This window comes from Stenotrophomonas sp. Steno-Z2 (assembly GCF_056393235.1).
The window spans coordinates 170,487-265,942 of sequence record NZ_JBWJOY010000004.1 but is presented as its reverse complement, the minus strand read 5'-3'; the positions used below and the strand labels follow the sequence as shown (position 1 = coordinate 265,942).

The following is a 95,456-nucleotide window of genomic DNA, read 5'->3' as shown; positions in this document are numbered from 1 at the left end:
GACACCCGAAGGCGTTTCGTCGAAGCGAGCCGCCTATTATGGCAGCCTTTTTGTTGCCGTCAACACCTCGTCGAGGGCGACTTCAACTTCCTTCCTTCCTTCGCTGCCAGCCGCAAGGCCGGCGGCGAAGGAGCGAAAGTATGCGGGGTGTTGAAGGTTTTGGGAAGGGGCAAGAACGTCCGGCGTGCATTCATGCGTCGCCATGCAGGCGCTGGAGGGCTCAGCCTCCCGGCTTGGCGGTCTCGATGACCACGCCCAGTTCCTTGCCGGCCTCGCCCACCTTGACGCGCTTGCCGTCGGCGCGGGCGATCAGATAGTCCGCCGCCACCCAGCCGCTCTGTCCGCCATGGCGCACGTTGCACCAGCTCAGGTCATCCAGGCAGCGCTGTACTTCCACGGTCGTGCCGACAGGCAGCACGGCCACGCGGTCGGCGCGCGTATCCGGGGCGCTGCGCAGGTTCAGGCCGCTGCCGCCGACCTTGGCCGACGGTTCGACGATCTCGGGCTGGAACCACAGGACCACCGCGACGATGGCGGCGGCAGCGGCGAGGCGCGGAATGAGACGGGGCATGTCCGGATGCCTGCGGGAAAGGTCGTGCATCAATAACGCGGCCCGGCATCACCCCGGCTGAATCCCGCCGGGGCCATGCCGCCGCGCCTCAGGCCGCCATGCCGCTATGGCGCAGCAGGGCGTCGATCCGCGGTTCGCGGCCACGGAACGCGCGGAAATTCTCCGCCGCGCTGCGACTGCCGCCACGCGACAGCACTTCGTCGCGGAAGCGCGCGCCGGTCTCCAGGAACCGCTCCGGCGCCTCCTCGAACGCGGCGTAGGCATCGGCGCTGAGCACCTCGGCCCACTTGTAGCTGTAGTAACCGGCTGCGTAGCCGCCGGCGAAGATGTGGCTGAACTGGTGCGGGAAGCGGTTCCAGTCCGGCGGGAAGTTCACCGCGACCTCGCCGCGCACGCGCTCCAGCAACTGCAGCACGCTTTCCTGCGCCGGCTGGTACTGGCTGTGCAGCAGCATGTCGAACAGGCCGAACTCCAGCTGGCGCACGGTGAACATGCCGCTCTGGTAGTTCCTGGCGGCCAGCATCCTGTCGAACAGCGCGCGCGGCAGCGGCGCGCCGGTATCGACACGGGCGGTCATCGCCTGCACCTGTTCCCATTCCCAGCAGAAGTTCTCCATGAACTGGCTGGGCAGTTCCACCGCATCCCATTCCACGCCGTTGATGCCGGCCACCGCCAGCTCGCCGATGCGGGTCAACAGCTGGTGGAGGCCATGGCCCATCTCGTGGAAGACCGTGGTGACTTCATCGTGGCTGAAGGTGGCGGGCCTGCCGTCGCTGCCGCGGCCGAAGTTGCAGACCAGATAGACCAGCGGGGTCTGCACGCCGGCGGCGGTGACGCGGCGGTTGCGGCAGTCGTCCATCCAGGCACCGCCCCGCTTGCCCTCGCGCGCATACAGGTCCATGTAGAACTGGCCGACCAGCGCGCCACCGGCGTCGACGAGCCGGTAGAAACGCACGTCCTCGTGCCAGACCGGCGCCTGGTCCGGCTGCACCTTCAGGCCATACAGGCGCTCGATCACGCCGAACAGGCCAGCAAGCACCCTGGGTTCGGTGAAGTACTGCTTCACCTCCTGCTCGGAGTAGCTGTAACGCGCCTGCTTGAGCTTTTCGCTGGCATAGGCCAGGTCCCAGGCCTGCAGTTCGTCCATGCCCAGTTCGTCGCGGGCGAAGGCTTCCAGCTCGGAACGGTCGCGCTGCGCGTACGGCCGGGCGCGCGCGGCCAGGTCGCGCAGGAAGCCCAGCACCTGCGCGGCATCGGTCGCCATCTTGGTGGCGATGGAGTACTCCGCGTAACTGTCGAACCCCAGCAGCGCGGCCAGTTCGGCGCGCAGGGCCAGGATGCGGTCGATGTTGCCGCCGTTGTCGAGGGCGGCGTCGCCGAACTCGGAGGCGCGCACGGCGTGGGCGCGGTAGAGCGTCTCGCGCAGCGCGCGGTTGTCCGCATAGGTCTGCACCGGCAGGTAGCACGGCATGTGCAGGGTCAGCTTCCAGCCCTCGCGCCCGTCCTTCTGCGCCGCGGCGCGGGCATTGGCGCGCACGTCGGCCGGCAGGCCCGACAGCTCGGCCTCGTCCTCGACGTACAGGGCGAAGGCGTCGGTGGCGTCGAGCACGTTCTGCGAGAACTTCGCCGACAGCGCCGACAGTTCCTGCTGGATCTGCGCGAAGCGCGCCTTGTCGGCCTCGCCGAGTTCGGCGCCGCCCAGGCGGAAATCGCGCAGGGCGTTGTCCAGCACCCTGCGCCGGGCGTCGTCGTACGTCGCGGCCCCGGGCGATGCCGCCAGCGCCTTGTACTGCGCATACAGCGCCGGGTTCTGCGCCATGGCGCTGCCGAAGCGGCTGATCTTCGGCAGGTTGGCGTTGTAGGCCTCGCGCAGTTCCGGCGTGTCGGCCACCGCCTGCAGGTGCGCGACCTGGCCCCAGGCGCGGTACAGCCGCTCGGTGGCGTCGTCCAACGGCGTCACGAAGCTTTCCCAGCTCACCGGCGCCACGGTTTCGGCGGCTTTCAGCGCGGCTTCGGCCTCGGCCAGCAGGGCGTCGATGGCCGGGGTGACATGCGCGGGGCGGATCTCGTCGAAGCGCGGCAGGCCGGAGAAGTCGAGCAGGGGATTGGCGTTCATGGGGGTCCTGGAAGCGGTTGCGGCGTGGCCGGCATCAGGTCCGATATGGCGACGGCTCCAGCCAGGCACAAGGCAGCGCCGGCAGGCCCTGTCCGTTCACCGCGGCGGCGATGACGGCGTCGGCGCCGGCCACGTCGATGCCCTGGCGTTCGTACCAGGCAGGGTCGTAGTAGCTGTGCGCGTAGCGTTCGCCGGCGTCGCAGAGGATGGTGACGATGGAACCGTCGCGGCCGGCATCGCGCATCAGCTGCGCGGCCTGCAGCACGCCGATGAAATTGGTGCCGGTGGACCCGCCGACGCGGCGCCCGAGGGTGGCGCTGACGTGGCGCATGGCGGCCAGGCTCAGCGCGTCGGGCACCTTGACCATCGCATCGACGCAGGTGGGGATGAAGCTGCGCTCCACGCGCGGGCGGCCGATGCCTTCCACGCGCGAACCGCCCTCGCAGGTCATGTCGTGCCAGTCGGCGCCGGCCAGCGCCGCGCAGTAGCCGTCGTAGAACACCGACACTTCCGGGTCCGCGCACAGGATCAGCGTGTCGTGGCGGCGGTAGCTGACGTAGCGGCCCAGGGTGGCCGCGGTGCCGCCGGTTCCGGGGCTGCAGACGATCCATTCCGGCACCGGGTGCGGCTCCTCGGCCATCTGCTTGAAGATCGACTCGGCGATGTTGTTGTTGGCGCGCCAGTCGGTGGCGCGCTCGGCGTAGGTGAACTGGTCCATGAAATGGCCGCCGGTCTCGCGCGCCAGCCGCTCGGATTCGCAGTTCAGGTCGCAGGCGCGCTGCACCAGGTGGCAGCGGCCGCCGTGGAATTCGATGGCGGCGATCTTCTCCGGCGAGGTGCTGGCCGGGATCACCGCGATGAACGGCAGGCCCAGCAGGCGGGCGAAATAGGCCTCGGACACCGCGGTCGAGCCGCTGGACGCCTCGATCACCGGGCAGCCCTCGCGCAGCCAGCCGTTGGCCAGCGCGTACAGGAACAACGAGCGCGCCAGGCGGTGCTTGAGGCTGCCGGTCGGGTGGCTGGACTCGTCCTTCAGGTATACGTCGATGCCGGGGAAGCCGGGCAGGTCGATCGGGATCAGGTGGGTATCGGCCGAGCGGTTGAAATCGGCTTCGATCTTGCGGATGGCCGCCGCCACCCAGGCGCGCTGGGACATGGATCGCACACTCAATGAAAGCTGAAGCCGATTCTACTGTGGATGGTCCGCGGCGGACCGGCGCGGCGACGTCCCGCGCCGCACGGTGGTATGGTGCGCACTCCTGTTCCTGCCGACCCCGCGTGCCGCGCATCCTTCTGCCCCTGCTGCTGTGCCTGTCCCTGATCGCCGGTGCGGTCGGGTCGGTGTGGTCGGCCACGGCGATGGCGATGCCTGGCGGCGCGGGGGCGATGACGACGATGGACATGGACCACGCCGGCTGCCACGACGGCGGCGGCATGCACGATGCGGCCAAGCAGCCGCAGCCTCCGGCCCCGCCCTGCGGCGACGGCAAGCACTGCGACTGCACCCAGCACTGCAACATGCTGCCCACGCCGGTGGCGTCGCCGGCCAGCGAGATCGTCCGCTCCCCGGAGCCCATGGCGCCCACGCCCGCGCGCTACGACGTGCGCCCGGCCAAACTCAACCGGCCTCCCATCGCCTGACCCGGCCGTGAGCGTCGGCGCGCCGCCAGCGCGCCGGCGGCTATTCCGCAGGTGCGCGGCCCGCCGCGCCAGGTGACCTCACCCCGTCGTGCGCCGAGCGCGTTCCTGCGTGTCCCGAGCAATCCGCAGCTGCCGTCCGCGTCCCCCACGTGGATGGCCGATGGAGTACCCATGAAAACCGATTTTCTTTCCGATCCGCGTTCGGTGCTGTCGCGGCGGCGCTTCGTGCAGGGCCTGGCCCTGGGCGGCGTCGTTGCCGGCACCGGGCTGTGGCGCGCCTCCGATGCGTTCGCCGCCCCCGCCCATGCGATGGCCGCCAGCGAGCTGCGCGGCACCGACCTGAGCCTGGCCATCGGCCGCTCCACGGTCGATTTCACCGGCCGCGCGCGCAGCGCGGTCACCGTCAACGGCTCGCTGCCGGCGCCGATCCTGCGCTGGCGCGAGGGCGATACGGTCAACATCCGCGTGGCCAACACGCTCGCCGACGAGATGACCTCGATCCACTGGCACGGCATCCTGCTGCCGGCCAACATGGACGGCGTGCCGGGGCTGAGCTTCGACGGCATCGCGCCCGGCGAGGCGTTCCAGTACCGCTTCCAGCTGCGCCAGTCCGGCACCTACTGGTACCACAGCCATTCGCTGTTCCAGGAGCAGGCGGGCCTGTACGGCGCGCTGGTGATCGACCCGCTGGAGCCGCCGCCGTACCGCTTCGACCGCGAGCACGTGATCCTGCTGTCGGACTGGACCGACCTGGACCCGGCGGCGCTGTACCGGCGCATGAAGAAGATGCCCATGCACGACAACACCTACCAGCGCACGGTGGGCGATTTCATGCGCGATGCGCGCCGCGATGGCCTGCGCGCCACGCTGGCCGACCGCGGCATGTGGGGACGGATGCGGATGACGCCGTCGGACCTGTCCGACATCAACGCCCACACCTACACCTACCTGATGAACGGCACCGCGCCGGCTGGCAACTGGACCGGGCTGTTCCGCAGCGGCGAAAAGGTGCTGCTGCGCTTCATCAACGGCTCGGCGATGACCTATTTCGACGTGCGCATCCCGGGGCTGAAGATGACCGTGGTGGCCGCCGACGGCCAGTACATCCACCCGGTGAGCGTGGACGAGTTCCGCATCGCCGTGGCCGAGACCTTCGACGTGATCGTCGAGCCGTCCGGGCAGGACGCGTTCACGATCTTCGCCCAGGACATGGGCCGCACCGGCCACGCCTGCGGCACGCTGGCGGTGCGCCATGGCCTGCAGGCGCCGGTGCCGGCGCTGGACCCGCGGCCGCTGCTGACCATGGCCGACATGGCCCATGGCCACGACGGCGGCCATGACGGCATGCAGATGGCGCATGGCGGGCACGATGCCCACGCCGGCCACGGCGGCGGTGGCGGCAGCGCGCCGAAGCATCCGCCCGGCGAACGCGGCAACCCGCTGGTGGACATGCAGAGTTCGGCCAGTTCGCCGCGGCTGGACGACCCCGGCATCGGCCTGCGCGACAACGGCCGCAGGGTGCTCGCCTACGCCGACCTGCATTCGCTGTTCGACGACCCGGACGGACGCGAACCCGGCCGCGAGATCGAACTGCACCTGACCGGGCACATGGAGAAGTTCGCCTGGAATTTCGACGGCATCCCGTTCGCCGGCGCCGAACCGCTGCGGCTGAACTACGGCGAGCGCATGCGCATCGTGCTGGTCAACGACACGATGATGACCCACCCCATCCACCTGCATGGCGTGTGGAGCGACCTGGAGAACGCCGATGGCCAGTTCCAGGTGCGCAAGCACACCGTCGACATGCCGCCGGGCACGCGCCGCAGCTACCGCGTACGCGCCGATGCGCTGGGCCGCTGGGCCTTCCACTGCCACCTGCTGTACCACATGGAAGCGGGCATGATGCGCGAAGTGAGGATCGAGGCATGAAGACGACGACCCGGTCCCTGCTGTTCATCGCCCTGGCCGCGGCCACCGGCAGCGCCGCCGCGCAGGACGCGCATGCCGGCCATCACGGCCACGAGGCCACCGCGAAGCCGGACCCGCATGCGGGTCATGCACCCGCGGTTCCCGCCACGTCGCCGGAAAGCGATCCGCACGCGGGCCATGCCGCGCACATGGCGCCGGCCCGGCCGGCCGAACCGGTGCCCGACCCGCATGCAGGCCACACGATGCCGGCCGGCGCTCCCGGTCGGGCGGACGGGCATGCCGGCCATGCGACGCCGATGGATCACGCGTCCCACGCGATGCCGCCACAGCCGGCCGCGGATCCGCATGCCGGTCATGCGCTGGACGCGCCCACCGGAAAATCCACGGACAGCCATGACACCCATGCCGGGCACGACATGCCTGCGGGTCATGCCCAGCCTGTTCCGGCCGACGCCCATGCCGGCCACGTGCCTGCCGCTGCTTCCGGTACGGACATGCACGCCGGCCATGGCGATCATGGTGGCCACGGCGCCGCGGCCATGCAGGCGCCGCGCGAGCCCATCCCCGAACCGACCGCCGCGGACCTGGCCGCCGCCTTCCCCACGTTGCAGCCGCATGCGATGCAGCACGCGCCTGGTTTCAACAGCCTGGTGCTGTTCGACCACCTGGAAGCCTGGAACAACGCGCATGGCAGCGGCCAGTCATGGGCCGCCAAGGGCTGGTTCGGCGGCGACATCGACCGCCTGTGGCTACGCAGCGAGGGGCAGCGCAGCGAGGGCCGGCTCGGCGAATGGTCGCTGGACGCGCTCTACGGCCACGCCATCTCGCCGTGGTGGGACGTGGTCGGCGGCGTCCGCCACGACGGCGGCGATGCGCCCGGCCTGACCCGCGCGGCCATCGGCGTGCAGGGCCTGGCGCCCTACAAGTTCGAGTTCGCCGCCACCGCCTACCTGGGCGGGCCGCGCAGGGCCGAACTGGCGGTGGAAGCGGAATACTCGCTGCTGCTGAGCAATCGGCTGATCCTGCAGCCCTCGCTGGAAGCCAGCCTGGCCGCCGACGACGACCCGCGGCGCGGTGTCGGCAGCGGACTGGGCCATGTCGAGGCGGGCCTGCGCCTGCGCTACGAGATCACCCGCCGCTTCGCGCCCTACGTCGGTTTCGTGCACGAGCGCAGGTACGGTCGCAGCGCCGACATCCATCGCGACGCCGGCGAAGGCATCCGCGACTCGCGCTGGGTTGCCGGCGTCCGCTTCTGGTTCTGATCCCAACACTGGCGCGCGCCATGCGCGCCAAACCACTACCTCCAAGGAACATCACATGAAGACCCTGTACAGCCTGCTGTTCACCGCCATCGCCAGCTTCGCACCGGCCGCGTTCGCCCAGCACGCCGGGCACGACGCGCATGGCCACGGCGCGCACCCGGCCCAACCCGCCGCGAGCGCGGCGGCAACCGATATCGAGGCCGCCTTCAAGCGCCTGGATGGCAATGGCGACGGCTTCCTCACCCGCCAGGAGCTGCCGGCCAACCATGCCCTGCTGCCGCACTTCGACATGAGCGATGCCAACCGCGACGGCAGGCTCGATGCCAACGAGTTCAAGCGCGGCATGTCCATGCTGTAAGCGCCCTGGCCGCGCCGGCGTTGTGCCGGCGCGGCGATCCCGACGGAGCCCGACTCATGAAACTGCTTTCAAGACTCTCCCTGCACGCGCTCACGCTGGCGACCGGCACGCTGCTGGTCAGCGCCTGCAATGCGACACCGGCGGCGCCGGCGGCCGAGGCCGCCACCAGCGCGGCCGACGCAGCCCCGGCCCGCGCCACCCTGCCGGTGGTGAAGGTGCACAAGGACCCCAACTGCGGCTGCTGCGGCGGCTGGGCCGAGCACATGCGGGCGGCGGGCTTTCCGGTGGAGATCCACGACACCGGCGACATGGCGGCGGTGAAACGGCGCCTGGGCATTGGCGACGGCATGATGTCGTGCCATACCTCGGAAATCGACGGCTATGTGGTGGAGGGCCACGTGCCGGCCTCCGCGATCCTGAAGTTGCTGGCGGAGCGGCCGAAGGCCCGCGGCTTGGTGTTGCCGGGCATGCCGATCGGCTCGCCGGGCATGGAGTCGGCCGATGGCTACCGCGAGCCGTTCACCGTGGCGCTGCTGGCCGAGGACGGCAGCCTGCACGAATTCTCGCGGCACGAGTGATCCAGGGGCCGCGGACCAGATTCCTTCTCCCGCGCGCGGGAGAAGGAGCAGGCCGGCGCCGCCGCCCGGTCAGATCTTGAAGTCGTCGTAGGCGATCCTCGACTCCTCCACGCCCAGCCTGCGCAGCAGTTGCCGGGTGGCCGACAGCATCGCCGGCGGGCCGCACAGGTAGAACTCGCAGGCGGACAGATCCGGATGCGCGCGCAGCAGGTCGTCGTGCAGCGCTTCGTGCACGCGACGGGGCGCACCGTCGCCGGCGTCGCCCGACCACACCGGGTGCCAGCTGAAGTTGGCATGGCGCCGGGCCAGCGCCTGCATCTGCTCGGCATAGGGGCAATCGCGCGGACTGCGCGCGCCGTACCAGAAGTGGATGCGTTCGCGCCCGCCCTCGTCCAGCCGCTGCTGGATCATCGCGCGCAGCGGGGCCATGCCGGCACCGGCGCCGATGAACACCTTCTCGCGCTCGACGCCGCTCAGCGCGAAGTCGCCGAACGGGCCGCTGTAGCGCACGCGATCGCCCTCGCGCAGCGTGTACAGCCAGGTGGAGCCCTTGCCCGGCGGATGCCGCCTGTTCTCCTGCCAGCCCGGGCTGAACCGCGCCAGCAGCACCAGTTCGCCGCCGGTTGCGGTCACCGGCGTGGCCAAGGAGTACGAACGGCGCACGGCGGCCTTGTTGTGCAGCGTGGCCGGCAGCGGCAATGGCTTCCAGTCCTCACGGTGTTCATCCGGGTGCCACAGCGCGCCGCGCGGCAGTTCGTACTCGGGCACGTGCAGTTGCAGGTAGCAGCCCGGCTGGAACTGCGCGTCGGCGGGAGTGTCCGGGCGCAGGTGGACCTCGCGCAGGAACGGCGTCACCGCGACCACCCGGGTCACCGTGGCCCAGTGCTCGGTCCACAGGCTGGCGCCGCCGGCCACCTCGATCTCCAGGTCCTCGTCCACCGGCAGGTTGCAGGCCAGGCGGCAACCGACCTTCAGCTTGGCCGCCGGCAGATGCGAACGATCCGATGCGGTGGCCTTGCCCGCGCCGCCGCGCACCCGCACCTCGCACAGGCCGCAGCTCTGCCCGCCGCCACAGTTGGAGGGCAGGTTCACGCCTTCGCGGGCCAGCGCCACGTAGACGCTGTCGCCACTGGCCGCCATCACCGTACGCAGGTGCGCGCCGCCGGCGGCGTACACCGTCAACTGGCGTTGCCGGCGCCAGCGGCGCGGGATGAATTCATGCAGGCGGAAACTCGCCATCAGCAGCCAGAAGCCGGTCAGCGCCAGCCACAGCCCGCCGATGCCCATACCGACGACCAGCGGGTTGTTGAAATTCACCCGTTCGCCGTAATCCATGATGTGCAGCATCCAGAAGATGTCGAACAGGCGCCAGGTGGCGTTGCGGTGCTCCATCACCTGCCCGCTGTGCGCGGATACGTAGATCGTGGTGTCCTGCGCGTCGCTGAAGTCCACCCGCCACACCGGGTCGGGGTTGGCGCGCGTTTCCAGGCTTTTCGCCAGGTAGCGCGGCGACGACGGCATGCCATCGCCACGGTAGGCGGCCTGGGCCACGCGCAGGGCCAGCGTCGCGTCGATGGCGATGTGGCGGCCGTCGCGTGCGTCGACCACCTCGGTGCCCTGCGGCGACTGCAGGCGATAGACCGGCCTGTCGAGCAGCCAGCCGCTGTCCAGCGTCGCCGCCGGGTGCGTGGCCGCGCGCAGGGCCGCGGCCGGCGACACGGTACCGGATGGCCACGCCGGCGCTTCGGTGTCCGGCGCACGCTGGGCGGTGCCTTCGATCCTGGCGGGATCGAGCAGGCTCATCATCAGGCCGCTGCCCAGCCACACCACGAACTGCAGGCCGACCAGCAGGCCCACCCATCTGTGCAGGGTCCGCATCCAGGGCGTCATGCCTGCCTCCGCTTGCCGAAGCTGTAGAGCAGCAGCCAGATGCCGCTGAGCGCGAAGCCCAGCCCGATCACTGCAGCCACGCGCAACAAGGGGTTGTTGACGTCGGTCCGGTGCTCGTAGTCCATGATGTGGAACATCCACAGGAAGTCGAACCAGCGCCACAGGCTGTGGCGACGCGCCAGCAGCTCGCCGCTGTCCGGCGACAGGTACAGCGTGGTCCGGCCACGGTCGGTGAAGTGCACCGCCCACATCGGCACCGGCCGCGTCTTCACTTCCGATGGCGCCCGGGTGATCCACTCCACGCGTGCCACGTCGCCGTCGCCCTGGTACAGCGCGCGGGCCAGCGCGATCGCACCGTCGCGATCCAGCGGCGGCATGCGTTCGCCGCTGGCCGCGTCGACCAGGAACGTCGTATTCCCCTGCCGCACTTCATAGACCTCGCGGTCCAGAAGGTACCTGAGCCGGAACGACTGCAGCCCGGGGTGGTGCGCCACCAGTGCGTCGGCGTCGATGCGCGCGGCCGGTGGCGGCAGCGCCCTGCCATGCACATGCGCCAGGTGGTCGCCATGGATCACGTCCAGCGGCACCACGGTCATGTAGACGCCGCTCAGCATCCACAGCAGCGCCTGCACGCCGATCACCAGGCCTATCCATTTGTGGGCGCGTCGCGCCCAGAATGCGGGTTTCATCAGGTCATCCTCACTCGGCGTCGCGCCCCGCCGGCACGCGGCGGGGCGCAGGCGCTCACCAGCGGTAGCCGATGCGGGCGTACCAGCGCCGGCCCAGCAGGTCGTAGGTCATGGTGTCGGTGTTGGCGTCGGTGTAGCTCTGGATGAAGGGCGCCTTCCTGTCGAAGACGTTGTCCAGGCCCAGCGAGACGTCCAGCGCCCGGCTCACGGCGTACTTGAGCTGCAGGTTGTGATAGAAGACCGACGGCGCGTGGTCACCGATGTCGCCGCGCGCGGCACTGAGGTCGTCGGCACGACCGATGTACTGCGTGGTCCACGTTCCCGACCACTGCTTGCGGCTGGCGGTGAGCGCCGCCAGTCCACGCCACCTGGCGTAGCTGCCGCGGCCACCGGTGATCCTGCCCGCGTACTCGATGACGTCGGCGCCTTCGTACGGCCGCACGTCGTAACGCTGCAGATAGGAAACGTCGGCGCTGACGCTGGCATCGAAGCCGGCCACGTCGAACTCGTACAACGCGCCCAGGTCGAAGCCGCTGACCCGCTCGTTGGCCGCGTTGACCGGCTGCGAGGACAGGTAGTCCACCTCGCCGGTACGCGGGTTGCGGGTGAAGTTGGCGGCATCGCAGAACGGGTGCGCCAACCCCGGCGTGTTGTAGCAGATCGACAGCTTGGTGGAGCCGGCGATGCGCTGGATCGCGTTGCGGATGCGGATGTTGTAGTAGTCCAGGGTCAGCGTCAGCCCCGAGGCGAACGCCGGCGTCCACACCACGCCGGCGGTGAACGAGGTGGCATCCTCGGGCCGCAGGTCGGCGTTGCCGCCGGAGGTAGTGAGGATGGTATTGCCCGGTTGCACGTAGCCGGCCGGCACGCCATAGGCCTGGCAGTTGGCGCGCACCACCGAACCGGACGGCAGGCTGCTCCAGTTGCTGCACGGGTCGGTGGTGGTGAGGTTGCCTTCGGAAATGCCGCCGAAAAGTTCCGGGATGTTGGGGATGCGGAAGGCGGTGGCGTAGGTGCTGCGCAGCTTCAGCGCCGCGTTGACCTGCCAGTCCAGGCCGACCTTGTAGTTGTAGTCACGGCCGAACAGATCGTAGTCCGACGCGCGCCCGGCCAGGTTGAGGTACAGCGAATCGGCGATGGCGCTGTCCTGCAGCAGCGGGATGGCCAGCTCGGCGAACACTTCCCTGGCGGTGTACTCGCCGTGGATCGGGTCCTGCTGGTTGGTGTTGCCGATGCCGAGCACGGTCAGCGGGTCCGGGTCGCGCCAGCCGCTTTCCCTGCGTACCTCCACGCCGGCGGCAAACCCCACCCAGCCCGCCGGCAGCTCGAAAATCTGCCCGCTGAGATTGGCGGTGAAGCTCTTCTGCTCGTTGCCGCCGGTGTCGCGCGAACTGTAGAGGATGTAGTCCAGCACTTCGCGGCTCAGGTCGCCGTAGCCGAGGTAGTCGCCGCACGGAATGGCGGCGCCGGGCAGTGGGCTGCACAGCGTGCGGTCCAGGGTCTGTTCGACGCGATCCAGGTTGGCGACGTTGTCCGAACCGTCCACGCCGGTATTGCGCCCCCAGTTGAATGCCGCCGACCAGTCCCAGCTGGTGCCCAGCTGGCCTTTCAGCCCCACGACGACGCGCCAGGTATCGGTTTCCTGGGCGAAATGGCGCGGGCCGGCCTCTTCCAGGCGGCGGCGCTGCAGCAGCAGATCCTGCCCGGTCGGGTTGGTCGGGTGGTCGGCGGCGATGTTGATGGGCCGGTACACGCCGAGTGCGCCGCTGGTGGCCAGCTGCCTGGACTGGCGGTTGGTGTACATCAGCTCGACGAAGGCCTCGGTGCTGTCGTTGAGCCTGCTGTCGCCGAACACGCTGAAGCTCAGGCGCTCGATCGGATTGACCGCGTTGAGCGACGGATTGCCGTTGTAGTTGTGTTTGGCCGCCGAGTACGGCTCGTAGAAATCACCGTCGCCGCCGGGCACCTGGTTGAAGTTGACGCGGCTGCCGTCGGCCAGCAGCGCGCGGCCGCCGACGGTGGCCGAGCTGCCCGAGCACACCAGCCTGCCGTCGGATTCGGCCAGGCCGCAGGGCGCGCGCGTGGCCATGTTCACCGGGCCGCCGTCGTAGTAGTTGATCGCCGCCATCAGCGAGCCACGCTCACCGGTGACACCCCAGCTGAAGTCCACCGAGGTTTCCTCGCCGTCGCTCTTGCTGGTCTGGCCATAACGCACCGCCAGCTCCGCGCCGTCGAAGCCCTGTTTGGTGATGATGTTGACCACGCCGGCCACCGCGTCGGCGCCATAGATGGCCGATGCGCCGTCCTTCAGTACTTCCACGCGTTCGATCAGCGACACCGGAATGACGTTCAGATCCACCGAGCTGTTGGCGCCGGTGCCGCCGTTGACGATGCGGCGGCCGTTGAGCAGCACCAGGGTGCGGTTGATGCCCAGGCCGCGCAGATTGACCTGGGTGGTGCCGTAGCCGTTCTCGGCCCAGTAGGCATTGCTCTGGCTGCCGGCGAAACCGGCCGAAGCCGGCAGGCGCTGCAGCAGCGTCTCCACCGATGTGGCGCCGGAGCGTTCGATCGCCTCGGCGTCCACCACGCTGACCGGGCCGACGCCGGACAGCTGTGCGCGTTTGATGTGGCTGCCGGTGACCTGCACCGCATCGAGCGTGCGGGCGGCTTCGTTCTGGCCTTCCTGCGCCTGTGCGGCCTGGATGGCGGCCACACTCGACAAACTGCCGATGGCCACGGCCAAGGCATTGGATTTCACGTACATGGTCTCTCTCCCGCTGGGGAACCTGTCTCGGGGCTGGGCGTGCGCACGGGCGCACGCAGGGCGTTGCAGCGTCGTCACGACGCGGGAAGCACCGCTCAGGCGATGGGAGGTCGGAACACCCGGGAAAGTTTGTTCGCCGGCAGGCGCAGGACCGGCACGGGAGCATCGAAGGCGACGGGCGGATAGCTGCCGGCGAACAAGGCCAGCGTCGCAGGGGGATACAGCGCCAGCACGCAGGCGCATTCGCAGCCCGTGCTGTCGGTGCAGGTGCAGTCGGCGGCGTCGGTGGTGCCGCCGGGCCTGCCGTGACCGGCATGGACCTTGGCCGGGACCGGCGTGACCGGCGTGACCGGCGCGCAGTCCGGCTGCGCAGTGCCGCCTTCGGCGACCGCGACGCCGGCCACCGCATCCAACGCCATGCGCGCGCCCGTCCAGGCGCCCAGCACGCCTTCGGCCGCGAGCACGCAGATCAGCAGCAGTGGCAGCCAGCAGCGATACCGCATGGGGCCCGACGGTCCTCGTGTATTTGTATATACATACAATCAATAGCGCGTCCGGAGAAAGCCTGTCAACTGCATGGCTTCCGGCAGCGCCCGGTCCATGGCTGCGCGTCCTGCACGGTGACCGCTGCATCCCCTGCCCCGGCCTCGTTTCCGCTCCCCTCACGTGCAGCGCAGGCGCGCTTCAGTTCCTGGCAGAGCGGCAACGACTATCCTGCGTCGCAGCATAGCCAGCCTGCCTGCAGGCGCCAAGATGCATGGCGCACGACAATGGCGTTTTTCCCGCCGATGCGAGAAATCGCTTGTTTTTGGCTGGAAAAGCAATTTCCTGTGTAACTTTTTCCGGCATGGTGATTGCGGATGCAACATTGCCGATGCTGCGCCCCGCAGCACGTTTTTTCTCCCCCTTCCACTGCAACAGGATGCAACCGATGAGCCTTGAATTCCTCCACCAGCAGCCCGGCATGGCCGCGCAGCCACCGGCCGAAACCACCGGCTTCGTCTTCAACCACACCATGCTGCGGGTCAAGGACATCGCCGCCTCGCTGGACTTCTACAGCCGCGTGCTCGGCTTCCGCCTGATCGACAGGCGCGATTTCCCCGAAGCCGCGTTCAGCCTGTACTTCCTGGCTTACGTGCCGGAAGGCACGCAGGTGCCCGAGGACGATGCCCAGCGCCGCCGGTGGATGGCCGGCATTCCCGGCGTGCTGGAACTGACCCACAACCACGGCACCGAGAACCAGGACGGCCCGGTCTACCACGACGGCAACAGCGAACCGCGCGGCTTCGGCCATATCTGCGTGTCGGTGCCGGCGCTGGAAGCGGCCTGCGCGCGCTTCGAGGCACTGGGCGTGCCGTTCCAGAAGCGCCTGCAGGACGGGCGCATGAAGAGCCTTGCCTTCATCAAGGACCCGGACGGCTACTGGGTGGAGATCATCGGCAACCGCTAAGGGCGCCGGCCTCCCTTCCCTCGACCGCAGGAGCGCGCTTCGTTGCGCTCCTGCGCCGGAAACACCAGGACGTCGCCGCGCCTGCCGGCCACCGGGCATATTGCCGGCGCGCCGTCACTTTTCGGCAGTGCCGCTCCGGCTGGCCTGCAGGAGGTACCCGTGCACCCCCGGTGCAAGTTCCAGCGGCACCGGCGGCGTCATGTCGCCGCCTGTTCGCGCTCGATACGTTCGGTTTCGGCCGCCAGCAGTTCCGGGTGCAGGTCGAACTGGTCGGACAGCAGCAGGGTGCGCGCGGCCTCGGTGACCTCGATGCGTTCGGCCTGCAGCAGGTCGCCGTCGCGGAACAGTTCGATGTAGCTGTCCAGCACGCCGGACAGGGTGCCCTGCGCGGTATCCGGCGCCGCCAGCACCAGCTGCAGGCCCAGCGAGCGCAGGTAATTGGTGGTGGCGCGCGCGTTCTGCGCGTCGATCTTGTCGCCGAACTCGTCGAGCAGGATCAGCCCCAGCCCGCCCGGGTGCGCCTCGCTCTTGCCGTAGGCCGCGGCCAGCGCGGCACCGGCGATCACGTACAGCGGCGCGCGGTGTTCGCCGCCGGAACCCGAGCGCATGCGTTCGCTGAGGCTGCCGATCACGCGGTCGTCCTGGCGGATCTGCACCTCGAAGCGGAAGAAACGGCGGTAGTCGTCCAGCGGCGAGTTGGCCACGTGGGTGGCGGCCTTGTCCTCGACCAGCGCGCGGAACGCCTCGGGCACCTGGCCCGCGCTTTCGAACAGCGTGTCCTCGCCGCCGATGTCGGCGGCGCGCTGGATGAAGCGGTGCAGCTCGCGGAACTCCGGCACCACCTCGTAATGGAACTGGTAGCGCTCGTTGTTGGAGAAGGCCGGGCTGGCGCGCAGGGTGCGGTTGAGCGTGGCGATCTGGGTCTTGAGCCGGGTGAAGTTGTCGTACAGGGTGGAGGCCACGCCGGTGCGGAAGGTATCCACGGCGGTGGCGTAGGCCTGGCGCGCTTCTTCCTCGTACTGCACCAGCTCGGTGTCGCGCAGCTGGGTCAGTTCGCGCTGCAGCAGGACGCGCGCCGGGCGCCAGGCGCTGGCGTCGAAATCCAGTTCCAGGCCGTGGTCGCGCGCGTACTGCGCCAGTCCGCTCCACGCCTCGGGCAGCAGCCGCGCCAGCTGCGCGTCGCTGTCCCTGGCGCGCTCCTCGCAGCGGCGCGCGCGCTCTTCCAGCGAGGGATACTTCTCGTCCAGTTCCTCGCGCTGGCGCTCGACCCGGTTCGGGTCGACGTCCGGATCGGCGAAGGCTTCCACCGCGCGGCGCGCGACCAGCTCTTCCTGCTGGCGCAGGCCGTCGAGCAGGCCGCGCGTGCGTTCGAGGTTGGACGCCGCCACGGCTTCCTGCCCGACCAGCGCGTCGGCGCGCTTCTCGCAGTCGGCGAGCTGGGCGTTCAGCTCGCGCAGTTGTTCGGACAGGCGCAGCAGGTCCGGGTCCAGTGCCGCCAGGCGGCTTTCCTGCGCGCTGCGGTAGCGCTCGGCCACCTGGCGATGCTCGAGCACGCGCTCATGAAGCGCCTGCGCCACCGCATCGGCGTCGGCCAGGCGCGCCAGGCCACGCTGGCAGTCGTCGGCGCGACGCAGGCGCGGTTCGATCTGGCGCAGGTCCTGCTCGGCCTTTTCGATTTCCTCGTGCAGCACGCGCAGGCGCGCGCGGTTGTCGGACGCGCCGATGCGCAGGTCGCCCGCCGCCGGCAGCCGCAGTCTTTCGATGCTGCCGCCGCGCGCGAGCAGGCCGTCGCGGGTCAGGCCCTGGCGGCTGCGCACCAGTTCGGCTTCGGTCTCCACGCAGCGCAGCTCGCCGAGCTGGCGGCGCAGGAAGGCCAGCGCGTCGGCGTTGACGCCTTCCAGCAGCGCGGCGACGCTGCCGGCCTCCGGTTCGTCGGCGCCACGCGACTTGCGCGCATGGCTGGACAGCGCCAGCTTGATGCCGTACACCGAGCGCCCGCCGGACAGGCCGCGGTACAGCTTGACCGCGCGCTCCTCGTCCTTGTCCGGGATCAGCAGGGCTTCGACGTTGCTGCGCAGATAGCCTTCGATGGCATGCTGCCAGGTCGCGTCGGTGACCCGCACGAGGTCGCAGACCGGGCGCGCATCGATGCCGGCATCGCGCAGGTAGCTCATCAGCCGCACCGTGTCCGGGTGCAGCTCGGCCTGGCCGGCGGCCAGGCGCTTCTGGTTCTGGCGCGCGGTTTCCAGCGCGTCGCGCGCCTTGTCGTGCGCAGCGTGCAGCTGGCGGGCATGGCGGTCGACCAGCTCGCGCAGCGGCGCGGCCGCGCGCAGGGCCTGGCGCGCGCGCGCGAACAGGTCCTGCGGCGCCCACGGCAACGCATCTTCCACGGCCAGCGCCGACAGCTCGGCATGCCAGACATCCCACTCTCCGCGCGCGGCGGCCAGCGCGTCGGCGTCGATGCCGTCGAGCGCAAGCGCGTCGAGCTGGCGGAACTGCTCGCGCACGAAGCCGACTTCGCGCGCCAGGTCCTTCTTCAGCTGCGCGAGGCGGTCGCGGTCGCGGCCGGCCAGTTCGTCCAGCTGCGCCTGTTCGCCGTAACCGGCGCTGCCCTGCAGGCGGGCATTGGCGCGCGCCTGTTCCTCGCGCAGGGTGTCGCGTTCGACGCGGGTGTCGGCGAGGCGGCGGCGGGTGTCGGTCAGCGCGTTTTCCGCATCGGCAAGCGCGCCCTCGGCCTGGTCGAGCTGCTCGCTGTACAGGTCGCGCGCGTACTCGGCGGCCAGCGCTCGCGCGGACGCGGCGCGGGTCGCCTGGCCGGCGATCTTCTCGTACTGGCGCTCCGCGCCTTCGGCGGCGTCGATGCGCTGCCGGACCTGCTCGATCTTCTCCTTGATCTGGCGGAAGCTGTCCAGCAGCGCGCGGAAGCGGGCGATGTCGGTGGGCCGGTCTTCGGCCACCAGGGTGCGCACGAACAGGTCCACATCCTCGACGCGCTGCAGGTTCAGCGCGTTGAGGAAGGCCTTGCGGTAGGCATTGAGGTCGGGGCTGGCCGACGGGCTGGCGCGCAGGCGCAGCAGCAGGTCGCGCAGGAAACGCTCGGCGTTGGGGTGCAGCTGCGGGGTTTCGCCCACTTCCTTGCAGCGGCGCGCGATGTGCTCGCGGAAGGTATTCCAGGCCAGCGGCAGTTCCTTGCCCTTGACCCGCTCCAGGTGTTCGTCCAGGTCCAGTGCCACGCCGGGCAGCAGGTACAGGCCGTGGGTGCGGTGTTCGGGCTCGTCGACCGAAGCGCCGAGCGCGATGCCGGCGGTCAGCGGCACGCCGGTTTCGGTGTCGCGGAACACCAGCGAGATGTAGGTGGTGGCGGTGCGGCGCTTGCGCCCTTCCTCGCCGCTGCGGAACACGCCCAGGCAGTAGTCGCGGATGGTGCGCGCGCGGTGGCTGCCGCCGGCCTGCGCGTTGAAGCGGATGCGGCTGCGGTCGCCGCCCAGCAGCACGATCTGCAGGGCGTCGAGCAGGGCGCTCTTGCCGGCGCCATTGGGCGCGATGATGGCGCTGGTCGCGTCCAGCTGCAGGCTCTGCGCCTCGAACAGGAAGAACTGGACCAGGTGGATGCGTTCAAGCTGCTGCATCGTCGTCCTCCGCGTCCGCCTCGCCCGCTTCGTCGCGGTTGTGCTGGTCCAGACGCTGCAGCCACAGCTCGCCGACGATTTCGACGATGGCCGGGCGCACGCGCAGGTGGAACGGCTGCGGGTCGTCGCCTTCGGATTCCACGAGCCGGCACACGCCCCAGCGCTTGAGCGTGCGCGCCAGTTCCCGCAGCGCACCTACCTCGGGCATCGCGCGGCCGGTCAACGCCTGCCAGCTTTCCTGCAGTTCCGGCAGCTCCACCACCACCTCGCCATGGTCCTCGATCAGCCCCTGGCGCATGGCTTCGTCATAGCGCTGGCGCAGGACCAGCAGCGCGAGGGTTTCATGCAGGGTCACCGCCGTACCTTCGCCATGCGCCGGCAGCGCCACCACGTAGCGGTAGTGCGCGTTGCGTTCCAGGCGGATGCCCAGCGGCTCCAGCGCGGCGACGAAATCGGGGTAATGGTCTTCGACCAGGTGGTAGGCCACGCGCGAACGCGCGTCGGTGGCGTACAGCACCTGCTCGGTGGCCAGGCGGTAGGCGGCGCGTTCGAAGTCCTGCACGGCGTAGGTGCCGTTGGACATCTGGCTCAGGGTGTTCCAGCTGCGTTTCATTGAGGAGAAGCCGGGAATGGGGAACAGGGAACGGGGAATGAAGCGATGTTGCGAGGATCGGGCATGGCCGGGTGCGGGGGCGCGCGATGAAATGCGGATGGTCGGTGTCCCATCATTCCCTGTTCCCCGTTCCCGCATTCCCCGCCACCCGCAGGATGCGGAAGCGCAGGCCGCGCAGGTAATCGTTGTCGTCGCCGTTGCCGGCTTCGAGCAGCTCGACGCGGAAGCCGCGCAGCAGCCGGCCGAGCGGATCCTCGCGGCGCAGGCCGCCGATGCGGTTGCCGCGCAGGGCCAGCGTGAGCAGGGTCTGGTAGGCGCGCAGATCCTCGATGCTGGCGATGTCCAGAGACGCCGAGTCGATCGCCGCGCCCTGCTGCAGGTGGCGGCCGACGTAGCGCGCCATGTCCTCGGCATTGACCAGGCGCGCGCGCTTCATGCGCCGCAGCAGCGACAGCCGCGCCAGCTGCTCGGGCGTGGGCGGGGTGGTGGCGTTGGCGCTGCGCGGGATCGGCGCCGGCTTGCGGTGCGGCGGGCGCAGCCGCGTCTCGTCCATCAGCGGGCCGGGCGCCACCGGCAGGCGCAGTGCGTCCTCCGGCGCCGACAGCACGCCGCGGCAGGCGCGGCGCAGCAGCACGTCGAGCCGGTCGGGCGCGCGCAGGCGGTAGTCGAGGAAGGCCAGCGCGCGGCGGTTGGCCTGGCGGATGTCCTCGTCCAGGCGGGTCAGGTATTCGTCGATGCGCTCGAGCTCGCGCAGCCGGCCCAGACTGCGCGACAGGCGCTGCTGCGCGCGCGCCTCGTCGCCGCCGGTGACATGCTCGCGGTACCAGGCCACCAGCGTTTCGCGCGGCGCGCCGGATTCGAGCTGCTGCACCATCGCCAGGATCGAGCTGCGCCGCGCCATCGGGTGGTCGGCGCGGTGCAGTTCGGCGTAGTCGCCGATGAACAGCTGGCCGACGTAGCGCTCGAACCACTGCCGGGCGAACTGCGCGGTGGTCTCGGCCTTGCTCAGCTCCGGCATCAGGTCGCGCACCTGCAGGCTCATCGAGGCCAGCGACACCAGCAGGCGGCGCGCCTGGTCGGCGGCCTCGTCGAGGATGCCGCCGTCCATGCGGCCTTCGGCGACCTGCTGCAGCTGCAGTTCCACCGAGCGCATCTTGGCCGAGACGAAGGTCGGGCCGTGCTCGCTGAACTCCACCAGGGTCGACAGCAGCTGCGCCACCATCGGCGGCATGGTCACCATCTCGCGCGCGCCGATGCGCTCCTGGCGCAGCCAGCCGGCGGCGCGGAAGCGGTCGTGGATGGCGTTGGCGCGCACGTTCAGCGGCGCATCCGGGGCCTGGCCGTCCTCGTCTTCCCACGGGTCGTCGGTGAGCAGGTAGCGCTCGATCGCTGCGGTGATCTCGCGGCGCGGGAAGCCGTGGCTGGGCGGCACCGGGGCATCCGGGCCGAAGAACTCGTCGAACATCCGGCACAGCAGCGACCAGTAGTTCTGGCGGTTGGCCGAGGCCAGCGGGCCGAAGATGCCGGCGGGTACGACCGAGAACAGCGGCGGGGTGGTCGTGGGGGTGGTGGTGGTCAAAACGTCGGGGTCCTGCAGCTTCCTGCCGTGCGGGGGCGATTGTGGCATATCGCCGGTGGGCCGGTCCTGGCTGCGCCGGCGGGTATCCGGACCTGTCATCCGGATGCGCTACCGTGGCGTATCGCCGTACCTTCAAGGCCGTCATGCCGGACTTCCACCCGACACCGCCGCCCGGGGTCGACCGCTGCGAGGCAAGGGAAAGCGCATGGCGCGTGTTCCTGGTGTTCCTGCGCCTGGGCCTGACGTCCTTCGGCGGGCCGGTCGCGCACCTGGGTTATTTCCACGCCGAGTTCGTGGCGCGGCGGCGCTGGCTGGACGAGCGCGGCTATGCCGACCTGGTCGCGCTGTGCCAGTTCCTGCCGGGGCCGGCCAGCAGCCAGGTGGGCATGGCGCTGGGCCTGTCGCGGTGTGGCTATCGCGGCGCGCTCGCCGCCTGGGCCGGCTTCACCCTGCCCTCGGCCGTGGCCCTGATCGTGTTGGCCCGGCTGCTGTCCGCGCATCCGGGCGCGCTGCCGGCCGGCGCGCTGCACGGCCTGAAGATCGCCGCGGTGGCGGTGGTGGCGCAGGCGGTCTGGAGCATGGGCCGCGGCCTGTACACGGGCGGCGCGTGGATCGTGCTCATGCTGGCGGCCGCCGGCACCGCCCTGCTCGCGCCTTCGGCCTGGATGCAGCCGGGCATCATCGCCGCCGCCGCGGTAGCCGGGCTGCTGCTGTTCAAGCGCACTGCGCCACGCGAACCCGCCGCGTGGGCGATACCCGTTGGACGCCGCGCCGGTGGGTTGTGGCTGGCGCTGTTCTTCGTCCTGCTGGCCGGGCTGCCGCTGCTCGCCGCGCTGCTGCCGGGCCAGGCCGTCGCCGAGGCCAGCGCCTTCTTCCGCGCCGGCGCGCTGGTGTTCGGCGGTGGCCATGTGGTGCTGCCGCTGCTGCAGGCGGCGGTGGTACCACCGGGCTGGGTGGACAACGACACCTTCCTCGCCGGCTACGGCGCGGCCCAGGCGATGCCCGGCCCGCTGTTCGCCTTCGCCGGCTTCCTTGGCGCGTCCATGCAGACGGCGCCTTCGGGCTGGGCCGGCGGGCTGCTGTGCCTGCTGGCGATCTTCGCCCCGTCCTTCCTGCTGGTGGCCGGCGCGCTGCCGTGCTGGAACCGGCTGCGCGGCAATGCGCGCATGCGCGCGGCGCTGAGCGGCATCAACGCCGCGGTGGTCGGCCTGCTGCTGGCCGCGCTGTACGACCCGGCGTGGACCCGCGCCATCCATGCGCCCGTGGATATCGTGCTGGCGCTGGTCGCCCTGGCCGCGCTGGCGTTGTGGAAACTGCCGCCGTGGCTGGTGGTGGTCGGCTGCGGCGCGGCGGGCATGGTCACCGGAATGACCGGCCTGCAATGAAAAAGCGGCCGGAAGCGGTTTTCCCGCCCCGGCCGCCTCGTCGTCAGGCGGACAGCGCCGCGATCATTCCACGGTGACGCTCTTGGCCAGGTTGCGCGGCTTGTCCACGTCGGTGCCGCGCGCCAGGGCGGTGTGGTAGGCCAGCAGCTGCACCGGGATGGTGTGCACCACCGGGCTGAGCACGCCGGCGTGGCGCGGGGTGCGGATCACGTGCACGCCCTCGGAGGCGGTGAAGTTGCTGTCCTGGTCGGCGAATACGAACAGCTCGCCGCCGCGCGCGCGCACTTCCTGCATGTTGGATTTCACCTTCTCCAGCAGGCTGTCGTTGGGCGCGATCACCACCACCGGCATCTCCGCGTCGACCAGCGCCAGCGGCCCGTGCTTGAGCTCGCCGGCCGGGTAGGCCTCGGCGTGGATGTAGGAGATTTCCTTGAGCTTGAGCGCGCCTTCCAGCGCGATCGGGTAATGCAGCCCGCGGCCGAGGAACAGCGCGTTGGACTTGCCGGCGAAGCGCTCGGCCCAGGCGATGATCTGCGGCTCGAGGTTCAGCACGTGCTGCACGCTGCCGGGCAGGTGCCGCAGCTGTTCCAGGTAATCGGCTTCCTGCGCCGCATCGACGCGGCCATGCAGCCGGCCCAGCACCACCGCCAGCTGGAACAGCGCGGCCAGCTGGGTGGTGAAGGCCTTGGTCGAGGCCACGCCGATTTCGGCGCCGGCGCGGGTATAGCAGACCAGCTCGCTGGCGCGCGGGATCGCGCTCTCCGGCACGTTGCAGATCGACAGCGTGTGCGTGTGGCCCAGCGATTTGGCGTATTTCAGCGCCTCCATCGTGTCCAGGGTTTCGCCCGACTGGGAAATGGTGACGACCAGGTGCCTGGGATTGGCGTAGGCGGCGCGGTAGCGGTATTCGCTGGCGATTTCCACGCTGCAGGGCAGGCCGGCGATGGCCTCGATCCAGTAGCGCGCGGTCAGGCCGGCGTAGTAGCTGGTACCGCAGGCGAGGATCTGCACGCCCTCAATGCCGGCCAGCACCGCCCCGGCATTGCGGCCGAACAGCTCGGCCGGGAAACCGCCGGCATCGATCGCCGCCTCGAGGGTGTCGCCCAGCGCGCGCGGCTGCTCGTGGATCTCCTTCTGCATGAAGTGGCGGTAGGGGCCCAGTTCCAGCGAGGCCAGCGACACGTCGGACATGCGCTCCTCGCGCTGGACCGGCGCGTCGTCGGCGCCGAACACGCGCACGCCGGCGCGGGTCAGCTCGGCGGTGTCGCCCTCTTCCAGGAACATCACCCGGCGCGTGGCCGAGATCACCGCCGAGACGTCGGAGGCGACGAAGTTCTCGCCCTCGCCCAGGCCCACCAGCAGCGGGCAGCCCATGCGCGCGACCACAATGCGCTCGGGCTCCTTGCGGCTGATCACCGCCAGCGCGTAGGCGCCGGTCAGTTCCTTCACCGTGCGCTGCAGGGCGCCGAGCAGGTCGTCGTGGTCGGCCTGCAGGTGGTGGTGGATCAGGTGCGCGATGACCTCGGTATCGGTCTGCGATTCGAATTCATAGCCCAGCGCGCGCAGGCGCTCGCGCTGTTCCTCGTGGTTCTCGATGATGCCGTTGTGCACCAGCGCCACGCCATGGCTGATGTGCGGATGCGCGTTGGACTCGGTGACGCCACCATGGGTGGCCCAGCGGGTGTGGCCGATGCCCAGCGTCGCGGCGAAGCCCTCGGCGGCGGCGGCGTTCTCCATCTCGGCCACGCGTCCGGTGCGGCGCACGCGGCGGAGGTCGCGGTCGTTCAGCACGGCGATACCGGAAGAATCGTAGCCGCGGTATTCCAGCCGTTTCAGTCCTTCGATCAGTACCGGTACCACGTCGCGATCAGCGATCGCTCCCACAATGCCGCACATAGCCCATCCGTTCGGGTTTTCGGTCGGACATTCTAGGCCAGCCGGTTCGGACATCCACCGGACAAGCGCCGGACATCGCCCCCGCGGACACTGTCCGCGCCAGTGTCCGCGGACACCCGGACACATCAAAAGACGGAAAATATTCTTTTGTTTTCATGTACATGCGAGTTGGCACGGGATCTGCTTAACCGTTACCAACTCTTCCAGCGAAGCCGACGATGATCCGCGACACCTCCGCACAGGACCAGACAATCTCCCAGCGCTCCCGGCCGCAGTGGCGCCGCTGGCTGTGGCCGGCCGTGGCCACGGTCGTGGTCCTGGCCGGCATCGGCTTCGTCGCCAAGGGCTGGCTCGGCGGCTCGCGCTCGTTCGATGGCGCGCGCCTGCGCATCGCCACCGTCGGCCGCGGCGACCTGGTGCGCGACATCGCCGCCGACGGCCGCGTGATCGCCGCCAACAGCCCGGTGCTGTACGCCATCTCCGCCGGCACGGTGACGCTGAAGGTGGTGGCCGGCGACGTGGTCAAGAAGGGCCAGGAGCTGGCGGTGATCGACAGCCCGGAACTGCGCAGCAAGCTGGCGCAGGAACAGGCCACCCTGGCCGGCCTGGAAGCCGAGGCCGGCCGCGCCGCGCTGGACGCCACCCTGGCCCGCGCCACCGCCAGCAAGGTCACCGACCAGGCCGCCATCGACCGCCAGGCCGCCGCCCGCGACCTGGAACGCTACCAGCGCGGCTACGACGGCGGCGCCGTGCCGCAGGTCAACCTGGCCAAGGCGCAGGACGACCTGAAGAAGGCCGAGATCACCCTGCAGCACGCGCACAGCGACGCCGCGTTGCAGAGCCGGGGCGCCGACCTGGACGCGCGCAACAAGCGCCTGCTCGCCGACCGCCAGCAGGCGGTGGTGGCCGAGGTGCAGCGCCAGGTCGACGCGTTGACCCTGCGCGCGCCGTTCGACGGCCAGGTCGGCCAGGTGCAGGCCACCCAGCACACCCAGGTGGCGGCCAACGCGCCGATCCTGGGCGTGGTCGACCTGTCGCGCTTCGAGATCGAAATCAAGGTGCCGGAGAGCTTCGCCCGCGACCTGGCGATCGGCATGCCGGCGCAGCTGACCAGCGGTTCCGGCCAGCCGTTCCCGGGCGAGATCTCGGCGGTGTCGCCGGAAGTGGTCAACGGCGAGGTCGTGGCCCGCATCCGCTTCTCCGACAAGCAGCCCGAGGGCCTGCGCCAGAGCCAGCGCATGAGCGCGCGCATCCTGCTCGACACCCGCAAGGACGTGATCAAGGTCGAGCGCGGCCCGTTCGTCGAGCAGTCCGGCGGCCGCTACGCCTGGGTGGTCAACGGCAGCACCGCCAGCCGCCGCCCGGTGCAGTTCGGCGTCAGCAGCCTGGGCGAGGTCGAGATCGTCTCCGGCCTGCAGCCGGGCGAGAAGGTCGTCGTTTCCGGTACCGACCTGTTCGGCGATGCCGAAAAGGTTTCCATCAATTGATGCCAGGCGGGGAAAGGGGAACAGGGAACGGGGAATGGAAGTGACTGCAATCGTCCAGGCCCCGGCAAGAACGAACACCTGCTCTCCCACCCTCCCACCATCCATCCGCTACTCCTGATCCTCCATTCCCTGTTCCCCATTCCCTGTTCCCTTTTCACCGAGGCCATCCCATGCTCCAGATGCAATCCGTCTCCAAGGTCTTCCGCACCGAGCAGGTCGAAACCCACGCGTTGCGCTCGCTCGACCTGCATGTGCGCGAGGGCGAGTTCGTCGCCGTCACCGGCCCGTCGGGCTCGGGCAAGACCACCTTCCTCAACATCGCCGGCCTGCTGGAGACCTTCACCAGCGGCCAGTACCTGCTCGACGGCCAGGACGTCAGCCACCTGGGCGACGATGCCCGCTCGCGCCTGCGCAACCAGAAGATCGGCTTCATCTTCCAGGGCTTCAACCTGATCCCCGACCTGAACCTGTTCGACAACGTCGACGTGCCGCTGCGCTACCGCGGCATGCCGTCGGCCGAGCGCCGCGAGCGCATCGAAAAGGCGCTGAGCAGCGTGGGCCTGGGTTCGCGCATGAAGCACTACCCGGCCGAGCTGTCCGGCGGCCAGCAGCAGCGCGCCGCCATCGCCCGCGCCCTGGCCGGCAGCCCGCGCCTGCTGCTGGCCGACGAACCGACCGGCAACCTGGACACGCAGATGGCGCGCGGCGTCATGGAGCTGCTGGAGGAGATCAACAGCCAGGGCACCACCATCGTCATGGTGACCCACGATCCGGAACTGGCCGCGCGCGCGCAGCGCAACGTGCACATCGTCGACGGCCAGGCCACCGACCTGCTGCGCGAACCGTCGCTGGGCCGCGGCGTGGCCGCCGTTGAAACGGCCACGCAGGGCTGAGGAACGGACATGCTGTCGCTGCTCCCGTACTACCTAGGACAGGGCCTGCGCAGTCTGCGCCGCACGCCGGTGCTCACCGGGCTGATGGTGCTGTCCATCGCCATGGGCATCGGCGCGGCGATGACGACCCTGACCGTGCGGCACCTGCTTTCCGGCGACCCGCTGCCCGGCCGCAGCCAGCACCTGTACTACCCGCAGCTGGACGCGATGCCGGGCGTGGAGCCGCGCACCAACCCGCCGGACATGCTGGACTACACCTCGGCCGTGGACCTGTGGCGCGCCGGCAAGGCCGACCGCCAGACCCTGGTGGTGGACAGCCCGGTGAAGCTGCAGGCGCCGGAAAGCGGCGAGCCGGCGAGCATGACCACCATGCTCTCCACCACCGCCGACTTCTTCCCGATGTTCCAGGTGCCGATGGCCTGGGGCAGCGGCTGGTCGGCCGAGGACGACGAGCGCCGCGCGCGCGTGGCGGTGATTTCCTGGGACCTCAACCAGCACCTGTTCGGCGGCCAGGACAGCACCGGCAGGATGCTGCGCATCCGCGGCAGCGACGTGCGCATCGTCGGCGTGCTGGCGCCGTGGCGGCCCTCGCCGCAGTTCTACACGGTGGCCGGCGGCCGCTTCTCCCAGGGCGACACGGCGTCGTACTACGCCAAGCCCGAGGACGTGATGGTGCCGTTCTTCACGGGCCTGCAGATCAACGCCGGCAACTTCCGCCAGTTCACCTGCTGGGGCCTGCCCGAGCGCCCCGGCTACCTCGAGAACTCCAACTGCGTCTGGCTGCAGCTGTGGGTGCAGCTGGACAGCAGCGCCAAGGTGGCCGCCTACCGCCAGTTCATGGACGGCTACGTACGCCAGCAGCACGAGCTGGGCCGCATCAGCCAGACCGGCAACACGCGCCTGCCCGGCCTGATGGAATGGCTGGACTACAACGGCGCGGTGCCGCGCGATGCACGCCTGCAGGCCTGGCTGGCGCTGGCCTTCCTGGGCATCTGCCTGTTCAACACCGTCGGCCTGCTGCTGGCCAAGTTCCTGCGCCGCAGCGGCGAGATCGGCGTGCTGCGCGCGCTCGGCGCCACCCGCTCGATGGTGTTCGCGCAGTGCCTGCTCGAGGCCGCGCTGATCGGCCTGGCCGGCGGCATCGCCGGCCTGTGCCTGACCCTGCTGGGCCTGTGGAACGTGCGCCAGCAGCCGCTGGAATACGCCGACATGGTGCACCTGGACCTGCCGATGCTTGCCCTCACCTTCGCCCTGGCCGTGGCCACCACGCTCATCGCAGGCCTGCTGCCGGCGCTGCGCGCGAGCCGGATCGACCCCGCCCTGCAGGTCAAGTCGCTGTGAACATGCTCATGGACATCAAACCCATCCTCGCGACCCTGACCCGGCACCGCGTCTCGGCGCTGCTGATCACCCTGGAGATCGCCCTGGCCTGCGCGGTGCTGTGCAACGCGCTGTTCATGGCGGTGGCGCGCATCGATCTGATCGGCCTGGACAGCGGCGTGGACGAAGCGGCGCTGGCCACGCTGGCGCTGAACGACTGCGAGGGCTGCAACGCGGCCGACATCAACGGCCGCTGGCTGGACTTCCTGCGCCGTCAGCCCGGCGTGCAGGCCGCCGGCGTGGTCAACAGCGTGCCGTTCGCGCAGCGCGCCGGCGTCGCCGGCATCACCCTGGACCCGGAAGGCAAGCGCTTCGGCGGCGTCCCGCACTTCTACACCTTCGACCCGGGTGCGATCCAGACGCTGGGGCTCCGGCCGGTACAGGGCCGCGCCTTCACCGCTGCCGACTACCAGCCCATCGACAACTTCCTGCCGGCCAATGCCCAGGTATGGATCACACGCGATTTCGCCGAGCATCTGTGGCCCGGCGAAAGCCCGCTGGGCAAGGAGTTCTGGATGGCCAGCTCGCGCTTCAGCGTGGCCGGCATCGTCGAGCACTTCGCCGTGCCCAATCCCGGGCGCAGCGAGGGCGGCATCGCCGCGGTGCAGTGGTCGGTGATCGTGCCGGTCGTCACCGACGCGCAGAGCGGCACCTACGTGGTGCGTGCCGACCCGCGCGACCTGCCCGGCATCCTCCACAACGCGGTGGCCGCCGCGCCGACGCTGGCGCCGGAGGCCATCCTCAACCGCGAGTACAGCCGCACCCTGGCCGAGCTGCGCCACGGCTACTTCACCCAGGACCGCGCCATGACCCGGCTGCTGCTGGGCGTGTGCCTGGCGATGCTGCTGGTCACGGCGCTGGGCATCGTCGGCCTGGCCAGCTTCTGGGTGCAGCAGCGCACCAAGCAGATCGGCATCCGCCGCGCGCTGGGCGCCACCCGCCGCCAGGTCGTGGCGTACTTCCAGACCGAGAACCTGCTGCTGACTGGCGCCGGCATCGTGCTGGGCATGCTGCTGGCCTATGCCGGCAACCAGTTGCTGATGCATTACTTCGAGACCGCGCGGCTGCCGCTGCCGTACCTGCCGCTCGGCGCGATCGCCCTGTTCGCGCTGGGCCAGGCCGCGGTCATCGGCCCGGCCCTGCGTGCCGCCACCGTTCCGCCCATCGTCGCCACCCGCGGTCAATGACCGCCCGCAAGGACCCGACCATGTTCGCCTACTACTTCAAACTCGCGTTGCGCAGCTTCCGCCGCAACAAGGTGCTGACCGCGCTGATGGTCCTGGCCATCGCGCTGGGCATCGGCGCGGCGATGACCACCCTGACCGTATTCAAGGTGCTTTCCGGCGACCCCATCCCGCACAAGAGCGACCGCCTGTTCTACGTGCAGCTCGACCCCTACACCCGCGACGGCTACAAGCCGGGCGAGGAGCCGGAGTGGCAGCTGACCCGCTTCGACGCCGAGGAACTGCTGCGGCAGAAGAAGGCGCCGCGGCAGGCGATGATGAGCGGCGGCGGCGGCATCGTCGACCCGCGCCTGGATGCGCTCAAGCCCTTCAGCGTCGGCGCGCGCTACACCTCGGCCGACTTCTTCCCGATGTTCGACACCCCGTTCCAGTACGGACAGGGCTGGAGCGGCAACGAGGACACCGGCCACGCGCGGGTGGCGGTGATCAGCCGCACGCTCAACGAGAAGCTGTTCAAGGGCGCCAACAGCGTCGGCCGCGAGGTGCTGTTCGAAGGCCACCCGCTGCGCATCGTCGGCGTGCTCGACGCCTGGTCGCCGCGCCCGCAGTTCTACGACCTGTTCTCCGGCCGCTACGACCGCCAGGAGGACGTGTTCGTGCCGTTCTCCACCTCGCGCGACCTGCGGCTGGACCGCAACGGCAACATGAACTGCTTCGGCCGCGAAATCGTCAACGACGCGACCGCGCTGAACGTGCCCTGCTCCTGGATCCAGTACTGGGTGGAGCTGGACTCGGCTGGCGACGCCGCCGCGTTCAAGGCCTACCTGGACAACTACTCCGACCAGCAGCGCGCCGCCGGCCGCTTCGAGCGCCCGGCCAACACCCGCCTGCGCAACGTGATGGAATGGCTGGACGTGCGCGGCGTGGTGCCCGGCGACGTGCGTCTGCAGATGTGGCTGGCGTTCGGCTTCCTGCTGGTGTGCCTGGTCAACACCGTCGGCCTGCTGCTGGCCAAGTTCCTGCGCCGCAGCGGCGAGATCGGCGTGCGCCGCGCGCTCGGCGCCAGCCGCGGCGAGATCTTCAAGCAGTGCCTGGTCGAGGCCGGCACGATCGGCCTGGCCGGCGGCCTGCTCGGCCTGCTGTTCGCGCTCGGCGGGTTGTGGGCGGTGCGGCAGCGCCCGGCCGAGTACGCGTCGCTGGCGCACCTGGACGGCTCGATGCTGCTGCTGACCTTCGCCCTGGCCATCGTCGCCAGCCTGCTGGCCGGCATGCTGCCGGCCTGGCGCGCGATGCAGGTGGCGCCGGCGCTGCAGCTCAAGAGCCAATAACGCTGGAACGACTGGAGGGGTGGGAAGCAGGTACGGCTCTCATCTCACTTCCCACTCCTCGTTTTTTATTTCCGCTCCCGGAGAACCCCATGGAAATCCGCCCCATCCTCTCCACGCTGGCGCGCCACAAGATGGCGGCCGCGCTGATCGTGCTGGAGATCGCGCTGAGCTGCGCCATCATCTGCAACGCGCTGTTCATCGTCTCCCAGCGCATGGAAACCCTGAACCTGGCCAGCGGCATGGACGACGACCGCCTGATCGAGATCGGCCTGAGCGGCATCGGCCAGCAGACCGACGGCGACGCGCGCAGCGCCGAGGACCTGGCCACGCTGCGCGCCATCCCCGGCGTCGAGCGCGTGGCCATCACCAACCAGCTGCCGTTCCAGAACGGCAGCTGGAACACCTCGCTCTCGCTCAACCCCGAGCAGGAAGTGCCCACCCTCAGCGCCACGCAGTACATGGTCAGCGAAGGCACCCTGGCCACCATGGGCCTGAAGCTGATCGCCGGCCGCGACTTCACCGCCGATGAGTACAAGAGCAGCGACGTGCTCGAAGCGGCCGGGGACGTCACCGGCCTGAGCTCGGCGATCATCCTCAGCAAGCCGGCCGCCGACAAGATGTTCCCGGGCGGCGGCGCGATCGGCAAGACCGTGTACATGGCCAATATCCCGCTGACCATCGTCGGCGTGGTCGATACCCTGCTGCGCCCGAACATGCAGAGCAACGACCGCACGTTCTCGGTGATCTTCCCGATCCGCATGAACTTCGCCAATGGCGGGCGCTACCTGATCCGCGTCGCCGACCCGGCGCGCCGCGCCGAGGTGCTCGAGCAGGCCCTGGCCGCGCTGGACAAGAACGACCCCAACCGCCTGGTGTGGCGCAAGCTGACCTTCGAGGAAGGCCGCGCCAACTTCTTCGCCAACGACCGCGACATGATCGGCCTGCTGCTGATCGTCAGCGGCCTGCTGCTCCTGGTCACCGCGCTGGGCATCGTCGGCCTGGCCAGCTTCTGGGTGCAGCAGCGCACCAAGCAGATCGGCATCCGCCGTGCGCTGGGCGCGACCAAGGGGCAGATCCTGCGCTACTTCCAGACCGAGAACTTCCTGCTGGCGACGATCGGCATCGTCATCGGCATGCTGCTGGCCTACCTGCTGAACCAGTGGCTGATGGGGCGCTACGAGCTGCCGCGCCTGCCGCTGCTGTACCTGCCGATCGGCGCCGGCGCGCTGTGGCTGCTGGGCCAGCTGGCCGTGTTCGGCCCGGCGCGCCGCGCCGCGGCGATCCCGCCGGCCGTCGCCACCCGCAGCACCTGACCTGCAAGCCCCTCTCCCGGCGGGAGAGGGGTTGGGGTGAGGGCACAGAGGGAAGGGGTGAGGGCAGAGGGAAACAGACCCAGCCCAACCTCTTCCCCTCATCCGGCGCTTGGCGCCACCTTCTCCCGAGGGGAGAAGGAAATCAGGAACCTCCATGCTCGGCTACTACCTGCAGCTCGCGCTGCGCAGCTTCCGCCGCAACAAGGTGCTGACCACGCTGATGGTGGTGACCATCGGCATCGGCATCGGCGCGGCGATGACCACGCTCACGCTGTACCAGGTGCTGTCCGGCGACCCGATTCCGGAGAAGAGCGCGCGCCTGTTCTACCCGCGGCTGGAGCCGCGCACGCTCGGCCGCGACGTCAGCCTGGACCCGGAGCCGATGGAGCAGCTGACCCGCTTCGACGCCGAGGAACTGCTGCGGCAGAAGCGCGGCAAGCGCCAGGCGATGATGAGCGCCGGTTCGCTGACGGTCCTGCCCGAGGGCGGCGCCGCGCAGCCGTTCCGCGCGCCCGCGCGCTACGCCTCGGCCGATTTCTTCGCCATGTTCGACGCGCCGCTGCGCGCCGGCCATGCCTGGAGCGCGGACGACGACCTTTCCCGCGCGCGCGTGGCGGTGATCGGCACCAAGCTGGCCGAGAAGCTGTTCGGCGACGCCGACCCGGTCGGGCGCGAGATCCACATCGCGCAGGGTGCGCTGCGCATCATCGGGGTGATGGACGAATGGAAGCTCAACCCACGCTTCTACGACCTGAGCAACCGGAGGTTCGGCGGTGGCGAGCAGGTGTTCCTGCCGTTCTCCACCTCGCGCGACATGCGCCTGCCCATCCAGGGCAGCATGAACTGCTGGGGCAGCACCGGCAACGACCCGGACGGCGCGCGCGGGCTCAACGCGCCCTGCGCCTGGCTGCAGTACTGGGTGGAGCTGGAATCGCCGGAACAGGCCGCCGACTACCGCAAGTACCTGGCCGACTATTCGGACCAGCAGCGCGCCGCCGGCCGTTTCGAACGCCCGACCAACGTGCGCCTGGACAACGTGATGGGCTGGCTCGACTACAACCGCGTGGTGCCCAACGACGTGCGCATGCAGATGTGGCTGGCGTTCGGCTTTCTGCTGGTGTGCCTGCTCAACACCGTCGGCCTGCTGCTGGCCAAGTTCCTGCGCCGCAGCGGCGAGATCGGCGTGCGCCGCGCGCTCGGCGCCGCGCGCGGCGACATCTTCCGGCAATGCCTGGCCGAAGCCGGCGCGATCGGCCTGGCCGGCGGCCTGCTCGGGTTCGGTTTCGCCGCGTTCGGCCTGTGGCTGATCCGCCAGCAGCCCGACGACTACGCGCGCCTGGCGCAGATGGACGTCAGCACGCTGCTGCTGACCTTCGCGCTGGCGCTGGCCGCCAGCCTGCTGGCCGGCGTGCTGCCGGCGTGGCGCGCGATGCAGGTGCCGCCGGCACTGCAGCTCAAGAGCCAGTAAGGAGAGACCCGCCATGGAAATCCGCCCCATCCTCTCCGTGCTGCTGCGGCACAAGACCGCCGCGGCGCTGATCGTGCTGGAGATCGCGCTGAGCTGCGCGATCATCTGCAACGCGATCTTCGTGATCGGCCAGCGCACCGGGGAAATGCGCCGCGACAGCGGCGTCGCCGAGGACGAACTGGTCCATATCAGCACCAGCAGCCTGCAGCCGGACATCAACCGCGACGCCATGCGGCGCGAGGACATCGCCGCGCTGGCGGCCGTGCCGGGGGTCAAATCGGTCACCAGCGTCAACCAGCTGCCCTACGGCGACAACGTCTGGGCATCGGGCATCAACCTGCGCCCGGGCCAGGCCGAGTCCGTCGTCACCGCGTCCAACTACATGGACGACGGCCGGCTGCTGCCCACCCTGGGGCTGCGCGTGGTCGAGGGCCGCGGCTTCACTCCCGACGAGTACCAGGACCATGACGCCCTGGAGACGGCGGGACCGACGCCGCAGGTGCCTGCCGTCCTGCTCAGCCGGCCGCTGGCGGCGCGGCTGTTCCCGGGCCGGAGCGCGGTCGGCCAGGACATCTACGTGTGGGGCGACAAGCCCAGCCGCGTGGTCGGCGTGGTCGACCGGCTGCTCGCGCCGGGGCGCGGCCGCACCTTCGAGGACAGCTTCCAGACCATGATCTTCCCGCTGTGGGTGTCCAACGGCAGCTATGTACTGCGCACCGACCCCGAGCGCCGCGGCGAAGTACTCAAGGCCGCGGTGGCCGCGCTCAACCGCGCCGATCCCAACCGCATCATCGGCACCCAGAGCACGGTGAGCGAGATGCGGCGCGACTTCTACAGCCGCGACCGCGCGGTGATCTGGCTGCTGGTGAGCGTGTGCGTGGCGCTGCTGGCGGTGACCGCCTTCGGCATCGTCGGCCTGGCCAGCTTCTGGGTGCAGCAGCGCACCCGCCAGATCGGCATCCGCCGCGCGCTCGGCGCCACCCGCGCGCAGATCCTGCGCTACTTCCAGGCCGAGAACTTCGTGCTCACCAGTACCGGCATCGTGCTCGGCGTGCTGCTGGCCTATACCCTGAACCTGACCCTGATGCGGCAGTACGAACTGCCGCGCCTGCCGCTGGCCTACATCCCGGCCAGCGCGCTGCTGCTGTGGCTGCTCGGCCAGCTGGCGGTACTCGGCCCGGCGCGGCGCGCGGCGTCCATTCCACCGGCGGTCGCCACGCGCAGCGCCTGACCCACGGAGAAACACGATGAAGACGATGCTGTGCCTGTTGCCCCTGCTGCTGATGCCGCCCGCCACCGCGCTGGCGGCCGACGACCTGGCCACCACCGTCGCCGCGCTCGACCGCGCGGTGTTCGACAGCTTCAACCATTGCCAGGATCCGGCCCAGCTGGAAAAGCACGCCGGCTACTTCGACCCGGCGGTCGAGTTCTACCACGACACCGGCGGCGTCACCTGGACCCGCGAGGCGATGCTGGACAACACCCGCCGCTACGCCTGCGGCCACTACACGCGCGAACTGGTCGACGGCAGCCTGCAGGTCTTCCCGGTCAAGGACTTCGGCGCCATCGCCCAGGGCAGCCACCGCTTCTGCGACACCGCCAGCGGCAAGTGCGAAGGCCTGGCCGACTTCGTCATGCTCTGGCGCCTGCACGACGGCCAGTGGTCGATCACCCGCGTGCTGAGCTACGGCCACCGCGCGGCCCACCCGTCCGCGGCACAGCCATGAACTACACGCTGGAAACCGGCCTGCGCGGCTGCCTGCGGCACCCGCGGACGATGGCGCTGGCGGTGCTTACCCTGGCGCTCGGGCTGGCGTCGGTGATGACCATGCTGACCCTGTTGTCGGTGCTGTCGGCCGATCCGCTGCCCGGCATCAGCCACAGGCTGCACATCGCCTGGGCCGATTCACGTCCCGCGCCCAGCAGCGGTGGGCGCGACGAAACCGACGGCACCGGCGCCGCGGTGCCACCGCTATGGAAGCTGGACGATGTACAGGCGATGCGCCGCGAGCGCACGGACATCCGCCAGGTGGCGCTGGTGACCGCGCCGCTGTCGGTGACCAACACCGACGGCAGCAATACCCGCACCGCCTCGGCGGTGCTGGCGGTGGGGCCGATGCTGCCGGTGTTCGGCGTACCGCTGCGCCATGGCCGTTTCTGGACTCCCCAGGAGGAAGATGCGCGCATGCCGGTGGTGGTGATCAGCCGTACCCTGAGCCAGCGCCTGCTCGGCCGCGAGGACGGTACCGGCAAGGAGATCCGGCTCGGCCGCCATACCTTCCGCGTGATCGGCATCAGCGAACGCTGGGCACCACGGCCGCGGCCGCACTTCCTGCCTGGCAACAACCCTGGCTGGCAGGGGGATGGCGACGAGATCTTCGTGCCGGCGATGGCGGCACTGGAGGCCGGCGTGGAGATCACCAGTACGCGCCAGTGCGACGGCGGCGGCTTCGACGGTTTCCGTTTCGACCAGATCAATGTCGGCAGCTGCCGCTGGCTGGTGCTCTGGGCCGAACTGGAGGATGCCGCGCAGCGCGAGGATTATGCGCGCAGCCTGCAGGCCTTCGCCGCGCAGCGCCATGCCAACGGCGCCTTCGAGCGCGCCGCGCACACCAGCCTGCGGCCGATGGCCGCGTGGCTGCGCTTCAACCACGTGGTCCCCGACAGCGTGCGCCTGAATCTTTGGTTGGCGATCGGCCTGCTGGTGCTGTGCCTGGTCAACGTCGCCGGCCTGCTGGCCGCTCGCTTCCTGCGCCGTGCCGGCGAGCACGGCGTGCGCCGGGTGCTGGGCGCACCGCGACGCGCGATCGTCGCCGCCTGCCTGGTCGAAGCCGGTCTGGCCGGCCTGCTGGGCGGCCTGTGCGCGCTGCCGCTGACCCTGGGTGGGCTGTGGCTGATGCGCCAGCAGGGTGAGGCCTACGCGCCGCTGGCGCGCTTCAGCCCGGCCCTGTTCGCCGCGCTGCTTGCGCTGGCGCTGCTCACCGGTTTGCTGGTCGGACTGCTGCCTGCGCTGCGCGCGGCCCGGCAGGAACCGGCACTGCAGGTCAAGACGCTCTAGGAGGCCCAGCATGTTCCCTCTGTTGTCCGCGCTGCGCCGCAACCCGCTGATGCCGCGCCTGATCGTGCTGCAGGTCGCGGTGGCCTGCGCGATCCTGTGCAACACCCTGTTCCTGCTCGGCCAGCAGGCCGGGCCGCTGCTGGTCGATGATGGCCTGGCCGGCGACGAGCTGGTGATCGTCGACCAGCTGGTCAGCCGCGGCGCGCCGTGGACGCCGGCGCAGACCCGTGCCGGCCGCGACGCGCTTGCGGGCATCCCCGGCGTGCGCGCGGCCAGCGCCGCGGCCGGCGTGCCGATGCGGCAGACGCTTACCCTCACCTTCGATCTCAAGTCCGCCAATGGCACGACGCTGACGACCAGCGGCTATGTCGGCGAACGGCTGGTGGATACCTTCGGCCTGCGCCTCAGCCGTGGCCGCGACTTCCTCGACACGGAGTACCGCGACATCAGCATGGCCGACGACATGCGCACCCCGATCATCATCACCGAGGCGCTCGCGCGGGCGCTGTTCGGCAATGGCGATCCGGTCGGCGCGACATTGCGTTCGGGCGACGACACCGGCAGCTATACCGTGGTGGGCGTGGTCGCGCACCTGATGCGCTACCAGCTGTCCGAACTGGACGACGGCAAGGCGGAGCATTCGATCCTCATTCCGGGCCTGCTCAGCGGCATGCCCATCGCCAGCTACGTGCTGCGCACCGATCCCGGGCGCCGCGAGGCGGTTCGTGCCCAGGTGCCGAAGGTGCTGCAGCGCAGCTTCGCCGGACAGCTGGTGCCCGGCATCGAGCCGGTGGTGGCCGACTACGAACGCCTGCGCGCCGATGGCCTGCGAACGCGCCGTGCGGCGGTCTGGCTGTTGGCCACGGTCAACGCCGTTGTCGCCACCATCACCCTGATCGGCATCGCCAGCCTGAGCGGCTACTGGATCCAGCAGCGCACGCGCCAGATCGGCATCCGCCGCGCGCTCGGCACCACCCGTGGGCAGATCCTTCGCCACTTTCTTGCCGAGAACCTGCTGCTGGTCGGTGCCGGGCTTGCGCTGGGATTGCTGCTGGCGCTGGGCATCAACCAGTGGCTGATGCACCACTACGAGCTGGCGCGGTTGCCGGTGCCGTACCTGCCGGCCGCCGCCGCGCTGCTGCTCGCGCTGGGGCAACTGGCGGTCGCCGGCCCGGCACGCCGCGCCTCGCGCCTGCCCCCTGCGGACGCCGCGCGCAGCGTGTAAGGTCTGCGCTTCCCTTTCCCTTCGCCTGCCCGAACCGTGATGCCGCAGATCCTGATCATCGACGACAACGCCGCCGTGGCCACCGCGCTGGACGTGCTGTTCTCGCTGCACGACATCGAGACGCGCCACGCGTGCTCGCCCGCGCAGGGGCTGGCGATGCTCGCCGAGCAGGAGTTCGACCTGGTGATCCAGGACATGAACTTCACCGCCGACACCACCTCCGGCGAGGAAGGCCAGGTGCTGTTCCGGCAGATCCGCGACAACTGGCCGGACCTGCCGGTGATCCTGCTCACCGCCTGGACCCACCTGGACAGCGCGGTGGAACTGGTCAAGGCCGGCGCCGCCGACTACCTGGCAAAGCCCTGGGACGACGGGCGCCTGCTGACCACGGTCAACAACCTGCTGGAACTGGCCGAGACCCGCCGCGAGCTGAGCCGCCGCCGCCAGCGCGAGCTGAAGCAGCGGCAGAGCCTGCACGAGCGTTACGACCTGGCCGGCGTGGTGTTCGCCGACCCGGCCAGCGAGCGCGTGATCAGCCTGGCCTGCCAGGTCGCGCGCTCGGACCTGCCGGTGCTGATCACCGGCCCCAACGGCGCCGGCAAGGAGAAGATCGCCGAGATCATCCAGGCCAACTCCGGCAAGCGCGGCGGCCCGTTCGTCGCGCTCAACTGCGGCGCGATCCCCGCCGAGCTGATCGAGGCCGAGCTGTTCGGCGCCGAGGCCGGCGCCTATACCGGCGCCAACAAGGCGCGCGAGGGCAAGTTCGAGGCCGCCGATGGCGGCACCCTGTTCCTGGACGAGATCGGCAACCTGTCGCTGACCGGGCAGATGAAGCTGCTGCGCGTGCTGGAAACCGGCCGCTTCGAGCGCCTGGGCTCCAACCGCGAGCGCCAGGTGAAGGTGCGCGTGGTCAGCGCCACCAACGCCGACCTGCCGGCGATGATCCGCGACGGCAGCTTCCGCGAGGACCTGTATTACCGGCTCAACACGGTGGAACTGGCGCTGCCGGCGCTGGCCGAGCGCCGCGAGGATATCCTGCCGCTGGCCCGCCACTTCCTCGGCGACGAGGGCAAGCCGCTGTCGCCGCAGGCCGCGCAGGCGCTGCAGCGCCACACCTGGCCCGGCAACGTGCGCGAGCTGCGCAACGTGATCCAGCGCGCCAGCCTGCTCGCGCAGGGGCCAAGGATCGAGGTGGCCGACCTCAACCTGCCGCGGGCCCCGCAACGGCCCACCGCGCCGGCGGACGAACCGGACCGCGCGCGCATCGTCGGCGCGCTGGAGCGCGCCGGCGGCGTCATCGCCCAGGCCGCCGCCGACCTCGGCCTGAGCCGGCAGGCGCTGTACCGGCGCATGGACCGCCACGGCATCCCGCGCGATTGAGACGCCCATGTTGAGAACGCGCTCCTTCACCTTCCGCCTGTTCCTGCGCCTGCTGCCGGTGCTGGCGCTGGCCGCGGCCGTACCGTGGCTGCTGGCCTACTGGATGGACCGCGGCTGGGTGGTCACCCTGGTTTCCACGGTGCTGCTGCTGTCGCTGATGTGGTGGACGCTGCGCCGCGCCACCGCGCCGATCCGCTCGCTGCTGCGTACCCTGGCCGGCATCACCAGCAGCTACCGCGACGGCGAATACAACTTCGGCGTGCACTGGCGCGGCGACGACGAGCTGGCGCAGCTGGTGAAGGCGCACGCCGAGCTCGGCGACGTGCTGCGCGAGCAGCGCCAGTCGCTGGTGCAGCGCGAGCTGCTGCTGGACACCATGGTGCAGAACACGCCGGTGGCGATGCTGCTGCTGGCCGACGGCGGCGACGGCGTCCAGCGCGTGGCGTTCTCCAACGTTTCCGCGCGCAAGCTGCTGCACGGCGGCTGGAAGCTGGAAGGCAAGCGCATGCACGAGCTGCTGGAGAACATGCCGGTGGAACTGCGCAACGCCATCGCCCGCGGCGGCGACAGCCTGTTCGCGGTGCGCGAGGCCGACGGCGACGAGGATGACGAACAGATCTACCACCTGTCGCGGCGCAGCTTCCATCTCAACGGCCGGCCGCACGACCTGCTGCTGCTGCGCCTGCTCACCGCCGAGCTGCGCCGCCAGGAAGTGCAGACCTGGAAGAAGGTCATCCGCGTCATCAGCCACGAGCTCAACAATTCGCTGGCGCCGATCGCCTCGCTGGCGCATTCCGGCGCCGAGCTGGTGCGGCGCGGCCGCACCGACCGGCTGGAAGACATCTTCGGCACGGTCGAGGAACGCGCGCGCCACCTGGAGGGCTTCATCCGCGGCTACGCGCGCTTCGCCAAGCTGCCGCAGCCGCAGCTGCAGACCATCGCCTGGGCGCCGTTCCTGGGCGGGCTGCAGCAGCAGATCCCGTTCCGCATGGCGCCGCCGGCGGAGGACCTGTGCAGCCGCATCGATCCGGCGCAGTTCTCGCAGGCGCTGCTCAACCTGCTCAAGAACGCGCACGAGGCCAGCACCGACAACGGCGTGACCGACGACGCGGTGGAGATCCGGCTGGCGCGGCTGCCGCACTGGCTGCGCATCGAAGTGCTGGACCGTGGCAGCGGCATGAACGAGGCGGTGCTGCAGAACGCGCTGATGCCGTTCTATTCGACCAAGCGCAACGGCACCGGGCTGGGGCTGGCGCTCACCCGCGAGATCGTCGAAGCGCACGATGGCCGCATCTCGCTGCAGAACCGCAACGATGGCGGCCTGTGCGTGACCATCCTGCTGCCGACCAGCCCGTGAACCGGCCGGGCGCGCGTCAGGCGACTGGCCCGGCGTCGTCCCCTGCCATCAGCAGCCAGGCGCTGCGGCTGCCCGCCACCAGCAGCGCCAGCGCCGCGCACATCGCCAGCACGAAGGCCTCCGGCACGCGTGACAGCACCAGCAGTACGCCGGCGGCCAGGAAGAACAGCTGCCCCATCACCGACAGGCCGAAGCGCTGCAGCAGCACCGGCCGCGACCGCAACTCGCGCCGCAGCGCCAGCATGCCGCGCACGGTGCGGACCGCCAGCACCCCGCCGACCGCGAGCAGCAGCATGCCGTGATTGAGCCGCCCCAGCGTCGGCACGATCAGCAGCAGCGAACACACCAGCACGCCGAGGAAATCCAGGTAGACCTGCTGGGCCAGCGCATGCATCGCGCCGTCCCGGCCCAGCCCGCGGCGGTCGCGGTCGAAGGTCATCGCCACGAACACCAGGCCGAGCAGGCCGCCGCCGATCTGCGCGGTGGCGATGAAGAACGCGCTGCATGCCGCCAGTTGCTGCTCGAAACCATCCATGGGTCTTGCCCCCCCGGTCGGGTTGGTCTGGGTTGATCAGGACTTCTTCTGCGGCCGCTTCCAGCCTTCGATGGTCTGCTGGCGGCTGCGCGCCACCGTCAGCCGGTCTGCCGGCGCGTCGCGGGTAACCACCGAGCCGGCGGCGATGGTGGCGCCGTCGCCCAGCGTCACCGGCGCCACCAGCGAGCTGTTGGAACCGACGAACACGCGGTCGCCGATGGTGGTCCGGAACTTGTTCACGCCGTCGTAGTTGCAGGTGATGGTGCCGGCGCCGATGTTGGTGCCGCTGCCGATCACCGCGTCGCCCAGGTAGGTGAGATGGTTGGCCTTGCTGCCCTTGCCCAGCGTCGCCTTCTTGGTCTCCACGAAGTTGCCCACGTGCACGCCATCGGCCAGCACGGTGCCGGGCCGCAGCCGCGCGAACGGGCCGATCTGCGCCGCGCCCTCGCTGACCACGCCTTCCAGGTCGCAATGCGGGCGCACTTCGGTGCCCGCGCCGAGGCGGACATCCTTCAGCCGCACGAAGGCGCCGATGACGACGCCGTCGCCCAGTTCGACCTCGCCCTCGAGCACCACGTTGGCGTCGATCTGCACGTCGCGCCCGGCCTTGACCGTGCCGCGCTGGTCGAAGCGCGCCGGGTCGAGCAGGCGCACGCCCTGCTCGCACAGCGCCCGCGCCGCGCGCAGCTGCCAGGCGCGCTCGAGCTGCGCCAGCTGCCAGGGATCGTTGGCGCCCTCGGCCTCCTGCGGGTCGGCCACGTGCACCAGCGACGCCGGCGTGTACTCGGCCGCGGCCGCGGCGAACACGTCGGTCAGGTAGTACTCGCCCTGCGCGTTGGCGTTGGACAGGCCCGACAGCCAGCGCCGCAGCGCGGTCGACTCGGCGGTGATGATGCCGGTGTTCACCGTGCGGATGCGCTTCTGCTCCTCATTGGCGTCCTTCTGTTCGACGATGGCCGCGACCTTGCCCTCGGCGTCGCGCACCACGCGGCCATAGCCGCGCGGATCCTCCAGATCGGCCACCAGCACCGCCAGCCGCGGCGCGTCGTGCAGCAGCGCACGCAGGGTATCGGCGCGGATCAGCGGCACGTCGCCGTACAGCACCAGCACCTGCGCGGTGTCCGGCACCGCCGGCATCGCCTGCAGGACGGCATGGCCGGTGCCCAGCTGCTGCACCTGCTCGGCCCAGGTCAGGTCGCCCTGGCCGTCGAAGGCCGCACGCACCGCCTCGCCACCGTGGCCATGCACCACGTGGATGCCGGCCGGCTGCAGCTGCCGCGCGGTCTCGATCACATGCGCCAGCATCGGCCGCCCCGCCACCGGCTGCAGCACCTTGGGCAGGACCGATTTCATGCGCTTGCCGGCGCCGGCGGCGAGGATGATGACGTGCAGCGGTTGGCTCATCTGTGGACTTCCGGTAATCGATGTCCGGATTCTAAGAACGCGCCGGCAGGGCGTCGAGCGCGGTGTTGCGATGCCGGTACGCGGGCCCTGCGCCGCGCGGGCGGCGTCGGCATGGAAATGCCGTGAATGAAGTGGAACCGGCAGACATGGCCTGGCGGTGGATCATCTCCGCGCCGCCATGTTCGCCCGCACCCGCGACCGGACACGTTTCCGCTGCCAGCGGGTAGCATGGGCGCTTTCCCGGTGCCTGCATCCCGCCCATGACCCTGCTGCGACAAGGCAGCCGCTACCTCGCCGCCGGCCTGATGCAGCTGCTGCTGGACTGGGGGTGTTCGTGGCGGCCACCGCCGCCGGACTGCCCACCGTGCCCGGAAACCTGCTCGGGCGCAGCAGCGGCGCGCTGCTGGGGTTCTGGCTCAACGGCCGGTATACGTTTCCGCGCGAGGACGGGCGCCGCCATGGCTGGAAGCACTTCGCGCGCTTCCTGGCGCTGTGGCTGCTGATGACCGCGCTCAGCAGCTGGCTGCTGGCATGGGCCACGCACGCGCTGGGCCTGCAGATGGCGTGGCTGGCCAAGCCGCTGGTGGAAGGCGGCCTGGCGGTACTGAACTTCTTCCTGCTGCGGCACGTGGTCTATCGCTGAGCGGAGCGGCGCGCGTGCCGGGCGAGCCAGCCCGGCATCTACACGTCCGGCGTGCCCGACGAAGCGCCGCGCACGCCGGTTGCTCGACGTGGAGGCGGGGTTTGCCCGGCATGGACGCTTCCAGGCGACGCGCCGTGCCGGCTGGGCCCGGCACCTGCAAACGAAAAACGCCGGGCAAGCCCGGCGTTTTTCCTTGCTTCTCCAGCCTCGCGCTCAGTGCTTGAGGTTGCGGCGCAGGCGCTCCAGCGCCTGCAGCTGCGCGGTGACCTCGGCCAGGCGCTGCTGCGCCTCGGCCAGCTCCATGGCTTCGCCACGGTTGGCCAGCACGCGCTCGGCTTCTTCCTTGGCCTTGCGCACCGCCGCTTCGTCGATGTCGGTGGCGCGGATGGCGGTGTCGGCCAGCACGGTCACGACCTGCGGCTGCACTTCCAGGATGCCGCCGGAGATGGCGAAATCCAGGTGCTCGCCGGCGGCGGTGGTGACCACGACCTTGCCCGGCTTCAGGCGGGTGATCAGCGGCGCGTGCTTGGGTGCGATGCCCAGCTCGCCCAGCTCACCGGTGGCCACGACCAGGGTCGCTTCGCCGCTGAAGATCTGCTGCTCGGCACTGACGATGTCGCAACGGATGGTGCTCATGGTTTGGTTCTCGAAAGCAGGGAACGGGGAACAGGGAACGGGGAAGGCGGCTGCGCCGCGATGGAGGGTATCCGGAACAGGGAAACTTCATTCCCTGTTCCCGTCTCCCCGTTCCCGCTCCAGCCTTCCTCAGGCCTTTTCGGCCATCTTCTTGGCCTTCTCGACCGCTTCTTCGATGCCGCCGACCATGTAGAACGCCTGCTCCGGCAGGTGGTCGTACTCGCCGTCGACGATGGCCTTGAAGCCACGGATGGTTTCCTTCAGCGGCACGTACTTGCCCGGCGAGCCGGTGAACACTTCGGCCACGTGGAACGGCTGGCTGAAGAAGCGCTCGATCTTGCGGGCGCGCGACACGGCCTGCTTGTCTTCCTCGGACAGCTCGTCCATGCCCAGGATGGCGATGATGTCCTTCAGTTCCTTGTACTTCTGCAGGGTCTGCTGGACGCGCTGGGCGGTTTCGTAATGCTCGTTGCCGATGACCTGCGGGTCCATCTGGCGCGAGGTGGAGTCCAGCGGGTCCACCGCCGGGTAGATGCCCAGCGAGGCGATCGAACGCGACAGGGTAACGGTCGAGTCCAGGTGGGCGAAGGTGGTGGCCGGCGACGGGTCGGTCAGGTCGTCCGCGGGCACGTACACGGCCTGGATCGAGGTGATCGAACCGGTCTTGGTCGAGGTGATGCGTTCCTGCAGGACGCCCATTTCCTCGGCCAGGGTCGGCTGGTAGCCCACGGCCGACGGCATGCGGCCCAGCAGCGCCGACACTTCGGTACCGGCCAGCGTGTAGCGGTAGATGTTGTCGACGAACAGCAGCACGTCCTTGCCCTTGCCGTTGGCGTCCTTCTCGTCGCGGAAGTACTCGGCCATGGTCAGGCCGGTCAGGGCGACGCGCAGGCGGTTGCCCGGCGGCTCGTTCATCTGGCCGTACACCATCGCCACCTTGTCCAGGACGTTGGAGTCCTTCATCTCGTGGTAGAAGTCGTTGCCCTCGCGGGTACGCTCGCCCACGCCGGCGAACACGGACAGGCCGCTGTGCGCCTTGGCGATGTTGTTGATCAGCTCCATCATGTTGACGGTCTTGCCGACGCCGGCGCCGCCGAACAGGCCGACCTTGCCGCCCTTGGCGAACGGGCACATCAGGTCGATGACCTTGATGCCGGTTTCCAGCAGCTCGGTCGAGGAGGACTGGTCTTCGTACGACGGGGCGGCGCGGTGGATTTCCCACGAATCCGAAGCGGCGACCGGGCCGGCTTCGTCGATCGGGCGGCCCAGCACGTCCATGATGCGGCCCAGGGTGCCGGCGCCGACCGGCACCGAGATGGCGCGGCCGGTGTTGTTGGCCACCAGGCCACGCTTCAGGCCGTCGGTGGAGCCCAGCGCGATGGCGCGGACGATGCCGTCGCCCAGCTGCTGCTGGACTTCCAGCGTGATATCGGTGTTCTCGACCTTCAGCGCGTCGTACACCTTCGGCACGTCGCTGCGCGGGAATTCGACGTCGACGACCGCGCCGATGATCTGAACGATCTTGCCCTGACTCATTGCTGCATCCTCTAATTAAATGCTTTGACTGTGCGCGTCAGACTGCTGCCGCGCCGCCGACGATTTCGGAGATTTCCTGGGTGATCGCTGCCTGGCGGGCCTTGTTGTAGACCAGCTGCAGGGTTCCGATCAGCTTGTTCGCGTTGTCGCTTGCCGCCTTCATCGCCACCATGCGTGCCGCGTGCTCGGAAGCAACGTTCTCCAGCACGGCCTGGTAGACCAGCGACTCGATGTAGCGCGTGATCACGTGCTCGAGCACGGTCGCGGCATCGGGTTCGTACAGGTAGTCCCAATCGTGCGAGGCGACCTGCGTCTCGCTGGCCGGCAACGGCAGCAGCTGGTCGAAGGACGCCTTCTGCGTCATCGTGTTGATGAAGCGGTTGTAGACCAGGTACACGCGGTCGACCTTGCCTTCGGTGAAGGCGTCGAGCATGACCTTGATCACGCCGATCAGCGTTTCCAGCTTCGGCTGGTCGCCGATGTGGGTGACACTGCCGACCATGTTCACGTTGACGCGGCGGAAGAACACGCTGGCCTTCTGGCCGACGGTCACCATGTCGATCTCGGCGCCCTTCTCCTGCCAGCCGCGCATTTCGGCCACGGCCTTGCGGAACAGGTTGTTGTTCAGGCCGCCGGCCAGACCGCGATCGGAGGAGATCACGATGTAGCCCACGCGCTTGACGTTCTCGCGCTCGACCAGGAACGGATGCTGGAAATCGGTGCTGGCCTGGGCCAGGTGGCCGATCACCTGCTTCATCGCCTGCGCGTACGGACGCGAGGTCTTCATCCGATCCTGCGCCTTGCGGATCTTGGAGGCCGAGACCATTTCGAGCGCGCGCGTCACCTTGCGGGTGTTCTGCACGCTCTTGATCTTGGTTTTGATTTCGCGTCCGCTTGCCATCTCTTGTTTCCCGTGGCGCGGGGCTGGCGCCCCGCGTTTGTTCAACCGTCTGAGCGGGGCACCCCCGCTCTACGAGCGCCGGATTACCAGCTGCCGGTGGTCTTGAACTCGGAGATGCCCTTCTTGAAGGCAGCCTCGATGTCGTTGTCCCAGCCGCCGGTGGCGTTGACCTTGCTGATCAGCTCGCCCTGGGTGTTGGCGAAGTGGGCGTGCAGGCCCTCTTCGAACGCCAGCAGCTTGTTGACCGGCACGTCGTCCAGGTAGCCCTCGTTCACGGCGTAGATCGACAGCGCCTGGTTGGCGATGGACATCGGCGCGTACTGCTTCTGCTTCATCAGCTCGGTGACGCGCTGGCCGCGCTCCAGCTGCTTGCGGGTGGCTTCGTCCAGGTCCGAGGCGAACTGCGCGAACGCCGCCAGCTCGCGGTACTGGGCCAGCGAGATGCGGATGCCGCCGGACAGCTTCTTGATGATCTTGGTCTGGGCCGAGCCGCCGACGCGCGACACCGAGATACCGGCGTTCACGGCCGGGCGGATGCCGGCGTTGAACAGGTCGGTTTCCAGGAAGATCTGGCCGTCGGTGATCGAGATCACGTTGGTCGGGACGAAGGCGGACACGTCACCGGCCTGGGTCTCGATGATCGGCAGCGCGGTCAGCGAGCCGGTCTTGCCGGTGACCTTGCCTTCGGTGAACTTCTCGACGTACTCCTCGGACACGCGGGCGGCGCGTTCCAGCAGGCGCGAGTGCAGGTAGAACACGTCGCCCGGGTAGGCTTCGCGGCCCGGCGGGCGCTTGAGCAGCAGCGAGATCTGGCGGTAGGCCACGGCCTGCTTGGACAGGTCGTCGTACACGATCAGGGCGTCTTCGCCGCGATCCATGAAGTACTCGCCCATGGTGCAGCCGGAGTAGGCGCTGATGTACTGCATCGCGGCCGACTCGGAGGCGGTGGCGGCCACGACCACGGTGTGGGCCAGGGCGCCGTTTTCTTCCAGCTTGCGCACGATGTTGGCCACGGTCGAGGCCTTCTGGCCGATCGCGACGTACACGCACTTGATGCCGGTGCCCTTCTGGTTGATCACCGCGTCGATGGCCATCGCGGTCTTGCCGGTCTGGCGGTCGCCGATGATCAGCTCGCGCTGGCCGCGGCCGATCGGGATCATCGAGTCGACCGACTTGTAGCCGGTCTGCACCGGCTGGTCGACGGACTTGCGCCAGATCACGCCCGGAGCGACGCGCTCCACCGGGGCGGTCAGCGAGGTGCCCAGCGGGCCCTTGCCGTCGATCGGCTCACCCAGCGCGTTCACCACGCGGCCGAGCATTTCCGGGCCGACCGGCACCGACAGGATCTGGCCGGTGGTCTTGGCCACGTCGCCTTCGCGCAGGTGCTCGTAGTCGCCCAGCACCACGGCGCCGACCGAGTCGCGCTCCAGGTTCAGCGCCAGTGCGTAGGTGTTGTTCGGCAGTTCGATCATTTCGCCCTGCATCACGTCGGCCAGGCCGTAGATGCGCACGATGCCGTCGGACACCGAGGTCACGGTGCCTTCGTTGCGCGATTCCGCGGACAGGGCGACCTTCTCGATGCGGTTCTTGATCAGTTCGCTGATTTCGGAGGGGTTGAGCGTGGTAGCCATCGTCAAGTCCTAGTGCCGGCGATCAAGCCGGACGATAAGTGAATTCAGTGTGCGAGCGCGGTCTGCAGGCGCGACAGCTTGCCCTTGAGCGAGCCATCGATGACCACGTCGCCGGCATCGATCACGGCGCCGCCGATCAGCGAAGCGTCCACCGCGGTCGATACCTCGACATCGCGGCCGAAACGCCTGCGCAGCGCGGCCTTGATCTTTTCCAGCTCGTCGGCCGACAGCTCGGCCGCCGAGGTCACCGTGGCCTTGACCACGTTCTCGGCTTCCGCGCGCAGCTGGTCGAACAGGCCGGCGATCTCCGGCAGCTGCTGCAGGCGCTGCGATTCGGCCAGCAGGTCCAGGAAGCGGCCGTAGGTTTCGCCCGCCGCTTCCGGCGCCAGCAGGGCGACGGCGTCGCCGCGGCCCAGCTCCGGATTGGACAGCAGGGCCGACACGCGCGGATCGGCGGCAACGCGGGCGGAGAACGCAAGCGCTTCCGACCACGGCGCGAACTTGCCTTCCTCGCGCGCAATCGCGAACGCGGCGCGGGCATACGGGCGGGCAAGCGTGAGGGCCTGGCTCATCTATCAGATCTCCGCGGCCAGCTCGTCGAGCAGCGCCTTGTGGGCGTTGGCATCGATTTCGCGCTTGAGCAGCTTCTCGGCGCCGGTCACGGCCAGGGCGGACACCTGCTTGCGCAGGTCTTCGCGGGCGCGGTTGGCGGCGGCGGCGATTTCAGCCTGGGCCAGTTCTTTCTGGCGGTTGGCTTCGGCGATGGCTTCGTTCTTGGCGGCCTCGACGATCTGGTTGGCGCGGGCATGGGCCTGGTCGATGATCTCGTTGGCCTTGCCACGGGCTTCCTTCAGCGCCTCGTTGACCTTCACTTCCGCCTGGGCCAGGTCTTTCTGGCTGCGGTCGGCAGCGGCGAGGCCTTCGGCGATCTTCTGCTGGCGCTCTTCGATGGCCTTCATCAGCGGCGGCCAGATCTTGGTCGCGATGATCCAGATCAGCGCGGCAAAGGCCAGGGCCTGTGCAATGAGGGTGAGATTGATATTCATGGGTTAGCTCGATCGCTGGTGTCGGGGTGGCTGCGCCGCCGTGGCGGCGCAACCGGACCTTCATCCGAAGCCGGATGCCTTCACCAGGCATCCGGCCGTCTCACTTCAGCTGGATCAGCCCGCCAGCTTGGCGGCTTCGGCCAGCAGGGCAGCGGCCAGCGGGTTGGCGAAGGCCAGCAGCAGGCCGACGGCGACCGAGATGATGAACGCGGCGTCGATCAGGCCGGCGGTGATGAACATGCGGACCTGCAGGACCGGGATCAGTTCCGGCTGGCGGGCGGCCGATTCCAGGAACTTACCAGCCATGATGGCCAGACCCAGACCGGCGCCCAGCGCGGCCAGGCCGATCATGATGCCGACGGCAAGGGCGGTGGAGCTCTGAACTTGGGCGAGATTGGTCAGGACGGCGAAGTACATGGTTTTCTCCGAGAACTAAAGGTAGCTAAGGGTGATGAAACGGATGAAGGTTGGAACTGGATGAAGCTTGCAACTCAGTGGCTGTCTTCCGACAGGCTCAGGTACACGATCGACAGCATCATGAAGATGAAGGCCTGCAGCGGAATCACCAGCAGGTGGAACAGCATCCAGCCCAGGCCGAACACGCCACCGGCAACAGCACCGAACAGGCCGGCGCCGCCCAGCACCCAGATCAGCAGGAAGACGATTTCGCCGCCGAACATGTTGCCGAACAGTCGCATCGCCAGGGAGATCGGCTTGCTCAGCCACTCGACGATGTTGAGGATCAGGTTGAACGGCATCATCCACTTGCCGAACGGGGCGGTCAGGAACTCCTTGACGAAGCCGACCAGGCCCTTGGAACTGAGCGAGAAGAAGACCATCAGGAAGAACACGCTGATCGACATGCCCAGGGTGGCATTGACGTCGGCGGTCGGCACCGGCTTCCAGTAGTGGACGCCCGCCCATTCCAGCGGCTTGGCGATGAAGTCGGCCGGGATCATCTTGATGAGGTTCATCAGCAGGATCCAGAAGAAGATGGTGATCGCGATCGGCGTCACCAGCTTGCTCTTGCCGTGGTAGGTGTCCTTGGCCTGGCGGTCGACGAACTCCAGGCAGATCTCGACGAAGGCCTGCCACTTGCCCGGCACGCCCGCGGTGGCCTTGCGGGTGGCCATCCAGAAGGCGAACACCATCAGCAGGCCCAGCAGCACCGCGGTGACGATGGTATCGACGTGGATGGTCCAGAAGCTGCCGCCGTCCCCGACCTTGGCGGTCAGGTTCTGCAGGTGATGCTGGATATAGGTGGTAGGGGTTAGAGCCTCGCCCGCCATGAGTCCGGAACCTTTTATGAATTCGATCAACGCCTGGCCAGAGCCAGAACCTGGAACATCAGCGCCACTGGAATCGCCGCCAGCAGCGCCAAGGGAGGAAGCCGCCACCAGACGAACGCCATTGCCAGCACGGCGACAATCAGCACGATCTTCAGCGCGAACCCCAGGAACATGCGGATCATCGCCGAACCGGCAGCCTGTACGCCGCCGCCGAGCCCCACCCATGCCGCCAGGACCGTCCCCGCCACCACCGTCACGCCGGAAACCAGCGCGCCAAGGGCGTACTTCGGCCCCACCAGCAGGAAGGCCAGAGCCAGGACAACCACTGCGGCCAGCGGGTAGACCGCGGCACGCAGCATCAGCCGCCGACCCGCATCAACGGAGTTCAGCACGTGGAATGTCCTGCTTCATGGAACAAGGAGATCTGGACGGCGCCGGTAGCGCCTCATCGAGCCGCCAAATTATAGCAGGGGGACATTTTGCGAGACAACCGCCACAAGCCGCCCCCCGGCGGATCGCAAGTTGCGGCATTTACTGGATTTTTCGACCGGCTCCGGGTAGGGCCGGAGAACCGGCTTTTTGCACCGCAACATGAGGAACTTCGGCGCCGCCGGCCGGTCACAGATGCACGTCCGCCACCATTACCTCGTCGATGTGCGCGGCGGGCGCAACGGGCGGGGTGGTCCGCGAACGGGCCACCCCGCCGCACTTTGCACATTCTGTGCACCTTCCGGTCACGCAGGTGGTACATCGCTTCGTCCAGGGTAGCCGCTCCGGTTTCAACACACACGGAGCGACCCGAACGATGCGACTTTCCCCACACCTGACGACCTGCGCGTCCTGCGCGCTCGCCCTCTCCCTCCTGCACGCCGCACCGGCCAGCGCCGCCGATGGCGATCCGCGCTTCACCCTGCGCGTGGGCGCGATGAACATCGATTCGTCCAACACCCTGCGCGGCAGCACCGACATCGACGGACGCGAGGTTTCCTTCGACCGCGACTTCGACCTCGGCGGCAAGGAGTGGGAGCCGCGCGTGGACGGCCTGTTCCGCATCAGCGACCGGCAGCGGCTGATATTCGACTACTTCAAGTACGACAAGGACCGCCGCGAGACGCTGGACGACAGCGTCAGCTTCGACGGCACCACCGTGCCCGCCGGCAGCTTCGTCAAGGGCGAACTGAAGTACCAGGTCGCCAGCCTGGTGTACGACTACTCGGTGGTCGACGGCGACCGCTTCGACCTTGGCCTGCAGCTGGGCGCCGAGTACGCCAAGGTCAATGCGGATGCCTACGCCGACCTGGGCGACCTCTACCAGGGACGTTTCCTCGACGAGAAGACCGACGGTGTCGCCCCGGTGGTCGGCGCGCGGCTGACCTTCACCCCGTCCGAGCACTGGCTGATCAACCTGCAGGGCCAGTACCTCAACACGAACTGGGGCAGCTTCGACGACTACGAGGGCGACCTCAGCCGCGCCAACGCCATCGTGCAGTACAACTTCAACCCGAACTTCGGCATCTTCGCCGGCTACGACTGGTTCAGGCTGGACGTGGACCGGAAGGGGCGCGATGGCGTCATCGGCCTGAAGCAGGAGTTCAAGGGGCCGCTGGCGGGCATCAGCCTGTCGTTCTGACCCGGCCGCTCACGGCTGCGCGGCGGCGGGCCATGCCCGCCAGGCGCCGTGCGGGCAACGCGGCACAGCGCGGCATGGCACCGCGTCCCGGCGCCGATGGCAGGCCTACAGCAGCTTGCCGTCGGCATCGGTGGCCGGCGCCGGAAACATCTGCGCCGCGACGCAGATGTAATCCGCCAGCGGCATCTGCCCGATGCTGGCGCGGCGCTGGTCCACCTGCTCCGGCGCTTCCATGGCCTTGGGCTGCCACCTGCCGCCGATGGCGGCGAGCTGGCTGCCGTAACGCTGTGGCTTGCCGGAATTCACCAGCACCCGGTCGGTCAGCAGGGCGAATTCGCGCGATGACACCTCGCCGCTGGCCAGCCGCGGCGCCAGCCCGTCCAGCACCTGCCGCTGGAAATCGGCATCGCTGTCGGCGTGCTGCACCAGCAGCCAGGCCGCGCGCAGGCCATCCACGCCGACCGCGCGCACGTCCGGCAGGCCGCCATGGTCGGCGACCACCTGCCTGATCTTCGGCAGGTTCGCCGCGTCCACCGCAAGCATCTTCTCGACCATCGCCTGCGACCAGTCGCCTTCGCGCGCCTGCTGGTCCAGGCGCGCCATTTCCAGCAGCTGTTCGCGCAACCGCGGTTCGGACGGCTCGATGCCGGCGCTCCTGCGCGCCAGTGCCTGTTCGCGCAGCCTGTCCGCCTTCACGAACGGCGCCGCACCCGGGCATTGCAGCAGCGCCGCATCCAGCTGCGGGTCCGCCTCCTCCGCCAGCACGCTGCCCGCACCTGCCAGCCACACCGCCGCCACGATCGCTCGCCACATTTCCCTGTTCCTCCAGACGCCGGAAACGACGACGCCCCGGTGAAGGGGCGTCGCGTGGATCACTTCTTCTTCGGGATGTACAGGTCGGTGATGGTGCCGTCGTAGATCTCCGAAGCCATCGCCACCGATTCGCTCAGCGTCGGGTGGGCGTGGATGGTGTGGCCGATGTCCTCGGCTTCGGCGCCCATCTCGATGGCCAGGCCGATTTCGGCCAGCAGTTCGCCGGCATGCACGCCGACGATGGCGCCGCCGATCACGCGATGGGTCTCTTCGTCGAACACCAGCTTGGTGAAGCCCTCGGTGCGGCCGATGCCGATGGCGCGGCCGCTGGCCGCCCACGGGAACTTGGCCACGCCCACCTTCAGCCCCTTGGCCTTGGCCTCGGTCTCGGTGACGCCGACCCAGGCGATTTCCGGGTTGGTGTAGGCCACCGACGGAATCACCCGCGCCACCCACTCCTTCTTTTCGCCGAAGGCCACTTCCGCCGCCAGCTTGCCCTCGTGCGTGGCCTTGTGCGCCAGCATCGGGTTGCCGACGATGTCGCCGATGGCGAAGATGTGCGGCACGTTGGTGCGCATCTGCCGGTCCACCGGGATGAAGCCGCGGTCGGTCACTTCCACGCCGGCCTTGTCGGCATCGATCTTCCTGCCGTTCGGCGCACGGCCCACGGCCACCAGCACGCGGTCGAAGGTGCCGCTTTCCATCGCCGGCTTCTCGCCCGCGGTGGCGGCCTCGAAGGTCACGGCGATGCCCTTCTTGTCGGCGGTGACGCCCGACGCCTTGGTCTTCAGGTGCACGTCGATGCCCTGCTTCTTCAGGCGGTCGGCCAGCGGCTTGACCAGGTCCTTGTCGGCGCCCGGCATCAGCTGGTCCATGAACTCGACCACGGTGACCTTGGCGCCCAGCGCGCTGTACACGGTGGCCATTTCCAGGCCGATGATGCCGCCGCCCACGACCAGCAGCGACTTCGGCACGTCGGCCAGTTCCAGCGCGTCGGTGGAATCCATCACGCGCTTGTCGTCCCACGGGAAGTTGGGCAGCTTCACCGCCTGCGAACCGGCGGCGATGATGCACTGCTCGAAGCGCAGCAGCTGGGTCTTGCCGTCGTCGCCGGTGATCTCCAGCTCGTTGGCCGAGACGAACTTCGCCACGCCCTGCACGGTACGCACCTTGCGCTGCTTGGCCATGCCGGCCAGGCCCCTGGTCAGCTGGCCGACGACCTTTTCCTTGTACTCGCGCAGCTTGTCCAGGGCGATCTTCGGCTTGCCGAAGGCGATGCCCAGTTCATCGGCATGCGCGGCATGGTCGATGATCTCGGCCGCGTGCAGCAGCGCCTTGGACGGAATGCAGCCGACGTTGAGGCAGACGCCGCCAAGGCTGGCGTAGCGCTCCACCAGCACGGTATCCATGCCCAGGTCGGCCGAACGGAAGGCGGCGGTATAGCCGCCGGGGCCGGCGCCCAGCACCACCATGCGGCATTCGATGTCGGCGGCGCGGCCGGTGGACGGCAGCGCCCGGGCGGCCACGGCCGGGTCCGGCGCGCGGTGCGACGGCGTCACCGGCGGCTTGCTGCCCGGCGCCACGTTGCCGGCGGACGGCGCGGGCGCGGCGCCCTGGGCTTCGAGTACCACCACCACGTCGCCTTCGGACAGCTTGTCGCCAAGCTTGACCTTGACCTCCTTGACCACGCCGGCGGCCGAGGACGGCACTTCCAGCGTCGCCTTGTCCGATTCCAGCGTCACCAGGCCCTGGTCCTTGGCCACCGTGTCGCCCACGGCCACCAGCACCTCGATCACCGGTACGCCGCTGTAGTCGCCGATGTCCGGCACCTTGACCTCGACCGGGCCACCACTTGCGGCCGGGGCCGGGGCCGGAGCCGCCGGCGCGCTCACCGCCGCCGGTGCGGCCGCGGCGGCCGGCTGCGTGGCAGGAGCCGGCGTCGCCGCGGCTGCGGCGGGTGCCGGCGCGGCGGCCGCGCCTGCGGCTTCCAGCACCACCACCACGTCGCCCTCGGACAGCTTGTCGTCGAGCTTGACCTTGATTTCCTTGACCACGCCGGCGGCCGAGGACGGCACTTCCAGCGTCGCCTTGTCCGACTCCAGCGTCACCAGGCCCTGGTCCTTGGCCACCGTGTCGCCCACGGCCACCAGGATCTCGATCACCGGCACGTTGCTGTAATCGCCGATATCCGGGACTTTGACTTCAATCGTGTTCGCCATCTTTCAAGTCCTCGGGATCAGAGCAGCACGCGGCGCATGTCGGCCAGCACCTGCGACAGGTACGTGGTGAAGCGCGCGGCCAGCGCGCCGTCGATGACGCGGTGGTCGTAGCTCAGCGACAGCGGCAGCATCAGCTTCGGCGCGAACTCCTTGCCGTTCCAGACCGGTTGGATCGAGGACTTGGAGACGCCCAGGATGGCCACTTCCGGCGCATTGACGATCGGGGTGAAGGCGGTGCCGCCGATGCCGCCCAGCGAGCTGATCGAGAAGCAGCCGCCGCTCATGTCGGCCGGGCCGAGCTTGCCGTCGCGCGCCTTCTTCGCCAGCTCGCCGGTTTCCTGCGCGATCTGCACCACGCCCTTCCGGTCCACGTCGCGGACCACCGGCACGACCAGGCCGTTCGGCGTGTCGGCGGCGAAACCGATGTGGAAGTACTTCTTCAGGGTCAGGTTCTCGCCGCTGGCGTCCAGCGAGGCGTTGAACTCGGGGAACTTCTTCAGCGCCGCGGCGCTGGCCTTGATCAGGAAGGCGAGCATGGTCAGCTTGATGCCGGCCTTCTCGTTCTCCTTGTTCAGCGCCACGCGCAGGGCTTCCAGCTCGGTGATGTCGGCCTGGTCGAACTGGGTGACGTGCGGAATCATCGCCCAGTTGCGCGCCAGGTTGGCGCCGGAGATCTTCTTGATGCGCGACAGCGGCTGCACTTCGGTCTCGCCGAACTTGCTGAAGTCCACCTTCGGCCACGGCAGCAGGTTCAGGCCACCGCCGGCGGCGGCCGGGGCGCCGGCCACGGCGACGCCGCCACCGGTCAGCGCGCCCTTGACGAACTTCTGCACGTCGGCCTTGGTGATGCGGCCGCCCTTCTCGGTGCCGGCCACCTGGGCCAGGTCCACGCCCAGCTCGCGGGCGAACACGCGCACCGCCGGGCTGGCGTAGGGCACGTTGGACGGCAGCACGCCCTCGGCGTTGAACTGCACCGGCGGGCTGGCCGGCTTGCTGGCGGCCAGCACGGCTTCCTGCGCGATCTCGCGCTGGGCCAGCTTGTCCGGCACCGGGGCCACGGCCACCGGCTCGACCTTGGCGCCGGTCTCGGCGGTCGGCTCGACCTTGGCCGGAGCGGCCGGCGCAGCCGCGGCGGCGGGCTTGGCGCCCTCCTCGGCCACTTCGATCAGCGCCACGACCTTGCCCTCGGACAGGGTGTCGCCGACCTTGACCTTGATTTCCTTGACCACGCCGGCCACGGCCGACGGCACTTCCATCGTCGCCTTGTCCGATTCCAGCGTGACCAGGCCCTGGTCCTTCTTGACCGTATCGCCGACGGCGACCAGCACCTCGATCACCGGGATGTCGCTGTAGTCACCGATATCGGGGACAACTGCTTCCTTGATTTCGGCCATGAAACAACTCCAGCAACAGTGAGGGAAACCGCTATTGTGGCGCCAGCGCGCCGCAGCGCCAACCGCCGCTGCTGGATTCGCCTACGTATGTCCGCGGACAAGGGCACGCCATGCCGCGCGGGCCGGGGCCGCGGCCGCCCTGCCGGTGGGCGGCGCTGGCCTGTCGCCTGTCCCGGCTGTCTCCTGCGGCCAGCCGCTTCAGGGGATGGACTGTTCCGCCACTGGCAACCACGGCAACAGCCGGCGCCATTGGCCCAGCAGCCGCTCGAACGACCAGGCCGCATTGGCCGGGCTGGTCGAAGGCAGGGCCAGCAGCGCCCATCCGTGCCCGGCCGGCAGCGCCGGGCGCACGTGGCGCTCGAACGCCTGCGCCGCGGCGGCGCCATTGCAGGCGATGGCCTGCAGCCGCGGCAGGCCCTGCAGCAGCCGGGGCAGCGGGTTGGCGACCTCGCTGCCGCGCACGATGGCCGCGTCCAGGCTGCCGCGCCGCCGGCAGCGGCCGATCACGTCCCACAGCCCGACGCCGGACCGCTGCAGGCAGGCCAGCCGCCGCGGGTAGTCCAGCTGCGGATCGAAGCCGCACAGCGCGCCCATCAGCGGCCAGAAACGATTGCGCGGATGCGCGTAGTAACGCGCCGCCTGCAGCGACGCCATGCCCGGCATCGAGCCGAGCACCAGCACGCGGCATTGCGCATTCACCTGCGCAGGCAGCCCCTGCAGCGTCGTTTCGTTCGTCACGCCCGGCACAACTCCATGAATGATTTTTTCCCGCCCGTTACCGGTTCTGCGGGGGTTGCCGCCATTTTCCCTGAACGCGATCGCTCGCGGGCCTGGGTGCGTACGGATCGATTCATCCTGCCGCGGCGAGGATGTGCGCGCCCCGTCCGAGGGCCTCGATAACAACGCACTCCCGAGAGCAATACGAGGAACCACCCCATGCGTACCATCAAGATCATGAGCTTTGCCGTCCTTGGCGCCCTGGCGCTTTCGCCCGCCGCTTTCGCGCAGGACGCCAGCACCGACACCGCGTCCGGCAAGCACTTCGCCGTGGTCGGCGGCGTGACCCTGCTGCAGCCCAAGAACGACCCGGCCGCCGGCATCAAGAAGTTCGACGGCGGCCCGGCGCCGACCGTGAGCGCCAGCTACTACTTCAACGACAACATCGCCGTCGAGCTGTGGGGCGCGGCCGACAAGTTCGACCACCGCGTGCGCACCAGCAGCGGCGCCAAGGCCGGCACCGTCGAGCAGCAGCCGCTGGCGCTGAGCGCGCAGTACCACTTCGGCGCCGCCGACAACGTGTTCCGTCCGTTCGTGGGCGCGGGCTACTACGAGTCGAACTTCAGCAACGAGAAGATCGACGGCCTGGACGCCAGCGGCAACCATGTCGGCCTGCGCACCGCCAAGGGCGCCATCGGCACCGTCGGCGTGGACATGAACATCAACTCCACCTGGTTCGCCCGCGCCGATGCCCGCTACATGCACGCGCGCCCGGAACTGAGCGTGGCCGGCGCCGGCACCGGCGAGAAGCTGAAGCTGGACCCGTGGACCGTGGGCTTCGGCATCGGCGCCCGCTTCTAAGCCACGCCACAACGCGGTTTGCCGGCAGGCACGGATCGTCCGCGATCCGTGCCTGTCGCGTTTCAGGGGCCACGCGGCGCCACCGGCGTCACGGGTTGCCGTCCTCGCTCCACTGCAGCGTGCGGTAGTCGAAACCCGACTGCAGGCGCGGCTTGACGATCTCGAAGAACGGCGACACGTCGAAATCGCGCGGCGTGTACAGGCTGTAGTTGCGGATGTGCAGGATCTCGCGCTGCTGCTCGCGGCCGCCGGCATGGCCGAGCACGGTTTCGATCTCGGGCAGGATCGGGTAGCGGATCGACTCGAACGCCTGCGCCAGCAGGGTCGAGCAGATCGCCTTGGTCGGCTCGCCGCTGCCCAGCGCGATCAGGCGCCGGCGCATGTGCCCCGGCACCGGCGGCAGGATCAGGTAGCGCGCCAGGTCGAACACGTTCTTCAGGTCGTAGCTGTAGCCGATACGCGCGCGCATGAAGCCGACCAGCTGGTCGATGACCGGCGGCGGCAACCCGTACGCCCGGCAGATGCGGGTGTGTCCGTCGGCGAAGGCGTCCAGCGGCACTCGCCGCACGCCCGCTTCCACGTCCACGTCGATCAGCATCGGCCGCCGCGGCCCGCCCGGCTCCAGCGCCTCCTCGCCGATGTACAGCGCGGCATGCGACCAGGTGGACTGGGTGAGGTATTTGATCGCGGTGGAAAAGCGGCTGTTGCCCTCCACCAGCAGCACGTCGCCGCGCCGCAGGGTGCGCGCCAGCAGCTGCGGATCGCTGGTGGGCGGTCGCGCCTGGCGGCGCCGCGGCTGGGCCAGGAAATGCGCCATGCGGCGCCCGGCGAAACGCAGCAACCCCATCCCTGCCTCTCCGCGAAAGCGTGGAACGAAGCCTAGCCCCCGCCGCCGCGGCTGCACAACCGCTGGCCGTGCGCTGACGGCCTTGTCCCGCTGCGATCTGCCGGGCGGGCCGCAGCGGGGCGTTGCCCCGCTCTACACCCGCGCGCGCTGGGCGGCGCGGTTCCGGGCCATCGCCGGCGCTGCGCCTGCACCAACCGGCCGCAACCGCGCCCGTTCCGCCGGTGTACCGGCTGCGCTCAGAACGCCGGCAGCACCGCGCCCTTGTACTTCTTCTCGATGAAGGCCTTCACTTCCGGGCCGGTCAGCGCCCTGGCCAGCTTCTGCACGCGCGCATCGTCCTTGTTGTCCGGGCGCGCGACCAGGAAGTTCACGTACGGCGAATCCTTGCTTTCGATCGCCAGCGCGTCGCGGGTCGGGTCGAGGCCGGCGTCGAGCGCGTAATTGGTGTTGATCAGCGCCAGGTCGACCTGGTCGAGCACGCGCGGCAGCATCGCCGAATCCAGCTCGCGGAACCTGAGCTGCTTCGGGTTGTCGACGATGTCGCGCTGGGTGGACAGCGCGTTGGACGGGTCCTTCAGTTTGATGACGCCGGCCTTGTCCAGCAGGATCAGCGCGCGGCTGTTGTTGCTCGGATCGTTGGGAATGACCACGTCGGCGCCGGTGGGCAGCTCGGCCAGCGACTTGACGCGGCGCGAGTAGGCGCCGAACGGTTCGATGTGCACGCCGACCACGGTCACCAGGCCGGTCTTGCGGTCGCGGTTGTAGGCGTCCAGGTAGGGCTCGGTCTGGAAGTAGTTGGCGTCCACCTGCTTCTGCACCAGCTGGTCGTTGGGCTGCACGTAGTCGTTGAACACGCGCACGTCCAGCGCGACGCCTTCCTTCTCCAGGATCGGCTTGACCACCTCAAGGATCTCGGCGTGCGGGACGGCGGTGGCGGCGACCACCAGCCTGGATTCGTCGGTGGCGGGCTTGCCGCAGGCCGACAGCGCCAGCGCGGCGGCGGCAACGAGCAGCGGACGGAACAGGGAAGTCTTCATCGGGATTCCAATGCGGGAGGGAGCGTGCAGGCGAGCGCGGACTCAACGGCGAGTGTAGTGGCGCACCAGCCGGTCGCCCAGCATCTGCAGCAGCTGCACCAGTACCAGCAGCAGCACCACGGTGACCAGGGCCACGTCGGTGTGCGAGCGCTGGTAGCCGTCGCGGAAGGCCAGGTCGCCGAGACCGCCGGAGCCGATGGCGCCGCCCATGGCGGTGAAGCCGATCAGGGCGATGGTGGTGACCGTGGCGCCGGCGATCAGGCCGGGCCGCGCTTCGGGCAGCAGCACCTTGAACACCAGCTGCGCGGTGGTGGCGCCCATCGCCTGGCTGGCCTCGATCACGCCGCGGTCCACTTCGCGCAGCGCGGTCTCGACCAGGCGCGCGTAGAACGGCGCCGCGCCGACCACCAGCGGCAGGATCGCGCCGCGCACGCCCAGCGAGGTACCCATCATCGCCAGCGTCACCGGGATCAGCACGATCATCAGGATGATGAAGGGCACCGAGCGCAGCACGTTCACCAACAGCGCGGTCACGCCGTACAGCAGCGGGCGGCGGCGCAGCTGCTTTGATCCGGTGAGGAACAGCAGCACGCCCAGCGGCAGACCGATGGCCATGGTCAATGGCAGCGACCCGGCCAGCATCAGCAGGGTGTCGACGGTGGCCTGGCCGATGTCGGCCCATTTGCCGGCATCCAGGTGGCGGAAGAAACCGCCGGCGGTGGCGACGATCATCGGCGCAGTTCCTCCACGTGCACGCCGGCGTCGACGAAACCGGCCTGGGCGGCGTTCTGGTCGCCGCCCACCAGGGCCACGGTCAGCTGCCCGTAGGGGGTGTCCTTGATCCGGTCGATGCGGCCGGACAGGATGTTGTAGTCCACCCCGGTCTGCCGCGCGATGCGGCCCAGCAGCGGTTCGTAGGTGCCGTCGCCGAGGAAGGTCAGGCGCACGATGCGCCCGCCCACGGCGGCGAAATCGCGGTGCAGTTCGCCCTCGTCCACGTGCTCGGATTCGGACACGAAGCGGCGCGTGGTCGGGTGCTGCGGATGCAGGAACACCTGGCTCACCGGCCCGCTCTCGACCAGGCGGCCGGCGTCGAGCACCGCCACGCGGTCGCAGACGCGGCGGATCACGTCCATTTCGTGGGTGATCAGCACGATGGTCAGGCCCAGCTCGCGGTTGATCTTCGCCAGCAGCGCCAGCACCGAGGCGGTGGTCTGCGGGTCGAGCGCGCTGGTGGCCTCGTCGCACAGCAGGATCTTCGGCTCGGTGGCCAGCGCGCGGGCGATGCCCACGCGCTGCTTCTGCCCGCCGGACAGCTGCGCCGGGTACTTGGCCGCGTGCGCTTCCAGGCCGACGGTGCGCAGCAGCTCGGCCACGCGCGCATCGATCCTGGCCTTCGGCACGCCGGCCAGTTCCAGCGGGAAGGCGACGTTGCCGGCCACGGTGCGCGCCGACAGCAGGTTGAAGTGCTGGAAGATCATGCCGATGCGCCGGCGCAGCGCGCGCAGGCCCTCGGCGTCCAGCGCGGTGGCGTCCTGGCCGTCGATCAGCACGCGGCCGCCGCTGGGCTCCTCCAGCCGGTTGATCAGGCGGATCAGGGTCGACTTGCCGGCGCCGGAATGGCCGATGATGCCGAACACTTCGCCGGCGCCGATGGCCAGGTCGAGCGGATGCAGCGCGGTGATCGCGCGGCCGTCCACGGCATAGGATTTGTGCAGGTTCTGGAACTCGATCACGGCCAGGGCGGGTGGACGGACGACAGGGGGGCGGCAAGCCTAGCAGCGCCGGGACCGCGGCGCCCGCATGGGCGGAAGGAATCTTATTCCTTTTGGTTCTATGTAGGCCGGCGGACCGTTCAGGGGTGGTCCACCTGCCCGGCCCGCCGCGCGTGCTGGACGCGCTCGCGGTGCAGCAGGTACAGGCCGCTGGCGACGATGATCGCCGCGCCGATCCAGGTCATGCGGTCCGGCAGCGCGCCCCACAGCAGCAGGTCCCAGCCGATCACCCAGACCAGGCCGGTGTACTCCAGCGGCGCGATCATCGAGGCCTGGCCCAGCTGGAAGGCGCGGGTCAGCGCGATCTGCCCCAGCGCGCCGGCCAGGCCCATGCCGGCGATCACCCCGGCGTGCTTCCACTGCAGCGGCTGCCACTGCGGCCAGGCCAGCAGCCCGGCGCCGACCGCCATGATCAGCAGGAACCACACCACCATCGACTGCGGCGTATCGGTGCGGGTCAGCAGGCTCACCGTCACCGCGGCGATGGCATAGGCGGTGGCCGCCAGCAGCACCATCAGCCCCGGCAGCGAGATGAAACCGTCCACGCCGGGGCGCAGCACCACCAGCACGCCGACCAGGCCCACGGCAATGGCGACCCAGCGCCGCGGCCCGACCCGCTCGCCCAGCAGCGGCACCGACAGCGCCGCCACCAGCAGCGGCGCGACGAAGTAGATCGAATAGGCGGTGGACAGCGGCAGGCTGCGCAGCGCGTAGACGAAGCAGCCGATCATCACCATGCCCAGCGCGCCGCGCAGCAGGTGCAGGCCCCAGCGCACCGGCACCAGCGAACGCGGCCCGGCGGTGGCCAGCACCCACACCAGCACGAACGGCAGCGAGGCGGCGCCGCGCAGCATGGTCACCTGCAGGGTCGGGTAGCTGGCCGACAGCAGCTTCATGCCGGCATCCATCAGCGAGAACAGGGCGACGGCGGACAGCATCCACGCCACGGCGGCGGCGGGAGAGCGCGGAACGGACGGGGGGGAAGCGGACATGGCCCGATTATCGCAGGCCGCGCCGGCGCACGCCGCGTTGCCGCTATGCTCGCCCCATCTGCCGCCGGAGCCGGACGCATGCCTGCCATTTCCACCTCGTTGCGCTCCCTGGCCGCGCTGGCCCTGTCCCTGGCCTGCGCAACGGCCACGGCGCAGGCGCCTTCGACCACCGACCTGGCGCGGCTGGACGGTTTCGCTCTCGGGCTGGAAGCGGCCGGGCGCTTTTCCGGCGTGGTGCTGGTCGCGCACGACGGCAATGTGGTGTTCGAAAAGGCCTACGGCCTGCGCGACGAGAACGGCGAGGCGCCGCTGCGCGCCGACGACCGCCTGAACCTGGCCTCGGCCGGCAAGATGTTCACCAGCGTGGCGATCCTGCAGCAGGTCGCCGCCGGCCGCATCACCCTGGACAGCCATGTCGGCGACGTGCTCAAGGATTACCCGCACCGCGGCTTCGCCGACACGGTGACGGTGCGGCAGCTGCTCACCCACACCGCCGGCGCCGGCGACGTGGACGAACTGTTCGGCGCCGCGAACGCGGCCGGGCGCGCGCGGCTGCGCAGCGCTGCCGACATCATCGCCCTGCACGGCGGGCGCGCGCCGGAATTCGCCCCCGGCACGCAGCAGAAGTACGGCAACTACGGCTACGTGGTGCTGGGACGCATGGTCGAGGTGCTATCCGGGCAGGATTTCGAGTCCTACATCCACGCGCACGTGCTGGCGCCGGCCGGAATGACCCGCACCGGCTTCGTCGACTGCGACGATCCCGCGCCGGGCCTGGCAGCCGGCTACGTCGACGTCGATGGCAGGCGCGTACGCAACTGCGCCACGCTGCCGGCGCGCGGCCTGGCCGCTGGTGGCGAAGTGGCGCCGGCCGGCGACCTGCTGCGCTTCGTGCAGGCCCTGCGTGACGGGCGGCTGCTGCCGCTGCCGCTGTTCAGGGAAGCGACCACGCCGCAGCGCGAATTCATGGGACTGGGCTTCTTCGCCACCGGTTACGGCCCGGACGTGCCCGAGCGCGACTTCCGCTGGGGTCATGGCGGCAATGCCGACGGCATCTGTACCGACGTACGCACCTACCCGCACACGGGCGAAACCGTGATCGTGCTGTCCAACAGGGACGCGCCGGCCTGCTTCGCGGTATCCAACCTGCTGCATGCGCAGTGGAAGGGCGCGCCCTGACGGCGGCGCCACGGTGCGATCGCCTAGAATGGCCGCTGTTTTTCCGCCAGGAGCTTCCCCATGCCTTCCTTCGACGTCGTGTCCGAAGTCGACAAGCACGAACTGACCAATGCCATCGACCAGGCCAACCGCGAGTTGTCCACGCGCTTCGATTTCAAGGGCGTGGACGCGAAGTTCGAGCAGGACGGCGACAAGCTGATCAAGCTGGCCGCGCCCAGCGATTTCCAGCTCAAGCAGATGGCCGACATCCTCAAGCAGCGCCTGGCCGCGCGCGGCATCGATTTCCGCTGCATGGAGTTCGGCGACATCGAGACCAACCTGGGCGGCGCGCGCCAGCAGGTCACGGTCAAGCAGGGCATCGAGCAGAAGCTGGCCAAGCAGATCGCGGCGAAGATCAAGGAATCGAAGATCAAGGTCGACACCCAGATCAACGGCGACAAGCTGCGCGTGAACGGCAAGAAGCGCGACGACCTGCAGGACGTGATCGCGCTGCTGAAGAAGAACGAATTCGAGCAGCCGCTGCAGTTCGACAACTTCCGCGATTGAGCCTGCCGGCCCGCAACCGGCCGCATGCCACCGTAGGAGCGGCTTCAGCCGCGATGGCTTTCCCGGGAAGGCTCCATCGCGGCTGAAGCCGCTCCTACGGCGTTTCTGGCCGCCGCCGCCGCGGCCGGCATCCCCTAGAATGGCCGCCCCGCTTCCCAGCCCGCACGCCATGAACGACACCGCCCACGACCCGATCGCCGACACCCGTCGCTGGCTGGAAAAGGCCGTGATCGGGCTGAACCTGTGTCCGTTCGCCAAGGCGGTGTACGTCAAGGAGCAGGTGCGCTTCGTGCTCAGCGACGCCACCACGCCCGAAGCCCTTCTGGAGCAGCTGGCCGAGGAACTGCTGCTGCTGCGCGACACCCCGGCCGAGCAGATCGACACCACGCTGATCGTGCACCCGCAGGTGCTCACCGATTTCCTCGACTACAACGATTTCCTCGACAACGCCGACGCCGCGGTGGAGGCGCTGGACCTGCAGGGCGTGCTGCAGGTGGCCAGCTTCCATCCTCAGTACCAGTTCGCCGGCACGGCGCCGGACGACGTGAGCAACTACACCAACCGCGCGCCCTGGCCCACCCTGCACCTGCTGCGCGAGGACAGCGTGGAGCGCGCGGTGGCCGCGTTCCCGGACCCGGACGTGATCGTGGAACGCAACATCGCCACGCTGGACCGGCTGGGCGTGGACGGCTGGAACAGGCTGCTGGCCGGGGAGTGAAGCTCCCGTCCCCCGCCGGGAACGGTGCCCGAAGGAGCGGATGAGGCCGTGGAAAGCCTCGCGCGATCACTGTCGCGTGGCTACGCCCGTACCCTCACCCCAACCCCTCTCCCACGGGGAGAGGGGCTTCGAGCAGGGGCAGCAGCAGGCCCCGTACATCGTGCAGCGAGCCGGCGATGGCATGGCCCAGCGCGCGCACGTCGGCGTCCGGCTCCAGCAGGTCCGGTACCTGGATCACGCTCATGCCGGCGGCCAGCGCGGCGCGCACGCCGGTGGGCGAATCCTCCAGCGCCAGGCAATGGCGCGGTTCGACGCCCAGCCTGGCCGCGGCCAGCAGGTAGATGTCCGGCGCCGGCTTGGCATGGGCGACGTCGCTGCTGGTCGCCACGTGTTCGAAATACGGCAGCAGGCCGGCGCTTTCGAGCTTGCGCAGCGCCAGCGGGCGCCGCGTCGAAGTCGCCACCGCGCGCGGCACGCCGTGGGCGACCAGGGTGTCGAGCAGGTCGACGATGCCCGGCCGGTGCGGCACGCCGGCGGCGACCAGGCCGTCGTAGCGCGCATAGGAATCCTGCAGCAGGGCATCGACCGCGTCGGCACCGACCTGGGCGGCGATGCGCTGGCGGGTAAGCGCGTCGCTGGAACCGATCAGCGACAGCAGGAAGGCCTCGGGCAGGTCGTGCCCGGCCGCGGCGCCGGCCTGCGCCAGGCAGCCCAGCAGGGCGCGCTCGCTGTCCAGCATCAGCCCGTCCATGTCGAAGATCACCGCCTGCGGCCGCGCCGACAGTGCCGTCAGCAGGGTCATGGCGCGTCTCCGAACAGGGCGTGCAGGTCGGCGGCCGACAGTGGCCGCCACTGCCCTTCCGCCAGATCGCCCAGCGCCAGCCCACCGATGCGGCTGCGGTGCAGGGCGTCGACGTGGTTGCCCACGGCCGCGAACATGCGCCGCACCTGGTGGTAGCGGCCTTCGTGCAGGGTCAGCCGCGCGTGGCGCGGGCCGAGCACGTCCAGTTCGGCCGGCAGCAGCGGCTTGTCCTCCGATTCCAGCAGCAGCGCGCCGCTGGCGAAGGTCGCCGCCTCGTCGCCGCGCAGGTCCTGCGCCAGCCGCGCTTCGTAGACCTTGTCCAGCTTCGACTTCGGCGACACGATCCGGTGCAGCAGCGCGCCGTCGTCGGTCATCAGCAGCAGGCCGCTGGTATCGCGGTCCAGCCGGCCCACCGTGGACAGCAGCGGCGAGCGTTCGCGGAAACGCGGTGGCAGCAGGTCGTAGACCAGCCGGCCCTGGTCCCTGGTCGAGCAGGTGTAGCCGGCCGGCTTGTGCAGCATCAGGGTCAGGCCCGGCGGCGGGTCCAGCGGCTCGCCATCGATGCGGATGGCGTCGTGCTCCACCTTGTCGTCGGCATACAGCACCTCGCCGTCGGCATCGGTGACGCGGCCCTCGCGGAACAGCCACTGCACCTGCTTGCGGCTGCCGTAGCCGAGGTTGGCGATGTGCTTGACCAGCTTCATGCGCGGCCCCCGCGGGTGCCGACGATGACCTTGAAGCCGTCGCGCTCGGCCGCCACGCGCACCTGCCCGAAGCTGTCGTTGAGGATCTGCTCGTAGGGCAGGTGCCGGTTGGCGACCATGAACAGCCGCCCGCCCGGGCGCAGCGCCTGCGCGGCCACGGCGATGAAGCGCTGGCCGATGTCCGGCCGGTCCTCGCGCGCGGGAGTGTGGAACGGCGGGTTGGAGACGATGAAATCGTAGCGGCCGTCGATGCCGGCGGTGACGTCGTGCCAGCGGAAATCCAGCTGCGCGCCGCTGCCGGCCAGGTTGCGGCGGGCCAGCGCCAGCGCGCGCGACTCGGCCTCGTACAGGTCCAGCGCGGCGACCTTCGGGCAGCGCGCCAGCACCTCGGCCGACAGATAGCCCCAGCCGGCGCCGAGGTCGGCGCCGCGCCCGGCGAGGTCGGCCGGCAGCTGTTCGACCAGCAGCGCCGAGGCCGGATCGATGCGGTCCCAGGCGAACACGCCGGGGCGGCTGTGGAAGCGCCCGCCCATGATCGGCCGCGGCGCGTCCAGCGCCGCCCAGCGCGCGCGCAGCGCTTCGTCGTGGCCGCCGTCGAGCGGCGCGGTCCAGAACACGCGGCAATGGTTCTTGGTCAGTTTGCCGCCCAGGCCGGCCAGCTGCTGCAGGTCGCTTTCGCCCGAGCGCGCGCCCTCGTTGTTGGACTGGCAGGCGACCAGCACGCCGCCCGGCGCCACCTGCGCCAGGGCCCGGGCCAGCAGCGCGCGGGCTTCGTCGCGCTGGCGCGGCGGCAGCACCAGCACCAGCGGGTACTTTTCGCCCGAAGCCTCCAGCGCCGCCTCGTCGCGCACCTCCCAGCCGCCGCGCTCCAGCGCCTGCGCGAACGGACGGAAGCTCTGCACGCAGAGCAGCTGCGTGGCCGCGGCCTGCTCGCGCAGCGGCCAGCCGTCGCGCGCGCGCAGGAACAGCACCGGCCCCTGCGGCCAGGACAGGGCGCCATGGGCGAACGGGAGCAACAGGGTCTGCAGCGGGGCGTCTTGGGCGGCGGCCATCGCGGAATATCCGGCGGAACGTAGCCGGCCATTCTAGCGGCCCGGCCGGACCGGGGCCGGGCGCGCCGTCGCGGGGTTCAGCAGCGGGTGCAGGCTTCGCGGATCGCCCCGACCAGCTGCGCCACGCTGTACGGCTTGGCGACATGCTTCTGGAAGCCGGCCGCCAGCGCACGGCGGCGGTCGTCGCCACGCGCCAGCGCGGTCACCGCGACCGCCGGCAGTTCCGCCGCGGACACGCCCATGGTCTCGCGCAGGGTGCGCACCAGCCCGTAACCGTCCATGCCGGGCATGCCCACGTCGCTGACCAGCACGTCGAAGGCGGCATGGCCGCGCAGGTCGAGCAGTTCCAGCGCCTCGGCCGCGGAGGCGGCCACCACCACGGTGGCGCCCTGCTCCTCCAGCACCCGGCGCAGATAGGCCAGCACGTCCGGCTGGTCCTCCACCGCCAGGATGCGCGTCCCGGCCAGGGCGTGGGCGGCCACCACGTGTTCGCCGGCCGCGACCCGCTGTACCGTGCGCCGCGGCCGCCCGGCGTTTTCCACGCGGTACACCGGCAGGCGCACGCTGAAGGTGGCGCCCTGGCCGGCGCCGCCGCTCTGCGCGCGGACCGACCCACCGTGCAGCTCGGTCAGCTGCTGCACGATCGCCAGGCCCAGACCCAGCCCGCCATGGCGGCGGGTGGTGGTGGCGTCGGCCTGGCTGAAGCGGCTGAACAGGTGCACGAGGAACTCCGGCGCGATGCCGTCGCCGTTGTCGCGCACGTCCACCACGTAGTGCTCTTCCTCCTGGTGCAGCACGACCTCGACCCGGCCCTCGACCGGGGTGAACTTGATCGCGTTGGCCAGCAGGTTCCACAGCACCTGCTGCAGGCGCGTCGCATCGCCCAGCACCGGGCACGGCGCCTGCGGCACATCGACCACCAGGGTCTGCGCCTTGCCCTGCGCCACCAGCTCCTGCAGGCGCACCGCCTCGCGCACCTGTTCGGCCAGGTCGAGTACTTCGACCTCCAACTGCACCTTGCCCAGCAGCATGCTGCTCAGGTCGAGCATGTCCGACATCAGCCGCTTCTGCGCCATCGCGCTGCTGGCGATCACCTCCACGCCGCGGCGCATCGGATGCTCGGGTTCCATGCGCTGCAGCAGCAGTTCGCTCCAGCCCAGGATGGTGGTGAGCGGGGTGCGCAGCTCGTGCGACAGGGTGGCGAGGAATTCGTCCTTCACCCGCGCCATGCCTTCGGCCGCGTTGCGCGCGGCGCGCTCGGCCTCCAGCAGTTCCTCGCGCGCCATCTCGATCTCGCGGCGCTCGGTGATGTCCGGGCTGTTGCCGGCCAGGCCGATGAAGCGGCCATCGGCCGAGAAACGCGGCGCGGCGTTCATCTCCAGCCAGCGCCACTGGCCGTCGTGGCGGCGCAGGCGTGCGCTCAGGTGCAGCTCGCGTTCGTTGGACAGGGCCTCTTCCAGCGCGTACTCGAAGACCGTCAGGTCTTCCGGGTGCAGCAGCCCTTCCCACCAGCGCGGCCCGAAGGCATGGTCGCCGTCCAGCCCGAAGAAGCTGCCGAAGGCGTTGTTGACGAAGCGCACATGGCCCAGGTCGTCCAGCACCCATACCGGCATCGGCAGGCCATCGGCCAGCGCGCTGAAGCGCGCCTCGCTCTCGGCCAGGTCGGTCTCGATCTGCTTGCGCCGCGAGATGTCGAAGAACAGCACCGCGACCCGTCGCGCCGCCGCCGGCCCCAGCCGCACCGCCTCGACCGAGTACCAGCGCCCGAGCTGCGGCAGGTAGCGCTCGAACTGCACCGGCATGCCCTCGCCGACCACCCGCCCGAACACCCTGAACCAGTACTCGTCCAGCCCCGGCAGCACCTCGGTGGCGCGCCGCCCGACGACGTCGGCCAGGCCGGTGATGCGCTCGAACGCGGCGTTGACCTTGCAGTGCACGAAGTCCACCGCGCGCGCTTCGTCGAACAGCACCTCAATCACGCAGAAACCGGTGCCGACGGCCTCGAACACCTCCTGGTACAGCGGCGAGCTCTCCAAGCCCGCGGCCACCGGGGGCGCCGGCGGCGGGAGGAACGGCTCCAGTTCGGGTGGACGCATGCTCAAGGCGGTTCGGCGGGTCTCTGCAGCGGTGCGGCAGGGGGAGGCAAGTCTGGGCGTGCCGCTATCCACGGCATGTGATGATGAACCGTCCGCAACCCGGCTCCAACCGCCCGGCGCCCGGCGATTGCCCGGCGCGGCGATCGCCCCCACACTGCAGGACACACACCCGTCACCGGAGGTTCGTCATGAAGACCCCGACTCTTGCCGCATTGGCGCTGGCCTGCCTGCTCGTGGCGGGCACCGCCGCCGCCGGGCCCGCCAGGGTCACCGACCCGCAGGCGCCGCGCGCCCTGGCCGTGGAAGGCCCGGTGCAGGTGCAGTGGAACGACCCGTCCGGCTTCACCGAGCTGCGCCAGAACCGCAACCGCTGGGAAGCCGAGCGCGGCAACTGGGTGGCCGACCTGGCCGAGTACCTGCGCAAGCAGGCTTCCAGCAAGCTGCCCGAAGGCCAGCAGATGAGCGTCACCATCACCGACATCAAGCGCGCCGGCGATTACGAGCCCTGGCATGGCCCGCGCATGGACGACGTGCGCTTCATGCGCGACATCTACCCGCCGCGCATCAGCCTGCAGTTCACCCTGACCGACGCGCAGGGCCAGGTGATCGACAAGGGCGAGCGCAAGCTGGTGGACAACGCCTACCTGTACGGCAACACGCGCCTGTCGGACACCGATCCGCTGCGCTACGAAAAGCGCCTGCTGGACGACTGGCTGCGCCGCGAGCTGCGCGAGGACCGCGCCACCGCCGGGCTCTGACGCCGGCGGCGGCGCTCGCGACCGCACGAGGATGCAAGGAAAGGGCCGCGTCAGCGGCCCTTTTCTGTTGCCTGTTGCGACAGATAGACGCGCGGCGTGCGCTTGAGGCTGCAGGGCAGCCGGTAGGCGCTGGTGTTGCAGCGCGGCGCCAGTTCGGAAATGGTCGGCGCCGTGCCCCACAGCTGCACGATGCTGCCCAGCCCGGCCTGCGGGTGGTCGGTGAGGTCGACGGTGAGCATGTCCATCGACACCCGCCCGATCAGCTGGCCGGGCACGCCGTCGATCTGCACCGGGGTGCCGTTGGGCGCGAACTGCGGGTAGCCGTCGGCATAGCCCATCGCCACCACGCCCACGCGCGTGGGCCGCTGCGCGACGAAGCGCGCGCCGTAGCCCAGCGGTTCGCCGGCGCCGATCTCGCGCACCGCGATCACCCGCGACTGCAGGGTCATCACCGGGCGCAGCTGGTCGGCGTGCGCGCTCGGCTGCGGGTACAGCGGGTCGGCCCCGTACAGCATCAGGCCCGGCCGCACCCAGTCGCTGCGCACCTGCGGCCAGCCCAGCAGCGCCGGCGAGTTGCACAGGCTGGTTTCGCCGGGCAGGCCATCGATGGCGCGGTTGAAGGTGTCCAGCTGTTCCAGCGTGCGCGGGCTGTCCAGTTCGTCGGCCCGCGCCATGTGGCTCATCAGCACCATCGGCGCGATGTGCGGCAGCGCCGACAGCCGCGCATGCGCGGCGCGGAATTCCTCCACCGACAGGCCCAGCCGGTGCATGCCGCTGTCCAGCTTCAGCCAGACCTGCAGCGGGGCGTCGCTGCGGAACGCGGCCACCGCCTCGACCTGCCAGCGCGAGGCCACCGCGGTCCACAGCGCGTGCTCGACGATCAGCGGCAGCTCGGCCGCGTCGAAGAAACCTTCCAGCAGCAGCACCGGCTTGCGGATGCCGGCCTGGCGCAGTTCCAGCGCCTCCTCGATGCAGGCCACGCCGAAGCCGTCGGCCTCGGCCTCCAGCGCGCGCGCGCAGGCGACCGCACCGTGGCCGTAGGCATCGGCCTTGATCACCGCCAGCGCCTTGCCGCCGCCCAGCTGCCGCGCCAGCCGGTAGTTGCCGCGCAGCGCTTCCAGGTCGATGAGGGCCTGTGCCGGGCGCATCAGGCCGCTCCCTGGCCGCCGTAGCGGAAGATGTCCAGGCCTTCGGTGCTGATCTGCGGCTTGCGGCCGTCCATCAGGTCGGCCAGGTAACGGCCGGAGCCGGCCGCCATGGTCCAGCCGAGGGTGCCGTGGCCGGTATTGAGGAACAGGTTGCGGTACGGCGTGGCGCCGATGACCGGGGTGCCGTCCGGCGTGGCCGGGCGCAGGCCGGTCCAGAACTCGGCGCGGGACAGGTCGCCGCCGTGTGGATAGAGGTCGTTGACCACTTTTTCCAGGGTGGCGCGGCGGCGCGGGTCCAGCGACAGGTCGAACCCGGCCACCTCGGCCATGCCGCCGACGCGGATGCGGTCCTCGAAGCGGGTCACCGCCACCTTGTAGCTCTCGTCCAGGATGGTCGAGGTCGGCGCCATCGCCGCGTCGGTGATCGGCAGGGTCAGCGAATAGCCCTTGAGCGGGTACACCGGCAGGCGCATGCCCAGCGGCGCCAGCAGCTGCGGCGAATAGCTGCCGAGCGCGACCACGTACTGGTCGGCGGTCTCCAGCCGGCCGCCGATGCGCACGCCGGTGATGCGGTCGCCCTCGCGCTGCAGGCCGGCCACGTCCTGGTCGAAGCGGAATTCGACGCCGGCGGCGGCGGCCAGCGCGGCCAGCCGGCGGGTGAACAGCTGGCAGTCGCCGGTCTGGTCCTCGGGCAGGCGCAGCGCGCCGACCAGGGTGTCGGCCTTGCCGGCCAGGGCCGGTTCCACGCGCACGACGCCCTGGCGGTCCAGCACCTCGTAGGGCACCCCGTACTGGCGCAGCACTTCGATGTCCTGGGCGGCGGCGTCCAGCTGCTGCTGGGTGCGGAACAGCTGGGTGGTGCCCAGCTGGCGGCCTTCGTAGTCGATGCCGGTGGCCGCGCGCAGCTCGTTGATGCAGTCGCGGCTGTAATCGGACATGCGCACCATGCGCGCCTTGTTGATCGCGTAACGGCCGGCGGTGCAGTTGCGCAGCATCTGCCACAGCCAGCGGTACTGGGCCATGTCGGCGGTGGGGCGGATCGCCAGCGGCGCGTGTTCCTGGAACAGCCACTTGATCGCCTTCAGCGGCACGCCGGGGGCGGCCCACGGCGAGGTGTAACCGAAGGAAAGCTGGCCGGCGTTGGCGAAGCTGGTTTCCAGCGCCGGGCCCGGCTGCCGGTCCACCACCGTGACCTCATGACCTGCCTGCCGCAGGTACCACGCACTGGTCGTGCCGATCACACCACTGCCGAGTATCAGAACCCGCATCGTTCTCTCCTGGGAGCCCGCCCATGCCCGGCGCGGAGGCGGCGGGAGCGACGGCAGGCTCGGACCCTGTCAATTCCCTGCGCAGGATCGGGCAGGGGCCATGAACGGCGCAGTATATTCAGCCCATTCCAGTGATTTTTCCCGTATTGCAGGATAAAACAGGGTAATTTCCCGTTTCCTTCACGCAAAGCAGAGCGCCATGGCCACCCGCAGCCGCGAACTGGACAAGATCGACCGCCGCATCCTGCGCATCCTGCAGGCCGAGGGCCGCATTTCCTTCACCGAACTGGGCGAGCGCGTGGGCCTGTCCACCACGCCCTGCACCGAGCGCGTCCGCCGGCTCGAACGCGAGGGCGTGATCACCGGCTACTACGCGCGGCTGGACCCGCAGTACGTGAAGGCCGGGCTGCTGGTGTTCGTGGAGATTTCGCTGGCCTACAAATCCGGCGACATCTTCGAGGAATTCCGCCGCGCCGCGCTCAAACTGCCCAACGTGCTGGAGTGCCATCTGGTCTCGGGCGACTTCGACTACCTGCTCAAGGCGCGCATCAACGAGATGGCCTCCTACCGCAAGCTGCTCGGCAGCACCCTGCTCAGCCTGCCGCACGTGCGCGAGTCCAAGAGCTACATCGTGATGGAGGAAGTGAAGGAGACGCTCAGCCTGCCCATCGCCGATTGAAGTGGGCCGACGACAAAGCGGCGGGACAGGCCCGCCGCTTGCTCATCGGACACTGCCCGCCGCGTTGTCAGCGGCGGTCCCGTTCCGGCGCCTTGTGCGCCTGCTTGTCGGCCTTGCCGGCGGCTTCGCTGGCGCCGGCGGTCTTCGACGGCCGCTGCGGTTCCTGCGGCGCCGGCTGGCCGGCGTTGCGCTGCGGGGCATGCCCCGGGTTCGGATGGTTCTGGTGCATGTTGGACATTTCGGTACTCCGGTACGGCATGTGGACGCGCATCGACTGCGCATGCGCACAGTGCGCCCCGGAAGGGTTATGCACGCGCCAAGATGCGGTGATTCCCGCCGTGACCTGGGTGACTGCGCGGCCCGCGTTGCCGGTGGTTAAGCCCGCCGGCGCTCAGCGCACGATGCGCACGCCGTCGCCGCTGGGCACGGTGTCGTGGTAACGGCCGGTGCGGGTGTCCATCACCCGGCCGGGGCCCGCCGGGCGCATGCCGTTGAGTCGCCGTCCGTCGTGGTCGTACACCGGTACCGCCGCGGTCGGCGACGGCTTCGCGGCGGGCTTGGCCGTAGGCTTGGCCGCGGGCCGGTCGCCCAGCGCCGGGCGTTCCAGCCGCTCGCGCAGGCGCGCGTTGTCGGCCGCCTGGCCGGTGGCATCGCTGGCCGGCTTCGAGGGCGGCGGCAGGCTTACCGGCCGGGTCTGCGTCGGCGGCGGCGCGGGCCTGAGCTGTGCCATGGCGGGGACGGCGGCCAACATCGCAAGCAGCAACAGAGGAATCCTTTTCATCGGGCACTCCCACAGGTGCGTATGGGGCGATCATGCCTCCCCGGCGCTGCAGGGGCCATTAACGCGGCGGTTGGAGCCACGCCGGCCCGCGCCTACCATGGCGTTCCATCCCCCACGGAGGCGCCCCCATGACCGCTTTCGACCTGACTCCCCCCGATGCCGCCCAGCGCGACGCCCTGGTCGCCGGCCTGGGCGAGGACGAGCGCCGCGTCCTGCTCCACCACGGCACCGAGGCGCCGTTCTGCGGCGTGTTCCTGGACAACAAGCGCGAGGGCACCTACTGCTGCCGGCTGTGCGGCCTGCCGCTGTTCCGCTCCAGCACCAAGTTCGACTCCGGCACCGGCTGGCCGAGTTTCTTCGCTCCGTTCGACCCGGCGCATATCGGCCGCATCCGCGATACCAGCCACGGGATGGTGCGCACGGAAATCGTCTGCGCCCGCTGTGGCAGCCACCTGGGCCATGTGTTCCCCGACGGCCCGCCGCCGACCTTCGAAAGGCATTGCCTGAACTCGGTTTCGCTGTCCTTCGTCGACCGCGGCGCGGCCTGGCCGGACCCGCTGCGGCGCGGCGGCGTCGAAGCGACGGCCTCCGACTGAGTTCACACTTTCCCGCTTCAGTTCCGGCCGGCACGGCCGACAACGGGATATCCCCTCCCGTGTCCCCTGCCCCATGCTCATCATCGTCGGTCTGCTTGTCGTCATCCTCAGCGTACTCGGCGGCTATGTCGGCGCGCACGGCAAGCTCGGCGCGCTCTGGCAGCCCTTCGAGCTGGTGATCATCGGCGGCGCCGCGCTGGGCGCCTTCCTGGTCGGCACCCCGGCCAAGACCGTCAGGAAGACGCTCGGCTCGGTGGTCGGCGTGTTCAAGGGCCCGCGCTACAAGCGCCAGGACTACCTGGACGTGCTGAGCCTGCTGTACGAACTGCTCAACAAGGCGCGCCGCGAAGGCTTCATGTCGCTCGAGGAGCACGTCGAGAACGCCGCCGAAAGCCCGATCTTCGCCAACTACCCCAAGATCCAGGCCGACCACCACCTGGTGGATTTCATCACCGACTGCCTGCGCCTGATGATCGGCTCCAACATCGAACCGCACGAGCTGGAACCGCTGCTGGAGCTGGAGCTGGAAAAACACCATCACGAGGCGATGGAGCCGGCGCACGTGCTGACCAAGGTCGCCGACGGCCTGCCCGGTTTCGGCATCGTCGCCGCGGTGCTGGGCATCGTCATCACCATGGGCTCGATCGGCGGCGATATCAAGGAAGTCGGCGCGCACGTGGCCGGCGCGCTGGTCGGCACCTTCCTCGGCATCCTGCTCGGCTACGGCTTCATCGGCCCGATCGCGGCCGCGGTGGAAGCGCGCGCCGAACAGGATTCGCGCATCTACGAGTCGGTCAAGACCGCCCTGCTGGCCTGCCTGCGCGGCTACAACCCGAAGATCGCCCTGGAGTTCGCGCGCAAGACCGTGCCATCGGCGCTGCGCCCGGGCTTCACCGAGTTCGAGCAGCACCTGAAGTCGGTCAAATAAGCCATGGCCAGCAACGATGCCAAGCCCACGGTGATCGTGCGGCGGGTGAAGAAGATCCAAGGGGGCGGCCACCACGGCGGTTCGTGGAAGGTGGCCTATGCCGACTTCGTCACCGCGATGATGGCCTTCTTCCTGGTGATGTGGCTGCTGGCCTCCACCAGCAAGCCCGAGCGCGCGGCCATTTCCGAGTATTTCCGCAACCCGAGCCCGCTCAGCGGCGCCAGCGCCACGCCGGCGCCGGGCATGGCCGGGCCCGGTGGCGCCAGCACCTCGATGATCAGGCTCGGCGGCGCCACCGACATCTCCCGCGGCAACAGCAACGACCCCTTCCAGAACCAGCGCGAAGCCGTGCCCACGCCGGTGGACGAGCGCGAACGCGAGAAGCGGCAGCTGGAAGCGCTGAAGCAGGAGCTGGAGGAAGCCATCAGCAGGAGCCAGGCGCTGGAGCCGTTCAAGGACCAGCTGCTGCTGGACATCACCCCCGAAGGGCTGCGCATCCAGATCGTGGACAAGCAGAACCGGCCGATGTTCGACATGGGCAGCGCCACGCTGATGCCGTACACGCGCCAGATCCTGCGCGAGCTGTCGCACTTCATCAACCAGGTGCCCAACCACATCAGCATCGGCGGCCATACCGACACCACCGCCTATTCCACGCAGCTGGGCTACAGCAACTGGGAACTGAGCGCGGACCGCGCCAACGCCGCGCGCCGCGCCCTGCTGGAAGGCGGCATGGCGGAGGACAAGGTGGCGCGGGTGATCGGGCTATCCTCCTCGGTGCTGTTCGACAAGACCGACCCGCAGAACCCGATCAACCGCCGCATCAGCATCGTGGTGATGACCAAGGAGGCCGAGGCCGCCGCGCTGTCGGCCATCGCCGCGCTGCCCATGCCCGGCGCCACGGCACCTGCCACACCGGCCGCCGCGGACGACGGGGCGGCCGCGGCGCCCGGGGCCGGCATCCACTGAAGGCCCGCGCCGCGGCGCGGGTTCGGCAACACCGGCAGCGGCCGCCTACAATGGCGGCCGTTTCCTTTCGTCGAACGCCCATGTCCAAGCAGTCCAAAGCCAAGCGCGACAAGCGCAAGAAGCAGCAGCCCCGCCGCCCGTTCCTGCGCCTGGACGCGCAGCAGCAGGTCCAGAACCACGCCGTGCTGGTGAACGAGGAAGGCCAGGTGGTCGCCGCCATCGGCCTGCAGGGCCGGCAGTGGCTGCTGTCCATCGGCGGCCAGACCATGGGCAACGCCGACAACCCGGTGCCGATGCTGGCCATGCTCAAGCACCTGGCCAACGTGCAGGAGAAGGAAGGCCGCAAGGTCACCCTGGAGCACTCCGAACAGCTGCAGCAGCTGATCGACGCCACCGCCGCGGCCGAAGGCAAGAGCGCCGACGACTACCTGGCCGGCCTGGTCGCCGAATTCGAGGGCGTCGAAGGCGAGGAAGCCGCGACCGACGGCGACGATGCCGCCGATGAAGCCGGCGCCAGCGAAGCGGCGACCGGCGCCGAAGCCGAAGCCGAAGCCGGCGACAAGCCGCAGGCCTGAGCGGCGGCGCCGCGGTGACGGTCTATATCGACGATGCGGTACACCCCTGGCGCGGCGAGCGCTGGGCGCATCTGCTGGCCGACACTCTGCCCGAGCTGCACGCCATGGCGCGGCAGCTCGGGATTCCGCGGCGGGCGTTCCAGAACCGGCCCAGCGGCGCGCACTACGACGTGCCGGCGCCGCTGCGCGAAACCGCCATCGCGCTGGGCGCGCGCGCCATCTCGCGCCACACCGACCGCGAGCTGGTGCGGCGGGTCATCGCCAACGCGCGGGCGCAATACCAGCCATAGGCGCGGGGCCGGCCCGCGCGCTTCCCGTGGCATCCGCCCCGTCCGCCAGGGCCTGCGGGGCAAACGCCGCCGCTACGCGGGCACGGCGGGATTCAGAACGGGTCGCTGCCCGGCCGCACTTCCACGCCCAGCAGCGAGCACAGCGCCAGCATCGCCTCGTCGTCGCGGCTGAGCGCGATCCAGCCGGCGTAGCCGTCGCCGCCGGTGTTCCAGTTCCACAGCGTGTAGCCGTGCTCGCGCAGGCGGTCGTGCGCGGTCGCCATCAGCGTGGGCACGTCGAGATCCTGCGCGAAGTCCTCGTCGTCCAGGTCGCCGCCCCAGTCGATGCGCAGGTTCCAGCGCGCGGCCAGCTCGTCGAGCGCGGCCACGAACGAATCGACGTCCTTCCAGTCCACGTAGAAGCCCGCGCGCCAGTCGATGGCGTCCTTCAGGTCCCACAGCCACTGCTCGTCGCCGGCCTCGTCCTCGGCGCCGGCGCGCGCTTCGCGCCAGGCATCGAACTGCTGCAGCGCGGTTTCCTCGTCGCCGGGGTTGATCAGCCACAGCAGGTTCCACACCCGCGCCGGGTGGTCGTCCTCGTCGAAGGTCGGCAGCAGTTCGTCGGAATCCTCGTAGTCGGCACTGTTGTCGGGCATGGCGGCTCTCCACTGCGTGATGGCGCGCATTCTGCCGCCGCGCGCGCGGCAGCGGAAGCCGCAGCGGTTATCCTTGTGCGCCTGAAGAGGGCCACGGTGGCCGTCAACGAACACAGACATGAGCGATACCCCTCCCGACCGCCTGGCGGTCAACCCCAGCAGCCCGTTCCACGACCCGGCCGCGCTCGAACGCGGCGTCGGCGTGCGCTTCAACGGCGTCGAGCGCGACGACGTGGAGGAGTATTCGGTCAGCGAGGGCTGGATCCGCGTCCAGGCGGGCAAGGCCCGCGACCGCCGCGGCAACCCGATGACGCTGAAGATCAACGGCGCGGTCGAGCCGTATTTCCTCAACCTGAAGTAAGGCGGGACGGAGCCCGGCCGCGGGCTCCACCCCCGAAAGCCAGCGCCGGGCGCCACCCGGCGCCGCGCCCTCCCCGCTAGTCGCGCTGCCGGCTCTCCAGCAGGTCCAGGTTGCGGATCAGCTTGCGCGCGACCTCGTCGGATATCTGCCCGCGCCGGGTCAGCCGGAACAGCTCCTCGCGCTCGGCGGTGAGTCCGGCCGAGCGCAGGCTGCGGTAAGCCTGCTCCATGCGCCGCACCTTCTCCGGGTCCTCGTCCGGGCCCTGTCCCTTCTCCAGGTTGCGCTGGTACAGCAGGCTGACCCGCGCCGCGGCGTCGTTGTAGAGCTGCACGTTGGTGGTGGTCTGGCCTTCCACCAGCTGCTGGCGCGTCTTCTCCACCGCCGCCAGCGCGGCCTTGGACGACAGCTTGCGGGCCAGGTCCTCCACGCGCCGGCTGTCGTCGTCGCGCGGCAGTTCCAGCCCGCGCAGCAGCCGCGGCAGCAGCACGCTGGCGCCGAGCAGCGACACCAGGATCACCGAGGCGGCCAGGAAGATCACCAGGTCGCGCGCCGGGAACGGTTCGCCGCCGGGCACCATCAACGGCAGGGTCAGCACGCCGGCCAGGGTGATGGCGCCGCGCACGCCGGCCACCGACATCGCCAGCACCACGCGCCAAGAGGTCGTGGTCACGCGTTCCTCGCCGCGCCAGCGCGCGCGCAGCAGGTTCCAGCGCAGCGACAGCCACACCCAGGCCAGGCGCAGCACCACCAGCATCGCGTTGATCGCCAGCACGTAGATCGCCAGCCACCACCATTCGCGGTGGCCGGTGACCGCGATGGTGTCCACCGCGCGCTGCACGATGCCCGGCAGCTGCTCGCCGAGCAGCACGAACATGATGCCGTTGAAGCTGAACTGCACCGTGTTCCACACCGCCGCGCGCTGCACGCGCATGCTGCCGCTGATGCGGCCGGTGAGCTCGACGTAGCTCATGGTGATGCCGGCGGCGACCGCGGCCAGGATGCCGGAGGCGTTGAATTCCTCGGCCAGCAGGTAGGCGGCGAAGGGGATCAGCAGGTTGACCAGCAGCGCCGCGCCCGGTTCCTCGCCGAAGCTGCGCCACAGCCAGCGCTGGAAAGTGGACACGCCCAGGGTCACCGCCACGCCGATGCCCAGGCCGGCGAAGGCCACCCACAGGAAGGTCAGCGAGGCCTGCGCCAACGAGAAGCTGCCGGTCATCACCGCGGCCACCGCGAAACGGAAGCAGACCAGGCCGGAGGCGTCGTTGAGCAGCGACTCGCCTTCCAGGATGTGCATCAGCCGCTTGGGAATCGGCACGCGCGAGGCGATCGCGCCCACCGCCACCGGGTCGGTGGGCGAGATGATCGCCGCCAGCGCGAACGCCACCGCTAGCGGCATGGCCGGGATCAGCCAGTGGATCAGCAGGCCGGCGCCGACCACGGTGAACACCACCAGGCCGAACGCCAGCTCCAGGATCGCGCCCTTGTCGCGGAACAGGCCCTGCTTGGGGATGCGCCAGCCGTCCAGGAACAGCAGCGGCGGCAGGAACAGCAGGAAGAACATGTCCGGCTCGAGCGCGTGGCCGCGCTTGAACACGCCGGAGATCAGCGCCCCCAGGCCGATCTGCACCAGCGGCAGCGGCAGGGAAAACGGCAGGATTCTCACCAGGTAGCCGCTGGCGACCACCGCCACCAACATCGCCAGAACGACTTCGATCGTGTGCATGCCTCTCCACGAAGTCACCACCTTGGCGGCGACGGTTGGACCCACGCGGAAAAACTACCACAGCCCCGCGCCGCCGCCGATGACGGCGGCGGGTGTTCCGGCACGAATCCGGACGATCAGGCCGCGCCGTCGAAGCGGTAGATGTCCATCGCCAGGAAGCCCATGTCGATGCCGGCATCGATGCGCCGCGCGCCGAGCCGGTCCGAACCGGCCGCGCCCATCGCGAAGTGCAGCGGCAGCAGGTGCTCGTCGGTGGGATGCGCCTGCTCGGCGAACGGCGCCTGGCGGCGGTAGTCCAGCAGCGCCGGCACGTCGTCGGCCAGCAGTTTACGTTCCACCCACTCGATGAAGGGGCGCACGTACGGCGCTTCCCCGCCCTGCGCGTAGCTGCGCCAGTCGTGCAGGTTGTGGGTGATGCTGCCGGAGCCGACCAGCAGCACGCCTTCGTCGCGCAGCGGTGCCAGCGCGCGGCCCATCGCCCACTGGTGCCCGGGCCCCAGCGACGGCTGGATCGACAGCTGCAGTACCGGGATGTCGGCCTGCGGGTAGAGCAGGCGCAGCGGCACCCAGGCGCCGTGGTCGAGCCCGCGCCGCGGGTCGATCGCCGGCGACAGGCCGGCCGCGGCCAGCCGCGCCGCCACGTCCTGCGCCAGTTCCGGCGCGCCGGGGGCCGGGTATTGCAGCCGGTACAGCGCGTCGGGGAAGCCGCCGAAGTCGTGGATGGTTTCCGGCCGCGCCGCCGCCGACACCGTCGGCGCGCGGCCCAGCCAGTGCGCCGAGGCCATCACGATGGCGCGCGGACGCGGCAGCGCGGCGGCCAGTTCGGCCAGGCGCGGCCCCACCGGGCCGGGCTGCAGCGCGGTCATCGGCGAACCATGGGAGATGTACAGGGACGGCAGGGCGGACATGGGGAACTCCACGCAGGAGGCGATGCCGCCCAGCTTATTGCCGCGGCACATGGCAACAAATAACCTCGGCATCAACGTTTTATTGCCGAAGCGGAAACAATGGACACCATCGATGCCATGCGGGTGTTCGTCGCGGTGGTCGAGCGCAATGGCTTCAGCGCCGCCGCCGCGGCGCTGGACCTGTCCACCGCCGCCGTCACGCGGCAGATCGCCGCGCTGGAAAGGCGCCTGTCGGCCCGCCTGCTCAACCGCACCACGCGCCGGGTCAGCCCGACCAGCATCGGCGCGGCCTACTACCAGCGCTGCGTGCAGCTGCTGGCCGAGTTCGACGCGCTGGAAGCCTCGGTGGGCGCGCAGGCGCTGCAGCCTTCGGGCCGGCTGCGGATCAACGCGCCGGTCAGCTACGGCATCGCCCGGCTGGCGCCGCTGCTGCCCGGCTATGCCGGACGCCACCCGGACGTGGAGCTGGACCTGTCGCTGTCCGACCGCCAGGTGGACATGGTCGAGGAGGGCTACGACCTGGCCATCCGCATCACCCGCCAGCCGGCGCCGTCGCTGATCGCCCGCCGCCTGGCCGAAGCGGCCATCGTGCTGTGCGCCGCGCCGGCCTATCTGACGCGGCACGGCACGCCGGCGCGGCCGGACGACCTGGCCGGGCACGCCTGCCTGGCCTACAGCTACTGGGCCGGCGGCGACAGCTGGCAGCTGCAGGGCGCGCAGGGCGAGGTGAACGTGCCGGTCAGGGCGCGCATGCGCGCCAACAACGGCGAGGTGCTGCGCGAGGCCGCCATCGCCGGCATGGGCATCATCGCCCAGCCCGACTTCATCGTCGGCCCGGCGCTGGCCGACGGCCGCCTGGTGCCGGTGCTGCCGGACTGGCGCCTGCCGCCGGTCGGCATCCATGCGGTCTACGCCAGCCGCAGCCACCTGGCGCCGAAGGTACGCAGCTTCATCGACTATCTGGTCGAGCAGCTCGGCGCGGGCACGGCCGGCGCGCGCTCAGGTTGAATCGCGCGCCAGCGCCAGCAGCGCCAGCAGTTCGCGCAGCGGCATCGGCCGGCCCAGCAGGTAGCCCTGCACCTGGTCGCAGCCGTGCGCCACCAGCCAGTCGAGCTGGCCTTCGGTTTCCACGCCCTCGGCGATCACCACCAGCCCCATGCTGTGCCCCAGCGACAGCAGCGCGCGGCAGATGGCGGCATTGCGCGGGTTGCGCTCCACGTCGGCGACGAAGGCGCGGTCGATCTTCAACGAGTCCAGCGCCAGGTGCTGCAGGTAGGACATGCTGGAAAAGCCGGTGCCGAAGTCGTCCAGCGCCACCGCGATGCCGCTGGCGCTCAGGCTTTCCAGCACCTGCATCGCCTGCGCCGGGTTGCGCATCAGGCTGCTCTCGGTCAGCTCCATCTGCAGCGCGCCCGGCGCCAGCCCCTGCTCCGCGGCCGCGCGGGCGAACTCGCCGGCCAGGTCGCTGTTGAACAGCTGCACCGCCGAGACATTGACCGCCACCGGCAGGCCGGCCCAGCCGTGGTCGGCCAGCACGCGGCCGGCGTGCGCGGCGGCGCGGATCACCCAGCGGCCCAGCGCGATGATCTGGCCGGTGTCCTCGCACAGCTGGATGAAGTCCGACGGCGGGATGAAGCTGCCGTCGGGCTGCGGCCAGCGCAGCAGCGCCTCCAGCGCGGCCGGCGAGCCGTCGGCGGCATGGCGGATCGGCTGGAAATACAGCTCGAATTCGTCGCGCTCGATGGCCAGGTGGATGCGCCCGGCCAGTTGCAGCCGGTCGGCATGGCGCTGCGCCAGCGCGTGGTCGAAACGCAGCACCACCACGCCGTTCTCGCGGGCGGCATGGGCCGCCTGCGCCGCGCGGCCCAGCACCAGGTCGGCCCGCGCGCCGTCGTCCGGGCTGCCGGCCACGCCGATGCGCGGCTCCAGCTGGTGGAAGGAATCGCGGCCGCGCACCGGCTCGGATACCGCCGCGCGCAGCGCGTCCAGCGCCCGCTGCGGATCATGCCCGCCGGCGACCGCCAGCACGAAATCCTCCGCCGGCTGGTAGGCCAGCAGGCCGTAGCGCGCGCCCAGCGTGGCGAGCCGGGCGACCATGGCCTGCAGGACTTCGTCGCCGGCTTCGCGGCCCAGCGTGTCGGCCACCATCTGCAGCCCGCGCAGCTGCGCATGGAGGATGGTGTAGCCGGGCGCGCCGGCGTCCAGCTGCTCGGCCAGTGCCTGGATCGTCAACAGGCCGGTGCCGGGGTGATGGCTGGCGCGCCAGGCCAGGTCGCGCTCGTAGGCCAGCCGCTGGCTGACGTCCTCGGCCAGCACCAGGCAGGCCGGGCGGCCATCGAACTCCAGCCGCGCCAGGTGCCCCAGCACCTCGAACCGGCTGCCGTCGCGGCGCCGGTGGGTACGCACCCGCGGCGCCGGCGAACTGCCGTCCCGGGATTCCTCCAGCGTGCGCAGGATTTCCTCTCTGCCGTCTTCCGGGCGTATGTCGAGGATGGTCATGGCGAGGAATTCCTCGCGGCTGTAGCCGTACTGGTCGACCGCGGCCTGGTTCACTTCCAGGAACTGCAGCGTGTCCAGGTCGAAAACCCAGAACGGCGCCGGGTTGCGTTCGAACACGAGGCGGAACTGGTGCTCGGCGCGCTGCACGCGCGCCTCGCTGCGCACCCGCTCGGTGATGTCGGTGACCGCGCCGGTCATGCGCGGGTGCGGGCCCAGCCCGTGCACGCGCTCGCCGCGCGCCGACAGCCAGCGCACCGAGCCGTCGCGCAGCACCAGGCGGAACAGCGCGTTCACCGCGCGCCCGGCCTCCGTCGCCTGCTGGACCTGCTGGCGCAGCCAGGGGCGGTCTTCCTCGTGCACCTGCGCATAGAACTCCTCCAGCCGCGCCTGCCGCGCCGGCAGCGCGAACATGCGCCGGGTCAGCGCCGACCAGCGCAGGGTTCCGCCCCTGCGGTCGATCGACCAGGTGCCCACCTTGCCGACCTGGTGGGCCAGCGCCAGTTCGGCCGCGCCGGTGCGCAGTTCGTCGGCCAGCCGCGCCTGGCGCTGCGCGCCGCGGCGCATGCTGGCGTACAGGTAGGCGAACCCGCACAGGTACAGCAGGTAGATGCCGATGGCGACGTAGAAGTACGTGCGCCACGGCGCCATGACCTCGTCGTAGGACAGGCCGGCGAACAGGATCAGCGGGTAGTCGCGCGGCGCGCTCACCGCGACGATGCGGCGCACGCCGTCCATCGGGCTGACCGCCACGCCCAGCGCCTGTACCTGGTCCGATGCCGGCGGCAGGTGCATCGGCCGCGGCAGCGGCCGCTCCACCGCCGACGGGTCCAGGCTGTGCGCCAGCAGCTCGCCGTGGCGGCTGCTGATCGAGACCACGCCGCTGCGGCCGGTATCCAGGCCACTGACCACGCGCTGGAACACCGCCAGGCGCACGCGCGCCAGCAACCATTGGCCGGGCTGCACCGGCACCGCGGTCACCAGCACCATGCCGCCGCCGGGAAGCGCCTCCAGTCCGCCGACGTACAGCTCGCCGGCCAGCACGCGGTTCTGCGGCACCGTCCACCGCGGCAGCGTCGGGTCGCCGCTGCCGCCGGCCAGCGGCATGCCGGCATCGTCGACCAGGGTGATGGCGGTCAGGTCGGTATTGCGTTCGAGCGTGCCGCGCAGGCTGGCCGCCAGCAGGGCGGGCGCCCGTTCCGGCACCTGCCGGTAATACTCGCGTCCGTCGCGGGCGGCGCCGCGCAGCGCGCGCTCCAGGGTGGTCAGTTCCGCGCGCAGCAGGCGGTCGCTGCCGGTCGCCAGCGCCATGCTCTGCCGCTGCGCCGCCTGCAGGCGGCTGCCGCGATCGTTCCACAGCATGATCACCAGCGTCGCCGCCAGCAGCAGCGCGATCACGATCCCGAAGGCGGCGACCTGGCGCAGGGGTTGGCTCATGTCCCAGCGTCCCGGCGTCTTCCCTGCGTCAGCATTCGATGGGCATGCATGGTCTGGTTCGTCGTCGTCCGCCGTGGCATCGGGAAGCGCGGGCCGCGGCCGGCGCGCCCCGGTTGGCGCGGAGCGGCACGCATGCAGAGCGGCTCCCCCTCCCCGGGAGGCGCCCTGTTCCAACGTCCGTTCACAGCATGCAGTACAACCGCCCCGGACGGGAAGCCTTGCATGCGGCACCGGCGCCATCGCGCATATCCCCGCCGCCGCAGCAAGTGCCGGAATCGGGAGCGCGCGTGCCGGTGCGCGGGACTAGACTGCCGGTCCACTTCCCGATCCGGAACCGCCATGACCCCGCAACGTTCGATCCTCGCACTCGCTCTCGGTGCCGCGCTGTCGCTGGGCGGCTGCGGCGGCGACAAGGCCCCTGCCGAAGAAGCCAACGCCACCGCCACGCCGGCCGCCGCGGCCCCGGCCAGGGCGCAGCTGGGCAGCTTCGGCTTCGACGTGTCCGGCATGGACCGCAGCGTCGCCGCCGGCGACAACTTCTTCGACTTCGCCAACGGCCAGTGGGTGCAGCGCACCGAAATCCCGGCCGACCGTTCCAGCTTCGGCAGCTTCAACGTCATCTACGAGAAGACCCTGGCCGACACCCGCGCGATCATGGAAGAAGCCGCCACGGCCGGCGACGGCGAGGCACGCAAGATCGGCGACTACTACGCCGCCTTCATGGACGAGGCCGGCATCGAGGCGCGTGGCGCGGCGCCGGTGCAGCCGCAGCTGCAGGCCATCGCCGGCATCGCCGACAGGCAGGCGCTGGCCCGCGCGCTGGGCGCCAGCCTGCGCGCCGACGTGGACCTGCTCAACGCCACCAATTTCTACACGCCGCACCTGTTCGGCGTCTGGGTGTCGGTGGACCTGCTGCAGCCGGACCGCAACGCGCCCTACCTGGTGCAGGGCGGCCTGGGCATGCCCGACCGCGACTTCTACCTGGAAGGCGGGCGCATGGCCGACCTGCGCAAGGCCTACGAAGGCTATGTCGCGCGGCTGCTGGAGCTGTCCGGCGATGCCGACGCCGCCGGCAAGGCCGCGCGCATCGTCGCGCTGGAAACGAAGATCGCGCGCGCCCACGCCACCCAGGAGGAAACCAACGACGTCGAGAAGGGCGCCAACGCCTGGAAGCAGGCCGACCTTGCGGGCAAGGCGCCGGGCATGGACTGGGCGGCGTTCCTGGACGCGGCCGGGCTGTCGGCGCAGCAGGACTTCATCGTCTGGCAGCCGAAGGCCGTGGCCGCGCTGTCCAGGCTGGTCGCCAGCGAACCGCTGGACGCCTGGAAGGACTACCTGGCCTTCCACGCGCTGGACGAAGCCGCGCCCTACCTGCCCAAGGCCTTCGCCGACGCGCACTTCGCCTTCCACGGCACCGCCATGAGCGGCACCCCGCAGCAGAGCGAGCGCTGGAAGCGCGCCGTCAGCGAAACCAACAACGCCATCGGCGAGGCGGTCGGCAGGATCTACGTCGAGCGCCACTTCGACGCCGCCACCAAGGCGCGCGCCGACGAGATGGCCAGGAACATCATCGCCGCCTTCGCCAGGCGCATCGACGCGCTGGACTGGATGTCGCCGGAAACCAAGGCGCATGCCAAGGCCAAGGTCGCCGGGCTCAAGGTCGGCATGGGCTACCCGGACAAATGGCGCGACTACGGCGCGCTGGAAGTGAAGCGCGACGACGCGCTGGGCAACGCGCAGCGCGCGGCGTTGTTCGAGTACCGGCGCAACATCGCCAAGCTCGGCCAGCCGGTGGACCACGGCGAATGGGCGATGCTGCCGCAGACCATCAACGCGATGAACGTGCCGCTGGAGAACCGGCTGGTGTTCCCGGCCGCGATCCTGCAGCCGCCGTTCTTCGACGCCGCGGCCGACGACGCGGTAAACTACGGCGCCATCGGCGCGGTGATCGGCCACGAGATCAGCCACGGCTTCGACAACGCCGGCGCGCTGTTCGACGAGACCGGCAGGCTGCACAACTGGTGGACGGCCGAGGACCTGAAACAGTTCAACGCCGCCGGCGACGCGCTGGCCGCGCAGTTCAGCAGCTACGAGCCGTTCCCGGGCGTGCACGTCAACGGCCGCCTGACCCTGGGCGAGAACATCGCCGACGTGGCCGGCCTGGCGACCGCGCACGACGCCTACCGCATGGCGCAGCAGGGCAAGCCGGCGCAGGACCTGGAAGGCTTCACCCCGGACCAGCGCTTCTTCCTGGGCTTCGCCCAGGCCTGGCGCAGCAAGATGCGCGAGCAGGCGCTGCGCAATTCGCTGCTGACCAACGTGCACGCGCCGGGCCAGTTCCGCGCGCTGACCGTGCGCAACCTGGATGCGTGGTATCCGGCCTTCGAGGTCAAGGAAGGCCAGGCGCTGTACCTGGCCCCGGACAAGCGGGTCAAGGTCTGGTAACGCGCCGCCGGCAGGCGGACCTGGAAACGGGCGCTTCGGCGCCCGTTTTCATTTGTCCGCCGGCGCCGTTCATGGCGGCCAGCGCAGCAGCGAACGGGGATCGCGCCCCACCCGCCGGCAGGCGCGCGTGGCGACGCCATCGCCGAGCGCGGCGCGGAACAGCGGCGCCGCCCCGCGCAGGGTGCGCGCGGCCAGCCTGGCGCGCAGGCGCTGGCCGCGGCTGCGGCCAAGCAGCTGCTGCGCCCAGTCCGGCAGCAGCGCCGCGCCGGCGGACAGGAAAAGCTCGCGCGACAGGCCCGGCAGCGGCACCGGCAGGCGCACGGCCTCGAGCACCTCCAGTACCTCGCGCGCACGCGCGTCCATGCGCAGCTGCGGCTGCTGCGCGGCGAAGTAGTCGTGTACCTGCGCCTCGCTGGCCGGCACCTCGCGCGCGCCCAGCGCCTCGGCCACGCGCCGGTATTCGTCGTAGTAGCGGTCGGCGGTGGCGGCAGGCACTTCGCGGCAATAACGGCGGCAGCCTTCGAGGAAGCCGTGGGCCTCGGTGACATGCACCCAGGTGAGCAGTTCCGGATCGTCGGCGGCATAGGTACGGCCATCGGGCAGCGTGCCGGCGATGCGCGCATGGATGCGCCGCACCTGCTCGACCAGCTTTTCCACTTCCGCCACCGGCGCGTAGCTGGTGCCGGCGACGAAGGCGGTGGTGCGGCGCAGGCGCCCGACCAGGTCCTGCCGGAAGTTGGAATGGTCATGCACGCCGGCCAGCGCCCGCGGGTGCAGCAGCTGCAGCATCAACGCGCACAGGCCGCCGGCGAGCATGCCCGGGAATTCGGCATGGATGCGCCAGGTCACGCTGTCCGGGCCGAACCAACCCGGGTCGCCCAACGGGGCGTCATAGGCGATGCCGCTCTGGTCGCGCGGGAAGGCAGCGAGCACCCAGCGCCGGATCTGGGCGGCGGCCACGGAGGAAACGGGTCTGGACAGGGGCGGCATGCGCACATCGTAGGGGAGCGCCCGCGCAGGTGGGCGGCGCTGGCGGCCGGCGGACGCGGGTCACGCGCGGGTCATCTCCGGCCACGTCGTTTGTGCAGGCGCAGCATGCCGGCGCATTTTCGATTTCCGATTCCGCCACTTGCGCGATGATGCGCCGCAAAAGAGCGCAGGCAGGCCAGCGTGGAGGCCAGGGCGGCGGCGCCACTCCGTCGCATCGCCCCCATTGCCAAGCGGCCTGAAAGTGCTAGAACTGGAAGCGCCAGATCGTTCCACGCCGTATCCGTCGCTCGTTCCAGCCAGTATCTGCAAGGAGCTCCACATGATCGCGTTGTTCAAGGGTTTGGGTCTGTTGCTGCAAGACAATGAGCTGTACCGCAGTCCGTTCGAGAAGCAGGTCGAGCACTGGAAGAACCTGAGCGACGAACAGATACGCGACGAGGTGGCGGTGCTGGCCAAGGCCAAGTGCCAGTGGCTGATGGCCTCCATCGTGCTCTGGCAGGCGTCCTCGCTGCTGATCCTGGGGCTGATCACCAATTACCTGTGGCGCGATGATTTCCACATCACCTTCACCCGGGTGGTCATCGTGTTCGGCTCGTGGGTGTCGATCCTGTTCGTGATCTGGTTCATGGCCAACATGTTCGACCACACCGCCGGCTTCGAGCGCTGGATGAAGGCCTTCAACAGCCGCGCGCGCATCAGCTCCGACGCCGACAGCGTGGAGACCGTGGCCGACGCGCTGGAAATGGCCCAGCACTATCCGGAAGTGCTGGACTACAAGCAGGCGGTGGCGGCGCGGCGCGAACTGCGCCACGAAGACATCCGCATCATGCGCGAGCTGGGCCGCATGCGGCAGCATTCGGAACTGGTCGGCAAGCTCAACCACATCGGCGACGACGGGCTGCGCCTGCAGCCGGCCTTCTGAGCCTTCCGCGCCAGCGTCATTCCCGCAACGCCGCGCTCAGTCGCGGCGTTGCGCTTTGCGGGCCTGCACCTGCTGGCCGAAACCGGCCGGCAGCCCCCGCACGTCGCGCACGCTGCCCACCCCCACGCTGAATTCGTCCAGCGCCTGCCGCCGGCACAGCTCGCCGGCCGCCTCGTCGCGGCACTGCTCGCGGTAGATCCGGTAGAAACAGTTGCCGCTCTCGCTCTGCAGGCACTGGAAGCGGGCGCGGTCGCCGGCCACCGTGGTGCGGCTGAGCACGGCCGCCTCGCCGCTGACGCGGACGATGGACGTCTGCCCCTGCGGTTCGCGGTAGCCCAGCATCGCCAGCAGGCTGCCGAGCAGGAAGGTCAGGTACTGCATGGCACTTCTCCTTGTACGGCCGCAGGCAGGGATTCACATGCCGCGGAACAGGCTCATGAACGGTTGGCTGACCACCAGCGTCTCGCTGCGGTTCTTCAGCCGCAGCACGCCGCGCCCGCTGTCGTCGCGGCTCACCGCCGCCACCGCCTTCATGTTGACGATGGTGGAGCGGTGCACCTGGCGGAAGCACTGCGGGTCCAGCGCTTCGGCCAGTTCGCGCAGCGAGCTGCGCAGCAGCAGTTCCTCGGCGGCGGTGACCACCGCGGTGTATTTGCTGTCGGCGCGGAAATACAGCACCTCCTCCAGCATCACCAGCCGGGTCTCGCGGCCGTTGCTGGCGGTGATCCAGGCCAGCGGCGGCGTGGCGCCCTTCCCGGCCGGGCGCCGCGCCAGCTGCTCCAGCAGCTGGTCCAGCAGCCGCCGGTCCGGCGCGCCGGCCTGCAGCCGCGCAAGCACGCGCTGGCGCGTGGCCAGCAGGCGCTCGTCGGCCACCGGCTTGAGCAGGTAGTCGACCGCGCCGCGCTCGAAGGCATCGATGGCGTACTGGTCGTAGGCGGTGATGAACACCACCTGGGTCTGCGGGCTGAGCGTCTCCAGCGCGCGGGCGACGTCGATGCCGGTGACGCCGGGCATGCGGATGTCGAGGAAGGCCAGGTCCGGCTTCAGCGTTTCCAGCGCTTCCAGCGCGGCGGCGCCGTCCTCGCACTCGGCGACGATGCGCAGCTCCGGCCACAGCCGCTGCAGCTGCGCGACCAGCGCCTGGCGCAGCAGCGGCTCGTCCTCGGCGATCAGGGCATCAAGATGCATGGGGCAGCTCCGGCATGGCCGGGGCCGGGGACGGCAGCGCGATCGGCGCGGCCAGCGGCAGGCTGATGGTCGCCGCCACGCCGCTGGGGAAGTTGGACACCACCGACAGCGTGGCCCGCTCGCCGCAGCTCAGGCGCAGGCGCTCGCGCAGGTTCTTCAGGCCGATGCCGGTGCCGCTGGTGGCGGTGCCGATGCCCTGGCCGTCGTCGGCGACGGTGATGGTCAGCTCGCCCTCCCGCTCGCGCGCCAGGATCCACACCGTGCCGCCGCCGCTCTTGGGCTCCAGGCCGTGCTTGATGGCGTTCTCCACCAGGGTCTGCAACGACATCGACGGCAGGCTGACGCCGTGCAGTGCCTCGGGCACGTCGATCTGCAGGGCGAGCCGCGCGCCCATGCGGATGCGCAGGATTTCCAGGTAGGCCTGCACGCGCTCCAGCTCCTGGCCCAGCGTGGACACCGACTGGTCGATGCCCGGCAGCGAGCTGCGCAGGTACTGGATCAGGTGGCCGAGCATCTGCTCGGCGCGGGCCGGGTCGCTGCGGGTCAGCACCTGCGCGTTGGCCAGCGTGTTGTAGAGGAAGTGCGGCTCGACCTGCGCGTGCAGCAGGTTCAGGCGGGCGACGCTGAGTTCCTTCTCCGCCTCGGTGCGCGCGGCGTGCTCGCGCTCCTCGCGGCGCTGCTGGGCGACCTTGCCGCTGAGCGCATGGGTGATGGCATCGGCGTTTTCGTAGTTGCTGCCTTCATCGAGCAGCAGCAGGTCCACCCAGGCCCCGGCATCGGGTTCGAAGAACAGGGTGACGCTGCTGGTGTCGACGCCGGGAATGACCCGCGCGGTGATCTGGTTGTGGCGGATCGCCAGCCGCGCCAGCGGGTTCCAGCGCGACGGCGGGCGCTCGCCATAGGGATCGGCGCGGCGCTGGGTGGCGCGCAGCTGCAGGGTGCCGATGGAGCGCTCCATGCGTTCGATGCGCGGCATCTGCCCGATCACCTGCTCCAGCAGCGCGAACGCGGTGGATGCATCCAGCGGCAGTTCCACCTGGCGGCGATGGCGGTTGGCCAGGGTCTGCGAATCCAGCCGGTCGGCGATCAGCGCGACGCGGCGGATATGGCTGGCGACCGAGGTCAGCGCGAACACCGTCAGGGCGATGGCGGCCATCGCGAAGATCCAGCCCGGCGCCCTGTCCATGCCGCTGAACAGGCCGCTCCACAGGAAGCCGGCGACCAGCAGGGTCAGCGCCCAGGCGGCGAGGATGCGAAAACCGAGGAACAGGCTGGCGAACATGGCGCGGCCACCGGAAGGGATTGGCGTCGAGCATAGGCAGCGCCGCCGGCGCTGCAAGCGGCATGCGACGAAACCGCGGAAACGGCGGACGGGCCGGGTTCTTCGGCGATGAAACGCGGGGTGGTGGGCGCTGGAAACGCCGCAAAACCGGTGGGAGCGGCATCAGCCGCTCCCACCGGCAGGCGCTTACCTGCGCTCGTCGGCGCTGGCGTCGCGGACGGCGCGGAACGGCTCGTCGGCGCTCCAGTTCGGCCAGGCGCGGGAGTTGGCCAGCTGCTCGCCCAGCGTGTAGACCACTTCCAGGTCGCGTGCGGCGCCGGCGAAGGTCCAGTCCGGCTGCCATTCGTCGCCCTGCTGGTGGTAGCGCTTGGCGGTGTAGTCATCCGAGGCCTGCTTGCCGGCGGCCACGCCGCCGTCGATCCAGTCCTGCCCGGCCGAGTAGGACAGCGCCGGCACGCCGCGCTTGGCGAACGGGAAGTGGTCGGAGCGGAAGAACAGGCCGGCTTCCGGCTTCGGGTCCGGCGTGTAGCGGATGTCCCAGCCCTTGGCCACGTCCTTCAGCTGGTCCAGCAGCTCGAAACGCGCCGAGCCGTAGATGCCGAAATCGCGCGACGGGCCGAACGGCGCCATGCCGTCCATGTTGATCAGCGCCACGGTCTTGCCCAGCGGGTACAGCGGATGGCTGGCGTAGTACTCCGACCCCAGCAGGCCCTTTTCCTCGGCGGTGACCGCCAGGAACACCACCGAACGCTGCGGGCGCGGCGCCTTGGCGAAGCCGCGCGCCAGTTCCAGCAGCGCGGCGGTGCCGCTGGCGTTGTCCAGCGCGCCGTTGAAGATGCGGTCGCCGCGCGCGTCCGGCTCGCCGACGCCGATATGGTCCCAGTGCGCGGAATAGAGCACGGTCTCGTCCGGGTGGCGGCTGCCTTCCAGGCGCGCGACCACGTTGTGCGAGGTGATGACTTCGGTCTTGACCGCGTAGTCGGCCGAGAAGGTCTCGCCCTTCAGTTCCACCGGGCGGAAGTCGCGCGACTGCGCCTGCTTCTTCAGCGCCTCGAAATCCAGGCCGGCGCGCTTGAACAGGTCCACCGCCAGGTCGCGCTGGATCCAGCCTTCCAGCGGCGGGTGCGCCGCGGCCGGGTTGTCGCGCACCACGTCGAACATGGTGTTGGTGTTGGAACCGGCCACCGTCGCCCAGCCGTAGGAGGCCGGCGCGGTCTCGTGCACGATCAGCACGCCGGCCGCGCCCTGGCGCGCGCCCTCCTCGTACTTGTAGGTCCAGCGGCCGTAATAGGTCATGCCCTTGCCGTCGAAATCGCCGACGCCGGTCTCGAAGTCCGGGTCGTTGATCAGCATCACCGCGATCTTGCCCTTCAGGTCCACGCCCTTGAAGTCGTCCCAGTCGCGCTCCGGCGCCTTCACGCCATAGCCGACGAACACCAGCGGCGCGTCCTTGATCGCCACCACGCTGTCGCCGTTCATGGCCGCGCGCACGGCGATCTCCTGGCCCTGGGTCAGCGCCTGCGGCGTGCCCTTGCTGGACAGCGACAGCTGCGGCTTGCCGACGATGTCGCCCTTGAGCAGCGGCACCGCCTGGGTCCACAGGCGCTTGCCGTCCTGCAGGTCGCCGCCGGGCTGCAAGCCGGCGTCGGCGAACTGCCGGCTCAGGTAGGCAATGGTCTTTTCCTCGCCGGCGGTGGCCGGCGAACGGCCTTCATAGGCATCGGAGGCCAGTTCCTTCACGTCGGCGGAAATCCGCGCGCCGTCGAACTTCGGCGGCGCGGCCATCAATGCGGTGGACACCGACATCGCCAGCAGGCTGATCACGATTCGCTTCACATCCATCTCCAAGGGGTCGAACGACCGCTGGAGTGTAGCCAGCGCCACGGCCACGTGGGCAGTGCCGAAAGCATGGGCGCGGCCCACGCCGGCAGGAAGGAAGCAAGGCCCCGCATGGGGCCTTCTTTCCGGAGAAACCCCGTGCCGGGCAGCCCGGCGCCTGCGGACCGGCGGCCGCGTGCCGCCGCTACAGGCTCGCCGCGCGGGCCAGCAGCGCGGCGCGCTCGCGGGCATTGCCGCTCAGGGCGGCGGCGCGCTCGAGGGCGGCGCGCGCTTCGTCGCGGCGGCCCAGTTGTTCGAGCAGGTCGCCGCGCACCGCCTGCAGCGGCGCGTAGCCGTCCAGCCGGCCGTCTTCCTGCAGGGCTTCCAGCAGCGGCCACGCGGCCTGCGGCCCCTGCGCGCGCGCCACCGCCACGGTGCGGTTCAGTTCGATCACCGGCGACGGCATCACCGCCGCCAGGCGCGCGTACAACTGCGCGATGCGCGCCCAGTCGGTCTGCGCGGCACGGCGCGCCCGCGCATGGCATTCGGCGATGGCCGCCTGCAGCACATAGGCATCGTCCCCGCCGCCCAGCGCCAGCGCCTTCTCCAGCGCGGCCTGGCCGCGGCCGATCTGCAGCCAGTCCCAGCGGCTGCGGTCCTGGTCCATCAGCAGCACCGCCGCGCCGCCGGCATCGGTGCGCGCGTTCATGCGCGAAGCCTGCAGCTCCATCAGCGCCAGCAGCCCCAGCACCGGCGCCGAGGCGGGCATCAAGCCGGCCAGCACCCGGCCCAGGCGCAGGGCCTCCTCGCACAGCGCCGGGCGCATCCAGTCCTCGCCATGGCTGGCGGCATAGCCTTCGTTGAAGACCAGGTAGACCACCTCCAGCACCGAACGCAGGCGCGGCGGCAGCGCCTGCCGCCGCGGCACCTCGAACGCCACGCCACGCTCGGCGAGCGTGCGCTTGGCGCGCACGATGCGCTGGGCGATGGTCGCTTCCGGCAGCAGGAACGCACGCGCGATCTCGGCCGTGCTCAGCCCGCACAGCAGGCGCAGGGTCAGCGCCACGCGCGCGTCGGCCGGCAGCACCGGATGGCAGGCGACGAACAGCAGGCGCAGCAGGTCGTCGCCGATGTCGTCTTCCACTTCGCGCTCGTGGTCGCGCACGACGCTCCCCTGGTGGTCCGGATCCTGCGCCATCGCCTCCTGCCGGCCGGCATGCAGGCGACGCTGGCGCAGCAGGTCGATCGCCCGGCGCTGGGCGGTGGTCATCAGCCAGGCGGCGGGGTTGTCGGGCACGCCCTGCCGCGGCCAGTGCTCGAGCGCGGCGACCAGCGCGTCCTGGGCCAGCTCCTCGGCGCTGTCCAGATCGCCCAGCATGCGCGCCAGGCGCGCGATCAGGCGTGGCGATTCCATGCGCCACACCGTGTCGAGCCTGCGCTGGAGATCGCGGGTTTCCATCAGCCCGCGATCACACCACCGCGCCACGGCGCGCGCAAGCACGCGCGCCGTGCGTCACGCCTCGACGAAGGCCTTGAACCCGCCCCAGAACATGCGCTTGCCGTCGAACGGCACGCTCTTGGCGTCCATGCCGGCCAGGCGCGGATCGGCCATGGCCTTGGCGTTGACCCGGTCGCGGTGCGCGCGCGAGCGGTAGACGATGTAGGCGAAGATCACCACTTCGCCGGGCTTGAGCTTGACCGCCTGCGGGAACGAGGTGTGCTTGCCCGGCTTGACGTCGTCGGCCACCGCTTCCAGGTAGGCCAGCGCGCCATGCTCCTTCCACACCCTGGCGCCCAGGCGGGCCATGCGCCGGTACTCGGCCAGCCGCGCCT

The 95,456-nt window shown here is 70.1% G+C and carries 86 protein-coding genes and 1 pseudogene (1 of these 87 only partly in view); 37 read left to right on the top strand and 50 right to left on the bottom strand.

Annotated elements, in window-relative coordinates; genetic code table 11:
- Nucleotides 1–220: 220 nt before the first annotated feature.
- The 3 genes from AC06FP_RS11830 to AC06FP_RS11820 all read right to left on the bottom strand — a co-directional run bounded on the left by AC06FP_RS11830 (nucleotide 221) and on the right by AC06FP_RS11820 (nucleotide 3,843).
- Entirely contained in the window at nucleotides 221–571 is a 351-nt protein-coding gene (locus AC06FP_RS11830; RefSeq protein WP_478075617.1) for an SH3 domain-containing protein, read from the bottom strand.
- An 88-nt stretch (nucleotides 572–659) separates the two neighbouring features.
- Complete coding sequence (locus tag AC06FP_RS11825; RefSeq protein ID WP_478075616.1) at nucleotides 660–2,687, bottom strand: M3 family metallopeptidase; 2,028 nt, start codon at nucleotides 2,685–2,687, stop codon at nucleotides 660–662.
- A gap of 34 nt (nucleotides 2,688–2,721) precedes the next feature.
- Nucleotides 2,722–3,843 (bottom strand): PLP-dependent cysteine synthase family protein, encoded by a 1,122-nt coding sequence (locus AC06FP_RS11820; protein ID WP_478075615.1) that lies wholly within the window; start codon nucleotides 3,841–3,843, stop codon nucleotides 2,722–2,724.
- A gap of 122 nt (nucleotides 3,844–3,965) precedes the next feature.
- Between AC06FP_RS11820 and AC06FP_RS11815 the strand changes: the two genes are divergently transcribed.
- The 5 genes from AC06FP_RS11815 (at nucleotide 3,966) to AC06FP_RS11795 (ending at nucleotide 8,455) form a co-directional block, all read left to right on the top strand.
- Nucleotides 3,966–4,328, top strand: coding sequence for a CopL family metal-binding regulatory protein (locus AC06FP_RS11815; protein ID WP_478075614.1), 363 nt, complete (start codon nucleotides 3,966–3,968; stop codon nucleotides 4,326–4,328).
- Between the two features lie 171 nt (nucleotides 4,329–4,499).
- Nucleotides 4,500–6,257, top strand: coding sequence for a copper resistance system multicopper oxidase (locus tag AC06FP_RS11810; RefSeq protein ID WP_478075613.1), 1,758 nt, complete (start codon nucleotides 4,500–4,502; stop codon nucleotides 6,255–6,257).
- Nucleotides 6,254–7,519: a copper resistance protein B gene (locus AC06FP_RS11805; protein ID WP_478075612.1), complete on the top strand. Its 1,266-nt coding sequence runs from the start codon at nucleotides 6,254–6,256 to the stop codon at nucleotides 7,517–7,519. Before AC06FP_RS11810 ends, AC06FP_RS11805 begins: the two co-directional genes overlap by 4 nt.
- Before the next feature lie 55 nt (nucleotides 7,520–7,574).
- The gene (locus AC06FP_RS11800; protein ID WP_478075611.1) at nucleotides 7,575–7,877 is read left to right on the top strand and encodes an EF-hand domain-containing protein; all 303 of its coding nucleotides are present in this window, start codon (nucleotides 7,575–7,577) and stop codon (nucleotides 7,875–7,877) included.
- A gap of 56 nt (nucleotides 7,878–7,933) precedes the next feature.
- Nucleotides 7,934–8,455: a DUF411 domain-containing protein gene (locus AC06FP_RS11795; protein WP_478075610.1), complete on the top strand. Its 522-nt coding sequence runs from the start codon at nucleotides 7,934–7,936 to the stop codon at nucleotides 8,453–8,455.
- 69 nt (nucleotides 8,456–8,524) lie between these two features.
- Here AC06FP_RS11795 and AC06FP_RS11790 read toward each other — a convergent pair whose 3' ends face one another.
- From AC06FP_RS11790 to AC06FP_RS11775, 4 genes are all read right to left on the bottom strand, one after another.
- Nucleotides 8,525–10,345 carry a 2Fe-2S iron-sulfur cluster-binding protein gene (locus AC06FP_RS11790; protein ID WP_478075609.1) on the bottom strand — a complete coding sequence of 607 codons (1,821 nt, stop codon included), beginning with the start codon at nucleotides 10,343–10,345 and terminating at the stop codon, nucleotides 8,525–8,527.
- On the bottom strand, nucleotides 10,342–11,034 hold the full coding sequence (locus tag AC06FP_RS11785; protein ID WP_478075608.1) for a PepSY domain-containing protein: 693 nt from the start codon (nucleotides 11,032–11,034) through the stop codon (nucleotides 10,342–10,344). Before AC06FP_RS11785 ends, AC06FP_RS11790 begins: the two co-directional genes overlap by 4 nt.
- A 55-nt stretch (nucleotides 11,035–11,089) precedes the next feature.
- Entirely contained in the window at nucleotides 11,090–13,798 is a 2,709-nt protein-coding gene (locus tag AC06FP_RS11780) for a TonB-dependent receptor (RefSeq protein WP_478075607.1), read from the bottom strand.
- A gap of 95 nt (nucleotides 13,799–13,893) precedes the next feature.
- The gene (locus AC06FP_RS11775) at nucleotides 13,894–14,301 is read right to left on the bottom strand and encodes a CopL family metal-binding regulatory protein (protein WP_478075606.1); all 408 of its coding nucleotides are present in this window, start codon (nucleotides 14,299–14,301) and stop codon (nucleotides 13,894–13,896) included.
- A 428-nt stretch (nucleotides 14,302–14,729) separates the two neighbouring features.
- Here AC06FP_RS11775 and gloA point away from each other — a divergent pair, with 428 nt between their 5' ends.
- Nucleotides 14,730–15,248 (top strand): lactoylglutathione lyase, encoded by a 519-nt coding sequence (gene gloA, locus AC06FP_RS11770; RefSeq protein ID WP_456118040.1) that lies wholly within the window; start codon nucleotides 14,730–14,732, stop codon nucleotides 15,246–15,248.
- Nucleotides 15,249–15,445: 197 nt separating this feature from the next.
- Here gloA and AC06FP_RS11765 read toward each other — a convergent pair whose 3' ends face one another.
- From AC06FP_RS11765 to AC06FP_RS11755, 3 genes are all read right to left on the bottom strand, one after another.
- A complete protein-coding gene (locus AC06FP_RS11765) occupies nucleotides 15,446–18,877 on the bottom strand; it encodes an SbcC/MukB-like Walker B domain-containing protein (RefSeq protein WP_478075605.1) in 3,432 nt (1,143 codons plus the stop codon).
- Entirely contained in the window at nucleotides 18,864–19,490 is a 627-nt protein-coding gene (locus AC06FP_RS11760) for a DUF4194 domain-containing protein (RefSeq protein ID WP_456118038.1), read from the bottom strand. The genes AC06FP_RS11765 and AC06FP_RS11760 overlap by 14 nt, the downstream gene beginning before the upstream one ends.
- Before the next feature lie 112 nt (nucleotides 19,491–19,602).
- On the bottom strand, nucleotides 19,603–21,069 hold the full coding sequence (locus tag AC06FP_RS11755; RefSeq protein ID WP_478075604.1) for a Wadjet anti-phage system protein JetA family protein: 1,467 nt from the start codon (nucleotides 21,067–21,069) through the stop codon (nucleotides 19,603–19,605).
- Between the two features lie 113 nt (nucleotides 21,070–21,182).
- Between AC06FP_RS11755 and chrA the strand changes: the two genes are divergently transcribed.
- A complete protein-coding gene (chrA, locus tag AC06FP_RS11750; RefSeq protein ID WP_478075603.1) occupies nucleotides 21,183–22,454 on the top strand; it encodes a chromate efflux transporter in 1,272 nt (423 codons plus the stop codon).
- 63 nt (nucleotides 22,455–22,517) lie between these two features.
- Here the strand turns inward: chrA and glmS are convergent, their stop codons facing one another.
- The gene (gene glmS / locus AC06FP_RS11745) at nucleotides 22,518–24,350 is read right to left on the bottom strand and encodes a glutamine--fructose-6-phosphate transaminase (isomerizing) (protein WP_456118035.1); all 1,833 of its coding nucleotides are present in this window, start codon (nucleotides 24,348–24,350) and stop codon (nucleotides 22,518–22,520) included.
- A 218-nt stretch (nucleotides 24,351–24,568) separates the two neighbouring features.
- Here glmS and AC06FP_RS11740 point away from each other — a divergent pair, with 218 nt between their 5' ends.
- From AC06FP_RS11740 to AC06FP_RS11680, 13 genes are all read left to right on the top strand, one after another.
- Nucleotides 24,569–25,837: an efflux RND transporter periplasmic adaptor subunit gene (locus AC06FP_RS11740; protein WP_478075602.1), complete on the top strand. Its 1,269-nt coding sequence runs from the start codon at nucleotides 24,569–24,571 to the stop codon at nucleotides 25,835–25,837.
- Nucleotides 25,838–26,007: 170 nt separating this feature from the next.
- Nucleotides 26,008–26,730: an ABC transporter ATP-binding protein gene (locus AC06FP_RS11735; RefSeq protein ID WP_456118033.1), complete on the top strand. Its 723-nt coding sequence runs from the start codon at nucleotides 26,008–26,010 to the stop codon at nucleotides 26,728–26,730.
- Between the two features lie 18 nt (nucleotides 26,731–26,748).
- Complete coding sequence (locus AC06FP_RS11730; protein ID WP_478075625.1) at nucleotides 26,749–28,071, top strand: ABC transporter permease; 1,323 nt, start codon at nucleotides 26,749–26,751, stop codon at nucleotides 28,069–28,071.
- Nucleotides 28,072–28,079: 8 nt separating this feature from the next.
- Entirely contained in the window at nucleotides 28,080–29,297 is a 1,218-nt protein-coding gene (locus AC06FP_RS11725) for an ABC transporter permease (protein ID WP_478075601.1), read from the top strand.
- Between the two features lie 20 nt (nucleotides 29,298–29,317).
- Nucleotides 29,318–30,622: an ABC transporter permease gene (locus tag AC06FP_RS11720; protein ID WP_456119385.1), complete on the top strand. Its 1,305-nt coding sequence runs from the start codon at nucleotides 29,318–29,320 to the stop codon at nucleotides 30,620–30,622.
- An 89-nt stretch (nucleotides 30,623–30,711) separates the two neighbouring features.
- Complete coding sequence (locus tag AC06FP_RS11715) at nucleotides 30,712–31,935, top strand: ABC transporter permease (RefSeq protein WP_456118031.1); 1,224 nt, start codon at nucleotides 30,712–30,714, stop codon at nucleotides 31,933–31,935.
- Nucleotides 31,936–32,089: 154 nt separating this feature from the next.
- Nucleotides 32,090–33,403, top strand: coding sequence for an ABC transporter permease (locus AC06FP_RS11710; RefSeq protein ID WP_478075600.1), 1,314 nt, complete (start codon nucleotides 32,090–32,092; stop codon nucleotides 33,401–33,403).
- Nucleotides 33,404–33,416: 13 nt separating this feature from the next.
- Nucleotides 33,417–34,634, top strand: coding sequence for an ABC transporter permease (locus tag AC06FP_RS11705; protein ID WP_478075599.1), 1,218 nt, complete (start codon nucleotides 33,417–33,419; stop codon nucleotides 34,632–34,634).
- 16 nt (nucleotides 34,635–34,650) lie between these two features.
- Nucleotides 34,651–35,130, top strand: a complete 480-nt coding sequence (locus AC06FP_RS11700) for a nuclear transport factor 2 family protein (RefSeq protein WP_478075598.1) — start codon at nucleotides 34,651–34,653, stop codon at nucleotides 35,128–35,130.
- The gene (locus tag AC06FP_RS11695) at nucleotides 35,127–36,461 is read left to right on the top strand and encodes an ABC transporter permease (RefSeq protein WP_478075597.1); all 1,335 of its coding nucleotides are present in this window, start codon (nucleotides 35,127–35,129) and stop codon (nucleotides 36,459–36,461) included. Before AC06FP_RS11700 ends, AC06FP_RS11695 begins: the two co-directional genes overlap by 4 nt.
- 10 nt (nucleotides 36,462–36,471) lie before the next feature.
- Nucleotides 36,472–37,686 carry an ABC transporter permease gene (locus AC06FP_RS11690; protein ID WP_478075596.1) on the top strand — a complete coding sequence of 405 codons (1,215 nt, stop codon included), beginning with the start codon at nucleotides 36,472–36,474 and terminating at the stop codon, nucleotides 37,684–37,686.
- Nucleotides 37,687–37,725: 39 nt separating this feature from the next.
- Nucleotides 37,726–39,066, top strand: a complete 1,341-nt coding sequence (locus AC06FP_RS11685) for a sigma-54-dependent transcriptional regulator (RefSeq protein ID WP_456118025.1) — start codon at nucleotides 37,726–37,728, stop codon at nucleotides 39,064–39,066.
- A gap of 10 nt (nucleotides 39,067–39,076) precedes the next feature.
- Nucleotides 39,077–40,423 (top strand): sensor histidine kinase, encoded by a 1,347-nt coding sequence (locus AC06FP_RS11680; RefSeq protein WP_478075624.1) that lies wholly within the window; start codon nucleotides 39,077–39,079, stop codon nucleotides 40,421–40,423.
- Nucleotides 40,424–40,439: 16 nt separating this feature from the next.
- On the opposite strand, the gene AC06FP_RS11675 is transcribed toward AC06FP_RS11680, so the two are convergent.
- Nucleotides 40,440–40,958, bottom strand: coding sequence for a hypothetical protein (locus tag AC06FP_RS11675; RefSeq protein WP_456118024.1), 519 nt, complete (start codon nucleotides 40,956–40,958; stop codon nucleotides 40,440–40,442).
- A gap of 36 nt (nucleotides 40,959–40,994) precedes the next feature.
- Nucleotides 40,995–42,362: a bifunctional UDP-N-acetylglucosamine diphosphorylase/glucosamine-1-phosphate N-acetyltransferase GlmU gene (glmU, locus tag AC06FP_RS11670; RefSeq protein WP_478075595.1), complete on the bottom strand. Its 1,368-nt coding sequence runs from the start codon at nucleotides 42,360–42,362 to the stop codon at nucleotides 40,995–40,997.
- Between the two features lie 260 nt (nucleotides 42,363–42,622).
- On the opposite strand from glmU, the pseudogene AC06FP_RS11665 reads away from it, so the two are divergent.
- Nucleotides 42,623–43,005: pseudogene (locus tag AC06FP_RS11665) on the top strand (GtrA family protein).
- A 213-nt stretch (nucleotides 43,006–43,218) separates the two neighbouring features.
- Here AC06FP_RS11665 and AC06FP_RS11660 read toward each other — a convergent pair.
- From AC06FP_RS11660 to AC06FP_RS11620, 9 genes are all read right to left on the bottom strand, one after another.
- The gene (locus tag AC06FP_RS11660; RefSeq protein ID WP_054661996.1) at nucleotides 43,219–43,641 is read right to left on the bottom strand and encodes a F0F1 ATP synthase subunit epsilon; all 423 of its coding nucleotides are present in this window, start codon (nucleotides 43,639–43,641) and stop codon (nucleotides 43,219–43,221) included.
- 129 nt (nucleotides 43,642–43,770) lie between these two features.
- Nucleotides 43,771–45,177: a F0F1 ATP synthase subunit beta gene (gene atpD / locus AC06FP_RS11655; protein WP_104937930.1), complete on the bottom strand. Its 1,407-nt coding sequence runs from the start codon at nucleotides 45,175–45,177 to the stop codon at nucleotides 43,771–43,773.
- Nucleotides 45,178–45,214: 37 nt separating this feature from the next.
- Nucleotides 45,215–46,078 carry a F0F1 ATP synthase subunit gamma gene (gene atpG, locus AC06FP_RS11650; RefSeq protein WP_132865770.1) on the bottom strand — a complete coding sequence of 288 codons (864 nt, stop codon included), beginning with the start codon at nucleotides 46,076–46,078 and terminating at the stop codon, nucleotides 45,215–45,217.
- A gap of 83 nt (nucleotides 46,079–46,161) precedes the next feature.
- On the bottom strand, nucleotides 46,162–47,709 hold the full coding sequence (gene atpA / locus AC06FP_RS11645; protein WP_456118021.1) for a F0F1 ATP synthase subunit alpha: 1,548 nt from the start codon (nucleotides 47,707–47,709) through the stop codon (nucleotides 46,162–46,164).
- A gap of 44 nt (nucleotides 47,710–47,753) precedes the next feature.
- Nucleotides 47,754–48,281, bottom strand: a complete 528-nt coding sequence (locus tag AC06FP_RS11640) for a F0F1 ATP synthase subunit delta (protein ID WP_456118020.1) — start codon at nucleotides 48,279–48,281, stop codon at nucleotides 47,754–47,756.
- A gap of 3 nt (nucleotides 48,282–48,284) precedes the next feature.
- Nucleotides 48,285–48,755 carry a F0F1 ATP synthase subunit B gene (locus tag AC06FP_RS11635; RefSeq protein ID WP_456118019.1) on the bottom strand — a complete coding sequence of 157 codons (471 nt, stop codon included), beginning with the start codon at nucleotides 48,753–48,755 and terminating at the stop codon, nucleotides 48,285–48,287.
- Between the two features lie 114 nt (nucleotides 48,756–48,869).
- Nucleotides 48,870–49,172, bottom strand: coding sequence for a F0F1 ATP synthase subunit C (gene atpE / locus AC06FP_RS11630; RefSeq protein WP_054661978.1), 303 nt, complete (start codon nucleotides 49,170–49,172; stop codon nucleotides 48,870–48,872).
- A 74-nt stretch (nucleotides 49,173–49,246) separates the two neighbouring features.
- Nucleotides 49,247–50,044: a F0F1 ATP synthase subunit A gene (gene atpB, locus AC06FP_RS11625; protein WP_433853493.1), complete on the bottom strand. Its 798-nt coding sequence runs from the start codon at nucleotides 50,042–50,044 to the stop codon at nucleotides 49,247–49,249.
- A 26-nt stretch (nucleotides 50,045–50,070) separates the two neighbouring features.
- The gene (locus AC06FP_RS11620) at nucleotides 50,071–50,436 is read right to left on the bottom strand and encodes a hypothetical protein (protein WP_200911390.1); all 366 of its coding nucleotides are present in this window, start codon (nucleotides 50,434–50,436) and stop codon (nucleotides 50,071–50,073) included.
- Nucleotides 50,437–50,849: 413 nt separating this feature from the next.
- On the opposite strand from AC06FP_RS11620, the gene AC06FP_RS11615 reads away from it, so the two are divergent.
- A complete protein-coding gene (locus AC06FP_RS11615; RefSeq protein ID WP_456118018.1) occupies nucleotides 50,850–51,674 on the top strand; it encodes a hypothetical protein in 825 nt (274 codons plus the stop codon).
- 105 nt (nucleotides 51,675–51,779) lie between these two features.
- Here the strand turns inward: AC06FP_RS11615 and AC06FP_RS11610 are convergent, their stop codons facing one another.
- The 4 genes from AC06FP_RS11610 to AC06FP_RS11595 all read right to left on the bottom strand — a co-directional run bounded on the left by AC06FP_RS11610 (nucleotide 51,780) and on the right by AC06FP_RS11595 (nucleotide 56,838).
- Entirely contained in the window at nucleotides 51,780–52,487 is a 708-nt protein-coding gene (locus AC06FP_RS11610; RefSeq protein WP_478075594.1) for a DUF6624 domain-containing protein, read from the bottom strand.
- A 59-nt stretch (nucleotides 52,488–52,546) separates the two neighbouring features.
- Nucleotides 52,547–54,706, bottom strand: a complete 2,160-nt coding sequence (lpdA, locus tag AC06FP_RS11605; protein ID WP_478075593.1) for a dihydrolipoyl dehydrogenase — start codon at nucleotides 54,704–54,706, stop codon at nucleotides 52,547–52,549.
- Between the two features lie 17 nt (nucleotides 54,707–54,723).
- Nucleotides 54,724–56,100 (bottom strand): dihydrolipoyllysine-residue acetyltransferase, encoded by a 1,377-nt coding sequence (locus AC06FP_RS11600; protein ID WP_478075592.1) that lies wholly within the window; start codon nucleotides 56,098–56,100, stop codon nucleotides 54,724–54,726.
- A gap of 198 nt (nucleotides 56,101–56,298) precedes the next feature.
- On the bottom strand, nucleotides 56,299–56,838 hold the full coding sequence (locus AC06FP_RS11595) for a DNA-deoxyinosine glycosylase (protein WP_478075591.1): 540 nt from the start codon (nucleotides 56,836–56,838) through the stop codon (nucleotides 56,299–56,301).
- Nucleotides 56,839–57,036: 198 nt separating this feature from the next.
- Here AC06FP_RS11595 and AC06FP_RS11590 point away from each other — a divergent pair, with 198 nt between their 5' ends.
- Nucleotides 57,037–57,678, top strand: a complete 642-nt coding sequence (locus AC06FP_RS11590) for an OmpW/AlkL family protein (protein ID WP_478075590.1) — start codon at nucleotides 57,037–57,039, stop codon at nucleotides 57,676–57,678.
- Between the two features lie 88 nt (nucleotides 57,679–57,766).
- Here the strand turns inward: AC06FP_RS11590 and AC06FP_RS11585 are convergent, their stop codons facing one another.
- The 5 genes from AC06FP_RS11585 to AC06FP_RS11565 form a co-directional block, all read right to left on the bottom strand.
- Nucleotides 57,767–58,525, bottom strand: coding sequence for a YiiX/YebB-like N1pC/P60 family cysteine hydrolase (locus tag AC06FP_RS11585; protein WP_478075589.1), 759 nt, complete (start codon nucleotides 58,523–58,525; stop codon nucleotides 57,767–57,769).
- Nucleotides 58,526–58,761: 236 nt separating this feature from the next.
- Nucleotides 58,762–59,562 (bottom strand): MetQ/NlpA family ABC transporter substrate-binding protein, encoded by an 801-nt coding sequence (locus tag AC06FP_RS11580; RefSeq protein ID WP_478075588.1) that lies wholly within the window; start codon nucleotides 59,560–59,562, stop codon nucleotides 58,762–58,764.
- Between the two features lie 42 nt (nucleotides 59,563–59,604).
- The gene (locus AC06FP_RS11575) at nucleotides 59,605–60,294 is read right to left on the bottom strand and encodes a methionine ABC transporter permease (protein ID WP_478075587.1); all 690 of its coding nucleotides are present in this window, start codon (nucleotides 60,292–60,294) and stop codon (nucleotides 59,605–59,607) included.
- Nucleotides 60,291–61,298 (bottom strand): methionine ABC transporter ATP-binding protein, encoded by a 1,008-nt coding sequence (locus AC06FP_RS11570; RefSeq protein WP_456118009.1) that lies wholly within the window; start codon nucleotides 61,296–61,298, stop codon nucleotides 60,291–60,293. Before AC06FP_RS11570 ends, AC06FP_RS11575 begins: the two co-directional genes overlap by 4 nt.
- A 119-nt stretch (nucleotides 61,299–61,417) precedes the next feature.
- Nucleotides 61,418–62,329 (bottom strand): DMT family transporter, encoded by a 912-nt coding sequence (locus AC06FP_RS11565; protein ID WP_478075586.1) that lies wholly within the window; start codon nucleotides 62,327–62,329, stop codon nucleotides 61,418–61,420.
- Nucleotides 62,330–62,407: 78 nt separating this feature from the next.
- On the opposite strand from AC06FP_RS11565, the gene AC06FP_RS11560 reads away from it, so the two are divergent.
- From AC06FP_RS11560 to AC06FP_RS11550, 3 genes are all read left to right on the top strand, one after another.
- Complete coding sequence (locus tag AC06FP_RS11560; RefSeq protein WP_478075585.1) at nucleotides 62,408–63,508, top strand: serine hydrolase domain-containing protein; 1,101 nt, start codon at nucleotides 62,408–62,410, stop codon at nucleotides 63,506–63,508.
- Between the two features lie 60 nt (nucleotides 63,509–63,568).
- Nucleotides 63,569–64,054: a YajQ family cyclic di-GMP-binding protein gene (locus AC06FP_RS11555; protein WP_478075584.1), complete on the top strand. Its 486-nt coding sequence runs from the start codon at nucleotides 63,569–63,571 to the stop codon at nucleotides 64,052–64,054.
- Nucleotides 64,055–64,223: 169 nt separating this feature from the next.
- Nucleotides 64,224–64,772, top strand: a complete 549-nt coding sequence (locus AC06FP_RS11550) for a DUF1415 domain-containing protein (RefSeq protein WP_456118006.1) — start codon at nucleotides 64,224–64,226, stop codon at nucleotides 64,770–64,772.
- A 94-nt stretch (nucleotides 64,773–64,866) separates the two neighbouring features.
- Here the strand turns inward: AC06FP_RS11550 and AC06FP_RS11545 are convergent, their stop codons facing one another.
- The 4 genes from AC06FP_RS11545 to AC06FP_RS11530 all read right to left on the bottom strand — a co-directional run bounded on the left by AC06FP_RS11545 (nucleotide 64,867) and on the right by AC06FP_RS11530 (nucleotide 69,426).
- Nucleotides 64,867–65,574, bottom strand: a complete 708-nt coding sequence (locus tag AC06FP_RS11545; RefSeq protein WP_456118005.1) for an HAD family hydrolase — start codon at nucleotides 65,572–65,574, stop codon at nucleotides 64,867–64,869.
- Complete coding sequence (locus tag AC06FP_RS11540) at nucleotides 65,571–66,278, bottom strand: pseudouridine synthase (protein WP_478075583.1); 708 nt, start codon at nucleotides 66,276–66,278, stop codon at nucleotides 65,571–65,573. The genes AC06FP_RS11545 and AC06FP_RS11540 overlap by 4 nt, the downstream gene beginning before the upstream one ends.
- Nucleotides 66,275–67,330 (bottom strand): class I SAM-dependent methyltransferase, encoded by a 1,056-nt coding sequence (locus tag AC06FP_RS11535; protein ID WP_478075582.1) that lies wholly within the window; start codon nucleotides 67,328–67,330, stop codon nucleotides 66,275–66,277. The genes AC06FP_RS11540 and AC06FP_RS11535 overlap by 4 nt, the downstream gene beginning before the upstream one ends.
- Before the next feature lie 77 nt (nucleotides 67,331–67,407).
- Nucleotides 67,408–69,426 carry a PAS domain-containing hybrid sensor histidine kinase/response regulator gene (locus tag AC06FP_RS11530; protein WP_478075623.1) on the bottom strand — a complete coding sequence of 673 codons (2,019 nt, stop codon included), beginning with the start codon at nucleotides 69,424–69,426 and terminating at the stop codon, nucleotides 67,408–67,410.
- A 188-nt stretch (nucleotides 69,427–69,614) separates the two neighbouring features.
- On the opposite strand from AC06FP_RS11530, the gene AC06FP_RS11525 reads away from it, so the two are divergent.
- A complete protein-coding gene (locus tag AC06FP_RS11525; protein ID WP_478075581.1) occupies nucleotides 69,615–70,184 on the top strand; it encodes a DUF3016 domain-containing protein in 570 nt (189 codons plus the stop codon).
- A 50-nt stretch (nucleotides 70,185–70,234) separates the two neighbouring features.
- Here the strand turns inward: AC06FP_RS11525 and alr are convergent, their stop codons facing one another.
- Together alr and AC06FP_RS11515 are read right to left on the bottom strand one after the other, a co-directional pair.
- Nucleotides 70,235–71,332: an alanine racemase gene (alr, locus tag AC06FP_RS11520; RefSeq protein ID WP_478075580.1), complete on the bottom strand. Its 1,098-nt coding sequence runs from the start codon at nucleotides 71,330–71,332 to the stop codon at nucleotides 70,235–70,237.
- Nucleotides 71,332–72,600 carry a D-amino acid dehydrogenase gene (locus AC06FP_RS11515; protein ID WP_478075579.1) on the bottom strand — a complete coding sequence of 423 codons (1,269 nt, stop codon included), beginning with the start codon at nucleotides 72,598–72,600 and terminating at the stop codon, nucleotides 71,332–71,334. The genes alr and AC06FP_RS11515 overlap by 1 nt, the downstream gene beginning before the upstream one ends.
- A 199-nt stretch (nucleotides 72,601–72,799) precedes the next feature.
- Here AC06FP_RS11515 and AC06FP_RS11510 point away from each other — a divergent pair, with 199 nt between their 5' ends.
- Complete coding sequence (locus AC06FP_RS11510) at nucleotides 72,800–73,279, top strand: winged helix-turn-helix transcriptional regulator (RefSeq protein ID WP_055770585.1); 480 nt, start codon at nucleotides 72,800–72,802, stop codon at nucleotides 73,277–73,279.
- Between the two features lie 67 nt (nucleotides 73,280–73,346).
- Here AC06FP_RS11510 and AC06FP_RS11505 read toward each other — a convergent pair whose 3' ends face one another.
- The gene (locus tag AC06FP_RS11505; RefSeq protein WP_456117998.1) at nucleotides 73,347–73,517 is read right to left on the bottom strand and encodes a hypothetical protein; all 171 of its coding nucleotides are present in this window, start codon (nucleotides 73,515–73,517) and stop codon (nucleotides 73,347–73,349) included.
- A 153-nt stretch (nucleotides 73,518–73,670) separates the two neighbouring features.
- Nucleotides 73,671–74,060, bottom strand: a complete 390-nt coding sequence (locus AC06FP_RS11500; protein WP_456117997.1) for a hypothetical protein — start codon at nucleotides 74,058–74,060, stop codon at nucleotides 73,671–73,673.
- Between the two features lie 128 nt (nucleotides 74,061–74,188).
- On the opposite strand from AC06FP_RS11500, the gene msrB reads away from it, so the two are divergent.
- From msrB to AC06FP_RS11475, 5 genes are all read left to right on the top strand, one after another.
- A complete protein-coding gene (gene msrB / locus AC06FP_RS11495) occupies nucleotides 74,189–74,656 on the top strand; it encodes a peptide-methionine (R)-S-oxide reductase MsrB (RefSeq protein ID WP_478075578.1) in 468 nt (155 codons plus the stop codon).
- A gap of 73 nt (nucleotides 74,657–74,729) precedes the next feature.
- On the top strand, nucleotides 74,730–75,584 hold the full coding sequence (gene motA, locus AC06FP_RS11490; RefSeq protein ID WP_456117995.1) for a flagellar motor stator protein MotA: 855 nt from the start codon (nucleotides 74,730–74,732) through the stop codon (nucleotides 75,582–75,584).
- A 3-nt stretch (nucleotides 75,585–75,587) separates the two neighbouring features.
- Nucleotides 75,588–76,553, top strand: coding sequence for a flagellar motor protein MotB (gene motB, locus AC06FP_RS11485; RefSeq protein WP_478075577.1), 966 nt, complete (start codon nucleotides 75,588–75,590; stop codon nucleotides 76,551–76,553).
- Between the two features lie 80 nt (nucleotides 76,554–76,633).
- Nucleotides 76,634–77,128: a hypothetical protein gene (locus AC06FP_RS11480; RefSeq protein ID WP_478075576.1), complete on the top strand. Its 495-nt coding sequence runs from the start codon at nucleotides 76,634–76,636 to the stop codon at nucleotides 77,126–77,128.
- Nucleotides 77,129–77,142: 14 nt separating this feature from the next.
- Nucleotides 77,143–77,418, top strand: a complete 276-nt coding sequence (locus AC06FP_RS11475) for a DUF4031 domain-containing protein (protein WP_456117992.1) — start codon at nucleotides 77,143–77,145, stop codon at nucleotides 77,416–77,418.
- Nucleotides 77,419–77,510: 92 nt separating this feature from the next.
- On the opposite strand, the gene AC06FP_RS11470 is transcribed toward AC06FP_RS11475, so the two are convergent.
- A complete protein-coding gene (locus AC06FP_RS11470) occupies nucleotides 77,511–78,053 on the bottom strand; it encodes a DUF6630 family protein (protein WP_456117991.1) in 543 nt (180 codons plus the stop codon).
- 118 nt (nucleotides 78,054–78,171) lie between these two features.
- On the opposite strand from AC06FP_RS11470, the gene AC06FP_RS11465 reads away from it, so the two are divergent.
- Nucleotides 78,172–78,414 (top strand): DUF3297 family protein, encoded by a 243-nt coding sequence (locus AC06FP_RS11465; protein ID WP_456117990.1) that lies wholly within the window; start codon nucleotides 78,172–78,174, stop codon nucleotides 78,412–78,414.
- 76 nt (nucleotides 78,415–78,490) lie between these two features.
- On the opposite strand, the gene AC06FP_RS11460 is transcribed toward AC06FP_RS11465, so the two are convergent.
- Nucleotides 78,491–80,137, bottom strand: coding sequence for a Na+/H+ antiporter (locus AC06FP_RS11460; RefSeq protein WP_456117989.1), 1,647 nt, complete (start codon nucleotides 80,135–80,137; stop codon nucleotides 78,491–78,493).
- Nucleotides 80,138–80,253: 116 nt separating this feature from the next.
- Nucleotides 80,254–81,045 carry a DODA-type extradiol aromatic ring-opening family dioxygenase gene (locus tag AC06FP_RS11455; protein WP_478075575.1) on the bottom strand — a complete coding sequence of 264 codons (792 nt, stop codon included), beginning with the start codon at nucleotides 81,043–81,045 and terminating at the stop codon, nucleotides 80,254–80,256.
- Between the two features lie 99 nt (nucleotides 81,046–81,144).
- Here AC06FP_RS11455 and AC06FP_RS11450 point away from each other — a divergent pair, with 99 nt between their 5' ends.
- Nucleotides 81,145–82,053, top strand: a complete 909-nt coding sequence (locus tag AC06FP_RS11450) for a LysR family transcriptional regulator (protein WP_478075574.1) — start codon at nucleotides 81,145–81,147, stop codon at nucleotides 82,051–82,053.
- Here AC06FP_RS11450 and AC06FP_RS11445 read toward each other — a convergent pair.
- On the bottom strand, nucleotides 82,045–84,978 hold the full coding sequence (locus AC06FP_RS11445; RefSeq protein WP_478075573.1) for a bifunctional diguanylate cyclase/phosphodiesterase: 2,934 nt from the start codon (nucleotides 84,976–84,978) through the stop codon (nucleotides 82,045–82,047). The genes AC06FP_RS11450 and AC06FP_RS11445 overlap by 9 nt on opposite strands.
- Nucleotides 84,979–85,317: 339 nt before the next feature.
- Here AC06FP_RS11445 and AC06FP_RS11440 point away from each other — a divergent pair, with 339 nt between their 5' ends.
- Nucleotides 85,318–87,423, top strand: coding sequence for a M13 family metallopeptidase (locus tag AC06FP_RS11440; protein WP_478075572.1), 2,106 nt, complete (start codon nucleotides 85,318–85,320; stop codon nucleotides 87,421–87,423).
- Nucleotides 87,424–87,492: 69 nt separating this feature from the next.
- Here AC06FP_RS11440 and AC06FP_RS11435 read toward each other — a convergent pair whose 3' ends face one another.
- Nucleotides 87,493–88,413 carry an oxygenase MpaB family protein gene (locus AC06FP_RS11435; RefSeq protein WP_478075571.1) on the bottom strand — a complete coding sequence of 307 codons (921 nt, stop codon included), beginning with the start codon at nucleotides 88,411–88,413 and terminating at the stop codon, nucleotides 87,493–87,495.
- A gap of 319 nt (nucleotides 88,414–88,732) precedes the next feature.
- Here AC06FP_RS11435 and AC06FP_RS11430 point away from each other — a divergent pair, with 319 nt between their 5' ends.
- A complete protein-coding gene (locus AC06FP_RS11430) occupies nucleotides 88,733–89,335 on the top strand; it encodes a hypothetical protein (RefSeq protein ID WP_478075570.1) in 603 nt (200 codons plus the stop codon).
- A gap of 36 nt (nucleotides 89,336–89,371) precedes the next feature.
- Here AC06FP_RS11430 and AC06FP_RS11425 read toward each other — a convergent pair whose 3' ends face one another.
- The 6 genes from AC06FP_RS11425 to AC06FP_RS11400 all read right to left on the bottom strand — a co-directional run.
- On the bottom strand, nucleotides 89,372–89,716 hold the full coding sequence (locus tag AC06FP_RS11425) for a hypothetical protein (RefSeq protein WP_456117982.1): 345 nt from the start codon (nucleotides 89,714–89,716) through the stop codon (nucleotides 89,372–89,374).
- 33 nt (nucleotides 89,717–89,749) lie between these two features.
- On the bottom strand, nucleotides 89,750–90,523 hold the full coding sequence (locus tag AC06FP_RS11420) for a LytR/AlgR family response regulator transcription factor (RefSeq protein WP_456117981.1): 774 nt from the start codon (nucleotides 90,521–90,523) through the stop codon (nucleotides 89,750–89,752).
- Nucleotides 90,513–91,805, bottom strand: coding sequence for a sensor histidine kinase (locus AC06FP_RS11415; protein ID WP_456117980.1), 1,293 nt, complete (start codon nucleotides 91,803–91,805; stop codon nucleotides 90,513–90,515). The genes AC06FP_RS11420 and AC06FP_RS11415 overlap by 11 nt, the downstream gene beginning before the upstream one ends.
- Nucleotides 91,806–91,991: 186 nt before the next feature.
- Nucleotides 91,992–93,647, bottom strand: a complete 1,656-nt coding sequence (locus AC06FP_RS11410) for a M28 family metallopeptidase (RefSeq protein ID WP_478075569.1) — start codon at nucleotides 93,645–93,647, stop codon at nucleotides 91,992–91,994.
- Between the two features lie 181 nt (nucleotides 93,648–93,828).
- Nucleotides 93,829–95,082, bottom strand: coding sequence for an RNA polymerase sigma factor (locus tag AC06FP_RS11405; RefSeq protein WP_456117978.1), 1,254 nt, complete (start codon nucleotides 95,080–95,082; stop codon nucleotides 93,829–93,831).
- A gap of 54 nt (nucleotides 95,083–95,136) precedes the next feature.
- Nucleotides 95,137–95,456, bottom strand: partial view of a DUF1428 domain-containing protein gene (locus AC06FP_RS11400; RefSeq protein ID WP_456117977.1) — the 3' portion only. The gene runs 37 nt beyond the window's last position; 320 of the gene's 357 nt are visible here — the last part of the coding sequence; the start codon falls outside the window, past its right edge; its stop codon occupies nucleotides 95,137–95,139.

Bases quoted from the DNA above. Each gene is read 5' to 3' on its own strand.
- AC06FP_RS11830 (WP_478075617.1), bottom strand. From the start codon at position 571: ATGCCCCGTCTCATTCCGCGCCTCGCCGCTGCCGCCGCCATCGTCGCG.
- AC06FP_RS11825 (WP_478075616.1), bottom strand. From the start codon at position 2,687: ATGAACGCCAATCCCCTGCTCGACTTCTCCGGCCTGCCGCGCTTCGAC.
- AC06FP_RS11820 (WP_478075615.1), bottom strand. From the start codon at position 3,843: ATGTCCCAGCGCGCCTGGGTGGCGGCGGCCATCCGCAAGATCGAAGCC.
- AC06FP_RS11810 (WP_478075613.1), top strand. From the start codon at position 4,500: ATGAAAACCGATTTTCTTTCCGATCCGCGTTCGGTGCTGTCGCGGCGG.
- AC06FP_RS11805 (WP_478075612.1), top strand. From the start codon at position 6,254: ATGAAGACGACGACCCGGTCCCTGCTGTTCATCGCCCTGGCCGCGGCC.
- AC06FP_RS11800 (WP_478075611.1), top strand. From the start codon at position 7,575: ATGAAGACCCTGTACAGCCTGCTGTTCACCGCCATCGCCAGCTTCGCA.
- AC06FP_RS11795 (WP_478075610.1), top strand. From the start codon at position 7,934: ATGAAACTGCTTTCAAGACTCTCCCTGCACGCGCTCACGCTGGCGACC.
- AC06FP_RS11790 (WP_478075609.1), bottom strand. From the start codon at position 10,345: ATGACGCCCTGGATGCGGACCCTGCACAGATGGGTGGGCCTGCTGGTC.
- AC06FP_RS11785 (WP_478075608.1), bottom strand. From the start codon at position 11,034: ATGAAACCCGCATTCTGGGCGCGACGCGCCCACAAATGGATAGGCCTG.
- AC06FP_RS11780 (WP_478075607.1), bottom strand. From the start codon at position 13,798: ATGTACGTGAAATCCAATGCCTTGGCCGTGGCCATCGGCAGTTTGTCG.
- AC06FP_RS11775 (WP_478075606.1), bottom strand. From the start codon at position 14,301: ATGCGGTATCGCTGCTGGCTGCCACTGCTGCTGATCTGCGTGCTCGCG.
- gloA (WP_456118040.1), top strand. From the start codon at position 14,730: ATGAGCCTTGAATTCCTCCACCAGCAGCCCGGCATGGCCGCGCAGCCA.
- AC06FP_RS11765 (WP_478075605.1), bottom strand. From the start codon at position 18,877: ATGCAGCAGCTTGAACGCATCCACCTGGTCCAGTTCTTCCTGTTCGAG.
- AC06FP_RS11760 (WP_456118038.1), bottom strand. From the start codon at position 19,490: ATGAAACGCAGCTGGAACACCCTGAGCCAGATGTCCAACGGCACCTAC.
- glmS (WP_456118035.1), bottom strand. From the start codon at position 24,350: ATGTGCGGCATTGTGGGAGCGATCGCTGATCGCGACGTGGTACCGGTA.
- AC06FP_RS11740 (WP_478075602.1), top strand. From the start codon at position 24,569: ATGATCCGCGACACCTCCGCACAGGACCAGACAATCTCCCAGCGCTCC.
- AC06FP_RS11735 (WP_456118033.1), top strand. From the start codon at position 26,008: ATGCTCCAGATGCAATCCGTCTCCAAGGTCTTCCGCACCGAGCAGGTC.
- AC06FP_RS11725 (WP_478075601.1), top strand. From the start codon at position 28,080: ATGGACATCAAACCCATCCTCGCGACCCTGACCCGGCACCGCGTCTCG.
- AC06FP_RS11720 (WP_456119385.1), top strand. From the start codon at position 29,318: ATGTTCGCCTACTACTTCAAACTCGCGTTGCGCAGCTTCCGCCGCAAC.
- AC06FP_RS11715 (WP_456118031.1), top strand. From the start codon at position 30,712: ATGGAAATCCGCCCCATCCTCTCCACGCTGGCGCGCCACAAGATGGCG.
- AC06FP_RS11710 (WP_478075600.1), top strand. From the start codon at position 32,090: ATGCTCGGCTACTACCTGCAGCTCGCGCTGCGCAGCTTCCGCCGCAAC.
- AC06FP_RS11705 (WP_478075599.1), top strand. From the start codon at position 33,417: ATGGAAATCCGCCCCATCCTCTCCGTGCTGCTGCGGCACAAGACCGCC.
- AC06FP_RS11700 (WP_478075598.1), top strand. From the start codon at position 34,651: ATGAAGACGATGCTGTGCCTGTTGCCCCTGCTGCTGATGCCGCCCGCC.
- AC06FP_RS11695 (WP_478075597.1), top strand. From the start codon at position 35,127: ATGAACTACACGCTGGAAACCGGCCTGCGCGGCTGCCTGCGGCACCCG.
- AC06FP_RS11690 (WP_478075596.1), top strand. From the start codon at position 36,472: ATGTTCCCTCTGTTGTCCGCGCTGCGCCGCAACCCGCTGATGCCGCGC.
- AC06FP_RS11685 (WP_456118025.1), top strand. From the start codon at position 37,726: ATGCCGCAGATCCTGATCATCGACGACAACGCCGCCGTGGCCACCGCG.
- AC06FP_RS11675 (WP_456118024.1), bottom strand. From the start codon at position 40,958: ATGGATGGTTTCGAGCAGCAACTGGCGGCATGCAGCGCGTTCTTCATC.
- glmU (WP_478075595.1), bottom strand. From the start codon at position 42,362: ATGAGCCAACCGCTGCACGTCATCATCCTCGCCGCCGGCGCCGGCAAG.
- AC06FP_RS11660 (WP_054661996.1), bottom strand. From the start codon at position 43,641: ATGAGCACCATCCGTTGCGACATCGTCAGTGCCGAGCAGCAGATCTTC.
- atpD (WP_104937930.1), bottom strand. From the start codon at position 45,177: ATGAGTCAGGGCAAGATCGTTCAGATCATCGGCGCGGTCGTCGACGTC.
- atpG (WP_132865770.1), bottom strand. From the start codon at position 46,078: ATGGCAAGCGGACGCGAAATCAAAACCAAGATCAAGAGCGTGCAGAAC.
- atpA (WP_456118021.1), bottom strand. From the start codon at position 47,709: ATGGCTACCACGCTCAACCCCTCCGAAATCAGCGAACTGATCAAGAAC.
- AC06FP_RS11640 (WP_456118020.1), bottom strand. From the start codon at position 48,281: ATGAGCCAGGCCCTCACGCTTGCCCGCCCGTATGCCCGCGCCGCGTTC.
- AC06FP_RS11635 (WP_456118019.1), bottom strand. From the start codon at position 48,755: ATGAATATCAATCTCACCCTCATTGCACAGGCCCTGGCCTTTGCCGCG.
- atpE (WP_054661978.1), bottom strand. From the start codon at position 49,172: ATGTACTTCGCCGTCCTGACCAATCTCGCCCAAGTTCAGAGCTCCACC.
- atpB (WP_433853493.1), bottom strand. From the start codon at position 50,044: ATGGCGGGCGAGGCTCTAACCCCTACCACCTATATCCAGCATCACCTG.
- AC06FP_RS11615 (WP_456118018.1), top strand. From the start codon at position 50,850: ATGCGACTTTCCCCACACCTGACGACCTGCGCGTCCTGCGCGCTCGCC.
- AC06FP_RS11610 (WP_478075594.1), bottom strand. From the start codon at position 52,487: ATGTGGCGAGCGATCGTGGCGGCGGTGTGGCTGGCAGGTGCGGGCAGC.
- lpdA (WP_478075593.1), bottom strand. From the start codon at position 54,706: ATGGCGAACACGATTGAAGTCAAAGTCCCGGATATCGGCGATTACAGC.
- AC06FP_RS11600 (WP_478075592.1), bottom strand. From the start codon at position 56,100: ATGGCCGAAATCAAGGAAGCAGTTGTCCCCGATATCGGTGACTACAGC.
- AC06FP_RS11590 (WP_478075590.1), top strand. From the start codon at position 57,037: ATGCGTACCATCAAGATCATGAGCTTTGCCGTCCTTGGCGCCCTGGCG.
- AC06FP_RS11585 (WP_478075589.1), bottom strand. From the start codon at position 58,525: ATGGGGTTGCTGCGTTTCGCCGGGCGCCGCATGGCGCATTTCCTGGCC.
- AC06FP_RS11580 (WP_478075588.1), bottom strand. From the start codon at position 59,562: ATGAAGACTTCCCTGTTCCGTCCGCTGCTCGTTGCCGCCGCCGCGCTG.
- AC06FP_RS11575 (WP_478075587.1), bottom strand. From the start codon at position 60,294: ATGATCGTCGCCACCGCCGGCGGTTTCTTCCGCCACCTGGATGCCGGC.
- AC06FP_RS11565 (WP_478075586.1), bottom strand. From the start codon at position 62,329: ATGTCCGCTTCCCCCCCGTCCGTTCCGCGCTCTCCCGCCGCCGCCGTG.
- AC06FP_RS11560 (WP_478075585.1), top strand. From the start codon at position 62,408: ATGCCTGCCATTTCCACCTCGTTGCGCTCCCTGGCCGCGCTGGCCCTG.
- AC06FP_RS11555 (WP_478075584.1), top strand. From the start codon at position 63,569: ATGCCTTCCTTCGACGTCGTGTCCGAAGTCGACAAGCACGAACTGACC.
- AC06FP_RS11550 (WP_456118006.1), top strand. From the start codon at position 64,224: ATGAACGACACCGCCCACGACCCGATCGCCGACACCCGTCGCTGGCTG.
- AC06FP_RS11545 (WP_456118005.1), bottom strand. From the start codon at position 65,574: ATGACCCTGCTGACGGCACTGTCGGCGCGGCCGCAGGCGGTGATCTTC.
- AC06FP_RS11540 (WP_478075583.1), bottom strand. From the start codon at position 66,278: ATGAAGCTGGTCAAGCACATCGCCAACCTCGGCTACGGCAGCCGCAAG.
- AC06FP_RS11535 (WP_478075582.1), bottom strand. From the start codon at position 67,330: ATGGCCGCCGCCCAAGACGCCCCGCTGCAGACCCTGTTGCTCCCGTTC.
- AC06FP_RS11530 (WP_478075623.1), bottom strand. From the start codon at position 69,426: ATGCGTCCACCCGAACTGGAGCCGTTCCTCCCGCCGCCGGCGCCCCCG.
- AC06FP_RS11525 (WP_478075581.1), top strand. From the start codon at position 69,615: ATGAAGACCCCGACTCTTGCCGCATTGGCGCTGGCCTGCCTGCTCGTG.
- alr (WP_478075580.1), bottom strand. From the start codon at position 71,332: ATGCGCCCGGCACAGGCCCTCATCGACCTGGAAGCGCTGCGCGGCAAC.
- AC06FP_RS11515 (WP_478075579.1), bottom strand. From the start codon at position 72,600: ATGCGGGTTCTGATACTCGGCAGTGGTGTGATCGGCACGACCAGTGCG.
- AC06FP_RS11510 (WP_055770585.1), top strand. From the start codon at position 72,800: ATGGCCACCCGCAGCCGCGAACTGGACAAGATCGACCGCCGCATCCTG.
- AC06FP_RS11505 (WP_456117998.1), bottom strand. From the start codon at position 73,517: ATGTCCAACATGCACCAGAACCATCCGAACCCGGGGCATGCCCCGCAG.
- AC06FP_RS11500 (WP_456117997.1), bottom strand. From the start codon at position 74,060: ATGAAAAGGATTCCTCTGTTGCTGCTTGCGATGTTGGCCGCCGTCCCC.
- msrB (WP_478075578.1), top strand. From the start codon at position 74,189: ATGACCGCTTTCGACCTGACTCCCCCCGATGCCGCCCAGCGCGACGCC.
- motA (WP_456117995.1), top strand. From the start codon at position 74,730: ATGCTCATCATCGTCGGTCTGCTTGTCGTCATCCTCAGCGTACTCGGC.
- motB (WP_478075577.1), top strand. From the start codon at position 75,588: ATGGCCAGCAACGATGCCAAGCCCACGGTGATCGTGCGGCGGGTGAAG.
- AC06FP_RS11480 (WP_478075576.1), top strand. From the start codon at position 76,634: ATGTCCAAGCAGTCCAAAGCCAAGCGCGACAAGCGCAAGAAGCAGCAG.
- AC06FP_RS11470 (WP_456117991.1), bottom strand. From the start codon at position 78,053: ATGCCCGACAACAGTGCCGACTACGAGGATTCCGACGAACTGCTGCCG.
- AC06FP_RS11465 (WP_456117990.1), top strand. From the start codon at position 78,172: ATGAGCGATACCCCTCCCGACCGCCTGGCGGTCAACCCCAGCAGCCCG.
- AC06FP_RS11460 (WP_456117989.1), bottom strand. From the start codon at position 80,137: ATGCACACGATCGAAGTCGTTCTGGCGATGTTGGTGGCGGTGGTCGCC.
- AC06FP_RS11455 (WP_478075575.1), bottom strand. From the start codon at position 81,045: ATGTCCGCCCTGCCGTCCCTGTACATCTCCCATGGTTCGCCGATGACC.
- AC06FP_RS11450 (WP_478075574.1), top strand. From the start codon at position 81,145: ATGGACACCATCGATGCCATGCGGGTGTTCGTCGCGGTGGTCGAGCGC.
- AC06FP_RS11445 (WP_478075573.1), bottom strand. From the start codon at position 84,978: ATGAGCCAACCCCTGCGCCAGGTCGCCGCCTTCGGGATCGTGATCGCG.
- AC06FP_RS11440 (WP_478075572.1), top strand. From the start codon at position 85,318: ATGACCCCGCAACGTTCGATCCTCGCACTCGCTCTCGGTGCCGCGCTG.
- AC06FP_RS11435 (WP_478075571.1), bottom strand. From the start codon at position 88,413: ATGCCGCCCCTGTCCAGACCCGTTTCCTCCGTGGCCGCCGCCCAGATC.
- AC06FP_RS11430 (WP_478075570.1), top strand. From the start codon at position 88,733: ATGATCGCGTTGTTCAAGGGTTTGGGTCTGTTGCTGCAAGACAATGAG.
- AC06FP_RS11425 (WP_456117982.1), bottom strand. From the start codon at position 89,716: ATGCAGTACCTGACCTTCCTGCTCGGCAGCCTGCTGGCGATGCTGGGC.
- AC06FP_RS11420 (WP_456117981.1), bottom strand. From the start codon at position 90,523: ATGCATCTTGATGCCCTGATCGCCGAGGACGAGCCGCTGCTGCGCCAG.
- AC06FP_RS11415 (WP_456117980.1), bottom strand. From the start codon at position 91,805: ATGTTCGCCAGCCTGTTCCTCGGTTTTCGCATCCTCGCCGCCTGGGCG.
- AC06FP_RS11410 (WP_478075569.1), bottom strand. From the start codon at position 93,647: ATGGATGTGAAGCGAATCGTGATCAGCCTGCTGGCGATGTCGGTGTCC.
- AC06FP_RS11405 (WP_456117978.1), bottom strand. From the start codon at position 95,082: ATGGAAACCCGCGATCTCCAGCGCAGGCTCGACACGGTGTGGCGCATG.